The 111,701-nt window shown below is 69.6% G+C and carries 107 protein-coding genes and 1 pseudogene; 58 read left to right on the forward strand and 50 right to left on the reverse strand.

What is annotated here, in order from left to right; all coding sequences use genetic code 11:
* Positions 1-289: 289 nt before the first annotated feature.
* The 4 genes from ACIBL3_RS21400 to ACIBL3_RS21415 all read right to left on the reverse strand — a co-directional run bounded on the left by ACIBL3_RS21400 (position 290) and on the right by ACIBL3_RS21415 (position 5,621).
* Entirely contained in the window at positions 290-727 is a 438-nt protein-coding gene (locus tag ACIBL3_RS21400; RefSeq protein WP_396355251.1) for a ribonuclease H, read from the reverse strand.
* Positions 728-778: 51 nt separating this feature from the next.
* The gene (locus ACIBL3_RS21405; RefSeq protein WP_396355252.1) at positions 779-2,233 is read right to left on the reverse strand and encodes an MGH1-like glycoside hydrolase domain-containing protein; all 1,455 of its coding nucleotides are present in this window, start codon (positions 2,231-2,233) and stop codon (positions 779-781) included.
* Between the two features lie 92 nt (positions 2,234-2,325).
* Positions 2,326-4,866, reverse strand: a complete 2,541-nt coding sequence (gene hrpB, locus ACIBL3_RS21410) for an ATP-dependent helicase HrpB (protein ID WP_396355253.1) — start codon at positions 4,864-4,866, stop codon at positions 2,326-2,328.
* A 29-nt stretch (positions 4,867-4,895) separates the two neighbouring features.
* On the reverse strand, positions 4,896-5,621 hold the full coding sequence (locus ACIBL3_RS21415; protein ID WP_396355254.1) for an NUDIX hydrolase: 726 nt from the start codon (positions 5,619-5,621) through the stop codon (positions 4,896-4,898).
* Between the two features lie 103 nt (positions 5,622-5,724).
* On the opposite strand from ACIBL3_RS21415, the gene nadA reads away from it, so the two are divergent.
* Positions 5,725-6,699, forward strand: coding sequence for a quinolinate synthase NadA (nadA, locus tag ACIBL3_RS21420; protein ID WP_396355255.1), 975 nt, complete (start codon positions 5,725-5,727; stop codon positions 6,697-6,699).
* The gene (gene nadB / locus ACIBL3_RS21425) at positions 6,696-8,207 is read left to right on the forward strand and encodes an L-aspartate oxidase (RefSeq protein ID WP_396355256.1); all 1,512 of its coding nucleotides are present in this window, start codon (positions 6,696-6,698) and stop codon (positions 8,205-8,207) included. Before nadA ends, nadB begins: the two co-directional genes overlap by 4 nt.
* A gap of 463 nt (positions 8,208-8,670) precedes the next feature.
* On the opposite strand, the gene ACIBL3_RS21430 is transcribed toward nadB, so the two are convergent.
* On the reverse strand, positions 8,671-8,991 hold the full coding sequence (locus tag ACIBL3_RS21430; protein ID WP_396355257.1) for a hypothetical protein: 321 nt from the start codon (positions 8,989-8,991) through the stop codon (positions 8,671-8,673).
* 280 nt (positions 8,992-9,271) lie between these two features.
* Between ACIBL3_RS21430 and ACIBL3_RS21435 the strand changes: the two genes are divergently transcribed.
* From ACIBL3_RS21435 to ACIBL3_RS21445, 3 genes are all read left to right on the forward strand, one after another.
* Positions 9,272-10,264 (forward strand): zinc-binding dehydrogenase, encoded by a 993-nt coding sequence (locus ACIBL3_RS21435; RefSeq protein ID WP_396355258.1) that lies wholly within the window; start codon positions 9,272-9,274, stop codon positions 10,262-10,264.
* A 52-nt stretch (positions 10,265-10,316) separates the two neighbouring features.
* On the forward strand, positions 10,317-11,312 hold the full coding sequence (locus ACIBL3_RS21440; protein ID WP_396355259.1) for an RNA polymerase subunit sigma-70: 996 nt from the start codon (positions 10,317-10,319) through the stop codon (positions 11,310-11,312).
* Positions 11,313-11,404: 92 nt separating this feature from the next.
* Complete coding sequence (locus ACIBL3_RS21445; protein ID WP_396355260.1) at positions 11,405-12,499, forward strand: hypothetical protein; 1,095 nt, start codon at positions 11,405-11,407, stop codon at positions 12,497-12,499.
* 159 nt (positions 12,500-12,658) lie between these two features.
* Here ACIBL3_RS21445 and ACIBL3_RS21450 read toward each other — a convergent pair whose 3' ends face one another.
* On the reverse strand, positions 12,659-13,609 hold the full coding sequence (locus ACIBL3_RS21450; protein WP_396355261.1) for a CopD family protein: 951 nt from the start codon (positions 13,607-13,609) through the stop codon (positions 12,659-12,661).
* Between the two features lie 628 nt (positions 13,610-14,237).
* Here ACIBL3_RS21450 and ACIBL3_RS21455 point away from each other — a divergent pair.
* From ACIBL3_RS21455 to ACIBL3_RS21470, 4 genes are all read left to right on the forward strand, one after another.
* On the forward strand, positions 14,238-14,936 hold the full coding sequence (locus ACIBL3_RS21455; RefSeq protein WP_396355262.1) for a hypothetical protein: 699 nt from the start codon (positions 14,238-14,240) through the stop codon (positions 14,934-14,936).
* Positions 14,937-15,146: 210 nt separating this feature from the next.
* A complete protein-coding gene (locus ACIBL3_RS21460) occupies positions 15,147-16,307 on the forward strand; it encodes a sensor histidine kinase (RefSeq protein WP_396355263.1) in 1,161 nt (386 codons plus the stop codon).
* The gene (locus ACIBL3_RS21465; RefSeq protein ID WP_396355264.1) at positions 16,304-16,966 is read left to right on the forward strand and encodes a response regulator; all 663 of its coding nucleotides are present in this window, start codon (positions 16,304-16,306) and stop codon (positions 16,964-16,966) included. Before ACIBL3_RS21460 ends, ACIBL3_RS21465 begins: the two co-directional genes overlap by 4 nt.
* An 83-nt stretch (positions 16,967-17,049) precedes the next feature.
* The gene (locus tag ACIBL3_RS21470) at positions 17,050-19,245 is read left to right on the forward strand and encodes an MMPL family transporter (RefSeq protein ID WP_396355265.1); all 2,196 of its coding nucleotides are present in this window, start codon (positions 17,050-17,052) and stop codon (positions 19,243-19,245) included.
* 102 nt (positions 19,246-19,347) lie between these two features.
* Here the strand turns inward: ACIBL3_RS21470 and fusA are convergent, their stop codons facing one another.
* The gene (gene fusA, locus ACIBL3_RS21475) at positions 19,348-21,444 is read right to left on the reverse strand and encodes an elongation factor G (protein WP_396355266.1); all 2,097 of its coding nucleotides are present in this window, start codon (positions 21,442-21,444) and stop codon (positions 19,348-19,350) included.
* 617 nt (positions 21,445-22,061) lie between these two features.
* Here fusA and ACIBL3_RS21480 point away from each other — a divergent pair.
* The 5 genes from ACIBL3_RS21480 (at position 22,062) to ACIBL3_RS21500 (ending at position 25,424) form a co-directional block, all read left to right on the forward strand.
* The gene (locus ACIBL3_RS21480; protein WP_396355267.1) at positions 22,062-22,664 is read left to right on the forward strand and encodes a pyridoxamine 5'-phosphate oxidase family protein; all 603 of its coding nucleotides are present in this window, start codon (positions 22,062-22,064) and stop codon (positions 22,662-22,664) included.
* Between the two features lie 5 nt (positions 22,665-22,669).
* Positions 22,670-23,230 carry a CGNR zinc finger domain-containing protein gene (locus tag ACIBL3_RS21485; protein ID WP_396355268.1) on the forward strand — a complete coding sequence of 187 codons (561 nt, stop codon included), beginning with the start codon at positions 22,670-22,672 and terminating at the stop codon, positions 23,228-23,230.
* 183 nt (positions 23,231-23,413) lie between these two features.
* The gene (locus ACIBL3_RS21490; protein ID WP_396355269.1) at positions 23,414-24,280 is read left to right on the forward strand and encodes an alpha/beta fold hydrolase; all 867 of its coding nucleotides are present in this window, start codon (positions 23,414-23,416) and stop codon (positions 24,278-24,280) included.
* Positions 24,277-24,540: a DUF1348 family protein gene (locus ACIBL3_RS21495; RefSeq protein ID WP_396355270.1), complete on the forward strand. Its 264-nt coding sequence runs from the start codon at positions 24,277-24,279 to the stop codon at positions 24,538-24,540. The genes ACIBL3_RS21490 and ACIBL3_RS21495 overlap by 4 nt, the downstream gene beginning before the upstream one ends.
* Positions 24,541-24,563: 23 nt before the next feature.
* The gene (locus ACIBL3_RS21500) at positions 24,564-25,424 is read left to right on the forward strand and encodes an SDR family NAD(P)-dependent oxidoreductase (protein WP_396355271.1); all 861 of its coding nucleotides are present in this window, start codon (positions 24,564-24,566) and stop codon (positions 25,422-25,424) included.
* 205 nt (positions 25,425-25,629) lie between these two features.
* Here the strand turns inward: ACIBL3_RS21500 and ACIBL3_RS21505 are convergent, their stop codons facing one another.
* The gene (locus ACIBL3_RS21505; RefSeq protein WP_396355272.1) at positions 25,630-25,887 is read right to left on the reverse strand and encodes a metal-sensitive transcriptional regulator; all 258 of its coding nucleotides are present in this window, start codon (positions 25,885-25,887) and stop codon (positions 25,630-25,632) included.
* A gap of 125 nt (positions 25,888-26,012) precedes the next feature.
* Here ACIBL3_RS21505 and ACIBL3_RS21510 point away from each other — a divergent pair, with 125 nt between their 5' ends.
* Complete coding sequence (locus ACIBL3_RS21510; protein WP_396355273.1) at positions 26,013-27,446, forward strand: rhodanese-like domain-containing protein; 1,434 nt, start codon at positions 26,013-26,015, stop codon at positions 27,444-27,446.
* Between the two features lie 237 nt (positions 27,447-27,683).
* Here ACIBL3_RS21510 and ACIBL3_RS21515 read toward each other — a convergent pair whose 3' ends face one another.
* Together ACIBL3_RS21515 and ACIBL3_RS21520 are read right to left on the reverse strand one after the other, a co-directional pair.
* Positions 27,684-28,757 carry a DUF2157 domain-containing protein gene (locus tag ACIBL3_RS21515; RefSeq protein ID WP_396355274.1) on the reverse strand — a complete coding sequence of 358 codons (1,074 nt, stop codon included), beginning with the start codon at positions 28,755-28,757 and terminating at the stop codon, positions 27,684-27,686.
* A gap of 103 nt (positions 28,758-28,860) precedes the next feature.
* A complete protein-coding gene (locus ACIBL3_RS21520) occupies positions 28,861-29,472 on the reverse strand; it encodes a hypothetical protein (protein WP_396355275.1) in 612 nt (203 codons plus the stop codon).
* Between the two features lie 213 nt (positions 29,473-29,685).
* On the opposite strand from ACIBL3_RS21520, the gene ACIBL3_RS21525 reads away from it, so the two are divergent.
* The 5 genes from ACIBL3_RS21525 (at position 29,686) to ACIBL3_RS21545 (ending at position 39,792) form a co-directional block, all read left to right on the forward strand.
* Positions 29,686-30,657, forward strand: a complete 972-nt coding sequence (locus ACIBL3_RS21525) for a universal stress protein (protein ID WP_396355276.1) — start codon at positions 29,686-29,688, stop codon at positions 30,655-30,657.
* Positions 30,654-33,167: a cation-translocating P-type ATPase gene (locus ACIBL3_RS21530; protein WP_396355277.1), complete on the forward strand. Its 2,514-nt coding sequence runs from the start codon at positions 30,654-30,656 to the stop codon at positions 33,165-33,167. The genes ACIBL3_RS21525 and ACIBL3_RS21530 overlap by 4 nt, the downstream gene beginning before the upstream one ends.
* Positions 33,168-33,290: 123 nt before the next feature.
* On the forward strand, positions 33,291-34,976 hold the full coding sequence (locus ACIBL3_RS21535; protein WP_396355278.1) for an NAD(P)H-dependent oxidoreductase subunit E: 1,686 nt from the start codon (positions 33,291-33,293) through the stop codon (positions 34,974-34,976).
* A gap of 26 nt (positions 34,977-35,002) precedes the next feature.
* Complete coding sequence (gene fdhF, locus ACIBL3_RS21540) at positions 35,003-37,654, forward strand: formate dehydrogenase subunit alpha (RefSeq protein WP_396355279.1); 2,652 nt, start codon at positions 35,003-35,005, stop codon at positions 37,652-37,654.
* 191 nt (positions 37,655-37,845) lie between these two features.
* Positions 37,846-39,792 (forward strand): multicopper oxidase family protein, encoded by a 1,947-nt coding sequence (locus ACIBL3_RS21545; protein ID WP_396355280.1) that lies wholly within the window; start codon positions 37,846-37,848, stop codon positions 39,790-39,792.
* Here the strand turns inward: ACIBL3_RS21545 and ACIBL3_RS21550 are convergent.
* The 11 genes from ACIBL3_RS21550 to ACIBL3_RS21600 form a co-directional block, all read right to left on the reverse strand.
* Positions 39,756-40,211 (reverse strand): universal stress protein, encoded by a 456-nt coding sequence (locus ACIBL3_RS21550; protein ID WP_396355281.1) that lies wholly within the window; start codon positions 40,209-40,211, stop codon positions 39,756-39,758. The two genes, ACIBL3_RS21545 and ACIBL3_RS21550, sit on opposite strands and share 37 nt — an antisense overlap.
* Positions 40,208-40,819 carry a V-type ATP synthase subunit D gene (locus ACIBL3_RS21555; RefSeq protein ID WP_396355282.1) on the reverse strand — a complete coding sequence of 204 codons (612 nt, stop codon included), beginning with the start codon at positions 40,817-40,819 and terminating at the stop codon, positions 40,208-40,210. The genes ACIBL3_RS21550 and ACIBL3_RS21555 overlap by 4 nt, the downstream gene beginning before the upstream one ends.
* On the reverse strand, positions 40,816-42,195 hold the full coding sequence (locus tag ACIBL3_RS21560) for a V-type ATP synthase subunit B (RefSeq protein WP_396355283.1): 1,380 nt from the start codon (positions 42,193-42,195) through the stop codon (positions 40,816-40,818). Before ACIBL3_RS21560 ends, ACIBL3_RS21555 begins: the two co-directional genes overlap by 4 nt.
* Before the next feature lie 5 nt (positions 42,196-42,200).
* Positions 42,201-43,922 carry a V-type ATP synthase subunit A gene (locus tag ACIBL3_RS21565; RefSeq protein WP_396355284.1) on the reverse strand — a complete coding sequence of 574 codons (1,722 nt, stop codon included), beginning with the start codon at positions 43,920-43,922 and terminating at the stop codon, positions 42,201-42,203.
* The gene (locus ACIBL3_RS21570; protein ID WP_396355285.1) at positions 43,919-44,446 is read right to left on the reverse strand and encodes a hypothetical protein; all 528 of its coding nucleotides are present in this window, start codon (positions 44,444-44,446) and stop codon (positions 43,919-43,921) included. The genes ACIBL3_RS21565 and ACIBL3_RS21570 overlap by 4 nt, the downstream gene beginning before the upstream one ends.
* The gene (locus ACIBL3_RS21575; protein WP_396355286.1) at positions 44,443-44,664 is read right to left on the reverse strand and encodes a hypothetical protein; all 222 of its coding nucleotides are present in this window, start codon (positions 44,662-44,664) and stop codon (positions 44,443-44,445) included. Before ACIBL3_RS21575 ends, ACIBL3_RS21570 begins: the two co-directional genes overlap by 4 nt.
* Entirely contained in the window at positions 44,661-45,047 is a 387-nt protein-coding gene (locus tag ACIBL3_RS21580) for an ATP synthase subunit C (protein ID WP_396355287.1), read from the reverse strand. Before ACIBL3_RS21580 ends, ACIBL3_RS21575 begins: the two co-directional genes overlap by 4 nt.
* Positions 45,044-46,363, reverse strand: coding sequence for a V-type ATPase 116kDa subunit family protein (locus ACIBL3_RS21585; RefSeq protein ID WP_396355288.1), 1,320 nt, complete (start codon positions 46,361-46,363; stop codon positions 45,044-45,046). Before ACIBL3_RS21585 ends, ACIBL3_RS21580 begins: the two co-directional genes overlap by 4 nt.
* A complete protein-coding gene (locus ACIBL3_RS21590) occupies positions 46,350-47,276 on the reverse strand; it encodes a hypothetical protein (RefSeq protein ID WP_396355289.1) in 927 nt (308 codons plus the stop codon). Before ACIBL3_RS21590 ends, ACIBL3_RS21585 begins: the two co-directional genes overlap by 14 nt.
* Positions 47,276-47,767, reverse strand: coding sequence for a hypothetical protein (locus tag ACIBL3_RS21595; protein ID WP_396355290.1), 492 nt, complete (start codon positions 47,765-47,767; stop codon positions 47,276-47,278). Before ACIBL3_RS21595 ends, ACIBL3_RS21590 begins: the two co-directional genes overlap by 1 nt.
* A 78-nt stretch (positions 47,768-47,845) precedes the next feature.
* The gene (locus ACIBL3_RS21600; RefSeq protein WP_396355291.1) at positions 47,846-48,409 is read right to left on the reverse strand and encodes a hypothetical protein; all 564 of its coding nucleotides are present in this window, start codon (positions 48,407-48,409) and stop codon (positions 47,846-47,848) included.
* 142 nt (positions 48,410-48,551) lie between these two features.
* Between ACIBL3_RS21600 and ACIBL3_RS21605 the strand changes: the two genes are divergently transcribed.
* The gene (locus ACIBL3_RS21605) at positions 48,552-48,971 is read left to right on the forward strand and encodes a hypothetical protein (RefSeq protein WP_396355292.1); all 420 of its coding nucleotides are present in this window, start codon (positions 48,552-48,554) and stop codon (positions 48,969-48,971) included.
* Here the strand turns inward: ACIBL3_RS21605 and ACIBL3_RS21610 are convergent.
* The 7 genes and pseudogenes from ACIBL3_RS21610 to ACIBL3_RS21640 all read right to left on the reverse strand — a co-directional run bounded on the left by ACIBL3_RS21610 (position 48,956) and on the right by ACIBL3_RS21640 (position 56,178).
* The gene (locus ACIBL3_RS21610; RefSeq protein WP_396355293.1) at positions 48,956-50,911 is read right to left on the reverse strand and encodes a heparinase II/III family protein; all 1,956 of its coding nucleotides are present in this window, start codon (positions 50,909-50,911) and stop codon (positions 48,956-48,958) included. The two genes, ACIBL3_RS21605 and ACIBL3_RS21610, sit on opposite strands and share 16 nt — an antisense overlap.
* A 144-nt stretch (positions 50,912-51,055) precedes the next feature.
* Complete coding sequence (locus tag ACIBL3_RS21615; protein ID WP_396355294.1) at positions 51,056-52,228, reverse strand: acyltransferase; 1,173 nt, start codon at positions 52,226-52,228, stop codon at positions 51,056-51,058.
* A gap of 76 nt (positions 52,229-52,304) precedes the next feature.
* Complete coding sequence (locus ACIBL3_RS21620; RefSeq protein ID WP_396355295.1) at positions 52,305-52,676, reverse strand: hypothetical protein; 372 nt, start codon at positions 52,674-52,676, stop codon at positions 52,305-52,307.
* A 96-nt stretch (positions 52,677-52,772) separates the two neighbouring features.
* On the reverse strand, positions 52,773-53,273 hold the full coding sequence (locus tag ACIBL3_RS21625; protein WP_396355545.1) for a hypothetical protein: 501 nt from the start codon (positions 53,271-53,273) through the stop codon (positions 52,773-52,775).
* 466 nt (positions 53,274-53,739) lie between these two features.
* Positions 53,740-54,171 (reverse strand): annotated as a pseudogene (locus tag ACIBL3_RS21630) (ATP-binding cassette domain-containing protein); the annotation flags it as partial.
* Positions 54,172-54,329: 158 nt separating this feature from the next.
* Complete coding sequence (locus ACIBL3_RS21635) at positions 54,330-55,190, reverse strand: universal stress protein (protein WP_396355296.1); 861 nt, start codon at positions 55,188-55,190, stop codon at positions 54,330-54,332.
* Between the two features lie 22 nt (positions 55,191-55,212).
* Positions 55,213-56,178, reverse strand: a complete 966-nt coding sequence (locus tag ACIBL3_RS21640) for an Acg family FMN-binding oxidoreductase (protein ID WP_396355297.1) — start codon at positions 56,176-56,178, stop codon at positions 55,213-55,215.
* A 240-nt stretch (positions 56,179-56,418) separates the two neighbouring features.
* On the opposite strand from ACIBL3_RS21640, the gene ACIBL3_RS21645 reads away from it, so the two are divergent.
* Genes ACIBL3_RS21645 through ACIBL3_RS21660 form a run of 4 tightly spaced genes read left to right on the forward strand, consistent with a single transcriptional unit; the run spans position 56,419 to position 59,248 of the window.
* Positions 56,419-57,003, forward strand: coding sequence for a CBS domain-containing protein (locus ACIBL3_RS21645; protein WP_396355298.1), 585 nt, complete (start codon positions 56,419-56,421; stop codon positions 57,001-57,003).
* A 28-nt stretch (positions 57,004-57,031) separates the two neighbouring features.
* Positions 57,032-57,913 (forward strand): hypothetical protein, encoded by an 882-nt coding sequence (locus tag ACIBL3_RS21650; protein WP_396355299.1) that lies wholly within the window; start codon positions 57,032-57,034, stop codon positions 57,911-57,913.
* 34 nt (positions 57,914-57,947) lie between these two features.
* The gene (locus ACIBL3_RS21655; protein WP_396355300.1) at positions 57,948-58,424 is read left to right on the forward strand and encodes a GyrI-like domain-containing protein; all 477 of its coding nucleotides are present in this window, start codon (positions 57,948-57,950) and stop codon (positions 58,422-58,424) included.
* A gap of 8 nt (positions 58,425-58,432) precedes the next feature.
* A complete protein-coding gene (locus ACIBL3_RS21660; protein ID WP_396355301.1) occupies positions 58,433-59,248 on the forward strand; it encodes a universal stress protein in 816 nt (271 codons plus the stop codon).
* Positions 59,249-59,299: 51 nt separating this feature from the next.
* On the opposite strand, the gene ACIBL3_RS21665 is transcribed toward ACIBL3_RS21660, so the two are convergent.
* Complete coding sequence (locus ACIBL3_RS21665; protein ID WP_396355302.1) at positions 59,300-60,184, reverse strand: universal stress protein; 885 nt, start codon at positions 60,182-60,184, stop codon at positions 59,300-59,302.
* 162 nt (positions 60,185-60,346) lie between these two features.
* Here ACIBL3_RS21665 and ACIBL3_RS21670 point away from each other — a divergent pair, with 162 nt between their 5' ends.
* The 6 genes from ACIBL3_RS21670 (at position 60,347) to ACIBL3_RS21695 (ending at position 68,583) form a co-directional block, all read left to right on the forward strand.
* Positions 60,347-62,773, forward strand: a complete 2,427-nt coding sequence (locus tag ACIBL3_RS21670; protein WP_396355303.1) for a glycoside hydrolase family 65 protein — start codon at positions 60,347-60,349, stop codon at positions 62,771-62,773.
* A gap of 122 nt (positions 62,774-62,895) precedes the next feature.
* Entirely contained in the window at positions 62,896-63,912 is a 1,017-nt protein-coding gene (locus ACIBL3_RS21675) for a magnesium transporter (protein ID WP_396355304.1), read from the forward strand.
* Positions 63,913-64,028: 116 nt separating this feature from the next.
* Positions 64,029-64,520: a flavodoxin domain-containing protein gene (locus ACIBL3_RS21680; RefSeq protein WP_396355305.1), complete on the forward strand. Its 492-nt coding sequence runs from the start codon at positions 64,029-64,031 to the stop codon at positions 64,518-64,520.
* Positions 64,517-66,082 (forward strand): FAD-dependent monooxygenase, encoded by a 1,566-nt coding sequence (locus ACIBL3_RS21685; RefSeq protein ID WP_396355306.1) that lies wholly within the window; start codon positions 64,517-64,519, stop codon positions 66,080-66,082. The genes ACIBL3_RS21680 and ACIBL3_RS21685 overlap by 4 nt, the downstream gene beginning before the upstream one ends.
* 24 nt (positions 66,083-66,106) lie before the next feature.
* Positions 66,107-67,000: an ATP-binding cassette domain-containing protein gene (locus ACIBL3_RS21690; RefSeq protein WP_396355307.1), complete on the forward strand. Its 894-nt coding sequence runs from the start codon at positions 66,107-66,109 to the stop codon at positions 66,998-67,000.
* Positions 66,997-68,583: an ABC transporter permease gene (locus ACIBL3_RS21695; protein WP_396355308.1), complete on the forward strand. Its 1,587-nt coding sequence runs from the start codon at positions 66,997-66,999 to the stop codon at positions 68,581-68,583. The genes ACIBL3_RS21690 and ACIBL3_RS21695 overlap by 4 nt, the downstream gene beginning before the upstream one ends.
* On the opposite strand, the gene ACIBL3_RS21700 is transcribed toward ACIBL3_RS21695, so the two are convergent.
* Positions 68,584-69,708 carry an acyltransferase family protein gene (locus tag ACIBL3_RS21700; protein ID WP_396355309.1) on the reverse strand — a complete coding sequence of 375 codons (1,125 nt, stop codon included), beginning with the start codon at positions 69,706-69,708 and terminating at the stop codon, positions 68,584-68,586.
* Positions 69,709-69,844: 136 nt separating this feature from the next.
* Positions 69,845-70,267: an Hsp20/alpha crystallin family protein gene (locus ACIBL3_RS21705; RefSeq protein WP_396355310.1), complete on the reverse strand. Its 423-nt coding sequence runs from the start codon at positions 70,265-70,267 to the stop codon at positions 69,845-69,847.
* A 134-nt stretch (positions 70,268-70,401) separates the two neighbouring features.
* Here ACIBL3_RS21705 and ACIBL3_RS21710 point away from each other — a divergent pair, with 134 nt between their 5' ends.
* Genes ACIBL3_RS21710 through ACIBL3_RS21745 form a run of 8 tightly spaced genes read left to right on the forward strand, consistent with a single transcriptional unit; the run spans position 70,402 to position 77,627 of the window.
* Positions 70,402-70,785 carry a hypothetical protein gene (locus ACIBL3_RS21710; RefSeq protein WP_396355311.1) on the forward strand — a complete coding sequence of 128 codons (384 nt, stop codon included), beginning with the start codon at positions 70,402-70,404 and terminating at the stop codon, positions 70,783-70,785.
* A gap of 11 nt (positions 70,786-70,796) precedes the next feature.
* Complete coding sequence (gene acsA / locus ACIBL3_RS21715; RefSeq protein WP_396355312.1) at positions 70,797-72,548, forward strand: acetate--CoA ligase; 1,752 nt, start codon at positions 70,797-70,799, stop codon at positions 72,546-72,548.
* Positions 72,545-73,537: a pyruvate dehydrogenase (acetyl-transferring) E1 component subunit alpha gene (gene pdhA / locus ACIBL3_RS21720; protein ID WP_396355313.1), complete on the forward strand. Its 993-nt coding sequence runs from the start codon at positions 72,545-72,547 to the stop codon at positions 73,535-73,537. Before acsA ends, pdhA begins: the two co-directional genes overlap by 4 nt.
* On the forward strand, positions 73,534-74,535 hold the full coding sequence (locus tag ACIBL3_RS21725; protein ID WP_396355314.1) for an alpha-ketoacid dehydrogenase subunit beta: 1,002 nt from the start codon (positions 73,534-73,536) through the stop codon (positions 74,533-74,535). Before pdhA ends, ACIBL3_RS21725 begins: the two co-directional genes overlap by 4 nt.
* Positions 74,528-75,784 carry a dihydrolipoamide acetyltransferase family protein gene (locus ACIBL3_RS21730; protein WP_396355315.1) on the forward strand — a complete coding sequence of 419 codons (1,257 nt, stop codon included), beginning with the start codon at positions 74,528-74,530 and terminating at the stop codon, positions 75,782-75,784. The genes ACIBL3_RS21725 and ACIBL3_RS21730 overlap by 8 nt, the downstream gene beginning before the upstream one ends.
* On the forward strand, positions 75,781-76,023 hold the full coding sequence (locus tag ACIBL3_RS21735; RefSeq protein WP_396355316.1) for a hypothetical protein: 243 nt from the start codon (positions 75,781-75,783) through the stop codon (positions 76,021-76,023). Before ACIBL3_RS21730 ends, ACIBL3_RS21735 begins: the two co-directional genes overlap by 4 nt.
* 35 nt (positions 76,024-76,058) lie before the next feature.
* Positions 76,059-76,460, forward strand: a complete 402-nt coding sequence (locus ACIBL3_RS21740; protein WP_396355317.1) for an HPF/RaiA family ribosome-associated protein — start codon at positions 76,059-76,061, stop codon at positions 76,458-76,460.
* 21 nt (positions 76,461-76,481) lie between these two features.
* Entirely contained in the window at positions 76,482-77,627 is a 1,146-nt protein-coding gene (locus ACIBL3_RS21745; protein ID WP_396355318.1) for a site-2 protease family protein, read from the forward strand.
* Positions 77,628-77,632: 5 nt separating this feature from the next.
* Here ACIBL3_RS21745 and ACIBL3_RS21750 read toward each other — a convergent pair whose 3' ends face one another.
* A complete protein-coding gene (locus ACIBL3_RS21750) occupies positions 77,633-80,233 on the reverse strand; it encodes a cation-translocating P-type ATPase (protein WP_396355319.1) in 2,601 nt (866 codons plus the stop codon).
* A 113-nt stretch (positions 80,234-80,346) separates the two neighbouring features.
* On the opposite strand from ACIBL3_RS21750, the gene ACIBL3_RS21755 reads away from it, so the two are divergent.
* Positions 80,347-80,559: a DUF1918 domain-containing protein gene (locus ACIBL3_RS21755; protein WP_396355320.1), complete on the forward strand. Its 213-nt coding sequence runs from the start codon at positions 80,347-80,349 to the stop codon at positions 80,557-80,559.
* 11 nt (positions 80,560-80,570) lie between these two features.
* A complete protein-coding gene (locus ACIBL3_RS21760; protein WP_396355321.1) occupies positions 80,571-81,590 on the forward strand; it encodes a YbhN family protein in 1,020 nt (339 codons plus the stop codon).
* A gap of 19 nt (positions 81,591-81,609) precedes the next feature.
* Here ACIBL3_RS21760 and ACIBL3_RS21765 read toward each other — a convergent pair whose 3' ends face one another.
* The 3 genes from ACIBL3_RS21765 to ACIBL3_RS21775 form a co-directional block, all read right to left on the reverse strand.
* Positions 81,610-82,278, reverse strand: a complete 669-nt coding sequence (locus ACIBL3_RS21765; protein ID WP_396355322.1) for a CBS domain-containing protein — start codon at positions 82,276-82,278, stop codon at positions 81,610-81,612.
* Complete coding sequence (locus ACIBL3_RS21770) at positions 82,253-82,657, reverse strand: VOC family protein (protein ID WP_396355323.1); 405 nt, start codon at positions 82,655-82,657, stop codon at positions 82,253-82,255. The genes ACIBL3_RS21765 and ACIBL3_RS21770 overlap by 26 nt, the downstream gene beginning before the upstream one ends.
* A 104-nt stretch (positions 82,658-82,761) precedes the next feature.
* The gene (locus ACIBL3_RS21775; protein ID WP_396355324.1) at positions 82,762-84,459 is read right to left on the reverse strand and encodes a SulP family inorganic anion transporter; all 1,698 of its coding nucleotides are present in this window, start codon (positions 84,457-84,459) and stop codon (positions 82,762-82,764) included.
* Positions 84,460-84,584: 125 nt separating this feature from the next.
* Here ACIBL3_RS21775 and ACIBL3_RS21780 point away from each other — a divergent pair, with 125 nt between their 5' ends.
* The 7 genes from ACIBL3_RS21780 to ACIBL3_RS21810 all read left to right on the forward strand — a co-directional run bounded on the left by ACIBL3_RS21780 (position 84,585) and on the right by ACIBL3_RS21810 (position 91,134).
* Positions 84,585-85,028, forward strand: a complete 444-nt coding sequence (locus ACIBL3_RS21780; protein ID WP_396355325.1) for a pyridoxamine 5'-phosphate oxidase family protein — start codon at positions 84,585-84,587, stop codon at positions 85,026-85,028.
* 85 nt (positions 85,029-85,113) lie between these two features.
* Positions 85,114-86,868, forward strand: coding sequence for a GAF domain-containing protein (locus ACIBL3_RS21785; RefSeq protein WP_396355326.1), 1,755 nt, complete (start codon positions 85,114-85,116; stop codon positions 86,866-86,868).
* A gap of 95 nt (positions 86,869-86,963) precedes the next feature.
* Entirely contained in the window at positions 86,964-87,938 is a 975-nt protein-coding gene (locus ACIBL3_RS21790; protein WP_396355327.1) for an Acg family FMN-binding oxidoreductase, read from the forward strand.
* 85 nt (positions 87,939-88,023) lie between these two features.
* On the forward strand, positions 88,024-89,391 hold the full coding sequence (locus tag ACIBL3_RS21795) for an MBL fold metallo-hydrolase RNA specificity domain-containing protein (RefSeq protein ID WP_396355328.1): 1,368 nt from the start codon (positions 88,024-88,026) through the stop codon (positions 89,389-89,391).
* A 124-nt stretch (positions 89,392-89,515) separates the two neighbouring features.
* A complete protein-coding gene (locus ACIBL3_RS21800; RefSeq protein WP_396355329.1) occupies positions 89,516-90,091 on the forward strand; it encodes a hypothetical protein in 576 nt (191 codons plus the stop codon).
* 55 nt (positions 90,092-90,146) lie between these two features.
* Positions 90,147-90,455 carry a hypothetical protein gene (locus ACIBL3_RS21805; RefSeq protein ID WP_396355330.1) on the forward strand — a complete coding sequence of 103 codons (309 nt, stop codon included), beginning with the start codon at positions 90,147-90,149 and terminating at the stop codon, positions 90,453-90,455.
* 145 nt (positions 90,456-90,600) lie between these two features.
* Positions 90,601-91,134 carry a DUF6448 family protein gene (locus tag ACIBL3_RS21810; RefSeq protein ID WP_396355331.1) on the forward strand — a complete coding sequence of 178 codons (534 nt, stop codon included), beginning with the start codon at positions 90,601-90,603 and terminating at the stop codon, positions 91,132-91,134.
* 59 nt (positions 91,135-91,193) lie between these two features.
* On the opposite strand, the gene ACIBL3_RS21815 is transcribed toward ACIBL3_RS21810, so the two are convergent.
* Complete coding sequence (locus ACIBL3_RS21815) at positions 91,194-91,847, reverse strand: response regulator (RefSeq protein WP_396355543.1); 654 nt, start codon at positions 91,845-91,847, stop codon at positions 91,194-91,196.
* 241 nt (positions 91,848-92,088) lie between these two features.
* Between ACIBL3_RS21815 and ACIBL3_RS21820 the strand changes: the two genes are divergently transcribed.
* The gene (locus ACIBL3_RS21820) at positions 92,089-92,736 is read left to right on the forward strand and encodes a helix-turn-helix domain-containing protein (RefSeq protein WP_396355332.1); all 648 of its coding nucleotides are present in this window, start codon (positions 92,089-92,091) and stop codon (positions 92,734-92,736) included.
* 48 nt (positions 92,737-92,784) lie between these two features.
* Here the strand turns inward: ACIBL3_RS21820 and ACIBL3_RS21825 are convergent, their stop codons facing one another.
* From ACIBL3_RS21825 to ACIBL3_RS21840, 4 genes are all read right to left on the reverse strand, one after another.
* Positions 92,785-93,024, reverse strand: coding sequence for an SHOCT domain-containing protein (locus ACIBL3_RS21825; RefSeq protein ID WP_396355333.1), 240 nt, complete (start codon positions 93,022-93,024; stop codon positions 92,785-92,787).
* A gap of 63 nt (positions 93,025-93,087) precedes the next feature.
* Complete coding sequence (locus ACIBL3_RS21830; protein ID WP_396355334.1) at positions 93,088-94,020, reverse strand: universal stress protein; 933 nt, start codon at positions 94,018-94,020, stop codon at positions 93,088-93,090.
* A 29-nt stretch (positions 94,021-94,049) separates the two neighbouring features.
* A complete protein-coding gene (locus ACIBL3_RS21835) occupies positions 94,050-94,796 on the reverse strand; it encodes a universal stress protein (RefSeq protein WP_396355335.1) in 747 nt (248 codons plus the stop codon).
* A gap of 5 nt (positions 94,797-94,801) precedes the next feature.
* A complete protein-coding gene (locus ACIBL3_RS21840; RefSeq protein WP_396355336.1) occupies positions 94,802-95,362 on the reverse strand; it encodes a hypothetical protein in 561 nt (186 codons plus the stop codon).
* 189 nt (positions 95,363-95,551) lie between these two features.
* Between ACIBL3_RS21840 and ACIBL3_RS21845 the strand changes: the two genes are divergently transcribed.
* The 5 genes from ACIBL3_RS21845 (at position 95,552) to ACIBL3_RS21865 (ending at position 99,438) form a co-directional block, all read left to right on the forward strand.
* Positions 95,552-96,160, forward strand: a complete 609-nt coding sequence (locus tag ACIBL3_RS21845) for a hypothetical protein (RefSeq protein WP_396355337.1) — start codon at positions 95,552-95,554, stop codon at positions 96,158-96,160.
* Entirely contained in the window at positions 96,157-97,125 is a 969-nt protein-coding gene (locus ACIBL3_RS21850; RefSeq protein ID WP_396355338.1) for an Acg family FMN-binding oxidoreductase, read from the forward strand. Before ACIBL3_RS21845 ends, ACIBL3_RS21850 begins: the two co-directional genes overlap by 4 nt.
* Before the next feature lie 20 nt (positions 97,126-97,145).
* Positions 97,146-98,021, forward strand: a complete 876-nt coding sequence (locus ACIBL3_RS21855; protein ID WP_396355339.1) for a universal stress protein — start codon at positions 97,146-97,148, stop codon at positions 98,019-98,021.
* A gap of 4 nt (positions 98,022-98,025) precedes the next feature.
* Complete coding sequence (locus ACIBL3_RS21860; protein ID WP_396355340.1) at positions 98,026-98,496, forward strand: hypothetical protein; 471 nt, start codon at positions 98,026-98,028, stop codon at positions 98,494-98,496.
* 102 nt (positions 98,497-98,598) lie between these two features.
* Positions 98,599-99,438 carry a universal stress protein gene (locus ACIBL3_RS21865; protein WP_396355341.1) on the forward strand — a complete coding sequence of 280 codons (840 nt, stop codon included), beginning with the start codon at positions 98,599-98,601 and terminating at the stop codon, positions 99,436-99,438.
* Positions 99,439-99,571: 133 nt separating this feature from the next.
* On the opposite strand, the gene ACIBL3_RS21870 is transcribed toward ACIBL3_RS21865, so the two are convergent.
* Genes ACIBL3_RS21870 through ACIBL3_RS21890 form a run of 5 tightly spaced genes read right to left on the reverse strand, consistent with a single transcriptional unit; the run spans position 99,572 to position 104,610 of the window.
* Complete coding sequence (locus ACIBL3_RS21870; RefSeq protein ID WP_396355342.1) at positions 99,572-100,246, reverse strand: CBS domain-containing protein; 675 nt, start codon at positions 100,244-100,246, stop codon at positions 99,572-99,574.
* An 11-nt stretch (positions 100,247-100,257) separates the two neighbouring features.
* Complete coding sequence (locus ACIBL3_RS21875) at positions 100,258-101,151, reverse strand: class I fructose-bisphosphate aldolase (protein ID WP_396355343.1); 894 nt, start codon at positions 101,149-101,151, stop codon at positions 100,258-100,260.
* 5 nt (positions 101,152-101,156) lie between these two features.
* Positions 101,157-102,134 (reverse strand): PEP/pyruvate-binding domain-containing protein, encoded by a 978-nt coding sequence (locus tag ACIBL3_RS21880; protein WP_396355344.1) that lies wholly within the window; start codon positions 102,132-102,134, stop codon positions 101,157-101,159.
* 13 nt (positions 102,135-102,147) lie between these two features.
* Positions 102,148-103,155, reverse strand: a complete 1,008-nt coding sequence (gap, locus tag ACIBL3_RS21885) for a type I glyceraldehyde-3-phosphate dehydrogenase (protein ID WP_396355345.1) — start codon at positions 103,153-103,155, stop codon at positions 102,148-102,150.
* A 15-nt stretch (positions 103,156-103,170) separates the two neighbouring features.
* On the reverse strand, positions 103,171-104,610 hold the full coding sequence (locus tag ACIBL3_RS21890; RefSeq protein ID WP_396355346.1) for a DUF4389 domain-containing protein: 1,440 nt from the start codon (positions 104,608-104,610) through the stop codon (positions 103,171-103,173).
* 154 nt (positions 104,611-104,764) lie between these two features.
* Between ACIBL3_RS21890 and ACIBL3_RS21895 the strand changes: the two genes are divergently transcribed.
* Complete coding sequence (locus ACIBL3_RS21895; RefSeq protein WP_396355347.1) at positions 104,765-105,055, forward strand: 2TM domain-containing protein; 291 nt, start codon at positions 104,765-104,767, stop codon at positions 105,053-105,055.
* Between the two features lie 388 nt (positions 105,056-105,443).
* On the forward strand, positions 105,444-105,893 hold the full coding sequence (locus tag ACIBL3_RS21900; RefSeq protein WP_396355348.1) for a hypothetical protein: 450 nt from the start codon (positions 105,444-105,446) through the stop codon (positions 105,891-105,893).
* On the opposite strand, the gene ACIBL3_RS21905 is transcribed toward ACIBL3_RS21900, so the two are convergent.
* Positions 105,841-106,854 (reverse strand): zinc-dependent alcohol dehydrogenase, encoded by a 1,014-nt coding sequence (locus ACIBL3_RS21905; RefSeq protein WP_396355349.1) that lies wholly within the window; start codon positions 106,852-106,854, stop codon positions 105,841-105,843. The genes ACIBL3_RS21900 and ACIBL3_RS21905 overlap by 53 nt on opposite strands.
* A 158-nt stretch (positions 106,855-107,012) precedes the next feature.
* Here ACIBL3_RS21905 and ACIBL3_RS21910 point away from each other — a divergent pair, with 158 nt between their 5' ends.
* Both ACIBL3_RS21910 and ACIBL3_RS21915 read left to right on the forward strand, forming a co-directional pair.
* A complete protein-coding gene (locus ACIBL3_RS21910; protein WP_396355350.1) occupies positions 107,013-107,825 on the forward strand; it encodes a 2-oxo acid dehydrogenase subunit E2 in 813 nt (270 codons plus the stop codon).
* A 33-nt stretch (positions 107,826-107,858) separates the two neighbouring features.
* Positions 107,859-108,611: an SDR family NAD(P)-dependent oxidoreductase gene (locus ACIBL3_RS21915; RefSeq protein ID WP_396355351.1), complete on the forward strand. Its 753-nt coding sequence runs from the start codon at positions 107,859-107,861 to the stop codon at positions 108,609-108,611.
* A gap of 10 nt (positions 108,612-108,621) precedes the next feature.
* Here the strand turns inward: ACIBL3_RS21915 and ACIBL3_RS21920 are convergent, their stop codons facing one another.
* The 4 genes from ACIBL3_RS21920 to ACIBL3_RS21935 form a co-directional block, all read right to left on the reverse strand.
* On the reverse strand, positions 108,622-109,137 hold the full coding sequence (locus ACIBL3_RS21920; RefSeq protein ID WP_396355352.1) for a DsrE/DsrF/DrsH-like family protein: 516 nt from the start codon (positions 109,135-109,137) through the stop codon (positions 108,622-108,624).
* A 13-nt stretch (positions 109,138-109,150) separates the two neighbouring features.
* A complete protein-coding gene (locus tag ACIBL3_RS21925; protein ID WP_396355353.1) occupies positions 109,151-109,465 on the reverse strand; it encodes a TusE/DsrC/DsvC family sulfur relay protein in 315 nt (104 codons plus the stop codon).
* A complete protein-coding gene (locus tag ACIBL3_RS21930; RefSeq protein WP_396355354.1) occupies positions 109,462-110,712 on the reverse strand; it encodes an NAD(P)/FAD-dependent oxidoreductase in 1,251 nt (416 codons plus the stop codon). The genes ACIBL3_RS21925 and ACIBL3_RS21930 overlap by 4 nt, the downstream gene beginning before the upstream one ends.
* A gap of 146 nt (positions 110,713-110,858) precedes the next feature.
* Positions 110,859-111,626, reverse strand: a complete 768-nt coding sequence (locus ACIBL3_RS21935) for a phosphatase PAP2 family protein (protein WP_396355355.1) — start codon at positions 111,624-111,626, stop codon at positions 110,859-110,861.
* Positions 111,627-111,701 lie beyond the last annotated feature (75 nt).

A 111,701-nucleotide genomic window follows, 5' to 3' on the forward strand; every position in this document is an offset into this window, starting at 1 on the left:
GCCGCGCCGGGTGGTCCCACGACTGGCAACCCAGGTGGTCCCATGAAGCTGGCAGAAAACCGCTCAGAGCGGTCCCATGCTCATGGCAGGCGACACGCGGATCATGATGTCGTGACGAACAAGGTGCAGATCTGGACCTGCACAGGTCTGGAAAACCAGACCTGGACCCTGAACGCCGGCGGAACCTTCTCCTCGGACGGAAGCTGCCTGCAACCCGCGTCGGGCGAACGGGGCCGGGGTGACGACAGCGCCGTGTACGGCCGACAACCCGGGCGCGTCCTGACTCGGCTCAGCGCGAAGGGAAGCAGGCGGCGACGGCCAGCCGATCGACGAAGTCGTTCATCTCATGACCGGAATGACCCTTGACCCACCGAAAGGCAATGTCGCCACGCTCGGCCACCAACTCGACCAGCGGCTCCCACAGGTCCCTGTTGGCGACCGGCTTCTTCGCCGAAGTGAGCCACCCTCGCTCGAGCCACCCGGCGTGCCACCGGTCGCGGAAGCAGTTGACGACGTACGTCGAGTCCGACACCACCAGCAACGGACCGTCGTTGGACCGCACAGCCTCGAGAGCCGCACGGATCTCCATCCGCTGATTCGTCGAAGCGGCCTCGCGACCGGACGCGAACTCGGTGGTCGACAACGCCCAGGCCCACCCGCCGGGGCCCGGGTTGCCCGAGCACGCGCCGTCGGTGTACACCGTGCGCGCGCCGACGGGGACTGTCATATCAGCCGGACGCGGCCGGCGAGCGCGAACTGAAGCCATCGGAACCTGATGTTACCCCGCCAGCGTGATCTCGAGCGTGTGGTGCCCGTGCAGGGATGCCGGTACGCCGAACTCGCTGCGCGGGGCCCCATCGAGCTCGAACGCGCGGATCACGGTGCCCGTGCCGCGAAGCGTCACAGTCAGGTCGGCGTCGCGGTACCGCAGGCCGCTCAAGGTGACGTCGCCCCAGCCGAGCGGGAGGGACGGCGCGAAGGTGAGGCCGCGCTCGTCGAACCGTACCCCGAACAGCCCGGTATGCATCATGTCGAGGAACGCCGTCGCCGACCAGGTCTGGTCGGGCTCCGAGGCCCAGCGGCGTTTCAAGACGCCGGTCGCGCCCTGGTAGCCGCCCTCGACGGCACCGGTGTTGCCGTCGTAGATCTCCCAGAAACCGCCGCTGTTCCTGACCAGCTGCGCGAGCAGCTCAGTCTCCGTCGCGAACCCCTCGACATCACCGTGCATGGCCAAGGCCTTCGCCCAGAGTCCTTGCACGAGCGGCCAGACGATCGCGTTGTGCCGTCCGGGCTCCGCACTGGAGTACCTGTCCCAGTGCGGATACGTGTCGGGCATCCCCCACGTCATCCGCTGCGCGGTCGAGATCAGGGCGCCGGCTTGGGCGTCGTCGGCGATCCCGAAGAGCAGCGCGAACGCCAGTCCCGTGCCTTCCTGATAGACGCCCGCCGTGCCATCGGCCGTCAGCTCGTAGTTGTAGCTTCCGGTCGGCGGATTCCAGAAGTGCTGGTTGATGGCCTGCTTGATCGCCGCAGCCTTGACGCGATGACTGTCGGCCGCCAGGCCGAGCGCGTCCGCCATCTCGGCCGCTCGGGCGTAGGCCGCGTAATAGAGCACGTTGGTGCTGAGGTACATCGCCGCGACGACCTCCGGGTACGACGTGCTCTCGCTCCCCCGCGACTCGCCCTCGTCCGCCGTCGGCGCCGGGAAGCCGGACACGCCGTCGTTGAAGAACGACGGACCGGTGAACAGGCCGTAGCGCGCATCAGGACCGAAGACCGTCGCTCGCTCGCGGATCGCGAGGCTGTTCGTGACGACGTCGTACGCGTTCTGCAGGAAGTCCCGGTCACCGGTCACCAGGTAGTGGTGCCAGGCGCCGACGGTCCAGACCACCTGATCCCACTGCTGGCTGTCCTGCTGCACCCTTCGCTTGCCCTCAGCATCTTTTTCCACCACCGCCCACAGAGTGTTCGCGGCCAACGCCGGCGCCAGCAGGCTGGTGGCGTTCCAGCTGTTGATCGTCGCGTCCCGGGTCCACGGTTGCTCGTACCCGCCACCGGCACGGACCATGCCGACCGCTGGATTCATCAGCCCGCTCCGGGCGTGGATCTCGCCGAACGGAACGGTGTTGGTCCTCAGCAGGTTCTCGAGCGCCGCCTCGTACGTCGCCCCGTACAGCGCCTGGCTCTCCGGATCCTCGAACCGCAGCACCGGCCGCGAGTCTGTCGTGGTCATCCGCTCATTCCATCAGATCCAGGCGAGGCTTCGTACCAACTGATGGAGCAGCACAGCAGCCCGTCCCCCGGGCCATCGGCGGGCAGCTCGGTTCACTGGCGTGGTTTTGGGCGGTTGGTCGGGGTGGCGGTGAGTGGGTCTTCCGGCCACGGGTGGCGGGGGTAGCGGGCTCGTAGGTCGGCTCGGACCTGGGGATAGCCCTGCTTCCAGAACGAAGCGAGGTCGGTTGTGATCGCGACCGGGCGCCGTGCGGGCGACAGTAGGTGCAGGACGACTGGGACACGGCCGTCCGCGACGGCTGGAGTGGCAGTCCAGCCGAATACCTCCTGCAGCTTCACCGCGAGGACCGGTGGCTCGACACCGTCGTACGCGAGTCGCACTTCGGAGCCCGACGGGACCCGCAGCCGTTCCGGTGCGAGTTCGCCGAACCGGGTTGCCGCGGGCCATGGCATGAGTCGCCGGAGCGCCGAAGCCACGTCGATGTGGGCAAGATCGCGCGAGCCTCGCACCGAGGCGAGCTCGGTACCCAGCCATTCGTCGAGATCGGCCAGGAGTGTCTCGTCGTCGACCGCGGGCCACGGGGCTCCGAGGTGGGCATGGCAGAACGCGAGCCGCTCCCGCAAGGCGAGTGCGGCCGCCGACCAGCGCAGTACGGACAGGCCGCTGCGCCGGATCCCGTCGCGGACGGCCGCCTGGACGAGCAGCCGGTCGGGCTTTGCCAGCGGGACGTCGTTGAGCACGATCGCGCCGAGGGCCTCGACGCGCCGCGTCACGATCCGGCCGTCGTCCCACCGGATCTGGTCGGTGGTCGAGACGAGGTCGCCTGCGATGTCTCGTGCCGTCTGCTCATCGATCGGCGCCGCGGACCGGATCCTGGCGTCGGCGCGTCCGGGTGCCCGGTCGGCAACCGCGATCGCCAGCCAGGTCGTGCTCCGCAACGGCGATTGGGGATCCAGCGCAGCACCCGTACCACCAGACGTTTGGTACGTCGCCGAGTCGGCCCCTCGTATCCGCGCAATCCGATCCGGATACGCCAGCCCCACAACAACGCCCACCGCAAGATCATCCGCAACTGCGCGTGTCTCCCGACCAACTGCCGGCTGCACTCCGTCTTCACCCGACCGGTCGCCGAGCGTCATACCTCGGCCGATGCGCTTTGTTTCTTCTCGCCAGCGCGCCGTGGCTCCGCGGTCCTCGCCGCGGCGGAGGGCTCGCCAGCGGGCCGGTAGATCATCGCCGAAGTCGCGGCCGGAGTCGTCCGAGAGCATCGCGACGACCTCGCGGGCCCGGTCGGCACCGACCCGCGGCGTGCCGTCCAGTAGCGCCCGAGCCAACCGAGGATGCGCCCCGATCGCCGCCATCCGCCGTCCCCGCTCGGTGATCCGGCCGTCGTCGTCCAGGGCATCGAGGCGGCGCAGCAATTCGGTGGCCGCGGTCATCGCCACCGCCGGCGGCGCCTCGAGCAGGGTCAGACCGTCACCGGCAGGCGCACCCCACGCCGCGAGGTCGAGTGCGAAGGCTGCCAGATCGGCGATCGCGATCTCTGGCGCCGGATGATCGTCGAGATGCGAGTGGTCGGTGGCAGACCAGCACCGATAGACACGGCCCGGCGCCTCCCGCCCGGCACGACCCGCTCGCTGGTCGGCCGACGATCTCGAAACCCGGCAGGTGACCAACGCACCGAGGCCACGGGAGTGATCGGTCCGCGGCTCCCGGGCCAGACCCGAGTCGACCACGACCCTGACCCCGGGCACAGTCAGCGAACTCTCCGCGACCGACGTCGTGACCACGATCCGGCGAGCGGCGGCCGGCCTCAACGCACGGTCCTGTTCAGCCCTGGACTGGCGACCGAACAACGGCAGGACATTCTCGCCGGCCAACCGGCGGGACACACCGTTGATCTCGGCCTCCCCCGGGACGAACACGAGGATGTCGCCGTCGTTCTCGGTCAGCGCACGCCGGACGACGGCCGCGACGTGATCGAGCAGGCGCGGATCGACCCGCCCACCGGGAAGCAGCGGCACCGGGACCGGCGGTGGGGCCCACTCGATCGCCACATCGAACAGCGCCGCGGACGCGGTGATCACGGGCGCCGGACCGTCCGAGCCCAATGCGCGGCTCAGCCCGATCGTGTCCGCCGTGGCCGAGGTCGCAACGATCGCCAGGTCCTCCCGAAGATTCGACCGGACGTCGATGCAAAGCGCGAGCAGTAGATCGGCATCGAGGTGCCGCTCGTGGCACTCGTCGATCACAATCGCGGTGACACCTGGCAGCTCCGGGTCCTGCTGCAGACGCCGTACGAGGAGCCCTGTCGTCACGACCTCGACACGGAGTCCTTGCCCGCCGCTGCGTTCACCGCGCATCGCGTAGCCGATCCGCTGCCCGAGCGGTTCGCCGACCAGCGTCGCCAGCCGGGTCGCAGCCGCGCGGGTTGCCATCCTTCGCGGCTCGGCGACGATGATCGTGCCCCCGAGCGCGTCGCCGAGCGCAAGCGGCAACAGTGAGGTCTTACCCGATCCGGGCGGCGCAACCAGGACCGCAGTACCGCGGGAACGCACTGCATCGACCGTGGCGGGAAGAACCGCCCGGACAGGCAGATCCGCACCCGGTACCGACGATTCAGGCAGCAACACGCCTCGACGCTAGCCGACGCCTCCTCAGCTCAGCGTGGTGGGCGGAGTACGGCGAACGGGTCCGTCACGGTCAGCTCGCGGGCCACGAACGTGTAGACGGTCGCGGGACGGCCGCCGCTCTGGCCGGGGCTTGTTCGCCGCTCGGTCGGGTCGATCACGTGCCGCCGGGTCAGGACCCGCGTGAGATTGGTGGCGCCGAGCTCGTAGCCCAGTGCGGCGCCGAACAGGTCACGCAGCTCGGCAATGGTGAACTCGACGGGAGCCAGCGCGAACCCGATGTTCGTGTACGACAGCTTCGCGCGCAGCCGCCCGACGGCGGCCTCGATGAAGTAGTGATGGTCGAACGCGGTCCGCGGCAGGTCGTCAACCGGGTGCCAGAGCGTGTCGGACGGAAGCTCCGGCCGTACGTCAGACGGCACCAGGCCGAGATAGCCCGTCGCCAGTACGCGGGCCCGCGGATCACGATCGATCGCACTGTGGGTGGCCAACTGTTCCAGGTGCGCGACGTCGCGGACGTCGACCTTCGCCGCCAGGTGCCCGGTGATCGCTTCCCGCAGCCGCTCGGCGGGCTCGACCCCGCCGCCGGGAAGAGCCCAGCGGCCGCGGTGCGGACTCCGTGCGCGTTTCCAGAGCAGGACACACAACCTGCCGTCGCGGACGGACAGGACCACGGCGAGCACTTCGTGCGGATAACTGGGGAAGTTAACCGGATCACCTTTCTTGGCTGCGGGCACGACGACGATGGTAGCGTGCATCTAGTTATCGACTGTGAGGCGAAAACATCCGGAGGGCTGTGATCCACGTCGTCACCCGCAGTTATCGCCTCTTAAGCGAAATCTCCTGAGAGAAGGACCCGCTGTGACCGTTGGAACAGCCATCAGCTGGCAGGAAGAGGTACGCCGCCTCGCCCAGGAGCGGGATGCGGTCGTGCTCGCCCACAACTACCAGGAACCGGCGATCCAGGACGTCGCCGACCACGTCGGCGACTCCCTCGCGCTGTCGCGCATCGCGGCCAGTACCGACGCGTCCACGATCGTTTTCTGCGGTGTGCACTTCATGGCTGAGACCGCCAAGCTCCTCAGCCCGGACAAGACCGTGCTGATCCCCACCGCCCAGGCCGGCTGTTCGCTGGCGGACACGATCGACGCCGACCAGCTACGGGCTTGGAAGGCCGAGCACCCCGACGCCGCTGTTGTTGCCTATGTCAACACCAGCGCGGCGGTGAAGGCCGAGGCCGACGTCTGCTGCACCTCGTCCAACGCGGTGGAGGTGGTGAACTCGATTCCGGCGGACCAGCCGATCCTGTTCCTGCCCGACCAGTTCCTCGGAGCGCATGTCCGGCGGCAGACCGGCCGGGACAACATCGAGGTGTGGATGGGCGAGTGTCACGTGCATGCCGGCATCAGCGCGGCCGACCTGCGCGCCCAGGTGGCGGCCGATCCCACGGCCGAAGTCCTCGTCCATCCCGAGTGCGGCTGCGCATCGTCCGCGGTCTGGCTCGCAGGCGTGGGTGATCTGCCGGCAGATCGGACCCACATCCTCTCCACCGCCGGCATGCTGGACACCGCTCGCGACCTGACCGCGAAGACCGCTCTGGTCGCGACGGAGATCGGCATGCTCCATCAGCTGCGCAAAGTCAACCAGCAGACGAATTTCCTGCCGGTGAACCCCAAGGCCTCGTGCCGATTCATGAAGATGATCACCCCGGACCTACTGGTGCGCTGCCTGCGGGAGGGACGCGACGAGATCCAGCTACCGCCCGAGATCATCGACCGAGCCCGGCGTTCGGTCGAGCGGATGGTTGCCATCGGCAAGCCTGCAGGTGCTCGATGACGCAAACCGTCGACGTGGTCGTCATCGGGGCCGGCGTGGCGGGCCTGTCGACCGCGCTCGGTCTCGCCGCGACCCGCGACGTACTCCTGCTCAGCTCCGGCGACGGCAGCACACCCTGGGCACAGGGCGGCGTCTCGGCCGCGTACGGCGAGGACGATCCGCTCGACCACTGGCGCGACACCGATGTCGCCGGCGCGGGGTTCTGCGATCCCCGCAACGTTCGGGCGCTGGTCGAGGAAGGACCGCAGCGACTCGCCGAACTGATCGCCCAAGGGGCTCGCTTCGACCGAAACGACGACGGATCGCTGTCGAGAACCCTGGAGGGCGGCCACAGTCGTCCCCGGATCGTGCACGCCGGCGGTGACGCCACCGGCGCGGAAGTTCATCGGGCGCTCCGTAGCGCCCTGGAGCGAACCAGCGTTCGGACGATGACCGGACGGACCGTCGGCCTGCTCCAGTCGGACTCCGGAAGCATCGTGGGCGTGCTCGTCGAGACAGGGACTCAGCTCAGGCAGATCGACGCGCGTGCCGTGGTACTGGCCACCGGCGGTATCGGCAACGCCTACCTGGCGAGCACCAATCCGTCGACAGTGCGCGGTGACGGCATCGCCCTGGCGCTGCGGGCCGGCGCGTCGCTGGTGGACATGGAGTTCGTCCAGTTCCACCCGACCGCGCTCTACACCGGTGAGACGAACGGTCAGTTGCCCCTGGTCACCGAGGCCGTCCGCGGAGAGGGCGCCGTACTGCGCGACGTCCATGGCCGCAGCATCATGGCCGGACGGCACCCGCGAGCCGATCTGGCCCCGCGGGACGTCGTCGCACGAGCGATCGAGGCGACGATGCGCCGCGACGGGTCCGACCATGTCTGGCTGGACGCGACAGGCGTCGCGCCCGACGTACTCCGACAGCGATTCCCGACTGTGCTGGCCTCCTGCGCACGCATCGGCGTCGACCTGCTGTCCGAGCAGATCCCGGTCGCACCGGCCGAACACTTCCTGTGCGGCGGCGTTCGAACCGACCGCAACGGCGCAACCGACGTACCGGGTCTGTACGCCGTCGGCGAGGTCGCCGCAACCGGCGTACACGGGGCCAACAGGCTCGCCTCCAACAGCCTGCTGGAGGGACTGGTCTTCGGGCGGCGGGTGGCAACGGCACTGACCCTCGATCTCCCCGCAGCCGACCACGGTCGCCTCCACGAGCTCGCGCTGGGCGAGGATCGTGAACCGGAGCGGATTCGCGCGATCCTGACCAGGTACGCCGGGATCCGTCGCGACGGCGCCGGCCTGAACGCCGCCGCGGACGAGCTCGAGACCCTCGGCACCGGACCGCTCGCGACGGTGGCGCGATCTGTCATCGTGGCAGCGACATCACGACAGGACAGCCGCGGCTGCCACTGGCGCTCCGACCATCCCCACTCCGACGAGCGCTGGGACGAGCACATCGTCGTACACCTCGACAGAGACGACCGCCCGACCACCCGGCAACTCCTCCCCGCAGCCACGCAGTGACAAGGCCGCTGCCGCGGCTTGCGGGAGGGTCTAGCGTCTGTGGCTGAACGCTGCCAAGAGCAGGGCGAGCGCGATCCCGCCGCCCGCGACAGATGCGGGCCGGGGAGGGGCCTTCAGTACCTCGTGATCGCCCTCGCTACTCAACAACGACCAGCGCGACCGAGCCGAGAGCGCTGAACCGAAGGACAGCACCGAACCCGCGGACAAAGCAGACAAAGTCGATCCCACCGACGCAATCGACAGCGCAGAACCCACCGATCCGATGCTGAGCACCGAACCAACCGATCCGATCGACAGAATCGATCCACGACTTGCGATCGAAAGGAACGAATCTTCCGATCTCAATGACAATCCACCCATGACCGGCATTCTGACACGAGCCCAAGCCCCGGCCTACCTGGTGTGCAGTCCAGATCGACCAGCTACGGACGCGCCCGAGGGCGGCTCGGGCCTCTGCCCGCGGCTACTTCGGTGCGACGAAGGCCAGGGCCTCATCGGCCAACTGCCGCCAAGACAACCGCGCGTCAGGATCGACGCTGAGCCACTCTTTCATCGGCACACCCTTGTTCGCGTCGAAACGGATCCCGTCCCCCGCGGTCACCAATTCGTCGACGCGCGCCGCCGGCAACTTCACCACCAGGCGATCATCCGCCAGCATGGCGAAAATCCTGCCTCCGGCCCGAAGCGCCGACGAACCAAAACCCCGCCCCGCACCCGGCGGCGTCACGCCAGGCAGCTCGAGAAGCTCATCAACCAAATCAGCGAACCGCTCCTCCGGCGTCATTCCTGCCTCCGCTCTACCAACCCCAAGGCCGACATACCACTCTAGTCCGCAACCAACCAACCCACGCGAGCCTCACGGCGTCCGATCCACTACGCCTCCAATCCACTGCTTGCTTGTGGCAACAATCTCGTCGTACCCGAATGGGTTCGGAAGCTGACCCGGTGCGGTTTGGGGAGCGGCCGATTCCTTTGGGTGGTGGCGGCGGTCTACATGAGAGAGGCCGGCCCGCGTGCCGGGCCGGCCTCTCTCATGTACGCCGAGACAGAAAGGCTGATCGCCAATGAACGTTCCCGCGACTATGCGCGCGCTGCAGCAGACGTCCCTCAACGGCCCGCAGGACATGCACCTGATCACCGACGCGCCGGTGCCGAGCCCCGGTCAGCACGAGGTCCTGATCCGAGTCACCGCCGCCGGCGTCAACTTCGCCGACATCTCGAAGGCCCACGGCACGTTCGGCGACGGCCCGCGGCCACCGTACCTGGCCGGTTTCGAGGCCGCAGGCGAGATCGTCGCGGTGGGCGATGCGGTGACCGGCCTCCAACCGGGGGCCCGTGTCGTCGGCGTCGGAAACGGCGCGTTCGCCGAGTACATGGTGCTGCCCGCGGCCGCGGCGATGCCCGTGCCGCCAGGCTGGACGGAGAAGCAGGCGCTGGGCCTGGTCGTGAACTGGCCCACCGCGCTGGCCGCACTCAAACCTCTGGGCGGCGTCACTGCAGGGCAGACCGTCCTGGTCCACGCCGCAGCGGGCGCGACCGGCCAGGCCGCGGTCACGATGGCCAAGCATTACGGTGCGACAGTCATCGCCACCGCGACACCGAGCAAGCACGAGACAGTGCTGGCATTGGGCACCGACCACGTCCTGGACTCCCTCGGCGGCGACCTCGCCACCGAGGTGTTGCGGCTGACCGGCGGCGCCGGCGCCGATCTGGTGCTGGAGTCGGCCGGCGGCGCCACTTTCGAGGCCAGCCTGGCCGCCGCCAAGCGGGTCACGGGCCGGGTCGTCGTCTATGGCGCGGCGGGTGGCAAAGCCGCGATGACCAACTGGGAACTGGTGTACAAGCACCAGGTCCACGTCATCGGCCTCAACATCGGCGTGCTGATCCAGGCGGCACCGCAGATCTTCGGCGAGGTCATGGGTGAGCTGTTCGCGCTCATCGCCGCAGGTGTGCTCACCCCTGGCCGGCCCACCGCCTACGACCTGGCCGACGGCCCGAAGGTGCTCGCGGAACTGGAAGCCAGGGCCACCATCGGCAAGCTGGCCCTGCTGCCCTGAGGCATCGCCACGTGAACCATGCCCAGACGTGTTGCAGTACTAGGGTCGTGACGTGACATCGCATCTGCGGGCGGCACCGAATCAAGATCGGTTCACCGCCGAGACCGAGCGGTTCCGCCGGGAACTGTTGGCGCACTGCTACCGCATGGCCGGTTCAGCACACGACGCTGAAGACCTGGTGCAGGAGACCTACCTGCGGGCGTGGCGGTCCTACGCCGGCTTCGAGGGCCGCGCGTCGATTCGGTCCTGGCTCTACAAGATCGCCACCAATGTCTGCCTGACGGCCCTGGAACCGCGCCCGATCAGGGTCCTGCCCTCGGGTCTGACGGGCTCGTACGACGGACCCGACCGCCCGCCGAGTCCCGCTGCGGCAGGTGAGGTTTCATGGCTGGAACCGCTGCCGGATGCATGGATCGTCGCGCCCGCCGATGATCCGGCCGCGGTGGTGGTCGAACGCGAGTCACTGCGGCTGGCGCTCATCGCCAGCCTGCAGCACCTGCCCTCTCGTCAGCGTGCGATCCTCCTCCTGCGCGACGTGCTGGCGTTCTCCGCGGCCGAGACCGCGGAGATTCTCGACACCACCACGGCGGCGGTCAAGAGCGGACTGCAGCGCGCCCGCGCCCGGCTCGACGAATTGCAGCTGGAGCCCGCGGAACTGCTCGAACCGATCGATCCGCGGGCACGCGCGCTGCTCGACGGCTACATCGCGGCCTTCGAGCGCTCCGACGCCGGCCTGCTGGAACACGTGCTGCGCGCCGACGCCACGTTGGAGGCGACGCCATTCCGCGACTGGCAGGCAGGCCGGGTGATGTGCATCCAGGTGCTCGACGCGTACGTGCTGGGCACACCAGGCGACTGGCGGATGATCGCCACCACCGCCAACGGCCAACCCGCCGCCGTCGTGTACCACCGGGACGCGGGCGGCACACTCCGGGCGGACGGCCTGGTGGTGCTGGCCCCTACCGCCACCGGCGTATCCCGCGTGATCAAGTTCCACGATCCCGCGCTCGTCCCGACCTTCGGCTTCCCCGCCGTACTCGCGCAATGACCCGCAAGTACACGCCCGCAGGTCGAGCTGGTCGGCGGGTTTCGCAGCGAATGCGATCCGTGGTTCATCGGGTACTGAGAGCATGATTTGTCGTGCCCGCCAGGGACAGGGGATCATCGGTCGGCTCCACCACCGACGAAAGCGAGAAACGAATGCGCCGGACGCCGGCCACCGCCCTGGTCGTTGCTCTCATCCTTGCGACGGCGGCCTGCGGCGGCGATCAGGAGGAGGGCGCCGAAGACCGCGCTGCCACCGTCTCCGCGAAGCCGTCCCCGTCGCCCCAGCCCAAGCCGACACCAGCGATCAGCACGCGCGGAGCGCAGGATGCGCTGAAGCGATACCTTTCGTCGATCAGCCAGGCGAACGCAAAGCTGGACCCGGCACGGGCTGCGAAGATCGAGACGGGATCGGCCCTGCAGATTCACAGCGCGCAGTACCGCGTGTACCGGAAGAACGACTTACGCTACTTGCCGGTCAAGTACGTCGGAGCGGTGGGTGCGGCACCTCTGAGCGCGGGCTATCCCAAGTGGTTCTTCACGGCCGCGACCGACCGAGGTTCGGAGCCCGCAACGCGGGACTTCCTGCTTTTCGTCCAAGCGCGCAGCGGTGCGCCGTGGCACGTGACATACGCGCCATTCTCGAACCGGGCGACCGGCGCGCTCGCGCCCGGAGTGGACGTGGCGGATTTCCCGGCCGTCGTGGCCCCAGGCGACACCCGTCTGCAAACCCCACCGGGCAAAGTCGCCGCCGTCCTGGCCGACGCCGTGACCCGCGGCGGCAAGAGCCCGTCCGCGAGACTGTTCGCTCAGGACGACAACTTCAAGACAGTGCGCGGCAAAATCGTCGACAACCGGAGCGCCTACACGGACAACGACTGGGCCGGGACCAGCCGGGCCGTGGCCGCTCCGACTCCGGTGTATGCGGTGCGGACGAAATCCGGCGGTGCACTCGTCTGGTTCGGGCTCGACCTGCTGCACTCCTATCGCAACGACGGTGACACCAACATGGTGTGGGACACCGAATCCGCAGGCGACATGCAGCGCGGGTTCGGGTTGCCGTCAGAGGTCACCTCGTCGATCACACGGCAGGAGCGCTACGAACTGGTCGCCTACATCCCCCCGAAGGGCAAGGGCTCGATCCGCCTCGTCGCGAGTCGCTGGTTTCCGCTGTCGGTCCGCGGACGCTGAAGCGTCGCGTCAGACTCCTCGCCTTCCACCAGCCGGCAGGCGTAGCACGGCGAACCCGTTCCATCACTTTGCCGGACGGCTTTCCAGAAGAAGGCCCGGAGTCCCTGCGGTCAAGTCGGATCGTGATTGTGCCGGCGGCCGGACGAGCGAGGTGCGTGGTCAGACTGGGGCCGAGGCGAGCGCAGCGGTCAACACGATCGCGGCCGCGCCGAGGGCCAGCTCGGCGCCGATGAACAAGCCGATGACCTGCACCGGAGCGGCCTGGGAACCGAGCCGGCGAACGTAGGTGTGGCTGCCGGTCGCGGCAGTCAGCATGCCGCCGACGGCGAGCAGTTTGGCGAGCAGCGCCGCGCCGTACTCGGATTCGATCAAGGGTTGCAGCCCCCCGGCGCGCAGGAGTGCGTGCAGGATACCGGTGATCGCGAGGGTCGCGACGCAGGACATGGACAGCCAGGAGAATCCACCGAGCGTTGCATGCAGAACGCTCGGGTCACGCCGCGGCACGACAGCGACGGCGAGCGCCGCCAGTCCCCCTACCCAGCAAGCGGCAGCCAGCACGTGCAGTTCGGTCAGCGCGATGGTCGGCAACGGAAGCGCACCGGGTCGTGCGGTCACCACGGTGAGGGCCAGCGCGAGCACCAGCAGTACGCCGGAGCTGTGAGTGGCGGCGCGGTCGGTCACATACCGCGCCAGCCACGGAACCGCCGCGGCAACAAGCAGGAGTCGGGCCAGCAGAGAGGCGGCCGGCCGGTCCAGCAACGCATCGACGTCCACGACAAGTGTCGAGACGAGGCCGGCGCCTGCCGACAGCGTGGTGAGGATCAGGCCCAGCCACGCGAGGAGGATCAGCCCACGCTCCCGGTGCCCCGACGGCCAGATCAGCAGCCAGAAGACAACTGTGCCGATGAACAGCGTGACGCCGGCGTATCCAACCGTCCTGCTCAGATCAATCAGCACGGCTGCCGGTTGGCCGCCATGACTACCGGGCCGAGTCGCGGCGAGGACCGCGAGGCCCGCGACGACAGTGAGCGCGCCCAGTTCGACCGTTCGGCCGCGCCCAGCCTGGCCGCCGACTCCGAGTACGGCACGTGTCACCACGTGGTTACTCACGACACAGCACCGAACCCTCGATCCTGCCACCGCGGCCCCCGAGGGCAGCGACCGCAGCGTATCCCGGCACGCTTCGCCCCGACCACCGAATCTCGGTGACCGATACCGGGCGGAGGTCCCTGGATGCGGCACGCGCAAGAGCTCGATCGAACCGGCGGTAGCCGGTCACCGACGAGTTCAGCGCTCCCCCGGCTCAGCCGCGAGGTCAGGGAATCGACCGCTTGCATTGTCCGATGCGAACGTTCGGCGCCTCGCCGGCGAGGTCGCCGACTGTCAGTTCGTGCTCCTCAACCGCCTGCTATCGCGGTGACTACAACGACTGGACTTGCTACGCAAAGCTCTCAAGAGCCTCGAGCGGCGACTGTTCGTCGCCATCCCGCCACACCGCGTGGGATTTGTGTCCAGAATCGAGACAAAGCAATTGTTGGAATGACATTGTGACATTCCTCCTCCTACGCTGACTTGCGCCGGGCAGCAGCGTCGCCCCCGGCCGCGGGACTCACTGCAAGAGAGCTCTGAGGCTCGTGCTCAGGATGTCCAGAAGGTCGCGACGCGGCCACGCCTGAAGGGACGGCCATTGGCGCGCGCACGAAGAGCGGCCGAGACGCCGCCACGAAGAGGTGCGAAGGTGGCGCTGGTCGGTGTGCTGACAGCCGGAGTCGTCGGCGTCGGCAGCTGGATCGCGCTTGCGGACCGCGGGAGTCCGGTCAGTGGCACGAGCGGAGATTCCCACACCACGCACACGACTCCTCACCACACCAACGCGACGGCGAATGCCGGGAGTGCCGCAGCTGCGACCTCACCCACGCCGCCCGCAACCGATGGCGTCGCGGCGTGTGTCGCCGAACTGGGCAAGGGCGACTCCGTCATCAGTGCCGCGCAGACCGGGATCGGGCATTGGGCTGAGCATGTCCAGTCCCGAACCGACCTCTTGGCCGGTCGGCAGACGAAGGACGTGACGTCGGCCATCTGGAAGCGGACCCGGCTGGCCGGGCCAGGCGACCTCGAGCGCTACGACCGCGCAGTGGCCGAGTACAAGGCCACGACCCGCGTGTGCGCCGGGACAAAATCGGCCGGGGGTGAACAAGGCCGACTCACGACGTGCCAGGAACGCGCGCAGGTCATGAAGCGAGCACTCGACGCAGCCGCTGCAGGTATGACGGACTGGCGGTCGCATCAGCAGGCGATGGCGGCCCACAAGGCCGGCGAGTTCGACGCCGCACACGCCCAGGATCTGTGGGTCGCGGCCTGGACAGCGGCCCCTGAGAACATCCAGGCGTTCCGGGCAGTCTCGGCTCAGCTGGCCGCGGCTCCGGCGTGCCGCTAACGACCGGCCGACGGTCCTCGTGATCGCCAGCTGGATCAGCCGGGTCCGCTCGGAGTGCTGAGATGCCATGCTGGCGCTCGGCTCCACGTCAGTTGCCGCTGGCACCTAACAAGCCCAGGGAGCGAACTCAGTACGTTGGGTGACCGCCCGATCGGTCGGGTCCGCCTCTGCGCGATGTCCAGGTCGGCGGTCCCGCAGTACAGTCGGCTTGTGGCTGGAGGGACCGCCCGGGGTTGGTTCGAAGGTGACGACCTTCGCCGGGTCCTCCCGCTCTTCTCGCTGGCGTTCGGCCTGGTCGCGGCGATCACGCAGCCGTCCTCCGCAGCCGACATCGTCCTGGCGGCCGTGCCGGTCGCCGCTTTCGGCTTGTGGGCCTTCGACTCCAAGGTGCCGCTCGCCTCCGTTTCTGTCGGCATCGTCGTCCCGGTGGTCGTGGCACAGCGCTCCGGACAGCTCGAGCCGGTGATGTTCAACGTCACTCTCCTCGCCTTCGCGGCCGCGCGCTGGTCGCGATCGCTGGTGTCGGCGGCATGGCTCGGTGTGCTTGCGGCGGCCACGCCGGTGCTGGTGGCCCTGATCCAGGATCCGATGGAGGTCGCCGTCGGTATCTGGCTCGTGGCCATCGTGTTCGTCTGGGTCATCGGTCGCGCGGTCGAGCGCCAGGAACGTCTTGTGGCCGAGCTCGAGGCCACCCGGAGTCAGCTGGCCCAGCAGGCACTGCTGGCCGAGCGCCGTCGGATCGCTCGTGACGTCCACGACTTCGTGGGACACGGGTTGGCCGCGATGATGCTCCAGGTCACCAGCGCCCGGCACGTACTGCGCCGCGACCCGGCGTCCGCCGAGGAGGCGCTGCTCACGGCTGAGCAGGTCGGCCGCCGCAGCATGGAGGAGCTTCGGCGTACCGTCACGCTGCTCCGCCGCGACGACGAGCCCGAGTTGGCGCCGGTCTCGCGGGCGCACGAGATTCCCGTGCTCGTCGACCAGGCGCGGGCCGGAGGACTCGCCGTCGAGCTGCGCATCCGAGGCGACTTCGCCCGGGTGCCACCAGGGACGAGCGTTGCGCTCTACCGGATCGCCCAGGAAGCGTTGGCGAACGCCGCACATCACGCGCCGCACGCACGAACCCTTCTCGGGCTCGAGCTCGTGGGTGGCGACATACGTCTCGTGGCCGAGACCTGCGGACCGGTCGCCACCGACCGTGCGGGCGATCCCGAACGACCTCGGTACGGCTTGATCGGAATGGCGGAACGGGCGGCGGCACTCGGTGGCGAATGTGCGGCGGGACCGACGCCGGACGGATGGCGGCTCAGTTGCCGGCTGCCACTGGAGGCCCGCCACCAGGTGCCCCAGAAAGATCCGCGCCGGACATGATCCGCGTCGCCCTCGTCGACGACCAGGCCATCGTGCGCGCCGGCTTGGCGCGGATCCTCGCACCCGCGGACGGGTTCGAGGTGGTCGCCCAGTGCGCCGACGGCCGGCAGGCGGTGGCGGAGCTGCCCGGCTTGCGTCCGGACGTCGTCCTGATGGACATCCGCATGCCGGCCCTGGACGGCGTCGCGGCGACCCGGCGATTGCGCGCCGGCGACGACCCCCTCGTCGTACTCGTGCTGACGACCTTCGGCGAAGACGAGGTGCTCTGGGGAGCGATCGAAGCGGGTGCCTCCGGGTTCGTGCTCAAGTCCTCGTCGGCCGAGGACCTGATCTCGGCGGCTCGAGCGGTGGCCGGCGGCGGAGCCTGGTTCGACCCCGCGGTCGCACCGCGGCTGCTCGATCGGTACCGACGGGTCGTCGCCCCGGCGGCACGTGACGCGGCGCGCCTCGACCTGCTCACCGATCGCGAGCACGACGTCCTGCGCTTGATGGCGCGTGGCGCCACCAACGCCGAGATCGCCGCGGCTCTGCACGTGGCCGAAGCGACGGTGAAGACACGGGTCGGAAGTATCTTCACCAAGCTCCGGGTGCGCGATCGGCCCGCCGCGATCGTGTTCGCGTACGACCACGGCGTCGTCACGCCAGGCAGGATGCCGTAGGCGGCCCTCCACCCCTGGTCGGAAAGTACTTCGAGACCACGGGGCGATGTGCGACCGCCCCGGGCGTGGTTACCGTCCGCGACATGACCGAGAAAATGGCGCGACTCTGCGCCCGCCGGCCGTGGCTCGTCGTCGGGGTGTGGCTCGTCGTCGTGGTCACCGCCGTCGTGGTGGTGGTGTCGTTCCTCGCGTTCGAGGGCGAGACCGAGATCACGAGGAGCACCGAGTCGAAGGACGCCGACCGGGTCCTCACCGAGGGGTTCCCGCGCGATGTCGCGAACGGGCAGGCGACCAGCGAGGTCGTCGTCGTGCGGGCCGATGCCGGTGAGGTCGAGGCGGCCGGGACGCGTGCGCGCGTCGCCGCGCTGGCCGACGAGCTGCGTGCGGTCGGCGCCAGCCGCGTCGTCACCTACAGCGAGGACCGGAGCCTCGTTTCGCAGGACGGGGACTCGACTGCGATTTTGCTCGCGTTCGGTCCGGACGGAGAGGACGAGGTGGAGGATGTGGTCGCCGCCGTCCAGCGTCTCGACGACGAAGCCGGCTACCAGGCGGCGGTCACCGGCGGCTGGATCGCGGACGCCGATGAGGACACCGCGTCATTGGAGGATCTGAAGAAAGGCGAGCTCTTCTTCGGTGCTCCACTCGCGCTCGTCGTCCTGCTGCTCGTCTTCGGTACGGTCGTCGCGGGCCTTGTTCCGCTCATGGTCGCGGTCGCCTCGATTGTGGTCGCCCTTGCGCTCGTCGCCCTGCTGGCGCAGGCGTACGACCTCTCCGTCTTCACCCAGAACATGCTGATCGGCATGGGCCTCGCCCTCGGAATCGACTACTCGCTGTTCACTCTCTCCCGTTATCGGGAGGAGCGGCGGCGGGAACGGACCGAGCGCGAAGCCATCGCCACTGCGGGCGCCACCGCCGGACGCGCGGTCCTCTTCAGTGGGATCGCCTTCGTGCTCGCGATGCTGGGGCTGCTGCTCGTTCCGAGCACGATCTTCCGCAGCCTGGCCGCAGGCGCGATCATCGTCGGCATCGTTTCCGTGATCGCCGCACTGACGCTGCTGCCTGCGGTGCTCGCCTTGCTCGGCGACCGCGTGAACGCGCTTCGCATCCCCTTCTTCGGCCGCGCAGCCGCGCAGGCCGGCCGTGAGGGCCGCTTCTGGGGCGCGATCGTCCACCGAGTCATGCGGCGCCCTGCGGCCAGCCTCCTGCTGGCCGCCGGACTGTTGCTCACGCTCGCGGCCCCGGTGCTCGCGCTCGACACAGGCACCTCGGGAGCGGCAACGCTGCCCGACCGCTTCGAGTCGAAGCAGGGCTATCTCCTCTTCCGCGAGGAGTTCCCGAAGGAATCCACCGAGCCGGTCGACATCGCGGTCGTCGGCGACGTCCGCGGATCCGCGGCGCAAGCCGGCCTGGGGCGGCTCGAGCAAGAGCTCGCGCGCCGCCCGCTCTTCGGAGAACCGGTTGTCGTCGCAAACGGGGCCGGTACGGTCGCCCACGTCACGGTTCCCATCGCGGACAATCCGGACGGCGAGCGCGCGATCGAGGCCGTCCGCGATCTGCGCACCGAGGTCGTCCCCCGCGCGTTCGCCGGCGTCGACGCCAGGGTGTACGTCGGCGGCGACACCGCCGAGGAACTCGACTACCAGGACACCGTCAACCTCTGGCTTCCGCTCGTGCTCCTCTTCGTGCTCGGCCTCAGCTTCCTCCTGCTCACCCTCGCCTTCCGCTCGATCGTCGTTCCTGCGACCGCGATCGCCATGAACCTGCTGTCGGTCGGAGCGGCCTACGGCCTGCTCGTGCTCGTCTTCCAGGAAGGCGTCGGCAACGAGCTCCTCGGGCTGGGCGCTGCCGAAACGATCGACGCCTGGGTGCCGCTCTTCCTGTTCGCCGTCGTGTTCGGGCTTTCGATGGACTATCAGGTCTTCCTGCTCAGCCGCATCCGGGAGCGCTACACGGCGACCGGCGACACGGACGCGGCCATCGCCTTCGGGATCGGCTCGACCGCCCGCCTGATCACCGGCGCCGCGCTGATCATCGTCGCCGTGTTCTGGGGCTTCGCGATGGGCGACACCATCGCCTTCCAGCAAATGGGCTTCGGCATCGCCGTCGCGCTCCTGATCGACGCGACGATCGTTCGCTCCGTCCTCGTCCCGGCAACGATGAAGCTGCTCGGCGAACGCAACTGGTATCTGCCCCGCTGGCTGACCTGGCTCCCCGACGTCCGCGTCGAGAGTCCCGAGCCGGCACCGCCACCCACGCCGGCCCCCAGCGAACACCTGTGACCCGGCACCTCACCGGCGGGTAAGCCGCGTCCGGGGCGTCTTCCTTGCCCCAGGCCCCCACAGGCCCGCCCCGCGGGTGGGACCTGTGGGGGCACTGCTTGGCTACCGGGACGGAGTTTCCTCGGACCTCGCGCCCGGTGCCGGGACGTAACCGGTGGTTCGGGTGCTGAAGATTCCCCGGCCCTGGGTACGGCTGCGCAACTGGGTTGCATAACCGAACAACTCGGCCAGCGGGACAGTCGCGACGATCACCATCGTGCCCGGCCGCGCGGTCGACGTACCCGAAATCCGGCCATGCCGTGTCGCCAGGTCGCCGAGCACGCCGCCGATCGCATCCTCAGGCACGGTCGCCGTGACCTCGGCGACCGGTTCCAGGAGCACCATCGCACTGGCACGCAGCGCTTCCCGGAGCCCCAGCCGGCCTGCCGTACGGAACGCCATCTCCGAGGAGTCCTTCGGATGGGTGGCTCCATCCGTCAGCGTGACGCGCACCCCGGTCACCGGGTGCCCGCCGAGGGGACCCTGGGCCAGAGCATCCCGGCAGCCTGCTTCGACCGCGCGGACATACTCCTGCGGCACCCGTCCACCGACGACGACCGACCGAAACGCGAAGTCCTCCGCGCTGTCGTCATCAGCTACCTCCAGCGGTTCCACGTCGAGGGTGATCTGGGCGAACTGACCGGCCCCGCCGTCCTGCTTGACGTGCCGGTACACCAGCCCGGACACCCCGCGCGCGACTGTCTCGCGGTAGGTCACCTGCGGTCGGCCGACCCCGACCTCCAGCCCGTGAGCACGACGTATCTTCTCCACCGCGACCTCGAGGTGCAGCTCACCCATGCCTGACAACAGCGTCTGACCGGTCTCGGAATCGGTCCGGACCGTCAGTGAGGGGTCCTCATCGACCAGTCGCATCAGTGCCGACGCGAGCCGGTCGGTGTCGGTGCTCCGGCGGGCCTCGACTGCCACGGAAACGACCGGGTCGGCCACGACTGGCGGCTCGAGAACCAACGGTGCTGCCGGCGCACACAGGGTGGCGCCGCTTCGTGCGGACTTCGGCCCGACGACCGCGACGATGTCGCCGGCGAACGCCTGCTGGACCTCCGCGTGCCGGTCGGCCTGCACCCGCAGGATCCGGCTGATCCGCTCAGTGCGTCCCGCGCCCGCGTCCACCACGGCTTCTCCCTTCCGAATCGTTCCCGAATACACCCGCAGGTACGTCAGCCGCCCGGTCGTGGTCGAGCTGACCTTGAACACGAGCGCCGCGAACGGCGCCATCGGGTCGGCGACCCGCTCCTGTACGGCGCCGTCCGACATGCCGCGCACCGCCGGCACCTCCTGCGGCGAAGGCAGATAGGCGGCGACGGCGTCCAGCAGCGGCTCGATCCCACGGTTGCGGTACGCCGATCCGCACAGCACGACCACGCCGGCACCAGACCGGGTCAGGTCCCGCAGTGCGGCAGCCAGCGTCTCCGGCGAGACCGTTGACCGCTCATAGAACTCGTCCAGCGCGACCGGGTGGAGCTCGGCGACGGTCTCCTCGAGCAGCCGGCGCCGTCGCCTCGCCTGTTCCAGAAGGGCATCGGGCACCAGGCCCTCCGCAAAGGTGCCGCTGCCGTCGCTCCAGACGTACGCCCGCATCGTGATCAGATCGATCACTCCGCTGAACTCGGCCTCCTTCCCCATCGGCAACTGGACCACCAGTGGGGTCACGTGCAACCGCTCGCGGATCGAGGCCACCGCTGCGTCGAGGTCGGCGCCGGGGCGGTCCATCTTGTTGACGAACGCGATCCGCGGCACCCCGTGCCGGTCGGCCTGGCGCCAGACCGACTCGCTCTGGGGTTCGACTCCCGCGACGGCGTCGAACAGTGCAACGGCACCGTCGAGCACCCGCAGCGAGCGCTCCACCTCGTCAGAGAAGTCGACGTGGCCCGGGGTGTCGATCAGGTTGATCGAGTGCCCGTCCCAAGCGCAGCTCACGGCCGCGGCGAAGATCGTGATCCCGCGATCGCGTTCCTGAGAGTCGAAGTCGGTGACGGTCGTGCCGTCGTGGACCTCACCGCGCTTGTGCGTGGTGCCGGTGAGATACAGGATCCGTTCGGTGACGGTGGTCTTGCCGGCATCGACATGGGCGAGAATGCCGACATTGCGCAGGCCGGACAGCGGGTGATTCTGTTGACGGTGGTCAAGGTTTGTACGCATGGGCCGATGGCCTTTCGGATGATCCGGATCGAGACAGCGCGATTCGCGGACGAAGCGGCCTGTGGTCAGGCCATGCGCCACCCCCCGCCGGCGGCCCAGAATGCAGCCGCCTGCAGGACAGGCTGGGTCAGTTCGTCACGGACAGAAGCCGACCGCGCAGCCGGCACCTGACACGCGAAGACACCAGGATCACGTCGTACCGTGACCGGGGAGCACACACAGCGATGCTGTAACGCACAGCCGGGCTCCCCTCACTCGTCAAAACGCCTGCCGCGATCTCGCGGCGGCGCCCAGTTCGATCCAAGCGTAAGGGGACCGGCGATGCCGGACCACCGGATTTCACCGCTGGACCGGACCGACCGAAAGCTCCCGCCTGCCGCGGGCCTTCCCGCTCTGCCCGCCCAATTCCGCTCGGCCATCGCCGCCGCGGCAGGACGGGCGAGCCACCCTGTCGCTAGTTTCTAATGATTTGGCTAGACTGGTATCGTTAGAACTTGAGACGCTGATCTGCGCAGACCGTTACGGCATGGGACTCTGTGCAGATTGATCTGACGATGATCAGCCAGAGTCTTCATTAGAGATGAGAGGGGTGTGCCGTGGGGCGCAGGTTTGCCGAGTTGGCCTTCACCGACGCGGTGCGGGCGCAACAGCGGTTGCACGGCAGCGATCGTGCGTACCGCCGGATGGCCGAGGGCTCGGCTAGCGGTGACGTTCTCGGTTCCGACGAGATCGCGTTCATCGCCGAGCGGGACAGTTTCTACATCGCCAGCGTCGGAGAGACGGGCTGGCCTTACATCCAGCATCGCGGCGGGCCGCGGGGCTTTCTGCGCGTCCTGGACGAACACACCCTGGGTTTCGCGGATCTTCGGGGAAACCGCCAGTACATCACGCGCGGCAACCTCGACCACAGCGATCGCGTCGCCCTGTTCCTGATGGACTACGCCTTGCAGGCACGCCTCAAGCTCCTGGGCCACGCCCGGGTGACCGAGGATCCGGATATCCTGCGAAGGCTGGTCATCCCGGGCTACCCGGGAAAGGTGGAAGGGGCCGTTCTCATCGAGATCGAGGGATGGGACTGGAACTGCCCGCAACACATCCCACAGCTGTTCGGCCGTGACCTGGTTGAGCAGGCCGTCGGCTCGCTGCGGGACCGGATCACCGAACTCGAGCAGGAGAACGCTCGGTTGCGGTCTGACCTGCGTGACGGCGGGAGCCGGTGAAGGCCATGTCCGTCCCCCTGCTCGGTGAGCCGTTGCCCATCGAACTCGTCAACACCGCGTACGCCGTACGGGGTGAACCGCACGACGGCCTGGCAAGCGTTGAGCTGCTCACGGCATGGCTTGCCGCCAACGAGCACCGGCTGCCGTGGAAGCTGTCATCCGATGAACGTGCCGCCATCGGTGACTTCGAACTGAACGCCGCCCGCGAACTCCGTGACGCCATCCGCGATGTGGCGCAGGCGATCACGGCGGGCACGGCCCCATCGGCCGGCGCGATCGAAACCCTCAACCATCACGCCCGCTGGGCGCCGCATTGGCAGGAGTTGCAGTGGCAGGCCGAGCCAACCGCCCACGTACGCAGCGCCGCACCGCCGCTCACCGCGACCCTGTCCTTCATCGCTCAGGCCGCAATCGACCTGTTCGTCAATCACCACACAGACCTGCGTGCCTGCCAGGGACCCGGCTGCGTGCTGTTCTTCCTCCAGGATCGTCCGCAGCGAAGGTGGTGCTCGGCAGCCTGCGGCAACCGTGCCCGCGCTGCACGCCACTATGCACGCCATCGGTGACCCGCTGACCCGCTAGTCCCCTCCTTCCCCTCTCTCAGCCGAGACGTCGTCGACGTCTGGGCACTCGAACGACGCTTCCCGACATCCACGGCAGCTATCGCGCCTTCTTCGCCCTCGGCCTGGGCTCCGTCATCCTGCTCCGTCCCGACAACGCAGTACCTCTCAAGAATCAGGAGACCACCTATGAACTCAGTGCGCTACGCCACCGTTGACATCGACGGTCAGGCGATCTTCTACCGGGAGGCCGGCGACCCGGCGAACCCGACGCTAGTCCTGCTGCACGGCTTTCCCACCAGCTCTTCCATGTTCCGCAACTTGCTGCGCGACCTGGCGGACTCCTACCACCTCATCGCACCCGACCACCTCGGCTTCGGCCAGTCCGGCATGCCGACAGTGGACGAGTTCGCCTACTCCTTCGACGCCCTCACCGAGCTCACCCTGGGCCTGCTGGACAAGCTGGACGTGCAGCAGTTCGCCCTCTACATCCAGGACTACGGCGCACCGATTGGACTGCGCATCGCCAGCCGCCACCCCGAACGCATCACCGCCCTGATCACACAAAGCGGCAACGCATACCTGGAAGGGTTCACACCCTTCTGGGAGCCGCTGTTCAACCACGCCAAGGACCGGGCCACCTACGAGCCCGACGTACGCGAGCTGCTGACAGCGCAAGCGACGCACTGGCAGTACACCCACGGCGTACCGGCGCAGTTCCTGGACCGGATCAGCCCCGACACCTGGACCCTGGACCAGTCGTACCTCGATCGGCCCGGCAACCAGGAGATCCAGCTGCAGCTGTTCTACGACTACCAGTACAACCTCGACGGATATCCCGCGTTCCAGGAGTACTTCCGCCGCCACCAGCCGCCGACGCTGGTTGCCTGGGGCAAGCACGACGAGATCTTCGGCGCCGACGGGGCCACGGCCTTCGCTCGCGACCTGCCCGACGCCGAGATCCACCTCCTGGACGCCGGGCACTTCGCCCTGGAAACCCACGGCGACGAGATCGCCGCGCTGATCCGCGACTTCCTCCAGCGGGTGCTGCCATGAGCGCGACCCGACCCCCGCTTCCGCCGTTCACCGCCGAGACTGCTGCCCAGAAGGTGCAACTGGCCCAAGATGCCTGGAACACCCGCGACCCCGAACGCGTCTCGCTCGCATCCCGCGCGTCCAGCGGAAAATCTGGCGTCGCGGTGATGATTCGTGCCCGGAGGAGGCTGGGCCCCGTGTTCGGCAGCACAGCGTGGCCCACGTCACTGGCCGCGGCTGTCACAGTGATCGGTTCGCCGGCATCTCGTGGTCGACAGTGACGGAACGAGAGAACGGAAGACACATGAGCAAGGTCTGGTTCGTCACCGGCTCGTCGCGGGGCCTCGGCCGCAACTTTGTCGAGGCCGCCCTGTCCCGCGGGGACAGCGTGGCCGCGACCGCCCGGAGCACCGCAAGCCTTGATGACCTGGTCACGACGTACGGCGAAGCAGTGCTTCCGCTCGAGATGGACGTGTCCAACAAGGCCGCCGTCTTCGAGAGCGTGAGGCGGGCCAAGGAGCACTTCGGCCGTCTCGATGTCGTCGTGAACAACGCTGGATACGCCCAGATCGGCGCGATCGAGGAGTTGACCGAGCAGGAACTGCGCGACCAGTTCGAGACCAATGTCTTCGGTGCGGCGTGGGTCATCCAGGCCTCGCTTCCGCACCTGCGCGCGCAGCGCTCCGGACACTTCGTCCAACTGTCGTCGGTGGCGGGGCTGATCGCCATGCCGCTGGGCGGTGCGTACCAAGCCTCCAAGTGGGCTCTCGAAGCGTTGAACGAGACGCTCGCCGGCGAGGTCGCCGACTTCGGCATCAAGGTGACTATCGTCGAGCCCGCCGGCTTCGCCACCAGGTCAGGCAAGAACCCGGATCCACTCGCCAACGGTCACATGGCCGAGGCCAACCCGGCCTACGACAGCCTCCGTCAGCGCCTCGCCGGAGTCATGGGCAAGCAACCCGCAGGCGACCCTGCCGCCGCTGCCCAAACGCTCCTGAAGATCGTCGACAGCGACAACCCACCTCTCCGGGTGCTCTTCGGCCAGGGTTTCCACCAGATGCTCGATGAGGTTTACGCCGCCCGCCTCAAGACCTGGGCCGACGGGCAGAACCTTGCGCTGGAGGCACACGGCAACCTTGCTCAGAACGCGGAAACCGCAGTCTGACCGCTTCACGGCCAGTGGGTAGTCCGCGGCGCTTCGCGACCACCGGCATCGCAAGCGCCATCGTCGCGAACCGAGCCGCCGCACCCCGCGAGGTGCGCGTTCCTCCTCGGACACACACCATCCACACGCGGGGCAGGCGGGATCGATATTGATCGGCGAGTTGCCTTCGCTGGGCACCTTCAGGGTCGATGTCCGGGACCACCGGTCATGCCAGGGCGAGGAAGAGTTTCTCCAGTTTGGCCAGGTCGACGTCGCTGTCCTCGTCGGTCAGGCAGCGTTGGAGTCCGGTGGCCACGATGGCGTAGCCGGCGCGGGAGAGGGCCTTGTCGACAGCGGCGAGCTGGGTCAGGACCGTCTCGCAGTCCGCACCCTCCTCCATCATCCGGATCACGCTGCCGAGGTGTCCGTGAGCGCGCTTCATCCGGGTGATGACCGGTTTGATGTCAGCTGGTTCGAGGTCCATCGGAGTCCTTCTGTTCGTTGACCTGGAGGTTCATCATATCCCCCCAGGGGGATGTGATACGTTCACCGGGTAACCCCCTCGGGGGATACGGATTACGGCACTCGTGACAAGGACGGGACTCCCTGATGCCAGAGCTCGGCAGCGGCCGGCTCGCCGCCGTGGCGAGCGCAACCGGCCTGACCATCCGGACCATCGACACCCCGTCGCTCGGTGACCGCAGCTACCTCGTCCACGACGGCGTGGTGGCGTTCGTCGTCGATCCGCAGCGCGACATCGACCGCGTCCTGGACCTTCTCCGGGCCGACGACGTCGTCCTCACCCACGTCGTCGAAACGCACATCCACAACGACTACATCACCGGCGGCCTCGCGCTGGCACAGGCCACCGGGGCGGCGTACCTGATCAACGCCGACGACACGGTGGCGTTCGACCGCACGCCCGTCCACGACGGCGAAATCGTCCGGATCGGCGACCGGATGCGACTGCGCACCATCCACACGCCCGGTCACACCTTCACGCACCTCTCCTACGCCCTGACCGACGCCCGCAGCGACGACAGCCGGCCGATCGCGGTCTTCACCGGCGGATCCCTGCTGTACGGCGCAACCGGGCGGCCTGATCTCCTCGGCCCCGACCACACGAGCGCACTGGCCCGCCATCAGCATGCCTCGGCGCACAAACTCGCCCAGGCACTGCCCGACGAGACGCAGATCTTCCCCACGCACGGGTTCGGCTCGTTCTGCGCCGCGACCCAGTCTGATGCGACCGAGTCGACGATCGGGCAGGAAAGGCGCGCGAATCCGGTTCTGACCCAGGACGAAGAGGTCTACGTTCGCGAGTTGCTGGCGGGCCTGGGGGCATGGCCGGCGTACTACGTGCACATGGCGCCGGCCAATGCCGCCGGTCCGGGTGCGCCTGACCTGTCCCTGCCCGAGCCGGCGGTCGCCACCGAACTGCGCCGCCGTATCGAGGCCGGCGAATGGGTCGTCGATCTCCGCCACCGCATCGCCTTCGCGGCCGGTCACGCGCCCGGCACACTGAACTTCGGCCTCGACGGCGCGTTCTCGACCTACCTCGGCTGGCTGATCACCTGGGGAACACCGGTGACCTTGCTCGGTGAGACAGCCGACGAGGTCAGCCGGGCCCAGCGCGAGCTCGCCCGGATCGGGATCGACCGGCCCGCGGCCCACGCCACCGGCGAACCGCGGGACTGGAGCCTCGACGCACCCGTGTCGTTTCCCACCGCCACCTTCGCCGACCTCGAGGAAGTCCGTCACCATCGCGACGTTGTCGTCCTGGACGTTCGCCGTACCGAGGAACACCACGCGGCCCGGATCGACGGCGCGGTCAACATCCCCATCCACGAACTGCCGCACCGGATCGCCGACGTGCCTGCTGGCGAGGTGTGGGTGCATTGCGCCGCCGGCTACCGGGCCTCGATCGCCGCATCGTTCCTCCATGCGGCGGGCCTCGACCTCGTAGCGGTCGACGACACCTTCGAGAACGCGCCGACGAGCGGTCTCCCGGTGATTCGTCACAGCGAACCGACCGGCTCGTGACAGCCGTTCGACCGGGGCTTCACTATCTGCCAAAGGAGAATCGCCGTGTGCCGTCCCGTTGTGTGCAAGACCTGCGGTAAGACCACGTGGGCCGGGTGCGGCCGCCATGTCGCGCAGGTCAAGTCAATGGTCCCGGCCGACCAGTGGTGCGCAGGTCACCCGAAGGCCGAGCGCCAGGGCGGCAGTTGGGTCGACCGGTTGCTGGGACGCTGACGCGGGCTCGGTGGTGGTCGCAGGTCAGGTGGTGCCCAGCGCGATCACGACCGCAGTGACCGCCACGGCGACGCCGCCACTTGCGGTCCACGCGACCCACGCCGGGAGTACGCCGTACTCCTGACGCGGAGCGACGTCGGCCGGTGGTCGTCCGTCGCGACGGCGGGCGATCCAGATCGCGATCGCGACCAGCACGCCTCCAGCAGCAAGCAGCCCGAGCGCGGCCGTCAGTTCGCCGGGGAACCACTCGTTGACCGCGATCGGCAGGAATTGCACGGCCCCCCAACCGCCGAGAGCGAGCACCAGGAGATCCCGCGCCAGCACTGCGAGCGCGATCAGCGCAGCCGAGGTGGTGAGAGCCAGCACGAGTCCGCCGTCCGCCGGCATCGTCATACCGGCGCCGATCGTCAGCCCGATCCCGCCGTACAGCAGTGCGCTCCAGCGCGGCCGTACGACGCCTCCCCAGCCAAGCAGGAACCAGATCGCGCCGACGCCCCACACCGCCACCCCAGGCAACTCGCCCTCGGAGGCTTGGAACTGTGCGGCCGCGGACCCCGCCGTACCTGCCAGTGCAGCGAACAGGGCCGCCTGCTGCAGGCTTGTAGGCAGCCGCCACCACAGCAGCGCAGCGACAGCCGCCGCGCCCGCGAAGACCAGCAACGCAAGATCATCGTCCTGCCACCCCAGCACCTCATCGCCGAACAGCCCGAGGAAGCCGGCGGTCGACACAGTGGCACCGAGCCACAGGACGGCATGCATCCGCAGACCAGCCGGCCCCAGACGCTCGGGTACGGCGAACCCGGCCAGCAACAGCGCGCCGGCTGCCACGCCAACGACGGTCAGGTGCCCGGCGGTCGACAGGTCGTTCCAGTACTGCGAGGCCAGAAGCAGCGACGCCACCACGATCAGCACGCTACCGACGTACCCGAGCGCTTCGACCGCGAGTGAGGTCTGACGGTGTTCCCCGGACGCGGGCGGAGAATGCGGGATGTCGGCCCGCATTCGCTCAGCCTGTGCAGGCGTGATCACCCCCGCCGTTACCCAACGATCGAGCAACGCGGGCAGCTCAGCCGGACCACTGACCGCAGACTTCCTCATACCACCACCATCGCTCCGTCCGGCGCTGTCGCCCAGAGTCCAAGGTCACCTCGATACTGGGCGTCACGACGGCGACCCGCCGCCGGACCGGTCGATCGAGCTGTCAACCGTGCGGGTGCCGCCACCGGGGCGCGACCTGCGCCCACTCGCGCTCCCACTCCCGGGACCGGCGTCGGTTCAGCGGCACGAGCAACAGCCGGGCCAGGCCGAAGACCAGCAGCCAGCCGACCAGCACGGCTGACACACCTGCCCCGACTCCGATCGCGCTGCTGTCGTCCGGGGATCGCGGCGGAGTCACAATCGTGCCTGCCGCGTCCATCCAGATCGTCAGCTCGGTCCCCTTCCGTGTCCCGGCGGGCGCGTACGCCGTGCCCTCACGCGGCCAGCCGTTCGGGTCCGTCCAGCCGACCCGGACCGGGACACGGAGGACCGCAGGTAGCCCAGGGTCCGCGAGGACGGTGTCGTCGAGCGCCCGAGCCTGGACCTCAGTCAAACCGACCCGGCGTTGCGCCGCCGATGCCTCGCCGGCGTTCCGGACGGCAGTCCCCAGTGCGGCGGCGCCCGGAACGACCAACAGACTCGCCAGTACGGCGCCCAGCACGATGACGGACTCGATCCGGTCGACTCGCCGGCGTAGCGGATTCCGGCCGAATCCGAATCGGCGGGCCTGCATCAACAGCCAGTGGTCCGCGCGGCGTCGCCGTACCGCAGCCATCGTGCCTCCCTGCCGGATCGCACCACCCTGCGACTCCAGGTTGTCCCCGCGACCCGCCCACTGTCAGGGCCGAAGGTCCCACACTGCTCGGGACGGAGAAGAGTCGGTGGCCTGTGGTGGCTGGAAGGCCTGTGAAGACGGGACCAACAGCCCTGACCGTGCGATGCCCCGGCGGGCGACAGTCGAGGTACGAAGTCATTCCGAGGAGGAACGGTGTCGTCACAGGCAGCCTCGGTTGCCGCCGGGTACGACGGTCTGCCCGCCGGCCGGGCCGCGATGCGCCGGGCCGCCGCCGATGCCTTCGTCGAGGACGCCCCGCACGCCCGCGCGCTCGTTGTCGGCATCGACGGCTCGCGCGACGGGCTCACCGCCCTCGCCTGGGCGGTCCGTCACGCCGCACGGCGTGGCCTCGCGCTGTGTGCCGTCCACGTCGTCGACGACGACCGCCCGTCGTCGGACACCCCGCCGGTTGGCTACGACGACGGCTCCGGCGAGATCGAAGAGGCCGCCGCCGAGCTGGACCGGCTCGGTTTCACCGACGCCACCGCCGAAGTGCGGCACGGTCATCCGGCGAGCGTCCTGCTCGACCTCGCCTCCGCGGGCGGCAGCACACTGGTGATCGGCAGGCGTGGCCTGGGTGGGTTCGCGGAACTGGTCGTCGGCTCGACCTCGCAGGTCTGTGCGTCGCTGTCGACCGGCACGCTGGTCGTCGTACCCGACGAGTGGAATCCCGACGCGGCACCGCACGGGAGGGTCGTCGTCGGGGTCGACGACTCCGCCGACTGTCAAGCCGCGCTGGGCTTCGCGTTCGAGACCGCGGATCTCGAGGGCGCCGAGCTCAAGGCCGTGCACGCGGCCAACCTGCCGGAGAGCTATCCGGCGACGGACCTGTGGATCGACCCCGCCGAGCAGCCTTGGCTCGCGCGCTCAGAGGTCCTCGTCACCGAGGCCCTCGCCGGCTGGCGGGAGAAGTACCCCGAGGTGACCGTCCGCACGAGCTGCACCGACGGGCATCCTGTCCAGCTGCTGGCACTCGAGTCCGGCGAGGCGGACCTCGTAGTCGTCGGCGGCCGAGGCCGCACCCGGTACACGCCGCTGCTCCTTGGCTCGGTAGCCCGCGGCCTGCTCCATCACACCAAGTCCCCCGTCGCCGTGATCCACCACGAGAGCCGCCCGGCCGCATGACAACTGACCTGTCGATGCCCCAGGGACTCACCGATATCGAGGCCGCGCGGGCGCTGGCCGGGCACGGGCCGAACACCATCGCCGCGCCCAAACCTGTCCCGGTGCGCAGCCGTGTCGTGATGCAGCTGCGCGATCCAATGATCCTGTTGCTGATCGCCGCCGCGGGACTCACCGCGAGTCTGCACGACCTGACGGACCTCACCGTGATCCTCGCAGTCATCGTGCTCAACACGACGGTCGGCGTAGTCCAGGAACTCCGCGCAGAACGCGCACTCGCCGCCCTGCACCTGCTCGCCGCTCCCCACGCGTCGGTGGTCCGCTCAGGCCGCACCGTTGTGATCCCGGCCGCAGAGGTCGTTCCCGGCGATCTGGTCGTCCTCGACGCCGGCGACATCGTCTCTGCCGACCTGACCCTGTCCACCACGGTCCGGCTGCAGGCCGACGAGTCCGCGTTGACCGGGGAGTCCGTCCCGGTCGAGAAGAACCGTGACGACGAGGCGTTCGCCGGCACCGTGATCACCAGAGGCCGCGGCTCAGGCACGGTGTCCAGGACCGGTCCGGACAGCGCACTGGGCAGGATCGCCGGGCTGCTCGCGAAGCAGCAGCCGCGGCCGACTCCGCTGCAGAACCGGCTCACCGCGCTCAGCCGGATCCTCAGTCTGATCGCGTTGTTCCTGTCCGGCCTCGTCGCCACCGCCGGACTGCTCAGAGGGCTGCCGCCGGCCGACATGGTGGTGACGGCGGTCAGCCTCACGGTCGCCGCCGTCCCGGAGTCGCTGCCCGCCGTGGTCACCCTGGCGCTGGCCATCGGCGCACACCGGATGGCCCGCCGCTCCGCTCTCGTCCGGCGGCTCCCCGCCGTCGAGACGCTCGGGTCGGTCACCATGGTCGCCGCCGACAAGACCGGCACACTGACCGAAGGCGTCATGCTGGCCGAGCGATTGTGGACCGAGGAGGGCGACTTCGTCGCCAGTGGCAACGGCTACGCACCGGAAGGCACCCTGTCGCCCCTGGGTGAGCTGCGGTCCCCGGCCCGGCTCCTTCGTGCCATCTCCCTGTGCAACGACGCCGACCTCCGCGCACCGGCAGCCGACCAAGCCGACTGGCTGCCGCTCGGCGATCCGACCGAGGCGGCACTGCTCACCCTTGCCCATCGAGGTGGCATCGACCCGACCGCAGTGCGCAAGGTGTACCCGCGCGTCGCGGAGATCCCGTTCGACAGCACCCGCAAACGGATGACGACCTTCCACCGACTGCCCGACGGCGCCGGCGAGCTCGCGGTCGGCAAGGGCGCACCCGAGGTCATCCTCGACCCCGCGGTCACGACGTACGGCGCTCTCGCGGCTGCCCGCGCCGTCGCAGCGGATCTCACGGCCGACGGCTACCGCGTCCTGGCCGTCGCGGACCGGATCCTGCCACCGGGGTCCGAACGATCCGAGAACGGCCTGCACCTCGCGGGCCTGGTCGCGATCACCGATCCGGTCCGCCACAACGCGGCTGAGGTCACCGACTCCTTCGGCCGCGCTGGAGTCGGTCTGCTGCTGATCACCGGCGACGCCGCCGGGACAGCCCAGGCGGTGGCCGGTCGCATCGGTCTGCACACCGACCAGGTGGTCACCGGGGCCGACATCGATGCCGGGGCGGATCCGGCCGGCGGCCGGGTGTACGCCCGGATCCGCCCGGAGCAGAAACTCGACATCGTCCGCGCCTGGCAGGACGCCGGCCATGTCGTCGCGATGACTGGCGACGGCGTCAACGACGCACCTGCACTGCGGCGCGCCGACATCGGGGTTGCCATGGGCAAAGAAGGCACAGATGTAGCCCGGCAGGCGGCCGACCTGATACTCACCGACGACGACCTCGGCACCGTCTCGGCCGCGATCGAGGAGGGCCGGCGGATCTACGCCAATGTGCGGACTTTCTTGCGGTACGCGCTGAGTGGCGGACTTGCCGAGGTACTGGTCATGCTGATCGGACCGCTGCTCGGGCTGACCACGCCACTGGTGCCGGCTCAGATCCTGTGGATCAACATGCTCACCCACGGTTTGCCGGGCGTCGCGATCGGCGCAGAGCCGGCCGATCCCCGGGCCATGCGCCGCGGACCTCGTTCACCGGACGAACAGGTTCTGGGTGCCGGCCTGTGGCAGCGCGTCGCTTGGACCGGGACGCTGATCGCCGCTGTCACCCTCGCCGGAGCCCTGTGGGCCCGATCGGTCGGCGCTCCCTGGCAGGCCATGACGTACCTCGTCCTCGGACTGGCCCAGCTCGGAGTCGCGATCGCCCTGCGCCGGCCACGGCCGAGTGGCGAGCCCCGGCTCCGCTTCCTCGACATTGCCGTCGCTGGTGCGCTCGTCGCTCAGGTCGTCCCACTGTTGCTCCCGCCCCTGCGCGACCTGCTGAGTCTGCAGGTCCTGACCCTGCCCCAGTTCGTGGTGGCTGTCGCCTTCGCAGTACTTCCTGGCCTGGTGGTCGGCCTGCTCCGGCTCCGCCACCGGCGACGGCCCACCTGAATGTCATCCCTGGGGTCTGGGCACCAGGGCCGTCCAGTCCCTCCGGACAGGGCATTTCTGCCCTGGCTCAGCTGCTGCGGGCGTGGTCTGCTGAAAGATGGCGCACAGCGAAGGAGCACGGCGATGAGCGACTGGACCGGAGACGCGCTACGCCGCTACGCCCAACGATTCGGCCGCGACCTCGAGAAGGTCCGGTCGGGCCTGCTGACCGGCGACACCGATCCGGCGGCGACGTCGAGCAGCCTGTCGCCGGGCGATGCCGGGCACCTGGCGCGAGCCTGCGGCCTGCCAGCAGCCGCCGGCACCGGGCCCGCCACGTTCTTTGCCGACTTCACCGCGCCGCGCGGCCGACGGCACGTCCGTGTTTGCGGTGCGGCCGCGTGTACGTCGGCCAGCGGCGGCCGTCATCTCCGACAGGTCGAGGATGCACTCGGTGTGCCGGTCGACACCTGCAGCGCTGACAGCGCGGTGTCACTCCAGGAGGTGCGCTGCCTCGGATACTGCTATGCCGGTCCCGCCGCACTGGACGGCTCTACCGCCTGCGCGGGTCCGGATCTCGCGGCGCAACTCACCGGCCGGTGCCCGCCGCGAGATCCACCGATTCCCGTCCACGCGGTTGGCCAGAAGGCCGTCGTGACGGCCGGTCTCGTCGCAGGCGAAGCCAGCTGGTCGGTGTGGCCCGAGGTGGTCGAGCACGGCGATCCCGAGGAGGTCCTGGCTGCGGTGGACACCGCACGGCTGCGTGGGCGCGGCGGCGCGGGATTCCCGACCGCACGCAAATGGGCTGCGGCACGGACCCACCCGGGACCCCGCGTCGTGGTCGCCAACGGCGACGAAGGCGACCCGGGCTCGTACGTCGACCGGCTGCTGATGGAACGGGATCCGGACCGGCTTCTCGAAGGGCTCGCGCTGGCGTGTTTCGCGGTGCAGGCCGACCAGGCGGTGATCTTCGTGCGCTCCGAGTACCCGCGCGTCCGGGAACGGCTCCGGACCGCGATCCAGCGCGCCTACGCGGACGGCCACTTCGGGCACCGGGTGCACGGCAGCAAGCAGTCCATCGACGTACGGGTCGAGCCCGGCGCCGGATCGTACGTCTCCGGCGAGGAGACGGCCCTGCTCAACGCGATCGAAGGTCTGCGCGGGGTCGTCCGGCCGCGACCGCCGTACCCGGTCGAGCACGGTCTCGGCGGCCGGCCGACGGTGGTGAACAACATCGAGACCCTGGCCGCCGTGCCCTGGATCATCAGGTACGGCGGCGCGAGCTACGCCGCCCTCGGCACCGCCGGGGAGAACGGGACCGTGGTGGCGAGCCTGTCCGAGCGATTCGCCCGGCCGGGAGCCTATGAGGTGGAGATCGGCACGTCGGTACGCCGGCTTGTCGAGGAGCTCGGCGGTGGCCTCCGCGACGACGCCGTACTGCGGTCGATCCAGATCGGTGGCCCGCTGGGCGGATTCCTTGCTGCGGACGACTTCGACCTGCCGCTCAGCGAGGCCGCACTGTCCACGCGTGGTGCGGCTCTCGGCCACGCAGGCATCGTCGCCTTCGACGACCGGCTGACCGGTGACGACATCTTGCGGCACGTCTGGCAGTTCGCAGCGGCCGAGAGTTGCGGCGTCTGCTCGCCTTGCCGGGTCGGCACCCGGCGCGGCCTCGGCCTGGCCCGGCTCACGCCGTCTGCCGAGGTGGTGAGCGCGCGCGACCAAGTCCTCCGAACTATGACGATCGGCAGCCTGTGTGCATTCGGGCGGCGGGTGCCAGTCGCGGTCCGCAGCCTCGCTCGCGTCTACGGTTTGGAGGGCTGGTCATGATCCGCGTCTCCGTAGACGGCCAACCTGTGGAGGTTCGCTCGGACGCCACTGTGCTCGAGGCGGTCCGGGCCGCCGGCCGGTCCGTCCCAGCGCTCTGTCACGACGATCGCCTGTCCCCGGCCGCCTCGTGCCGGACGTGCCTGGTCGATGCAGATGGCAACGGTCCGGTCGCGGCCTGCACGACACCGGTGCGCGACGGACTCCGGATCGGTCTGGAGGTCGGTGAACAGTGGCGCAAGGACGCGCTTGCGACCATCGTCGCAGGCCTTCCGGAGCACGCCCTCGACGTACCCGCCGACCGCAGCGAACTCGTTCGCCGCTGTCAGGAGCTCGGCGTCCCGGCGCAGCCCGTGTCATTGCCTGGTGAGTCCCGCGGAGTCGACCACTCGCATCCGTACGTCAAGCTCGATCGCGATCTCTGCATCGCCTGCGGCCGTTGTGTCCGTGCGTGTGCCGAGATCCAAGGTTCCTTCGCCATCACACTCACCGGACGCGGCCCGGACACTGTCGTCGCGCCCGGCACCGGCGGGCTGTGGTCAGGCTCGGACTGTGTCAGCTGCGGTGCGTGCGTCGACACCTGCCCCACCGGCGCACTGTCCGAGCCGGGCCTGCTCGACCCCCGTCCGATCGAGAGGTGGACTCGAACCACCTGCGGATACTGCGGCGTCGGCTGCACGCTGGACGTCGCCACCCGCGATCACGAGATCGTCACCGTCCGGCCGGTCGTGGACGGCACGGTGAACCGCGGCCACGCCTGCGTGAAGGGCCGGTTCGCGCACGGCTTCGTCAGTTCACCGGACCGGCTGCAGACACCGCTGGTACGACGTGGCGGCCAACTCGTCCCCGTGTCTTGGGACGAGGCGTTCGAGTTCGTCGCCGGACATCTGCGACGGATCGCGGCACCGGACCGGTTCGCGGTCATCTCCTCCGCCCGCGCCACGAACGAGGAGAACTACGTCATCCAGAAGTTCGCCCGGGTGGCGATCGGCACGAACAACGTCGACAACTGCGCCCGGCTGTGTCACGCCCCGTCGGCGGCCGGTCTGGCGACCACGTTCGGACTCGGCGGCGGGACCAACGCCTTCGACGACCTCGATCGCTGCGACGCGATCCTGCTCGCCGGCGCCAACCCGACCGACGCCCACCCGGTCGTCGGCGCCCGCATCCTGCAGCGGGTCATCGACGGTGCCCGGCTGGTCGTGATCGACCCCCGCCGTACCGAGCTCGCCAAGCACGCCGACGTGCATCTGCGGGCCCGGCCGGGTACGAACGTTGCCGTCTTCAACGGCCTCGCCCACGTACTGATCCGCGACAACCTCATCGACAAGGCGTTCCTCTGCAACCGCGCGACCGGGTACGACGAGTTGCAGGACCTGGTCCGCGACTACCCACCCGACCGGGTGAGCGACCTCAGTGGTGTCACCGTGGACGACCTGGTCGCGGCTGCCCACCTGTACGGCGAGGCCGCCGCACCGGCGATCTTCTACGGACTCGGCGTCACCGAGCACCTGCACGGCACGGACGGCGTCCGGACACTCGCGAACCTGGCGATCCTGCGCGGCGCGGTGGGAACCGCACTCGGTGGTGGCGTGAATCCCCTGCGCGGACAGAACAACGTGCAAGGAGCGTGCGATATGGGCGCGCTGCCGGACCTGCTGCCCGGGTATCAGAAGGTCGCCGACGAGCAGGCCCGGATCCGGTTCGAGTCCGCGTGGCGGACACCGCTGCCGACGACCCGCGGGCTGCGCATCCCGCAGATGTTCGAGGCAGCACGCGCCGGACGGCTGGACGTCCTGTGGGTCGTCGGCGAGGACGTGCTGTCCACCGATCCGGACACCGCTGCCGTCCGGGCGGCGCTGGATGCATGCCCATTGGTGGTCTGCAACGACTTGTTCCTGTCGGCGACCGCACGGGCCGCGGACGTGGTGTTCCCGGTCGCGTCCTGGTTGGAGAAGGACGGTACGTTCGTCAACTTCGACCGCCGGTTCCAGCGCGTCCGGCGAGTGATCGACGCACCTCCCGGAGTGCGCACGGACCTGGACGTCTTCCGGGAAGTCGCTAGCAGACTCGGCGCGGACCTCGGCTGCGCCACGCCGACGGCAGCGCTCGACGAGTGCAGTTCGCTCGCACCACTGTTCGGCGGTGTCTCCCACCATCGGCTCGACGCGGGCGCCATACTGCATTGGCCTTGTGCGTCCGGCGACGATCCCGGCAGCCCGACGCTATACCTCGACGAGTTCGCGACCCCTGACCGGCGCGCACGGCTGGCCGCGAAGCCCTATCTGCCGCCGGGCGCCGAACCGGATACCGAGTTCCCCTATCTCCTGGTCACCGGACGGCGCGCGGAGCACTACAACTCCGGCGAGATGACACGGCGGACTCCCAACCTTCTGCTCCTGGAGGGCGAACCTCTCGACATCGAACCGCTGGACGCGGCCGCCCTCGGTCTGCACGACGGCGTGCCTGTCGAGATCACCAGCCGGTACGGCAGCACCGTGCTCCCGGTCCGCCTGACCGACGATGTCGCCGCCGGGCAGGTCTTCTCCGCGTTCCACTTCCCGGCCGCCGGCGTCAACGACCTCACGTCACCCCTCGGCGACGAGATCACCGGCTGTCCCGAGTACAAACTGACCGCAGTCCGCCTCCGCCGCGCGGACGGCCGTCAGCAGGTCGGGTGACCGTCACCGTCCTAGCTCGCAGGTCCGCCCCCCAATTGCTCCGGAGCCGAGATGCGCCACACAATGAACTGGAGGTCGCGAGTCATCCGCCCGGCCGATGGCCGGGCAGTCGTCCTGGGGGGACGGGGACGGAGGTGCCGGCAGTCTGGTCCGGCGCCACATTGAGGTGCAGGGGGGTTGTGATGCAAGGTTTGACTCGTCGGCGCGTGCTGCAGGTGTGCGGCGCCGCTGGAATGACCATGCTGGTCCCGATCCAGCTGACCGGTTCGGCGGGGGCGGCGGTTCGTCGTACCCGGGCCGGTCTGCTGGAGCCAAGGACCATCCCGAAGTACGTGACCCCGCTCGTCGTACCGCCGGTGATGCCGCCGACGACGGTCGGGGCCGTGGACTACTACGAGATCGCGGTGCGGCAGTTCCGCCAGCAGATCCTGCCGGCCGGCTTGCCGGCCACCACGGTGTGGAGCTACGGCTCGGTCAACCATCCGGGCACGTTCAACTATCCGGCCTTCACGATCGAGGCGTCCTACCGCAGACCGGTCCGGGTTCGCTGGATCAACGGCTTGGTGGACGACCAAGGCAACTACCTGCCACATCTGCTGCCGGTCGATCCGACGCTGCACTGGGCGAACCCGCCCGGCGGTACGGCGGGACGCGACTCGCGACCGGACTTCGACGTGACGCCCGGCCCGTACGACGGACCGGTGCCGATCGTGACGCATCTGCACGGCGGGCACACCGCCGACCACGCCGACGGTTACGCGGAGGCGTGGTACCTGCCCGATGCCGCGAACATCCCGGCCGGCTTCGCGAGGCAGGGCACCTTCTACGACTACTTCGCCGCGAAATCACCGATCGGCTCGAGCTGGAGCCCGGGTGACGCCGTGTTCGAGTACGCAAACGATCAACGAGCCGGGACACTGTGGTACCACGACCACACCCTCGGCATGACCCGGACCAACGTGTACGCCGGACCGGCCGGCTTCTACCTGTTGCGACGCGGCCCCGGCGACCTGCCGACCGGCGTACTGCCTGGGCCGGCTCCCCGGCCGGGTGATCCGGCCGGCACGCGGTACTACGAGATTCCGCTGGCCATTCAGGACCGTTCGTTCAACGACGACGGCTCGCTGTCCTACCCGGACACCCGGGAGTTCTTCGACCAGTTCCCGGGGCCGTACGTGCCGGAGACCGACGTACCGCCGATCTGGAACCCGGAGTTCTTCGCCACCACGATCGTGGTCAACGGCAACACCTGGCCACGGCTCGAGGTCGAACCGCGGCGCTATCGGTTCCGGCTGCTCAACGGCTGCAACTCGCGGTTCCTGATCCTCGCGCTGACGTCGGACCCGCTGACCCGGCCGGTCACCGCGGCGCTGCCGTTCTGGCAGCTCGGCGCCGACGGCGGATTCCTGCCGGCACCCGTGCGCCGATCGCAGCTGCTGATGGCGCCGGCCGAGCGCGTGGATGCGATCGTCGACTTCACCGGGCTGCCTCCGTCGACCGAGCTGTACCTGGTGAACCTGGGCCCCGACGAGCCGTTCGGGGAGCTCACTGACCCGCCCGAGCCGTTCGCCGATCCGGAGACGACCGGGCAGGTGATGAAGCTGGTCGTCGTACCGCCGGCGTCGCGGGACACCAGTCTGCCGCCCGACCGGTTGCGGCTGCCCGCGTTCAAGGCACTCGGCGCTGCGAGCACCACCAGGGCGGTGTCCCTCACCGAGGAGGCGAGCACAGTGCCCGGTTTCGACGGCCCGATCGCCGCGAAACTCGGCACCATGGACGACAACGGCGTACCAGTCGCCCTGGGCTGGGACGACGCGATGACCGAGAACCCCGCCACCGATGCGATCGAGATCTGGGAGCTGCACAACTTCACTGAGGACGCACACCCGATCCACATCCACGAGGTCCAGTTCCAGGTCGTCGATCGCCGGCCCTTCGGCGGTACGGCGCGCGGTCCGGACGCAGGCGAGGCAGGCTTCAAGGACACGGTGATCGCCTACCCGGGCGAAGTGACCAGAGTGAGGGCTCTGTTCGACCTCCCCGGCCTGTTCGTCTGGCACTGCCACATCGTGGAACATGAGGACAACGAGATGATGCGTCCCTACCACGTCGGCCCGATTCCCAACGACCTGCCGTAGACCTGCGCCGCACCCGGCGGTACGAGGAGCACGGGGATATCGGTGAACTCCAGCAGGTGCAGGGGGTTCACCGGCCCGCGCGGTTCTCGGGCCACCACGATGAGTTCGGCGGCATAGCGAGCGGCCACCGCAAGCACCTGCTCGGTGCCGCGGCCGGACAGCACCTCGGTCTCCGTCCGGAGTCCGAGGCCCGCCGCCCGCTCGGCCACCCGCGACAGCATCGCGACCGCGCCACGAGCTCGCCGCACGGCCGCCTCAGGAATCGCCGCGGCCCGCAGTTTCGCGTCGAGCACATGATCTTCGACGACCGCGACGAGCATCAGGTCGGCACCGACGGCTGCTGCCAGGTCGATCGCCAGCTGCGCCGCTCGCAGAGCCGCTGCCGAGTCGTCCACCACGACCAGCATGCGCTTGATCATCGATCCTCCGCCGCCGCAGTCCGGCTCGCCGCCCAGCGCAGCCGCACGTTCTCCTCGCGGTCGGTCTCGTCAAGGCGCTGCGCCAACTCGGCCAGCCGCTGCTCCAGCTTCGGGATCCATCGCAGCTCGAGCGCCCGCTGCTGCTGGCGGGTCAGCGCCAGCTCGGCGGCGACCAGACTGACCGAACGCTGCGCCGCCGCGAGCCGGACCGCAGCCACCACGGCATCACGGTGCGCCTGCAGCGTGTAGGCCAACGCCGAACTGCCGGGCGGCTCCGCCCGTGGCCCGAACCGGACATCGGTCCGGGTCGGGTGCCGAACGCCCATCGTGACGTCGTACCCGATGCCGGCCTCAGTGGTTGCTTTGGGCATCGAGGCGTAGATGGCCCGGAGCCCGTCCAGCGCAGTACCTCGCCGCAGCCAGCCGGACGCTACCCGCGCCTGCTCCTCGAAGGCCTCGGCAGCCCGTACGGCGGCCAGCTCCAGCCGCTCGCACTCGGCCGCGAGCGCTCGCTGTTTGCGGTCCAGCAGGGCGACCGCCCGCTGCGCCGTGGTCAGCCGGGCCGTCAACGCCAGCCGCGCGGCACGTCCGGTGGCCGGCCCGGTCATCGGGCACCTCCCCGGAGATGTTCGGCAGCCAGGGCCTCCGAGACCATCGTGAGCTCGCGCCGCGGCAACACCGACACCGCCTGCCACAGCCGATCCAAGGTCTCGTCGAAACCGCGCGCTTCGTCGGCGCGCTGCCGCAGCAGGGAGTCCTCGAGCGCGGTGGCGAAGGACAGGTAGGAACGGTCGGTGTCGCTGAGCGCACCCGCACCGATCAGGTCGGCCAGTTCGGCCGCCTGCCGGGCCCGCGCCAGCGCCGCGATGGCCTGCGCGGCAACGTGCAGATGGTCGTTCCGAGTTCGGCCGGGACCAGCTCCGCTGCGCATCAGACGCGACAGCGAGCCGAGAACGTCCAGCGGTGGATAAAGACCGCGTGCGTGCAGGTCGTCGGCCAGCACGATCTGTCCCTCGGTGATGTACCCGGTCAGGTCCGGCACCGGGTGTGTGAGGTCCCCGGCGGGCATCGTGAGCACAGGCATGATCGTCACCGACCCCGGGCGCCCGCGGATCCGGCCGCAGCGCTCGTACAGTGACGCGAGATCGCTGTAGAGATAGCCCGGATACGCTCGCCGGGCCGGAATCTCCCGCCGTGCTGCCGCCACCTCTCTGACCGCGTCGCAGTAGCTGGTCATGTCGGACATCACCACGAGCACATGTGTGCCCTCGACGAACGCGAGATGCTCGGCGACGGTCAGCGCGATTCGTGGTGTCAGCAGCCGCTCGATCACTGGATCGTCGGCAGTGTTGAGCAGCATCACCAGCTCCCCCTCGGCGGCCCGCGTCTCCAGCGCTGCCCGAACGAAATCGATGTCGGCGTGCGGCAGACCCATCGCCGCGAAGACCACCAGGAACGGGTCACCGGAGGCGGTGGCCTGGGCGGCGATCTGGGTGGCGAGCTGCAGGTGCGGCAAACCAGGCACCGAGAAGATGGGCAGCTTCTGGCCGCGGACCACGGTGGTCAGCGCGTCGATTCCGGACACCCCGGTCAGCACCGGTTCCCGCGGTGGTTCCCGGTGGACCGGGTTGAGGGGCCACCCGTTCACCGCAGCCGATGCCGGGCCGAGAACCGGCGGGCCACCGTCCAGCGGCTCCCCGCGACCGTCGCAGACCCGGCCGAGCCAGCCACGACCCAGTGGAATCCGGAACGGACTGCCGGTGAACTCGACCCGCACCCCGCCAGGACGCAGGCCACCGGTCCCTTCCAGCACCTGCAGTACGGCGAGATCGCCTGCGACCTCGAGGACAACACCGTGGCGCTCGGTCCCGTCGTCGAGGCGGACCACCGCGGACTCGTCCCAGCCGACACCGCCGACCTCACGCACGACCAGCAGGGACCCTCGCAGCGACTCCACCGCGCCGTACTCCACCCCCTTGCTCATCGGGGTCATGGCAACTCCTCCAGCGCCTGCATGATCGCCGCACGACGATCGGTCAGGTCCTCCGGACCAGGGGCTTCCTCCCGTGCCCTGACCAGCGGACCGAAGTCGAACTCCTCAAGCTCGGTCGCGGTCACGCCGCGATCGACGAGCGTCATGCAGCGCTCGACGACGTCCAGGACCAGTTGCAGCAACCGGCCGCCGCGCTCGGCGGAGCAACTGGCGTCGACCGCGCTCAGTGCGCTCTGCGCAAGCACCGCGTCACGGAGCAGCCGGCCACCCAGGATCGTCATGCGTTCCCGGCCCGGCAACGTCCTAGTGCCGACGATCTCGGCGAGTTCGGTCAGCCGCGCGGCCTCCGCGAGCAGTGTCATCGCCCGGGCACGTCGCGAGGCCCACCCGGGGTTGCCGTTCCCGGCGTGCCAAGCGCCGGCCGCGCCGACGTCGTGGGAGTACGACGCGGACCAGCTGACCGCCGGGTAGTGCCGGGCGTAGGCGAGGTCACGATCCAGACTCCAGACCCCTCGAACGAAGCGTGCGGTCGCGGTGGTGACCGGCTCGGTCAAGTCGCCACCCGGTGGAGACACCGCGCCGACCACCGTGACCGACGCCGTCCGACCGCCCTCGGTGCGAACCCGGCCCGACCGCTCGTAGAACGCGGCGAGCGCCGAGGACAGGTCGGCCGGATAGCCCTCCTCCGCGGGCAGTGCGCCGGTCCGGCTCGCGAACTCGCGCAACGCCTCCGCCCACCGCGACGTCGAGTCGGCCACGACCACCGCGTGGTACCCCATGTCCCGGAAGTACTCGGCGACCGTGATCGCGGTGAACACACTCGCTTCCCGCGCCATCATCGGCATGTTCGAGGTGTTGGCGAGGATGACCGTCCGATCGATCATCCGTCCGCCGGTGCGGGGATCGGCGAGTTCGGCCAGTTCGCCGAGCACATCGGCCATCTCGTTGCCGCGCTCCCCGCACCCTACGTACACGATCACATCGGCGTCACACCACTTCGCCAGCTGCTGCAGCAGGACTGTCTTGCCAGTCCCGAACCCACCCGGTACGGCGGTGCTCGAGCCGGCGCCGATCGGGAACAGCAGGTCCAGTACCCGCTGTCCAGTGTGCAACGGCACGAAGGTCTCGTCCCGGTACCTGCACGGCCGCGGACGGCGAATCGGCCAGCGTTCGAACAGCCCGACCTCAACGTCGCCCACCCGGGCCACAGCCTCCGCCGCCGATGCCTTGCCCGCGCCGGCCAGGAAGCTCAGCTGCCCGCGCACACCCGGCGGAACCAGGACCCGATGCTCGACGGCGCCGGCGCCGGTGACGACACCGAGCAGGGTCCCCGGTTCGACGTGCTCGCCGCAGACCGCATCGGGCTCGAAGTGCCACCGGTCCGCGGCCGTTTCGTCTGGAGTCAGCAGCTGCGGCGACAGCCACGTCGGTGCCGCCGACAGCGGCCGCAACAAGCCGTCGAAGACCTGTCCGAGGAGGCCAGGCCCGAGGCGCGCGGACAGCGGACTGCCGGTCCGACGCACAGGGTCGCCGACCGTCAGCCCACCCGTGTACTCGAACGCCTGCAGCGTGACCGCCGCGCCGTCGATCGCGACGACCTCAGCCGGGATCCGGCGCTCACCCAGCTCGACCACCTCGTACATCGACGCGCCCGCTACGTCGATCGCTTCGACGAGCGGACCGTTGATCCGGCGGATCCGGCCCGTCGCGGGTGTCATCGTGTCCACAGCTCCGCCACCTCCGTGCCCGATCGATCGACGACGCGATCGACCAGGGCGGGCAGGCTCAGATCCAGCCTCCTGGTCCCCGCCGATGCCAGGACGCCACCGTCCGGGCTGTCGGTCACCGCGGCTCCCGGACCGAGCAAGTCCTCGGCCTGGGCCACCAATCGCTTCCGGAGCTGTTCGTAGTCTGGGCGCCGCACCAGCGCCACCGCGGCCAGCCGGCAACGTCGCCGGAGCTCGTCGTACAACGCCCGCTGCGCCGCCAGCACAGTACGGCGTGCGTCCCGCCGGCTGTCCGCCATCCGCGCTGTGAGGAGCACGGTGGCCTCGGCTTCGCCCTTCACCCGTGCGTCGGCGACGAGTTCGTCCGCAGTACGGCGGGCGTCCGCGAGCAATGTGTCTCGACGGCTCTCGGCATCGCGCAGTTCGGCGGCTGCATCCGCGCGAGCGGCGGCCAGCAACGCATCGCGGACCGGATCGAGCGCGGCGTCGGCGGGAGACGGCAGAGGTCGGCTCATGGCGGCAGCACCACAGTCAGTACCGCTGCCGACGTCAGCGATGGCGGGCCGAGCGCCTCGGCGGCTGCCGGGGTGAGCAGCACGACGCCCACCTCCGGCGGCAGCTCGTGCCACTGCCGACGCACCTCCTCGGGTGTAGTTGCCGTGAGCAATCGCAGGCCGACCAGTCCGTAGCCCGAGGTGCGAATCGGCTCTCCGAGGACTGCGATCTGCGTCATCGCGCCTCGCCCACCAGAATGATGGCGACGATCAGGCCGTAGATCGCGATTCCCTCGGCGAGTCCGACCACCACCATCGCGCGGCCGAACAGCTCCGGGCGTTCACTCATCGCGGCCAGCGCGGCGGCGCCGGTGTAGGCGACCGCGACTCCGGCGCCGATCGCCGACCCGGCCACGGCGATCGCCGCGCCGAGCAGCGCGGACCCGCTGGCCGGCGCGGCCGCGGCCGGATCCGCGCCGGGCACCTCCGGAGCACCGGCGGCGAACCCCCAGTCCGCGGTCACGATCGCAACCAGCAAGACCACCGCGACGGTGAGCAGCACCATGTTGGCCACGGTCAGCAGGACCGCCGACCACGGATGGCGGCGAAGGAAGTCCCTCACGATGTCACCTCCAGATCCTCCGCGGGCAGCCGCCACGGACGGAACGGCCGCCCGTCCGTCTCGAAGACCCGGGAGAACAGTTCGTAGTACTCGAGACGAAGTGCCTGGATGCCGGCCACCAGCGCCTCCAGCGTGAACGCAACGGTGGTGCCCACGACCAGAACCAGACCCGCACCCAGCCGGCCGGACAGGGACCCGCTGTCCCACAAGGCGACCGTGCCCAGCCAGACGATCCCGGCGAGTGCCGCATGGGTGAGGCCGAAGGCGGCCAGCCGGGCGAAGGAGACGAGGTTGGAGCCGAGCCGGACGACCACGTCGAACAGTTCGACAGATGCCTGCAGGACTCCGCCCGCGCCGCCACCTGATCCGGCAAGCAGTCCGGTGAAGGTGAGCACGAGACCGGCGATCGCCAGCAGGACTGCGGCGATCAGCAGTCCGCCGATGCCGAAGTAGGCTCCGCCGACGATCCCGGCCAACGCCAGGAACAGCATGCTGCCGGCGACTCCGGTGCGCGCGTACAGCGCGTAGCCCGAGCCGCCTTCGCGGAACCGGTTCACGATGCCCAGTCCGTAGGCGGCGCCGAGCAACCCGGCCCCGACTCCGAGCGCGGTCAACAGCAGGGTCGTCACGTCTTCCACCGGCGACAACCAGAGCACGGGCACCAGGCCGGTCGGTCCGAACATCTCGCCGTACAAGAAGCCGAAGACCAAACTGGCGGCAGCGGCACCGGCGAGGAAGGGCCAAACCGGCCGGAGCTTCGCCAGCCGCGCGACGCGGCCGCTGCGAACGAGCAGCGCCCCGAGCAGCAAGAGCAGACCATGGCCGACGTCGCCGAACATCATGCCGAACATCGCCACGTAGGCGATCCCGGCGACCAGCGACGGGTCGACATCGGCGTACGGAACCGTGGTGTAGGTCTGCACGATCAGCTCGAACGACCGGCCTCTGCCCTGCTGCCGCAACAGCGTCGGCGGCTGAACGCCGGGCGGGGACGGCAGCGGTACGACGGAACCGCCGACGGGATTCACGGCATCGGTCAGTTCGGACAGCGCACCTGCCGGGGTCCAGCCCAGCAAGGCCGTCACAGGTCCGTGTTCGACCGCCTGCGCGGTTCGCCGTTGCAGCTCCGCCTCGCGGGCCGACCACTCCGGCTGCCGATCTGCGACGACCGCGAGTTCGACGTCGGACCGGACCGGGTCCAACTCGACGAGTCCGGCCGAGCTGAGCTGGTCCAGCAACTCGCGGATGCGGTCGACCGGGACGACCAGCGCGACGCGCTGCATCCGGACCGGCCGTACGGCATCACGCCAGGACACCGAGCACCTCCCCCGGACCGCCGCCGTACGCCGCGTCGCCGAGAGCGACCCGTGTCCGCCAGCCGTCGACCGCGAGGACGGCCACAGCCCCGAGGAACGGGTCCACGCCGGGCGTTCCGCGCCGCAACAGGCGGAAACCGTCGGACTCGATCCGAACCGCCAAGCCGGCCTCCGCCCGCCACAGGTTCTCCGCGGAGTCGACTCCGTCCAGAGCCCAGCGGCCGGCTAGCGGCAACGCGGTACGCAGCGCAGCCACCGAGCGCGCTGTCGCCCAGTCCGGCCCGAGCAGCGGTGCCGCGGATCGAACCAGCCACTCGACCGGGCCGGTTGTTCGAACGAGCAGTTGCTTGGCGACCACCAGGGCCGCCGCTCCGGTCACCCAATCCACCGCGGCCGGCGCCTCGGCCGCGACCATCCGTAACCACCGCAGGGCGAGCACGTCGTGCAGCACCTGCAGCGAGCCGTCACCAGGGTCACCCCACGGCGAGGCCCCGAGCGCTACAGCGAGGTCATGTGTCGAGGCCGTCGCCGCGACTCTTGGCCACGACAAGGCCAGGCTGCCGAGCTCGTAGTACCGCTGCCGCCGGCCAGGCTCGGCAAGCGCTCGTGCATGGGCTTCGATGTTGGCGCACTCGTACCTAGCCCCCAGCGCCCGGGCCAGGCCGACCGCCGACCTGGGCAACCACCCCGACAGGACCCGCAGTTGCCACAACTCCGCCGCCGTGATCAGCCACTCGGCCTCGGGTAACGACGTGCCGGGTGCGGACGCCCGGCGATACGCCGTGCCTTCGAGCAAGCCGATCGCGTCGGCGAAGCTGGGCGCGAGCGCGATCCGCCGGGCGGCGCCGGCTCCGATGCGCCGGCGTGCCATCGCCTTCGCCCGGACGGTGGCGGCGACCCAGCCCGCGCTCATCAGCCGGCTCCATCAGCGAGAGCCTCGGCCACGATCCGGTCGACGACCAGCGCTACCACGCCGTCCATGCGCTGCAGCCCTTGTTTTGTGAGGAGATCGGCTTCCGCCGACGCCGCGGCGAGCGTCCGATCCACCGCGGCATCCCCACGGGCGCGGACCGCCGCGGCCGCTTCGGCTCGCTCACCCGCTGCCCTGGTACGCGCGTCAGCGATCGTCGCAGTCGCGTCACGCTCCGCACCGGCGACGATCGCGGCGGCCTCCTGCGCAGCGCGGGTGCGGATCGTCTGGCACTCGGCGATCACCTCGTCGAGAGCGGCGAAGACGGCGACGAGCTCGGCCGGCACGCCGGAACGGTCGTCCGCGGGGACGCCGACAGGCCCGGCCCCGCCCGGTGTGCCGACGGGGCGAAAGCGACGCAAGCGGTCCAGCATGACACTCATCGCCATCCCCCATCCGGTCGCTTCGAGTGGCAGGCCTAGCACGATCGTCACCGGGTTCGGTCACCGCTTCCAGGGCACAAGGTCCCGTCTGTCGCGGCAACCGGCACTCGGATCCGGCGGCATCCGTGGTCACGTGATGCCGGCCGGCCGCCACCAGGCGTCCTGACCGGGCGGCTCGGCCGCGGCCAGGGCGTCGGGGTCGGCGAGCAGTTCGTCCCGCCGCAGACCGGGGACGACGTGGTAATGGATCGAGCCCTTGACGGAGACCAGCTCGAGTACGCGCCACAGCGCGCGGGCGTACGCCACCGCCCGCTCCGGCCCGTCCCATTCGTAAAGACCGCGGTACGCCCCGGACTCGTCGTGTGCCAGCCACAGTTTGGAGACGAAGCCGTCGAAGCCGACGAACAGCGGGGTGTTCAGCCAGGACTCCCACCGGAACGCGGTGTGCCCCCAGCCGTGCACACCGCGCAGCCGGAACGTGACCACGAGGATGCAGGGATCGGCGGCCGATCGCTCGACCACCGTCTCGCGGTAGACGCGGCCATGCGAGCCGTCGGCGAAGGTCAGCCGCCGGCCGACGTTCTCGTGCGGCAGGTGGACCTGCCGGCGCGCCAACAGCACCACCGTGGCCGCAACACATCGCCCGACCCGGGCGAAGGCGGTGGCCCGGGGCAACGGATCTTGTTCTGCCATCTGTACCCCTGGTGACTCGTGCGTACCCAGCATGACCGCGCGTAGGCCGGGCGAGCAGGGCCCAATGTCCCGGACTTCGGGACATTGGGACCTGCAGGCCGACCCGCGATCGGCGGACGGTGAAAGTGGGAGGCTGATCGTGATGACAACATCTCCACAGACCGAAGAGACCAACGCCACGCTGGCCTGGCGGGCGATCTACTGGGGATTCCTCGCTTTGTTCGGCGTGGGCGCGTTCGTCCACCTCGGTCTCGCGCTGTTCAGCCCCGACTCCTACCAGCCGTTCGCCGACGAGGCACTGTTCGGCTGGGTGTACGACGGTTGGCAGAACGTCTTCCTGGCGGCGCCGACGCTCTGGGCGACAGCCCTGGGTGTGGGTGAGCTCCTGGTCGCCGTCCTCCTGGTCCGCTCGCGCCGGATCGGCTACGTCGCGGTGGTCGCCTTCCACCTCGCGCTGATGCTGTTCGGCTGGGGCTTCTGGCTGTGGTCCGTGCCGGCGCTCTGCTTCGCCGTGCCCGCGATGATTCACGAGTTCCGGGCCGCTCGTCAGCCGATCCGGTAGACCGAGCCGCCCCCGGAGATGCCGATCGATGCCTGCTGACCACCGACGTTCAGGTTGATGACGAACGTCGTACCCGACCAGCGCGTCGAGTACGTGACCCCGCCGGACGCGCGGACCGGGACCACGAACGACAGAATCGACGCCGACGTGCCGGATCGTGCGAGCATCAGCGTCGGCGCGGACTGCCGGACGTAGCTGCTCGGGTAGTGCCAGCCCTGGATCGGGTTCGTCTGCCCCTGCTTGACCAGGGTCGCCCCCGGTGGCAGCGCCTGCTTGAACGGGATTTGGAACACGACGGTCCGGGTCGAGTCACCCGGCCGCATCGCCACCGCCGTAGTCCGGGAGTAGACGCTCGCCCGCTGATCCGGCGGAAGATGCCACAACGTCTGGAAGGCCTGTGCGGTCCGCGCCGACGCGCGGTCCCAGGTGACGAGCAGGTCAGGGTTCTTCAGCACCAGGACCGACCGAACTCTGCTGATGCCGGTCCCCGGCGCATCGGCGAACTGGTAGGCCTCTGCGTTCGCCTTCACCGACGATCCGGTCAGCCTTGTCACCGGGTTCAGAGCCGCCGCCAAGGGTGTCGTCAGCACGCTGTGCCCGGCCGGACTCACCACCCAGGTGCGCCATACGCCGGCCGAGTACGCCGCGTATCCGCCGTCGATGACGATGTCCCGGCCCCGGGCCGTGTAGGTGATGCTGGTGTGGTCGAAGTGCCCGTGGAACGCCCGCGCCGGGCCGAACCTGATGCTGTACGTCGACTCACCCGCGAACCCCCTGGTCGCCTCGGTGCCCCAGCCCGTGCGGCCGAAGACGTAGCCGGCCGAGTAGATCCCGACCCGCCACGGCGGCACCGTGCCCTTCGTCCCCAGCGAGCCCGCGTACTCCATCGGCGTACCGGTCCACGGGTACGTCGCCTGGACCTGAGTGTCACCGATCTGGTGCAGCTTGCCCAGCGAGTTCGTCGCCAGCGCCAGCCACTTGGCCAGCAAGGCCCGTCGGGTCGCGATCGTCGTACCGGGATCGACGCCGCAGTTCAGCAGCGCGGTCGACGCCCGGCCCCACAACGAGTAGTTGAACGCCGCGTACCCGGTCGACTGTTCGTTGGTCGAGCCCTGCGCGTCGATCGACGTCGTGATGCCCTGTGCGAGGCGCTGCTGAGCGAGGTCCTTGTAGTCGGTCCGGTTCAGCGTGCAGCCGACTCCGAACAACGCGATGCTCTCGTCGGTGCCGTGGTTCCACGCTCCGCTCCAGTAGTTGGTGAGGAACCGCGCGTGGCTCAGCAGCGCGGTGTCGACCCAGGCGTAGCGAGTCGGCACAGCCGTGACCTGCAGACCGGACAGGATCGCCTGGCGCAGGCAGATGAGCACGTTGGTCCGATGCATGGTGGATTCCCACGCGCCGACGTTGCTCTTCCACGAGTACGGATTGTCCCGGTGCCAGTCGTACGCGATCGTGTTCACCCGGGTCAGTGCGGTCAGATCACCCTTGCCCGCCGCGACGATGCCCTGGCCGAGCCACCGCAGCGAGTGGAACCACATGTACCAGCTCGCGTTCTTGTACGGGTTCAGCGCCCAGTTGATGTTCCCGCCGCCATTACCGACCTTGTACGGCGCGTAGGGGCCCCAGGTGAACACGTCCTTGTACAGGTTGGCCAACGGGTTCGTGGTCTGCAAACCGCTGAACCCCGGGCACGCGTAGAAGGGCGCCGCGAGGGTCTGCACGGCAGCCGTCCCGACGTCCTGGGCCGGCGGCGCGGTCGGCGGAACGTACGGGCTGCGGCCCGGCACGAACTGCGCCTCCCCCGGCTCCGGCAGCTCCGGCAGAACCGTGATCCCCGGCGGATCCTCCACCGGTGCCGACGACGCCGTCGTCAGCGGCCCGGCAACCAATGCCAGAGCTGCACAACCCGCTGCCACCCCGGCCGATCCAATGAATCTCATCAGTCTTCCCCTCCCCCCTGAGTCGCCGCCGACGGGCGACGACTCCTTCGAGAGTCCGACTGGTATAGGACGGTTAGCAGAGACCAAGGTCCTGACCTGACGGGGACCTCGCGATCGCCTTTCGAGCCAAAAGGCCCGCCGACCTCACAGCACCCTGGCCACCCCTGGAATCCGGCTGATCAGCAGCCAGGCCACCTCGTACGAGCAACTGACGCCGCCGAGGGCGACGAGCAGGGCCTTGACCTCGGCGGGCACGCCGAGCGGGCGCAGCGCGAGCGCCAGTCCCAGCAGGAACAACGTCTGCAGCACGAAGGCGCCGTACGCGCTGCGACTCAGCCGCGGTCCACAGCGGTAGCTGCGGTGCAGCCGGCGCTGCGCCACGCTGAGAATCCACACCGACCCGAAGACCGTCAGTACGGCGTCGACAACAGCGAACGCGGCAGCCGGCCAGTGCCAGCCACCCGCCGCCTCCTCGACGGGGCGAGCGAAGAAGAGTGCTGCCAGCAGAGCGACCATGGCCCCGATGCCTACCAGCGTGAGCGCCCGGCACCGGCCTGCGAGGTTTTCTGGAACCGCAGTGGTCCAACCCTGGCGCGAGGCGGCGACACCGATGGCGAACGCGGCGATGCAAACCGGCCACTCCCAGAAGTTGAGGTCCGTGACGCCGCTCTCCGAGCCGTAGGGATAGACCAGCCTGATCGCGAACGAGGCCGGGGCCACGACGGCGGTTACCAGCAGCAACGTGCGTAGGGTGATTCGGCGGTTGCCGCCACGACGGTGCCAGGAGGCCCAGCCGGCGTACCCGAGGGAGAAGATCAGGAGTACGCCGACAAACCACAGTGGCCCGGTGTCGAGCCGGCCGGTGGCGAGGTACTCCGCCCAGAACGCCCCCGGCGCACTGCCCACCTGGTGGCGCAGACCATACGTCAGTGCCGGCTGCACCAGCAGGACGTACAGCGCGAACGGAACGCCGAGGCGCAGCAACCGGTCGCGGACGAAACGCGCGGTGCCCTTGCGCTCGAGCGACGGCGGTGTGAGCAGCCCGGCGACGAGGAACAGCAGAGCGATCAGGAAGAAGGCGAACGGGCTCAACAGCACCAACAGCACGACCTCGGTCGCGGGCGCCAGCGTGACCTCACGCAACTCCGTGTACGTCCACACCTCCAGGGTCGAGTAACCGAGGACGGCGTGGATGACGATGACGGCGGTGATCAGGACGACCTTGAGATTGTCCAGGTACGGTCGGCGCGACGACGCCCACTCCTCGAGCGAGACCCGGTCCCGCGAGGAGTTTCGCCCTGCCAGGTGCGCAGTCATGCCTTCATCGGTTCCCACGGCGTTCGGCCGGTGCGGCGGCGCTGCGTCGCACCGGCCGTTGCGGGGCACAGCTGGATCAGACCGGGTGGCCGGCACGGTCCAACCAGCCGGCGTGGTCAATCAGCTCCATGGCCAAGACGACCAGGATCGACCCCATGAAGAGTGCCAGCAGAAGCTCCGCCGCGGCAGTCTCCGCGAAGGCCAGCGCGACGACGCCCAGTGCGACGGACACCACCGCGATCCCGATCTCGATCTTGCCTAGCCGATCCCGCTTGGTGCCGTTCAGCAGCACCCCGAACGCCAGAACGCCCAGCAGCAGCCCGACCGCGGCCATGCCACGGGCATCCTCCACGAACGGCATGTCGCCGTCGATCAGGTAACCGACGTACGGGATGCCGATAGCGACGACCAGCAGCGTCGCCACAAGATCTCTTGCCGTCAGCTTCATCAACCTCACCTCCCTCCCGCACCTTCACCGTGCGCCCGCAGGCAGCCGGCAATCAGGGCCGAAGGTCCGCGATCGTCCCGCGAACGGCCCGCGCGGTCAGGCAGGCGCCACGACCTCGGAGTCGGCGCCACGGCCGCTGACGGCCGCCTTCCGGCGGGCAGCCGCACCCGGCTCGTTCGCCACCGTCACGCCGCCGAAGACAGCGACCGCATGGAGGTTCAGCCGCGCGGCATCGGCCGGGAGGCGGTCCGCCGATCCACTCAGGTCCTCGACACCGCCGAAGACCGACGTGCCCGACAGAGCCAGCCGCCATCGGGCCGGCAGCAGGACTTCCACCCCGCCGAAGAGCGCAACAGCATCGATATCTGCCTCGGCGTCGATCTCGGCATCGCGCAGGTCGAGAGTGGACGCGCCGAACACGGCCGTGGCGTCGGCCCTGCTCAGCCGGCCGGACAGCACCTTGGTCGTCGCCTCGCCGAACATCGCCCAGGCGGCTGCGTCGCGCGCCGGAGCGCGGAACTTCCGGAACAGTCCGTAACCCACCGCCGTCCCGACGACAACGGCCGAGGCAACCAGCACCACCCGGATTCGCCTCATGGCCCACTCCTTGACCGGGGTGGAGTGTACCACCCGACCCTACCGGCACTGCCGGAGGCGGGCGCCCGGTCTGCGGTACTCGGCGACCGGGCTGCGGCCGCACGCGACCGCTGTACCGAGCATCAGCCACTCGGCGCATGCTCAGCGGAGCCAGTCCACCACTCTCCGAAACAACCAGGCTGCAACGTGCCGGCGTCGCCGGTCGTGGGGCAGACTCTGGCCGCCGTGCGGAGCCCGTGGCCGACTCCGCCGTGGGGATCGACCGGCGGTCGAAGGTCTCGGTTCGGTCGGCGTACTGCGCGGCCTCGGCCGCGGTCGTGACAGTGATCAGCACCGCCGTCCCACCGGCCGCAGCCTCGCGCAAGAGGTTCGCCAACGCCAGCCGTCCGGACGCGTCGAGTTCGGCGGCCGGGTCGTCCAGCACAACCACTTCCGGACGGTGCATCAGAGCTTGTACGACGCCCAGCCTGCGCAACTGTCCGCGGGACAACTGGCCCATCGGCCGGTCCAGGTCCAGCCCGATCCGTTCGGCCAGCGTCACGGCGTAAGACGCCGAGCAGCCACGCACGGCGGCGCAGATGTCCAGCACGTCGCGCGAGCTCAGGGAGCCCATCGTCTCCAGGTCCTGGATCAGGAACCCGATCCGGCACTTCAGCTCAGCGTGGTCATCCACCGGGTCCAGGCCCAGCACTCGTGCCGACCCGGCGGCGGCCGCCGTCGCACCGACCAGCACCCGGCTCACTGTGCTCTTGCCGGCGCCGTTGGCGCCCACCAGGGCGACGATCTCGCCACGGCGAACGCGCAGCTCATCGAGCTCGACGCCATGGACCGACAGCTGACGAACCACGATGGCCGGGTCCCGCACGCTGCCGGTTGCGCCCTGCTCGATGCTGTTCATCGCCCTCTCCCGTCGGTCGACCCTGACGCCGAGTCTTCCGCCGTGGGGGTGACCTAGGACACAGTCCACGGCCCTCAATCGGCCGGGCCACAGGACCCCTGAACAGGTCCCTGCCGAAGGGCCATAGGTCCCGCCCAATCCGCGCGTTCTCCAGCGGCTCAGGAGTCGTGAACCACGGCGATCGGGCAGGTCGCGTGGTGGAGGACGCCGCGGGCGACCGAGCCCAGCAGCAGTGGCGACATCCGGTGCCGGCGATGGCCGCCCACCACCAGCAGCGGTGCGCGGCACTGGTCGGCGGCCGCCACGACGCGGTCGACCGGATGCCCGCGGTAAGCCACGGTCTCGATCGCGAGTCCGGTATACAGCTGCCGCCAGTGGTCGGCGGCAGCCTCCACCAATCGCCGGGCACCGTCGGCCCATTCGTCTTCGATTCGGGCAACCACTGCGGCATCCGAGCTGTACACGTTCGGCAGGTCCCAGGCATGCACCATCCGCAGCCGAGTATTCCGTTCGACAGCAGCCGTCGCCGCGAACTCGATCGCAGCGTCCTCCTCCGCCTTGTCGATGGCGACCACCACCGGGCCGGTACCTTCCTGGGGCTTCCAGCCGGTCGGCACGACCACCACCGGAACCGTCGCCTGATGGACCAGGGCCTCGGAGGTCGAACCGACCAGGAGACGCTGGAAGGTGCCCATCCCCCGCCGGCCGACGACAATCATCGAGCCGTCAGCCGCGATCTCGGCCAGCCGCTTGGCCGGCGATCCGACCGTCAGGTCCGCCTCGACGTCCAGGCCACCACCTCTGGACTTCAGCTCACGCCGGACGTCCTGGATCAGCTCCTTCGTCCGCTCGTCGATCACCGCCGGCTCCCAGTACGACGTCGACCGCAACCGGTCGTCGAACACATGCACCGCGCGAAGGGGCCCGTGCCGGAGGTTCGCCTCCTGCAGAGCCCACTCGAACGCCCCGGCGTCGCGCCACGAGTTGTCCACCCCGACGAAGATCGTGGATCTGCTCATGTCGATTCCTTTCGATCGGGACTCAGTCGAGGAGGACGTCGCTGATCGGCCGGCGTGGGGTCGGCGGTGCCGGCGGTCCGTAGCCGAACCGGATCACTGCCTGCGGCCGCCGCCAAGCACCCAGCGGGTCGTTGATGAGCCAGCGGAGCGCCTCGTGCTCGATCACCTGGTTCAGCAACGAGGTCGCGAGGCCCTGAACGGTCGCCTCGAGCAGCACCCGCTGCATCGCCTGCCCCGCTCGCAGCCACTCGACGGGGCCGTCGTATCGGGTGGACAGCACCGCGAGCTGCGGGTCACGCTCGAACTCCGCTACCATCCTGGACGCATCGGCCCGGGTCGCGGCGAGGTCCCGCGCCGGCGACCAGCCACCTGCGGCGCGCGGACCGAGCGCACTCGACGGGACACCATCGGCGGCCCGGTCACCACCGACCCACCTGCGCCGCTCCGCGGTCCGGTACGGATCCTCGTCGTCCGCCGCCGCTGCCTCGTTTGTAGCCAGCTGCAACCATTTCAGCCGGGCCGGCTGGGTCAGCCAGTCCAGTTCCGCCCGCTCGAGCCGCGCGGTCAGATCCAGCAGCGTGCGGACGTCGTCCGGAACCCGCCGGTCGGCGTACGGCTCGCGATTGGTCCGGCGCCGGAAGACGTACGGCGCGAGCAGCCGCAACTGCTCTGCTTCCGGGCCGCTCGCCGACAGGTCCAGCTCGGCGACCAGGTCCGGCCGGCGCCGGTCGATCACGCTACGGGCCACGGCCGTCATCCCCAGCCGGGCGGCGCCGACCCGCAGGTTAAGGATCGCCGCGCCCAGCGAAAGGAACAGCATCCGGCGCTCTGGGTCCTCGGCCGGAAGCTCACGTTCCCGGTCCCGGTGTACTTCCACGATCCAGCCCCGGAAGCGAAACCTCCACGGCTGGGAGTTGTGCATGGACGGCGCCGCGACCGCTGCCCGAAGCAGCTCGTCGCGGTCCCGCTCGCCCAGTCCCACCGTCATCGGCCGCCTCCGCTCAGGCTGGTGCCGTCACCCACGACGATGGCCCATCGGCAACGGGCCTGGGCAGGGCCCAAACACACCCGGGAACCAGGACCTTGGTCATGCTTCTGCGGTCGGTTGCGCCGGTAGCCATCGGGTCAACTGCCGTTCGGCGGCCGGTCCCACCGTGGTGAGGACCTTCGGCTCTGACCGTCCCGACCTGGCAGATCTGCAATGGAGGCAAGGAAGAGGGTGAGAGCAATGCTGATCAGGGACCTGATGTCCGCACCCGCCATCACGGTACTGGGCGAAACGCCGGTCAGCGAAGCCTTGCGGCTGCTGGACCAGCGCAAGATCACCGCGATGCCGGTGGTCGACCGCGACGGCCGTCTGGTCGGTGTGGTGAGCGAAGCCGATCTGATGCAGGACGCGTTGGAGCTGTCCGATCGCCTACCGTCCGCACCGATCTCGGTGTCGACCAGCGGGCGTTCACGCCGGGTCGCCGAGGTGATGGCACACCTGGTGGTGAGCGTGCACACCGACGACCAGCTGGACGACGCGATCGACGTGATGCGATCGACGATGGTGAAGAGTCTGCCCGTCGTCGAGGCGGACCGGGTGGTCGGCGTGATCAGCCGAAGCGACGTCATCCACCTACTGGCGGAGCGCGACGACCGGATCCGCGCCGAGGTCAACCATGCCCTACGGCAACGGAACCCCATCTGGCACGCCGAAGTCGACAGCGGAATCGTGAAGGTCACCGGCCCCGGCAACGAAGCCGACCGCCGTCAGGCGGAGGCCGTGGCCGATGCGGTCCGCGGCGTCGTCGCCGTACACATCACCTGATCGAGCGCCACCACCGCGGGGAGAAATGATGACCACACCGAACACCGGGTCAGGTGGACGACCTCCTGGCTCCGAGGACCGAAGGCTGCGGCGGCTGCGGGCGACTGCGGCTGTTGCGATCAGTACGGCGGCTGTGCTGCTGGCCGCCTTGGCGATCGTTCTGCTGCGTGGTGACGAGACCGTCCAGCCGGCGGGGCCGCCAACGGGCACCCCCACTCCGACGCCGACTGTGACGACCAGCAAGACACCCAGCGAGACGCCGACCGCCACACCAAGCACCCCGGCGCCGACGACCTCCACGCCGGTCACGTTCAAGTATCAGCCCCTGTGGCCGTTCGCCTCGGTGGCCGAGGCGCAGGCCTGGCAGGAGGCATATCGCTCCGGCGGTCATCAGCCTTGGCACCTGGACGCCGGCCGGACCGCGCTCGCCTTCACCACCGGGTACCTCGACTTCCCCGAGATCGACCGGGTGGTGTCCCGTTCGGTGCGAGGCTCCGAGGCCTGGGTGGCGGTCGGCTACCGCGATCCGAACGGCGAGCCCAGAGTGGCGGCAGTCCTGCACCTGGCTCGGATCGGGACCGGTGCCGACGCCCCCTGGGAGGTTGTCGGCAGCCGCGACACCACACTGTCCGTCGAGCGACCGGCGTACGGCGCGAAGGTGACTTCACCGATCACCGTCAGCGGCCGCATCACCGGGGTCGACGAGTCGATCGTGGTCGAGGTCCGGCAGCCGTCGAGCGCCCAGCCGATCGGCCGGGCCCCGGGCGTCCCCGCCGGCGGCGAGAACCAGCCGTGGTCCACGCGTGTCGGCTTCCGCGGTGCGACCGATCCGGCGCTGACGATCGTCGCGTTCACCGGCGGCCACCTGCAGCGCGTCGAACGCTTCGCTCTGACCGCGGCCCAGGACTGACGAGCGTCGCCACACCCTGAAGGTGGAGGAAACCATGCGTATCGAAGCGCGGTCAGTTCCCGCACAGCACACCGCAGTCATGAAGGCGACCCTGGATCGCGAGCAGCTGGGTTCCTGGATCCCGGCCGCGTTCGACCGTGTCGTCGCCTACCTGCGGGCGAAGGGCGTCGCCCCGCTGGGCATGCCGGTCGCCCGGTACCACCTGCTTCCGGACCACAGGTTCGACGTCGAGGTCGGGTTCCCCGTCGACGCCCGCATCACGGGCGACGAACACGTGGAGCCCTCCAGCCTTCCGGGCGGTGGCGTCGTCGTCGCCTGGCACATCGGCCCGTACGAGCGACTGGGCGAGACCTACGAAGCCGTGGACGAGTGGCTGAAAGCCCAGGGCGGGGTCCGCGCCGGCGATGCCTGGGAGGTCTACCACGACCCGCCGACCGGTGACCCCCAGTTCTGGCGGACCGAGGTCGTCCAGCCGTTCACCCGCGCCGCGGCCGCGGCGGAGCACCGCTGAGAGGAGCCATGAAGACCATCGTGGTCGGCGTGGCTGACAGCCCCGAGGCCGAGGCCGCGATCGAGTGGGGCGCGGCTGAGGCGGTTGTGACCGGCGCGCGGCTCAGGCTCGTGCACGCGTTCGTCTGGCCGATGTTCCCGGTCCCACTGGGCGGGAACGAGCTGGCGCCGGGACTGCGAGCCATGGCCGACAAGATCGTCGCCGGATCCAGGGAGTTCGCCCGCAAACTCGAGCCGGAGCTCGATGTCACCGCCGTACGCGTCGACGGATTCCCCGCTCCTGTCCTGCTGCGGGAGTCGCGCGACGCTGACCTGCTCGCGATCGGCAGCCGGGAGCTGGGCGCGACGATCGGTCTGCTGGCCGGCTCGACCGGGCTGGACCTCGCCGCACACGCACGGTGCCCGGTGGTCGTCGTACGCGCGGACTGGACTGAGTACGCCGGCGACCACGTCGTCGTGGGGTACGACGGGTCAGCTGCGGCCGAGGCCGCCCTCGCCTTCGGATCGGCGTTCGCCAGGTCGCACCGGGTCGCGTTGCGCATCGTCGCGGTGGAGCCACCGCACCACGATCGGCAACTGAGCCATCACGACCTGGCCACGGCAGTGCAGCGGCACGGCGATCCGGTCCCGGATCTCATCCATGTGACCGGGCACCCGGCGCAGCAGGTCCTGCAGTGGTCGTCCGACGCCGCGCTGATCGTGGTCGGCTCGCGCGGCCGGGGCGGATTCCGGGGGCTGGTTCTGGGATCGGTCAGCCAGGCCGTTCTGCACCATGCCCACTGCCCGGTTGCGGTCATCCCTCACCACCCAGCGCCCGGCACCTGATCTGCACCTGGGCGGGTGCGGCGTACTTGCCGTACCCGCCCAGCATCGCTGTCAGCGGCCGGCAGGTTCATGGACCACGGCGACTGGGCGGGTGGCGTGCTGCACGACGCCGCGCGCGACCGAGCCGAGCAGCATCGCGGGCAGCCGGTGTCGCCGGTGACTGCCGACGACGAGCAGTTGCGCGTCGTGCTGTTCCGCCGCCCGGACGATGCCGTCAACCGGGTGGCCGCGCCACACGTCGACGTCGATCGCGAGATCCGGGTACTTGGCTCGCCACTGCTCCGCGATCTGGTGGAACGTCCGGCGGACATCCGCGTCCCATTCCTCGACCAAGCCCGACGCGTTCACGACCTCCCAGCTGTACAGGTTCGGCAGGTCCCAGACGTGCACCAACCGCAGCGGCACGCGCCGCTCGGTCGCCTCGGTGACGGCGAACTCCATTGCCGCCTGATCGTCACCCGACTCGTCCAGCCCGATGACGACCGGCCCGTTGTGGTCAGCCGGTTTCCACTGGTCCGGAATCACGACGACGGGCACCGTCGCCCCGGCCGTCACGGCCTCGGACGTCGAACCGATCAGCAGCCGCCGGAACGCGCCGATCCCGCGCCTGCCGACGACCAGCATGCTTCCGCCGGTGGCCCGCCGGACCAGGGTTTCCGCCGGTGGCCCGACGACCAGATCCATCTCGTGGTCGAGCCTGCTCGGGCTGCTGTCGAGGTAGGCCTGAACCTCGCCGACCAACTGCATCGCGGCGTCGTCGATGAGGTTCGGTTCCCAGTACGGCGTACGCCGTACCCGCTCGTCGATCACGTGCAGCGCGTCCAGCGGCTCGTGCCGCAGTTCGGCCTCCTGCAGTGCCCATTCCAGTGCGCCGCTGGTGCGCCATGAAGCGTCGAGTCCGACGTGGATGACCGGTCTGACAGTTGCATTGTCCATGGCAGTTGCCCTTTCTTCTTCGCCTCACTTTGATCCTCCGGTCGGGCGTACGGCCTCGGCAGGGGCGCTTGTCACCGCTGTGGCAAGCCGAAAGCCCCGGGCCCGCCTGAACGGGACCTTCGGCTCTGTTCGGCACCCCCCGACGGCGCGCAGAGTCGAGCCATGACAGCTGTGACCGCGGCGCCGGTCCTCGGCGCTGTGCCGGACTGGGTTCTTCGTTTCGACGGATACGACCAGGCGGACGAGCGCCGGCGCGAGGCGCTGTGCGCGGTCGGCAACGGGTACTTCGCCAGCCGTGGAGCCTGGGCCGGGTCGGTGGCCGGAGACGGTCACTACCCCGGAACCTACCTGGCCGGCTACTACAACCGGCTGACCGATCAGATCGACCAGGTCGGTGTCGAGAACGAGAGCCTGGTCAACCTGCCCGACTGGCTCCCACTGACTGTCGCCGTCGACGACGATGAGTGGCTGACCCCGGACAACTGCGACGTCCTCGAGCACGACCAGGAACTCGACCTCCAGCGGGGCGTCCAGACCCGGCGATTCCGGCTGCGCGACCGGCTCGGCCGGGAGGTGCGCGGGGTCGAACGCCGCATCGCCAGCATGGCCGACCCCCATCTCGGTGGGCAGACCCTCGCCGTGACGGCCGTCAACTGGTCGGGCCGGATCCGGATCGGCTCCGCGGTGCACGGCGGCGTCACCAACTCCGGCGTCGAGCGCTACCGCAAACTCGCCGGCCGGCATCTCACCGACCTCACCCCCTTGGTTGCCGATGGCTACTTGATGGTGACCGCGACCACCTGCCAGTCCCGCCACCGGATCGCGGTCGGCACCAAGACGGTTGCCCTCCACAACGGGGTGCCAGTCGACTGGACCACGCGGACCGACAGCACGTCGGCGTACGCCGAGCTGACCGTCGAAGTGGCGGCGGGCGATGTGGTCAGTGCGGAGAAGCTCGCCGCGATCCACGGATCACGCGACGTGGGGATCTCGGAACCTGCGCTCGCCACCCGGATCGCGCTCGACAACGCGCCCGGATTCGAACAGCTCGCAGAAGCGCACACCTTGGCCTGGTCGCAGCTGTGGCAGCGCTTCTCCGTCGAGCTCGAGGAGCCGTTCGACGGTACGCTGGCCGCGCTCCGGCTGAACCTCTTTCACCTCCTGCAAACCTTGTCGCCGCACAGCATTGACGCCGATGCCGGCGTACCGGCGCGCGGCCTGCACGGAGAGGCGTACCGCGGGCACGTGTTCTGGGACGAGCTGTTCGTCTTCCCGGTCCTCACCCTGCGGATCCCCGAACTCACCCGTGCACTGCTGCGCTACCGGTGCCGCCGGCTACCTGCCGCCCGGCTGGCGGCACGGCAGAGCGGCTACCCCGGCGCGATGTTCCCGTGGCAGTCCGGCAGCGACGGCCGCGAGGAGAGCCAGCGACTTCATCTCAACCCGCTGTCCGGACGCTGGACCGAGGACGCGACCTTCCGGCAGCGGCACGTCGGACTCGCGGTCGCCTACACCATCTGGCAGTACGTCGAGGCCACCGGCGACGTCGAGTTCCTCAGCGACCACGGCGCCGAGGTCATCGTGGAGGTCGCCCGATTCTTCGCCGCGCTGGCCGAGTACGACGCCGGCCGCGACCGCTACGTGATCAGGGGCGTCGTCGGCCCGGACGAGTTCCACACCAGCTATCCCGGCCGGCCGGATCCAGGGATCGACAACAACGCCTACACCAACGTGATGGCGGTCTGGCTGTTCGACGCGGCGGCCCGTGCGCTCGACCGGCTGCCACCCTGGCGGCGAACCGAGCTCATCGACCTGCTCGCGCTCGGCCAAGCCGAACGCAACCGGTGGGACGAGCTCACTCGCCGGATGTACGTGCCGTTCCACGACGGCGTGATCAGCCAGTTCGAGGGCTACGAACGACTCGAGGAGCTGGACTGGCCGCAGTACCGGCACAAGTACGGCGACATCCGGCGGCTGGACCGGATCCTCGAGGCAGAGGGTCGCGACGTGACGTCGTACCAGGTGTCCAAGCAGGCCGACGTCCTGATGCTGCTCTACCTGCTGCCGCGCCGGGACCTGTACAGGCTGATGGAACGACTCGGGTATCCGTTGTCCGCAGACATCCTTCGCTCGACCGTCGAGTACTACCTCGCCCGGACCTGTCACGGTTCGTCCCTGAGCGCCGTCGTCCACGCCTGGGGCCTGGCGACCATCGATCCGGACCGCGCGCTGGCCTTCCTGGAGCAGGCGCTGCACAGCGACGCCGGCGACGCGACCCAGACCGGGACCACTGCCGAAGGCATCCACCTCGCGGCGATGGCCGGCAGCGCCGACCTCGTCCAGCGCTGCTTCACCGGCCTGACCACCACCAACGACGTACTGCGGTTCGGCCCCCGGTGGCCGGCCAAGCTCGGAGCACTCCGGATGGTCCTGCGCTACCGCGGTCATCGGTTGGTCGCCGAGATCTCGACCAAGAGCGTCAGCCTGACCGTCGACGCCGAACCCGGCCCAGCCATCGCCGTCCGCTGCTACGGCCGAACCCGCCTGCTACGCCCTGGCGACGCACACACCTGGACGCGCCCGGACTGAGTCACTGCGCCACCATCGTCACGTCTCCCGGTGCAGACTGCGACCCCGGCAGGGCCTTCGGCCCGGTTCCCGCCGTACCTTCGCCCCTACAGCCAGGCTGGTCCCGGGCGCAGGCTTGAGCAGTGAGAACGCGATCAGCCGGGCGTCGTGCCGTGGAGGCGAGTGCGAGCCCGCGCGTGCCGGATCCGCTGCTGGAGACCGCGGCGGAGCACGCGTCTGTGTCCGTGCCGGTCGCCGCGCCCGAAGACACTGTCGGTGCGGTTCTGCACGGGATGCTCGGCCGTCGGTTCGACAGTGCCGCAGTCGTCGCAGTCTGCGCCGGCGATCGACTCGTCGGGGTCGTCACGATCGAACGGCTGCTGGCGGCCGACCCTGATCTCCCGCTGCGGGCGGTGATGGATCCCGCCCCGCCCACAGTTGCCCCCGGCACCGATCAGGAGCAGGCCGCCTGGCAGGCCGTGAAACACGGCGAACCCGGGCTCGCCGTTGTCGACCGGACCGGTCGCTTCCGCGGACTGATCGCACCACAGCGACTGCTGGCAGTCCTGCTGACCGAGCACGACGAGGACATGGCCCGGCTGGGCGGGTACCTCCGTACCACCGCCGAGGCACGCACGGCCAGCACCGAGCCGGTCTCCCATCGGTTGTGGCACCGGCTCCCCTGGCTGCTGGTCGGACTCGCCGGCGCACTCGCTGCCGCCGGGATCGTCGGCGCGTTCGAGCAGGCGCTGGAACGCGCCGTACTGGTCGCGTTCTTCGTCCCCGGTGTGGTGTACATCGCCGACGCGGTCGGCACCCAGACCGAAGCGCTGGTGATTCGCGGACTGTCGGTCGGGGTGGGGATCCGCCGGATCGTCGTCCGCGAGACCCTCACCGGCCTGCTCGTCGGCGCGCTGCTCGGCGTCCTGGCGGCGCCGGCGATCTGGCTGCTGTGGAACGACCTCGAACTCGCCGTGGCCGTCGGCCTGGCCGTCTTCGCCGCATCGTCCATCGCAACCCTGATCGCGATGGCGTTGCCCTGGCTGTTCGCCCGCCTCGGTGCGGATCCCGCCTTCGGGTCCGGACCGCTGGCGACGGTGATCCAGGACCTGCTCTCGATCGCGATCTACTTCGCAGCGATCACACTGGTGACGATGTGATCCACCCGGGCCGAGAGGCCCTGCGTTTCAAGGCCATCCGGCCGCAGCGGACGGCGGGACGACCTGCGCAGGATGAACTGGAGGCACTCTGGGCTGCCTAGGGAGGAGAAGGGCCGATGTCCGAGAAAGTGTTGGTGGCCTACGCCACCCGGATGGGCGCGACCGCCACCATCGCGGCGGCGATCGGCGCAGAGCTGCGCAGGGCCGGCCACGAGGTGGAAGTCCACGAGGTCACCGACGTCAAGGCCGTCAGCGAGTACGGCGCCGTCGTGGTCGGCAGCGCCATCTACTTCGGCCGCTGGCGCCCTGAGGCCGTGCGGTTCCTCCGCGATCACGCGCGCGAGCTGCGCAGCCGGCCGGTCTGGCTGTTCCACAGCGGCCCGATCGGGCCTGGCCGGGATGTGCCGCAGACGGTCCCGTCCGACGTCGATCGGCTGGCGGCGAAGATCGGTGCGCGACCGGTGAGGACATTCTCCGGGAACCTCCAGCCGGACACTGCGGCCGGAGGCCGCGCGCGCCGGGCCCGGGTCGACACCATGGTCGGCGACGCCCGCGACTGGCCGCAGATCCGCACCTGGGCCGACGAGATCGCAGCCGCCCTGTCATGACCGACCTGCTGGTGGTCGGTGCTGGGCCGACCGGGCTCACCACGGCTCTGCAGGCGGCCGCACACGGAGCCACCGTTCGCGTCGTGGAGCGACGGCCGGACGCGTTCCGGCCGTCGCGGGCCCTGATCGTGCACCCGCGAACACTCGAGTGTCTCCGGCCGCTCGGCGTGACCGGAGAACTGCTCGACCGAGGCGACATCTCACCGCGCGCAGAGCTCCACCTGGGCCACCGGCGGGTGTCGATCGAACTGTCCGGCCTCGACCTTCCCGACACCGCCTTCCCGCATCTCACGTTGGTACGGCAGTCCGATGTCGAGGCAGTCCTGGCGCAGGCCTTGACCCGGCGTGGCGTGGAGATCGAGCGCGGAGCCGAGCTGACCGACGTCGCATTCGCCGGCCACGGCGACGACCTGGTACGAGCCACACTCCGGTCGGCGACTGGCACCGAGGAGACGACGTGCCGGTTCGTGGCCGGCTGCGACGGCCCGGACAGCACGGTCCGAGGCCTGGCCGGGATCGGCTGGCGAGGTGCGTCGTACCGCGAGGAGGTCGTTCTCGCCGACGTCGAACTGACCGGCGACCTCTCCCCCGGCGTCGTCCATGTCGCCGCCGGACGCAATGGGCTGCTGTTCGTCTTCTCGCTCGGCGAAGGCGCGACGTGGCGGGTACTCGCGACCCGCCCGATCCACGGAGCACCTGATGCCGCGTTCGGGCAACCAGGTGGCGACGTCCCGGCGCCGGAACTGCAGCACTTGATCGACGACTCCGGACTGACTGCCGCCATCGAAGAGCTCAGGTGGTCGGCCAGGGTCCGGTTGCAGCACCGCCTGGCCGCGGCGTACCGGTACCGGCGGCTCTTCCTGGCGGGTGATGCCGCGCACACGCATTCGCCCGCCGGTGGGCAGGGTATGAACATCGGAATCCAGGACGCGGTCAACCTCGGCTGGAAGCTCGCGTACGCCGCCGGCCGCGAACGATGCTCCGAGTTGCTGGACTCCTACGACCGCGAGCGCAGGCCGGTCGCCCGCAAGGTGCTGGCGATGACGCATCTCATCTTCTTCGCCGAGGCGTCGACGCACCCACTGCCGGCCTTCCTCCGAGGGACGTTGGCTCCCTTGGCTGCGCCGGCGGTGCCTGTGCTGATGCGGCGGCAGCTGCTGGCCGAAGGGATCCGCACCCTGTCTCAGCTCCGGGTCAACTACCACGGCAGCCCACTCTCGCAGGTCGGCACAGCTCCGGCGGACCGGCAGCTCCAGCCGGGTGATCGGTTGCCGGACGCAACGGTGACCTGTGACGGCCGCACGGTCCGGTTGCACGAACTGACGGCCAGTCCCGGAATCCACCTCCTGCTCTCCCGCGACGCCGATCAGCCGGACCCCGTCGGCCCGCGGGTCCACGTTCATCGCCTGACCAGCCGACCGGGTCACGACGTCGTCGCCGTCCGCCCCGACGGCTACGTCGGCCTCCACACCGGGCCGGCCGATCCCGCCGTACTCCGCTCCTGGCTCGACCTCGTCGGAGCCCCTTGCGAGAGCCGGGACCTCGGCGCATCGTCGTACTGATCGACAACTCGTGGGGAGGCTTGGATGACCTCGGCGATCTCGGTGAACGGGCTGGTGAAGACGTTCGGGCCGACGCGGGCGCTGGACGGGCTGGACCTGGACGTGGCGACCGGCGAGGTGCACGGATTTCTCGGACCGAACGGCTCGGGCAAGACGACCACGATCCGGATCCTGCTCGGGCTGCTGCGCGCGGACGCCGGCACGGTCCGGCTGCTCGGCGGCGATCCCTGGACGGACGGCGTCGCGCTGCGGGCCCGGCTGGCGTACGTGCCGGGTGATGTCACCTTGTGGCCGGGGATCACCGGCGGCGAGGTGATCGACCTGATGGGCAAGCTGCGCGGGCGGCTGGACCGGCGCCGTCGCGACGAGCTGCTCGAGCGGTTCGACCTCGATCCGCGCAAGAAGGCCGGCACCTACTCGAAGGGCAACCGGCAGAAGGTCGGGCTGATCGCAGCGCTCACCTCGGACGCGGAACTGCTGCTGCTCGACGAGCCGACCTCCGGCCTGGACCCGCTGATGGCGTCGGAGTTCCAAGGCTGCATCGAGGAGGTGAAGGCCGAGGGCCGCACCGTTCTGCTGTCCAGCCACATCCTGGCCGAGGTCGAGGCACTGTGCGACCGAGTCAGCTTGATCAGGCTCGGCCGGACCGTGGAGAGCGGCACGCTGACCGAGCTTCGGCACCTGACCCGAACCTCGATCTCGGTCGAGACGGTGGGTCCGCTCGACGGGATCACGACCCTGCCCGGCGTGCATGATCTGGCCGTCGACGGCCACCGCGCGGCGTTCGACGTGGACGCCGCGCACCTCGACGAGACCATCCGGCACTTGTCCGCTCTCGGTGTCCGCAGCCTGACCAGTTCGCCGCCGACGCTGGAGGAGTTGTTCCTCCGCCACTACGACAGCGATTCCACGTCGTGAGCACGGCGGCGGGAACCGGCACTCTGCTGCGCTTCATGCTGTGGCAGGAACGCCGCAGTCTCCCGTGGTGGCTGCTCGGCGCGGGCCTGCTGCTGGGCTTTCAGTCGGTCGGCAGCCAGGACCTGTACGACACACCCGAGAAGCTTGCCGCCCTCAGGCAGACGATGACCGGCAACACGGCGGTGCTCGCGATGAGCGGTCCCGAACGGCTGCTCGGCACGATCGGCGGAGAGGTCGTCTTCGAGGTGTTCGCGTTCCTCGCGATCGTGATCGGGTTGATGAACATGTTCCTGGTCGGGCGGCACACCCGGACCGACGAGGAGACCGGCCGCGGCGAGCTGATCAGATCGACGCGGGTCGGCCGGCGCGCCCCGCTGGTGTCCGCACTGTGGCTCGCCGTACTCGCGGACCTGGCCGTCGCGCTCGTGCTCTTCGCCGTGGCCGCCGGCACCGGTCTGCCACTCGGCGGTTCCGTGGTGCTCGCCGCAGCGGGTGCTGGGGTCGGCATCGCCTTCGCCGGTCTGACGGCGGTGGCAGTGCAAGTGTTCGAGAACCCCCGGTCGGTGTACGGCGCGGTCGGCGTCGCAATCGGCGTCGCCTTCGTGCTGCGAGCCGCCGGCGACGTCGGCAATCCCTTCTGGTCATGGCTTTCCCCAATCGGCTGGGGTCAGCGCACCTATCCCTACACCGGCGACCGGTGGTGGCCGCTGGCCTTGCCGGTGGTCCTCGGTGCCGTCCTGGTGTGGGCAGCGCTGGCATTGCTGGAACGGCGCGACTTCGGAGACGGCTTGCTGCCGTATCGGCAAGGCCGGGCGACAGCCTCCTGGGCGCTGGGCTCACCGCTCGGGCTGGCCTGGCGCCTCCAGCGCGGTTCGATCATCGGCTGGACGGCGGGCCTGCTCGTGCTCGGCGTCGCGTACGGCTCGTTCACCGACTCCATCCGGGACTACGTCGCCGACAACCCCGAGATCGCCGACTTCCTGCCCGGTGGCGCCGCCGACGTGGTGAACTCGTACCTCGCTCTGGTCATCCTGTTCTGCGCACTGCTCGCCTCGGCGTCGGCCGTGGCCGGCGCGATGCGGGCTCGGCACGAGGAGACGTCCGGCCGGGCCGAGCCGGTGCTGGCCACCAAGGTCAGTCGCTGGTCCTGGCTCGGCGGTCACGTCATCGTCGCCCTGATCGGCGGCACACTCGCTCTGGCCGCTGCCGGTCTCGGTCACGGCCTGGCGTACGGCATCGCCATCTCCGACCCCGGACAGCTTGCCCGCTTGACCGGAGTCGCTCTCGTCCATCTGCCCGCCGTCTGGCTCGTGGTCGCGATCGCCGTACTGGCCATCGGCTGGATACCGCGAGCCGCGGGAGTGGTGGCCTGGACAGTCGTCGGCTACTGCGGTGTGATCGCGGTCTTCGCGGAGTCCTTCCATCTGCCTGACTGGTCACGCCAGGCCTCGCCGTTCGTCCACGTCCCGAACGCCCCGCTGGACGCCGTCACAGCCGCCCCGCTCGTCGTAGTGAGCGGCTTGGCAGCGGCCGTCCTCATGGCCGGCTTCCTGGGCCTCACCCGCCGCGACTTCGGCTACTGATCAGACCACCCGACCGACACCGGGCACCCAGTTGATCAGCAACCGAGCGAGTGCGAAGGAGGCCCAGATTCCACCGCCGGCCAGCAGCACAGCCTTCACTTCGGCCGCCGCCGGAACCGGCCGCAGCAGGACCGCCAGCCCGATCAGAACCACAGCCTGGACGATGAACGCGCCGTACGCGCTGCGAGTGACCACCGGGCCCACCCACGGCAACCTGCGGTCGAGATGCCGCTGCGCGAGTCCGAGCAACCACACCGGCCCGAAGACCGTCAGCGGACTCGTGAGAGTGGCAAACACCAGGGCGACCCAGTTGGCGCCGCCGCGCCAGACCTCGTCGTCGACGAGCCCGGCAGCGACTCCGGCAGCCATGACCGCGACCAACACGCCGGCCGCGGTCAGTGTCACGGTCCGGCAGCGCCGTACCAGCTGCTGCGGGACAGCCTGCAGCCAACCCTGTTCGGATGCGGCGATTCCCAGGCCGAACATCGCCGCGCAGACCGGCCACTCCCAGAAGTTCAGGCCCGACACCAAGCCTTCGTCACCGATCCTGAACAGCAGCCGAAGCCCGTACGTCGCCGGCGCCACCACTGCCGCGAGCACGAGCAAGTGGATGAGCGTGACCTCTCGCGCCCTGGGCCGAGGCCGTCGAACGGCGGCCCAGGCCGCGTAGCCGAGTGAGAAGAGCAGCAGCACGCCGACGAACCATAGCGGGCCCATGTCGAGCTGAGCCGGCTCGCCGAGAAACTCCTTCAGGTACGAGCGCTTCGCCACGCCGAATCGGTGTTCGAGGGCGTACACCACCGGCGGCTGCAGCAGCGCGACGTACACGGCGAAGGGCAGACCGAGCCGTAGTAGGCGGCTGCCGGCATAGGCCTTCGCGCCCTTGCGCTCGAGCGAAGGAACCGCGACCAGACCGGCGACCAGGAACAGGAGTGGGATCATCAGCAGCCCGAACGGGCCGACGACCAGGAACAAGACGATCTCGGTGACCGGCGCGAGGGACACCTCGCGCACCTCGGTGTACCACCAGACGTCGAAGCCGCCGGCATAGCTCAGCACGGCGTGCAAAGCGATGATCACCGCGATGACGACGACCTTCAGATTGTCCAGGTAACGGCACCTCACAAGGTCAGGCTCTGATCCTTGCCACCCGATGGCCAGGGCAGGAGGTCCCGTCGGCCGGGGGTTCTTCGGCACCGGCACTCCGGCTGAACAGCACCGGCCCGGCCGGGGCGCCCCGGCCGGGCGGGTTCGGGTGGAGTCACTCGGTCCGGTCGATGGCGATCGTGCGCGTTTCGGCGGACTTCGCCGTGATCGGCACCGTCACCTCGAGGATCCCGGCCGCGTACTTGGCCGCGACCGCGCCCTCGTCGGCTCCGTCCGGCAGCATGACCCGGCGGGTCAGCGAGCCGTAGTGGAACTCCGAGCGGCTTCCGTCGTGCTCCTCCTGTTGACGAGTGGCCACGATCGCCAGCATGCCGTTCGCGACCTCGACCTTGATGTCCTTGTCCGGGTCCATCCCGGGCAGCTCGGCGCGGACGACGTACTTGCCGCCCTCGGTGAACTCCTCGATCCGGACGCCACGCATCGTGGCCGGCCAGGCGAACATGCTCGGCAGGCTCTCGGCCCAGTCGAACAGGTCCGCGAACTGGCGCCGGGGGTCCCGGTGCTGGAGTGTCGTCATAGTCTCTCCTTTCCGCTGTACCGCTTCTCACTTCCACCACAGCTCGCCGGACCGCCCTGCCACAGGGGCCTACGAACCGTGCGAAACGGACCTTCGGCCCTGACCGGGCGATCCCCCGATTCCTACTGTCGGAAGTGACGAAGGGGGTGGAGATGCGGGTCAGGCTGCGGGATCTGCTGGCCACGGGACTGGTCGTCGCCCTCGTCCTGCCCTATCTCGCGTTCCTGGCAATCGGGGACCTGCCGCTGATCGACGACACCCGGGACATGACCGCCGTCGCGCTGATCCCTGGCGGAGCCCTCATCTACGTGGTGGTGAGCGCCGAACAGTACGACGCGCTGGGCTGGTTCGTCGTGGCCCTGGCCGGCGCCGCCGCGCTGGCCGGTTTCCTGGCACTCGGCCTCGGCGCGTCGTCGGTCGCCGGCGTCCTGCTCGCCGTCTTCGTCGCCCTCGTCATCGTTATCTGGGCGGTCGAACTCGGCGAGCACACCACTTTGACGGCCAGGCCCAGGCATTGAGGAGGACGATGATGACCCTCGAGACATTTCCTCGAGTAGCGAATCTGGCCGATTACACACAGGCGCGGCAGGACTTCTCCTGGGCCGCCGCCCAGCAGCTGCTCAGCGGCCTGCCGGGCGGCCGCGGTCTCAACATCGCCTACGAGGCCGTGGATCGGCACGTGGCCACGGGCCGCGGCGGCCACGTGGCGATCCGGGCGATCGGCCGAACCGGGACCCGCGAGCTGACGTACCGCGAGCTCAGCCTGCTCAGCAATCGGTTCGCCCACCTCTTGCACTCGCTCGACGTCGGCCCGCGGGCACGCGTCTTCACCCTGCTGGGCCGGCAGCCCGAGTTGTACGTGACCGCGCTCGGCTGCTGGAAGAACACCAGCGTGCTCTCGCCGCTGTTCGCCGCCTTCGGCCCCGAGCCCATCCGCAACCGGCTGGTGCTCGGCGACGGCGAGGTCCTGATCACCACGACCTCGCTGTACCGGCGCAAGATCGCACCGCAGCGCGACCGGCTGCCCGGTCTGCGCCACATCCTGCTGATCGACGGCGCGGCGGATCCGCCGGACGGCACCATCGACCTGCACGCCGCGCTCGCAGACCAGCGAGACGATTGGACGATCCCGCCGACCAGCCCCGAGGCGATGGCGCTGCTGCATTTCACCAGCGGTACGACCGGCACGCCGAAGGGCGCCATCCATGTCCACGAGGCCGTGGTCGCCCACCACATCACCTCCGCCTTCGCCCTCGACCTGCGGCCCGACGACATCTTCTGGTGTACGGCGGACCCCGGCTGGGTGACCGGAACGTCGTACGGGATCATCGCGCCGCTCACCCACGGCGTCACCCTGCTGGCCGACGACGGGGACTTCGACGCGGCCCGCTGGTACCAAGTGCTCGCGGACAACCGGGTGACTGTCTGGTACACCGCGCCGACCGCGCTGCGGATGCTGATGCGCGCCGGCGCCGAGGTGGCCGCGCGCTACGACCTGTCCGCGCTGCGCCACATTGCGAGCGTCGGCGAGCCGCTCAATCCCGAGGTGGTCGAGTGGGCGCGGAAGGCGTACGGGATGCCGGTGTACGACAACTGGTGGCAGACCGAGACCGGCGCGATCATGATCAGCAACTACCCGTCGATGCCGCTCCGGCCCGGCTCGATGGGCCGGCCGATGCCGGGGATCGAGGCCGCGGTCCTGCGCTGTGGCGACGACGGACGCGCCGCGACCGGCGACGGCGAGGTCGAGGTGCTCGGCACCGACCAGGTCGGCGAGCTTGCGCTACGGCCCGGCTGGCCGTCGATGTTCCGGGGCTACCTGCACGACGAGTTCCGCTACCGCTCCGCCTTCGCGGGCGGCTGGTACCTGACCGGTGACCTGGCCCGGATCGATGCCGACGGCTACTTCTGGTTCGTCGGCCGGGCCGACGACGTGATCAAGTCGTCGGGCCACCTGGTCGGGCCGTTCGAGGTCGAGAGTGCCCTGCTGGAGCATCCGGCGGTGACCGAGGCCGGCGTGATCGGAGTCCCGGACCCGGTCGCCGGCGAGATCGTGAAGGCCTTCGTCACGCTGCGGCCGGGCTACGAGCCGGACGAGACGTTGCGGGCCGAGCTCATCGCCTTCGGCCGGCGCAGGCTCGGCGCGGTCGCGCCACGGGCCCTCGCCTTCGACCAGAACCTGCCGCACACCAGTAGCGGCAAGGTGATGCGGCGCCTGCTCAAGACCCGCGAACTCGGGCTACCAGAAGGCGACCTGTCCACCCTGGAGCGACCACGATGAAGACCTCCGAGCGCAGTACCGAAACCCCCACGGCCAAGCACCACACCGACCTGCTCCGCCAGATGCTGCGGATCCGCAGGTTCGAGGAGCTCTGCGCCGAGCTGTACACCACCACCAAGATCCGCGGGTTCCTGCACCTGTACGTCGGGGAGGAAGCGGTCGCGGTCGGCGCGATGAGCTGCCTGGACCCAAGTGATGCCGTCGTCACGACGTACCGGGAACACGGCCACGCGCTGGCCCGTGGGCTCTCGATGGAGTCCGTGATGGCGGAGATGTTCGGTCGTACCACTGGCTGCAGCCGCGGCCGGGGCGGCTCGATGCACCTGTTCGACACGAAGCGCCGGTTCTACGGCGGCAACGCGATCGTCGGCGGCGGCCTGCCGCTCGCGGTCGGGGTGGCTCTGGCTGACCGGCTGCACGACGACCCGCACGTGACCGCGTGCTTCTTCGGCGACGGCGCCGTCGCCGAAGGCGAGTTCCACGAATGCATGAACCTCGCCGCGCTGTGGAAGCTCCCGGTGCTCTTCTGCTGCGAGAACAACCAGTACGCGATGGGCACGGCGCTCGCCCGGGCCCAGGCTCAGACCGACCTGGCCCTGCGCGCGTCGTCGTACGGGATGCCCGCCTGGGCCGTGGACGGGATGGATGTGCTTGCGGTGGAGGCGGCGGCCCAGCGCGCGGTCGACACGATCCGCGGTGGTGCCGGGCCGTGCTTCCTGGAGCTGCGAACCTACCGGTTCCGGGCGCATTCGATGTACGACTCCGACCGTTACCGGGACAAGGCCGAGATCGCCCGGTGGAAGGAACGCGATCCGATCGAGATCCTGTCCCAGCGGATGCAGGCCGACGGCGAGCTGTCCGACGACGCGCTCAAGTCCCTGCGCCGCGAGGTCGGCGACGAGATCCAGCGCGCGGTGGCCGCCGCGGACGCCGGCCCGCTGGAGCCAGTCGAGGACCTGACCCGATTCGTCTACGCGGAGCAGTCATGACCAGCACCGGAACAGCGACGAAGACGACCTACCGGGAAGCCTTGCGAGAGGGGATCCGGGACGCACTGCGGCGCGACCAGCGAGTCTTCCTGATGGGCGAGGACGTGGGCGCGTACGGCGGGTGCTTCGGCGTCAGCCTGGGCCTGCTGGAGGAGTTCGGGCCGGACCGGATCCGGGACACCCCGCTGTCGGAGTCGGCCTTCGTCGGGGCCGGGATCGGGGCCGCGATGGCCGGGATGCGGCCGATCGTCGAGATCATGACGGTCAACTTCAGCCTGCTCGCACTCGATCAGATCCTCAACAACGCCGCCACCCTGCGGCACATGTCGGGCGGTCAGGTCGGCGTACCGCTGGTGATCCGGATGACCACCGGCGCCGGCCGGCAGCTGGCCGCGCAGCACTCGCACAGTCTCGAGGGCTGGTTCGCACACATCCCGGGGCTCCGCGTGGTCGCGCCCGCCACCCTCGAGGACGCCCGCGGCATGCTGTGGACCGCGCTGCTCGATCCGGACCCGGTGCTGCTGTTCGAGCACGGTGCGCTCTACAACATGTCCGGCTCGCTCCCGGCCGACGCCGGACCGGTCGACATCGATCGCGCGGTGATCCGCAGACCCGGCACCGATGTGACCCTGGTGACGTACGGCGGCAGCCTCGGCAAGAGCCTGGAGGCCGCGGACCTGCTCGCCGCCGAAGGCGTCTCGGCCGAAGTGATCGACCTGCGCACGCTGCGGCCGCTCGACGACGCGACGTTCGTCGAGTCGGTACGGCGCACGCACCGAGCCGTCGTCGTCGACGAGGGATGGCGCAGCGGCAGCATCTCGGCCGAGATCAGCGCGCGGATCACCGAGCAGGCGTTCGAGGACCTCGACGCCGCCGTCGAGCGGATCTGCAGCGCGGAGGTCCCGATGCCCTACGCGAAACACCTCGAGGACGCCGCCCTGCCGCAGCCGGAAGGCATCGCCGCGACGGTACGAAAGGTGGTGGGCGGAGGTGACTGAGTTCCGGATGCCGTCGCTCGGCGCCGACATGGACGAGGGCACGGTGATCGAGTGGCTGGTGAATCCCGGTGACACCGTCCACAAGGGCGACCCGGTGGCCGTCGTCGACACCGACAAGGCGGCCATCGAGGTCGAGACCTTCACCGGCGGAACCGTCGAGCGGATCCTCGTGCCGGTCGGCGAACGCGTCACGGTCGGCACGCCCCTGGCCACCATCAACGGCACCGACCCCGCGGTCAGCGAGCCGGCGACGCCCGAGCCCGCTGCTCAACCCGAACCTGTGCCCGAACCGCGCCTCGCCGAGTCCCCACCGCACCTGGCAGTGACCGAACCGTCCGAGGCCGGCCCGCGTCCGCCGGTGCACGCCGGCGCGGCCGACGGCCGGGTCAAAGCCTCGCCGTACGCACGCAAGCTGGCCCGGACGCTGGGCGTTGAGCTCACCGACGTCCCGGCCACCGGGCACCGCGGCCTGATCACCTCCGAGGACGTCCGCCGGTTCGCGGACGCGAGGACCACTCCCAGCACGCCGAGCCGTCCGACCGCGCTCCCCGTGGCCGAACCTGGTGCGCCACGACACGTCGTACCGCACAAGCCGCAGCGAGACGCGATCGCGCGATTGATGACCCGGTCGAAGCAGGAGATCCCGCACTACTACCTGTCCACCACCGTCGACCTCGGCACCGCGATCGACTGGCTCACCCGCACGAACCGCGAGTTACCCGTCGCACAGCGGCTGGTCCCGGCCGCTCTGTTGCTGAAGGCAACAGCGCTGGCAGCCCGGCGGCACCCGGAGCTCAACGGCTTCTGGACCGACGGCGCGTTCCAGCGGGCCGAACATGTCCACCTCGGCCTCGCCATCTCCGTCCGTGGCGGCGGTCTCGTCGCGCCGGCGATCCACGATGCCGACGCGCTCACGATCCAGGAACTGATGGCCGCGCTTCGCGACGTCGTCGACCGGGCCCGGGCCGGCCGGCTCCGCCGGACCGAGCTGACCGACGCCACCATCACGCTCACGAACCTCGGTGACCAGGGCGTCGAGAGTGTGCACGGCGTGATCTATCCCCCGCAGGTCGCGCTGGTGGGAGCCGGCCGGATCGTCGACCGACCGTGGGCCGTCGACGGGCTCCTCGGCGTACGGCCGTGCCTGACGCTGACCCTGGCCGCCGATCACCGGGCCACCGACGGATTCACCGGCGGCCGCTTCCTGGCCACCGTCGACCACCTGCTGCAGACACCGGAGGAGTTATGACACTGACCATGCAGGACGCGCGCGAACTGGTCGGCAACTCGTTGCTGCGCATCGTCCCTGACGCGGACCTGATGGCGCTGCCCGACGATGCGCCGTTCCGGGACGAGCTCGAACTCGACTCGCTGGACTTCCTCAGCCTCGTGGAGCTGCTCAGCACCGGATCGGGCCGCCGGATCGACGAGGACGACTACCCGAAACTGCGGACGATGGAAGGCTGTGTGACCTTCCTGAGCGGCTGAGCAGACCGGAACACGAACCCGGCGAGGAGGAGCTGATGACCACTAGGGAGCCCACCATGAAAGCCGAAGCGAACCCGGCACCGGAACAAGGCCGGGTGCAGGTCACCGTGCGCGGTCCGGTGCCACGCGATATCGCGACCTACGCCACCACGAAGATCGACCACGTGCTGAGCTGGACGCCGGACCGCGTCCAGCACCTGCATGTGGTCGTCACCCTGGCGAACGAGGAGCACGACGAGGCGGCCGGGATCGAGGTCGAGGCCGTCGTCGACGGGACACCGATCCACGTTCACGCGAAAGCCCCGACGCTGACCGAAGCCACCGACGCGGCCACTGACCGGCTCCGCCGCCAGCTCACGGACCGCCGCGAGCGGATGCGGTCACGGCGTCGGCGCGGCGTGCCCAAGCCTCCCGTCACGACAGACCTCACCGAGTGACGACAGCACAGGGAACCGCCGATGAGGCAGACCGTCCGGTTCGGCCGGATCATGGGGGTCGAGGTCGGGGCCAACTGGTCCCTGCTCGTCCTCGTGCTGCTGGTCGCCGACGGTCTTGCCTCCATTGTTCTGCCTGAGCTGGCGCCGGGAGCATCCCCGAGCGTCTACTGGATCGCTGGGCTGGTGTGCGGGCTGCTGATCGCGGCCTCGGTGCTGGTGCACGAACTCGCGCACTCGGTGGTCGCGCTGCGGGCCGGGCTACCCGTGCAGCGCGTCACGTTGTGGATGCTCGGCGGCGCAAGCCTCCTGGGCGGCGACCCGGCCACACCGCGGACGGCGTTCTGGATCGCGGCGTCGGGACCCCTGGCAAGCGTCGGACTGGGACTCGGCTTCGGCACGCTCGCCTTCGGCCTGAACGCGGCCGGGGTCCCGCTGCTCATCGTCATGTCGGCCTGGTGGCTCGGTGTGATGAACGTCTTCCTGGCCCTGTTCAACCTGCTTCCGGGCAACCCGCTCGACGGAGGCCGGATCCTGCGCGCGATCTTGTGGTGGAGGTCGGGTGACCCGCACCGGGCCGAGATCAGGGCTGCCGCGGCCGGGCGGGTGCTCGGTCTGCTGCTCGCCGGCCTGGGGATCGCGCAATGGCTCGGTGGACAGCTCGCCGGAGTCTGGCTGGTCCTGGTCGGGTTCGTCATCGTCGCCTCGGTCGAGGCGGAGTCGCGGTCCGCGCAACTGCGCGTCGCCCTCGGGAAGACCCCGGTCAAGGCGGTCATGACGGCTGCCAAGGTGACCGCCTACGCCGCGATGCCGGTCGACCGGTTCGTCGCGGACATCGCGCCGCGGACGCGGGAGCCGGCCTTCCCGGTCCTCGATCTCGACGGTCACCCGACCGGCACAATCACCTTGCGGAGGCTGTCCCGCGTTCCGGTCGGCATGCGCGCCGCCACCCGGATCGCGGACGTCCAGCGACCGCTGAAGGACGTCCCGATCGCGCAGCCGGACGACCTACTCGCCGATCTGATCGACCGGATGTCCTCCGACACTGACGAACTCGCACTGGTCGTCGTGGACGACCGGCTGGCCGGCGTCGTCAGCGGGTACGACGTGGCTCGCATCGTGCAGCTCGCGACGCTACGCGCCATCGACCAGGAGCCCAGCACAGCCTGATCAGCTCAGGGGCGCCGCATCATAGAGCGGCGGAGCAGTTTGGCGGTGGTGTCGGTGAGCAGGAGGACGATCGCGGCGCCCCCGGCGAACAGCCAGCCCTGGTACGACGGCCAGTCGCCGCCGAGCAAGCCGGACAGTTGAGGTATGCCGAGGAAGGCGGTCAAGAGGGCCAACTCGGCGAGTACGGCAACGAGCAGGGCACGGTTGCGGGTCGGTGGGATCTCAAACACGGTGCTTCGCTCGCTGCGGCAGGCAAAGGCGTTGGCCAGTTGGGCGAGGCCGATGACGGCGAACGCCGTACCGGAGGCGATCGCGAGTCCGGCACTCGTCGGCTCCGCGCCGAGCTGCCATCCGTGGTCCACCAGCACTAGCAGGAAGGCGGTCATCGCGAGGAGCGCCTCGACCGGGCCGAGAACGCCGAACGCCCGCAAGAGCAACGCCCGGTCGACGATCCGGCGATGTCTCGGCGGGCCGTCCAAGGTGTGCCGGCCCGGCGGTTCGACCCCGAGCCCGAGCGCCGGCAGCATGTCGGTCCCGATGTCCAGAGCCAGGACCTGCAGCACACCGATCGCGAGCGGAACCGACCCACCGGACAGCGCCCACACCGCGAACGGCGTGAGTTCGGCGACGTTATCGGTGAGGTGGTACGTGAGGAAGCGCCGTACGTTGGAGAACGTGGCCCGGCCCAGCCGGATCGCGGTGACGATGCTGGCGAAGTGGTCGTCGAGCAGCACCAGGTCGGCCGCCGCCCGGGCCACATCACTGCCCGAGGCACCCATCGCGACACCGACATCCGCCTCGCGCAGGGCGGGCGCGTCGTTGACCCCGTCGCCGGTCATCGCCACGACATGACCGCGCGCCCGCAACGCCCGCGCGATCCGCAGCTTGTCCGCCGGCGTCACCCGCGCGACGACCACCCCGTCGGCACGGTCGAGCAGTTCGCCGAGCTGCTCGTCGTCGGTCGGCAAGTCGTTGCCTGTGACCACCAGCCCGCCGGAGCCGAGCAGCCCGACCTCTCGTGCGATCACCTCCGCGGTGGCCGCATGGTCACCAGTCACCATCGCGATCCGGACGCCGGCTTGGCGACAGGTGGTCAACGCCTCGTGCACGTCCGTCCGCGGCGGGTCCTCGAGACCGACCACGGCAAGCAACTCCAGCGCGTCCCGGCCGAGGTCCAGGCGGCCGTCTCGAACCAGTACGCCGCTCGCTTCCGCCACCGCGAGCACGCGGCGACCCCGGCCCGCCAACTCCTCCACGGCCGCCGCGGCGTCCGGCCCACCATCGACCCTGCAGTACGGCAGCAGCGCGTCGGGGGCGCCGATCACCGCCGTGTTGCCGTTGACAACTACCGAGCTGTACCTCGTCTCACTGGTGAAGGTGACCCGGTGGCTGATGGTTGCGGGATCGACCGCCGGTACGGCGAGACGCCGAGCCAGCACGTCGAGGGCGACCTCCATCGGATCACCCTCGGCGACCCAGCGGCCCCGGGCCTGCACCGCGCGGCCGCGAATGCAGGCGATCGCGGACGCGGCGGCCCGGGTGGCGGCGCTGATCGCCTGCGGATTGCCAACTGCCTCGCCCGCCGGGTCGTAGCCGTCGCCAGTCATCGCCACGGTTCCGTTCGGCGTCCAGACGTCCAGGACCTCCATCTGGTTCAACGTCAGCGTCCCGGTCTTGTCCGTGCACACGTACGTCGTCGCACCGAGCGTCTCGACCGCGTCCAGCCGCCGGACCAGGGCGTTCCCGTGCGCCATCCGCTGCGCGCCGCGCGCCAGCGACAGCGTCACGGTCGGCAGCAGGCCCTCCGGAACCAGCGCGACCATCACGCCCACGCCGAAGAGCAGTGCCTCGGTGAAGCCCAGGCCGAGGACCAGCGACACAGCGGCGAGTGAGACACCGACCGCCACCGCGATCATCGCGATGATCCGGACCAGCCGATGCAGTTCGAGGGTCAGCGGGCTCGGGGGACGGTCGGCGCTCTCGGTCAACGACTGGATCCCGGCAAGCCGGGTGTTGCCCGCCACCCCGGTCACGATCGCCTCGGCCTCGCCCTGTACGACGTACGTCCCGGCGGACGCGTCGCTTCCGGCCGACGGGCGCACCGGGACCGATTCGCCGGTGAGCATCGACTCGTCCACGGCCAGGCCGTGGACCGCGGTGAGGCGCAGGTCGGCGGACACCCGGTCGCCCGCGGTCAGCAGGACGAGATCGTCGCGGACCAGCGCCGCAGCCCCGATACTCGTGACCTGCCCGTCACGGATCACCTGGACCCTGGTGGGGAGCAGATCGCGCAGCCGTTGCGCGGCCCGGTCCGCGCGGTACTCCTGGGCGAACGCGAAGACACCGTTGAGGACGATGATCACCACGATCGCCGCGGCCAGCGGCGCGAGGCCGGCCGCCAGCGCCAGCGCGGCGGCGACCCAGAGCATCACGGCGAACAGATGTGTCAGCTGCCCGGCAAGCAGCCGCCACGCCGGTGCTCGCCGAGGTGGCGGCAACTCGTTCGGCCCCTCGGCCGCGAGTCGCCGGGCAGCCTGCACCGACGACAGCCCTCGGGCACTCAAGGTTTCCTGCGAGCCGGGCATCAGCACCTCCCCATCGAGCATCCCGGCCCGGGGACTCCTGACAGCAGGGCCCAACGTCCCGATTTCGGAGCCGAACGGATCTGCACCGCCACCACCCGAGCTGCGAGCCTGCAAGTGAGAGGAAGGAGACCGCCATGCGAGCATCGGCCGGCGACTGGCTTGTCGTCGAAGGAACCCATCTGAACGAGCACCAACGGCACGGCCATATCCTTGAGATCCACGGTCCGAACGGGGAGCCGCCGTACCTGGTCCGCTGGGCGGACACCGGCACGGAGTCCCTCTTCGCTCCCGGACCCGGCGCCCACATCCTGACCGCGGAGCAGATGCAGCATCTGCACGACCACTGAGCCAGGCAGCCATGCTGCCCCCGTCGGCCACGCGGACGACATGGCCCGCCCTGCTGCGGTCGGCCGCCTCGTTGCTGATCCTCGTCGTGCTGGTGAAGTACGTCGTTGTGCCGAAGCTGGCCGATGCCGAGGATTCGCTGCACCTGCTCGCCGAGATCCGGCCCGGCTGGGTTGCGCTGGGAATCGGGCTGGAGGCCTTGAGCCTGCTGTGCTATTCGCTGTTCACCCGCGCCCTGCTGCGGACCAGCCCGATCCGATTCTCGTGGATCCTGCGCTCCGACCTGACCGGCTTCGGGGCCAGCCATGTCCTGCCCGGAGGCGGTGCCACCGCGACCGCCATCCGCTTCCGGTTGCTGGTGTCCGGTGGCGCTCGCACCCCCGAGGTGACCGCCACCATCGCTGCGGAAGGGGTTGGAACCTGGCTCGCGCTGGTCCTCGTGACGTGGCTGACGACAGGCGCCGCTCTGCTGCTGGATGCGACCGCGCTCTATCTGGCGGTGTTCCTGATCGGCACCTGCGCCATCGCTTGCGGGCTGCTCGCCGTACGGGAGCGGTCGAGGGTCGAGCGACTCGCGGGCCGCTTGCTGCGCTGGACGCTGCACCGGCTCCCCCAGCGGGTCCGGCCGTGGACGGTGTCCGTTGCGCTGCGGCTGCGGGAGCTGCTGGCCGACCGCGAGGTGCGCAAAGCCTTCCTGAGGTGGGCAACCGCCAACTGGGTGCTCGACGCTGCCGCCTTGTGGGTCTTCCTGGCCGCGTACGGCGAGCGCGTCCAGCCCGTCATCCTGCTGCTCGCCTACTGCGCGGCGAGCATGGCCGCAATCCTCCCGATCACACCGGGCGGCCTCGGCGTCGTCGAAGGCGTGCTGATCTCCACACTGCTCGGCTTCGGGGTGCCAGCCGACGCCGCAGTACTCGGCGTCCTCTCCTGGCGCCTCATCCAGTTCTGGGCGCCTGTTCCCGTGGCCGGCCTCTGCTACCTCTCGCTCCGCGCGGAAACCCACACGCGCCGGATCCGGCGCCGCGCCCCTTGAGCACGGCGCCGGCTGCCCATCAACGGACCTTGTCACGAGCGGTGTCGTCGAAGGCCCAGGACAGGCCGTTGACGACGCCGACCACACCGTCGACCTCGGCGGTCAGTTTCTCGGCGACCTCGGTCGTGCTGCGGCGATCGACCTGTCCGGAGAGCGTGACGACGCCGTCCTGCACGCTGATCTCGAGGCCGACCGGGTCCCACAGCGCGTGCCGGACGACGTCGCGCCGTACCCGCTGCGCGATCCGGTCGTCCGGCGCCAAGAACGCCTTCAGCAGGTCCGACCGGGTGACGATTCCGGTCAGGAAGTCACCGTCGGTCACGATCAGCCGCGTGATCCCCCGGGTCGCCATCATCCGCGCCGCCTCAGGAATCGTCGCGTCCGGCCCGATCGTCACCGCCGGGTGCGACATCACGTCGGCGGCCCGCAGCCCCGCGGCACGCACCCGGGCCTGACGCCGCCGCCAACCCAAAACCCTGGGCGGCCGCGCGGTCCGCTGGAACTCCTCTTTGCGGATCAGATCCGTCTCGGAGACGACGCCCGCGACGCCGCCGTACCGGCCGAGAACCGGCACGGCGCTGATGTGGTGCTCGGCCATCAGAGTCACGACGACCTTGTACGGCGTGTCCTCGGGTACCGCGACGACGTCCGGCGTCATCACGTCAGCGACGGTCAGCAGATGCCTCATCGCCCGCTCCCTTCGGCTCGGCCATGTCCAGCTGGTGCATCAGGCCGACGACGTTTCCGTCCGGGTCGGCGAACATGGCGAACGCGCCGACGCCCGGAATCTCGGTCGGCTCGACGACGGTCTTCGCACCGAGCTCCGCAGCCCGGTCGAGCATCGCCTTCAGGTCGTCCACCGCCACGTAGACGGAGACGTATGCCGTCATCTCGCCGCGGGTCTGCATCAGGCCGCCGCCGATACCGGGACCGCTGTCGTCCGCGGCCACCAACGTGTAGTCCGGGCCTGCCGGCCGGAGCCGCCAGCCGAACAACTGGCCGTAGAACGACGTCATCCGCCCGAGATCACGTCCACCGATCTCGAAGTGGATCACCGGGTTGGTCATTCTCCTCACCTCCACACTTCCTCCCACTTCCACCGAACGCCGCCGCCCGTGACCCGCCCAGGGCCAAAGTCCTTCCAACCGGCTGCGAAGGTCCTGGCGGAGGGTCAGACGTGGGGGTCGGTCTGCTCGCGGAAGGCTTCGACCGCGGTGGGGAGGGTGTAGAAGATGCGTTCCGGGCCGAGGCGGTCGACGAACCCGGCCGCGTCCAGGACGTCGCGGAGGTCCTGTTTGACCCGGGCCATCGCGAGCACGATGCCGCGCCCGGCAAGCTCCTCGCGCAGGGCATCGAGGGCGTCGATGGCGGTGATGTCGATCTCGACGTTCGCCTCGGCGTTCAGCAGCAGCCAGCGGACCGGCGGTTCGGCGTCGTCGACCGCGGCCAGTGCGCGGCGGCGGAAGTCCTCGGCGTTGGCGAAGAACAGCGGTGAGTCGTACCGGTACACGACCAGCCCCGGGACGGGCCGCGCGTCGGGGTAGTCGTCGATGTCGTGCATGCCGGCGATCCCCGGCACGTAGCCCAGGATGCCGTCGTGCGGCCGGGCCACCCGGCGCACGAGGTCCACGACGGACAAAGCGACCGCGACGAGTACGCCGTACAGGACGTCCAGGGCGATCACACCGGCAGTCGTCGCCAGGGCCAGCACCAGCTCGCTGAGCCGGAAGCGAGCGATGCGCCGGAACTCGGCCAGCTCGATCAGTCGCAGCGCAGCGAAGACCACGAGCGCGCCGAGGGCGGCGGACGGGAAGGTCGAGAGCAGCGGCCCGGCGAAGAGCAGGGTGGCCACGATGCAGGCGGCGGCGACCAGGGAGTACACCTGACTCTTGGCGCCGGAGGCCTCCGCGACCGCGGTCCGGCTGCCGCTGCTGCTGAGCGGGAACCCGCGGACCAGCCCCGCGGAGATGTTGGCCAGCCCAAGCACCAGGAACTCGCGGTCCGGGTCGATCCGTTCGTGGCCTCTCGAGGCGAACGCGCGCCCCGTCAGCACGGTGTCGGTGTAACCCACCAGCGCAATGCCCAACGCCGGCAGCGCCAGCAGGCTCACGTCGTGCGCACTGACGTCCGGAAAGGCAGGCACCGGAAGTCCGCTCGGCACCTCACCGACCAACGCCACTCCCTTGTCCGCCAGCCCGGCTGCCCAGGTGACGAATGCGGCGAGCGTCACCATGATCAGCGGCCCCGGGAGCCGAGGTGTCCAGCGCGCCATCGCCAGCAGGAGCAGCAACGCGACCGCCGACAGCACCACTGGCGCCACCTGCCACTCGTCGAACAATCGGACCGCTGACAGCACCTGCGCCGCCGGCGAGTCACCGCTCACCGGAGTGCCGGTGAGCCGTTTGAGCTGACTCGTGATCATGATCACCGCGATGCCCGCCATGTACCCGACCAGCACCGGTTTCGACAGCAGATCCGCCAGGAAGCCCAGCCGGGCAAGCCACCCGATCACGCAGACGGCACCGACCAGCATCGCCAGCAGTGCGGCGAGTGCTGCGTAGCGAGCGGGATCACCTGCCGCCAGCGGGCCGATCGCCGCGGCGGTCATCAGCGCCGTGGTCGACTCCGGACCGAGCGACAGCAGGCGTGACGTGCCGAGCAGGAAGTACATCACGAGGGGCGCCAGCGCGACCCAGAGCCCAGTGACCGGTGGCAGCCCGGCCAGTTGGGCATAGGCCATCACCTGCGGCACGAAGTACGCCGCCACCGTGACACCGGCAATCACGTCCGACCGCAACCACGCCGCCTTGTACTGCCGCAGCAGCGCAACGCCGGGAGCCGACCACGTCCGACCCGCCACCTCGTCCATCCCCTCGCGGTAGCCGTCTCTGCCCACAGTGCCCGAGTCGAGGACCTTTGCCCCTACTGACGCACCCACACCAGAGCGATCGTGGACGAATGGACGCCCCCTGTCCATTCGCCCCGGAGGACACGATGACCACCAAAAGCCTGTTCGACCGCTCCCGCCTGGAGATCCTCAGTACGGCGGAGTGCGTGCGTCTGCTTCGATCCGTCCCACTCGGGCGGCTCGTCTACACGTACGGCGGCCTGCCGGCGATCCGCCTGGTCAACTTCGTCCTCGACGACGACACGATCGTGTTCAACAGCGGTCCCGGAGACAAGCTCCGGGCGGCCGAGCGCGGCGACGTTGTCGCCTTCGAGGCCGACGATGTGGACCCCGAGCGCCACCTCGGCTGGACGGTGACCGCGGTCGGCCACCTCTCCGTCGTCACCCCCGACGAAACCACGGCTCTCCGCTGTACGCTGCCCTTGCACTCATGGCTGCCGATGGACGACCCGCACCTGGTCCGGCTCAGGATCGAGTCGCTGCATGGCCGCCGCATCGTCCCCTGGGGACAGCGCCCACGCACCGGCTGACGCCGAGCCAGGCTGCGCTAGGCACACGCCTGGTTTCTGACCGCGACGGTTCAAATCCGGCCCGTCCTTTCGTAGGGTGAGACCCGTGGCTGAAGACTCGCGGCTGGGGCGGGGTAGCTGGGACGAGGGGGCGCTGGAGTTCACCGGGCTCTCCCGGGTCCGGCTCGACGCCCTGCTCCAGGAACTGCTGGTCCGGGTCGACGAGATCATGGAGTACCAGGAGCGGCTCCGCGCCCTCCTGGACGCCGTCGTCGGCATCGGCGCGGACCTCGACCTGAACAGCACGCTGGACCGGATCGTCACCGCCGCCTGCGAGCTCGCGAATGCCCGGTACGGCGCGCTCGGCGTCGTCGGGCCGGACGGCAAACGGCTGGTCCGGTTCGTCACGCACGGTGTCACCGACGAACAGATCGCCGCGATCGGCCCATACCCCGAGGGTCACGGCATCCTCGGCCTGCTGATCGACCACCCCGAACCGATCCGCCTGGCCGACCTGGCCGAGCACCCCCGGTCGTTCGGGTTCCCGCCGAACCATCCGCCGATGAAGACGTTCCTCGGCGTACCGATCCGCACCAGGGACCATGCCTTCGGCAACCTGTACCTCACCGAGAAGACCGGCGGCGCCGAGTTCACCGAGGACGACGAACGCACGGTCACCGCACTGGCGGCCGCGGCCGGCGTGGTGATCGACAACGCCAGGCTGTACGCCGACACCGAGCAGCGCCGTCGGTGGCACGAGGCGAACGCCGAGATCACGCAGTTGATGCTGGGCCAGTTCGACTCCGACGAGGCACTCCACCTGATCGCGCAGAGATCCCGCGAGGTGTCCGGCGCACAGGTTGCGGCCGTGCTGCTCGCCGAAGGCGAACGGGACCTCGTGGTGCGCGCCGTCGACGGTCCGCCCGAATTTCAGCGCTTCCTGGGCCGCCGCGTCCCCGCCGGTCTTCCGGTGATCAGCCGGGCTGTCTCGGGCACCGGCGAGCAGGTCGTGATCGAGGACCTGGCACAACTGCTCAAGGACGCCGGCGGTCTGCCCGAGTTCCCCGACGGCGCCAATCTCGGCCGTACGACGATCGCGCCACTGCCGCCCGGCACGACCGGCACCGGCGGCCTGCTCGTGGTGGCGGCAGAGCAGGGAGCGACCTTCCAGGTGTCCGACGGCGCCGACCTGGCCCAGATGTTCGCCGGCCAGGCCACCCTCGCGCTCGAGCGCGCCCAGGCGCAGCGAGACCGCGACATGCTCGCCGTCCTCGAAGACCGCGACCGGATCGCCCGGGACCTGCACGACCTCGTCATCCAGCGGCTGTTCGCCACCGGACTGCAACTTCAAGGCATGCAGCGGCTCGCCCGGCCCGAGCACCAGCAACGACTCCATCGAGCGGTCGAGGACATCGACACCACCATCCACGACCTCCGCGCCGCGATCTTCGAGCTTCAGCAGGCCTCCGACACCACTTCGCTGCGCGGTGACATCCACGCCCTGGTCGCGGAGTACACCGAACCGCTCGGCTTCCGGCCGCAGCTGACCTGCACCGGTCCCATCGACACTCTCGTGCCGGCCGCCGTCCGGCCGCAGATCCTGGCCACCGTTCGCGAGTCACTGTCCAACGTGGTCCGGCACGCCCAGGCCTCTCACGTCGTCGTCGAGATCGCGATCGACTCCGACCTGGTCGTCGCCCGGATCGCCGACGATGGTGTCGGCATCGGATCGAGCCGCCGATCCAGTGGCCTGCGCAACCTGACCGAGCGCGCACAGGCCCTGAAGGGGACCGTCCAGGTCACCGACAACGAGCCGCACGGCACCGTCGTCGAGCTCCGCGCGCCGATCAGCGACGACTGACCGCCGAAGGGCCTCCCAAGTCGGGACTCTTGACTGCAGCGAAGCCCTGCTCCCACGGGTCAGGCTGGAGCAGGAGCGAGTGGGAGGAGCCTCCAGTGTCTGACCTGCAACTGCCGGCGAAAGACGTCGACATCCTGCTCGCGGCGGCCGTCGCCGCGCCGAGCATGCACAACACCCAGCCGTGGCGGTTCGCCGTGCAGGGCCACGTGATCGACGTCCTCCTCGACGACTCACGCACCCTGCCCGCCGAGGACCCCACCGGCCGGGCGATGCGGATCGCGGCCGGCGCCGCGACGTTCAACCTGCGCTGCGCGGCCGAGTCGCTGGGCTACGGCACCTGGCTCGGACTGGCGCCGTACCCCGAGGAGCCCGACCTGCTGGCCCGGATCGTCGTCGAACCGACCAGCACCCCCGACGAGGAACTGCGCGACCTCGCCGGGCAGATCCCGAGACGCCACACCGGTCGGGGCCCGTCCGGCGCCGACCCGCTGCCGCAGAGCACGCGGGTGGCGCTCGTCCAGGCGGCGTACGCCGAGGGCGCCGAGCTGACCTGGCTCGACGAGCCGGAGGTCCGCGCCGTCCTCGAGATGGTCGTCGACACCGATCTGCGCGAGATCCGCGACTGGCGCCGCCGGGCCGAACGCGCCCACTGGGTCGGCGGCGAGCGCGTCGAGGACGGTGTGCCCAGTAAGGCGCTCGGCCCACGGTCCAGCAGCTACCCGGCGGCCGTCCGCGATCTGGGGACCCGTCCGCTCGACCGGATGCGCCAGGAGACGAGTTTCGAGGCTCATCCGAACCTCGCCGTACTGTCCACCGCGAGCGACGAGCCCGCTGATCAGGTCGCGGCCGGACTCGCCTTGGAACGCGTGCTGCTCACGGCGACCCGGGACGGCGTCACCGCGTCCTTCCTCAACCAGCCGCTGGAGTTCGACGACCTGCGCCGGAAAGTGCAGCGCCTTACCCGGCAGCCGGGGCACGCCCACATGATCATCCGCTTCGGCCAAGGCCGCACGTCCGAAGGGACCGCGCGCCGGCCGGTCGCCGACTTCCTCGACAAGGAGCAGCCATGACCGCCCCACTGCAGCGCGAGATCGAGCACTGGGGGTCCCTCGGCCACATCGCCTACCGTTTCGACCAAACCCTCGAAGCCGCGCGATGACCAGCCTCACCTTTCTCGGCGCCGCCGGAACGGTGACCGGGAGCAAGTTCCTGGTCGAGCACGATCGGCAGCGCGTTCTGGTCGACTGTGGCCTCTTCCAGGGCGACGCACGCTGGCGGCGGCGCAACTGGGACCCGTTCCCGGTCGATCCGGCCACCATCTCCACCGTCGTCCTCACCCACGCCCATCTGGACCACTGTGGATACCTGCCCGGTCTGGTCAGGCAGGGCTTCAACGGCCCGGTGATCTGCACACCGGGCACCGCTGAGGTGGCGGCGATCGTGCTTCGCGACGCAGCCCACCTCCAGGTGGAAGACGCACAGCACGCGCGGCTCGAGGGCTACTCGCGGCACGATCCGCCGCTGCCGTTGTTCGACACCGGCCACGCCGAACAGGCGATCCGCCTGTTCCGGCCCAGCACCGATCCCGTCGAGCTTCCCCGCGGCATCACGGTCAGCCTGCACCGAGCCGGCCACATCCTCGGCTCCGCGTTCGCCGTACTCGCGCTCGACGACCACCGGCTCCTGGTCAGTGGCGATCTCGGCCGCCAGGAGCATCCGTTGCTCCTGCCACCTGAGACACCTCCGGCGGTGGACACGGTCCTGATCGAGGCGACGTACGGCGACCGCCGCCATCAGCCGCTCGACCACATCCGGCTCGGGCGGTTGATCCGGTCGACGGCCGAGCGCGGCGGAGTCGTGCTGATCCCGGCCTTCGCCATCGACCGTACGGCGGTCCTGCTGCACGAGCTCACCGGACTGGCCCGGGACGGTCTGATGCCGAGGCTGCCGGTCTACGTGAACAGCCCGATGGCACTCGCCGCGTTGAACGTCTACCGTTCGGCGGTCGAAGCGAAGTCCCCCGAGTTCCGGCCCGACGTCGTGGGCGGGCCCGATCCGTTCGATCCCGGCGACCTGCGCCTGATCCACTCGGTGGAGGAGTCCATCCGGATCAGCGATCCAGGTCGCCCGTCAGTGGTGATCTCGGCCTCCGGGATGGCGACCGGCGGCCGCGTGCTGCACCACCTCGCCAGACTGCTGCCCGGGGCCCGGAACACCGTCGTACTCCCGGGCTTCCAGGTCCCGGGGACCCGGGGCCGGGCGCTGCTCGACGGTGCCCGCTCGGTCAAGATCCACGGCCGGTACGTCCCGGTGCGGGCCCGGATCGTCGGGCTGTCCGAGTTCTCCGCGCACGCCGACTCCGACGAGCTGGTGCAGTGGCTCTCCGCGGCGCCGCAGCCGGCCGAGGTGGTGTACGTCGTCCACGGTGAGGACCACGCCCGTGCCGAGCTCGCCACCCGGATCCAGGACGAGCTCGACTGGACCGCCGTGACACCAGGCCACCTCGAGCGCGTCAAGCTCTGATCCGGCCGAGCACACGCCGGCATCACCAGGCCGGGCCGGAGCCGTAGAGTCCCTGCCTGCCGTGGACTTTCGACTCTGGGGGCGGGCAGGAGACCCCGGGCATGCTCGAATCGGGGTGAGGGACATGTCAGTGTCAGGGAAGGTCCTGAGCATCGTCGCCTTCGTCAGCATGGCCTTGTTCGGCTTGTTCGGCGCTCTCTTCGTGGCCGGCGAGACGTTCGATGATCCCGGCGGTGGGGCAGCCGTCGTACTGACAGCCTCATGGCTGATTCCGCTGACCGGGCTGAGCGTCTTCGCCCTGCTGCGTCCCGGACCGGCCGGCGCGGTTTTGACGGCGGTCACCGCAATGACCGCCGGCTTCACCCTGGCCGATTCCGCCGTCGGCCTCATCCCCCGTGACGACCGGGGGCCGGTTGCCGCCATCGCGGTGTTCGCGCTCGGTGTGGCACTGGCGTTCCTCGGGCTGCATCGGGCAACGCTGGCCGGCGTACTGATGATCATTGCCGGGCTGGCGCAACTCGCGGCCACTGTGATGGTGACGGCTACCCGCGCCACCGGCGACGAGGCTCGACCGGGTGTCGTGCTGGGTGGTTCCTCCGGTGTGGTGATCGTGCCGCTCCTGGTGGTTGGCTTCCTGTTCGTGCTGGCTGGATCGTTCGGCCGCGAGCCGTCGGAACACACACCGGTTCACCACAGCTGAGTCACCGCGCCGCCTGCCTTGTCCGGATTCGAGGGTGTGGGCAAGCGTTCGAGGAATGGAGACCCCGGTGCCGAAGGGAACGTGGGAACAGAGGCCCCTGATCGGGCAGATTGCTGCGGTGTCCGGCGCGCTCGCGCTGGCGGCCGTGGTCTGGGCAGGCGTGCTGACATTCTCGTCGCTCGACCCGCCCCAGGCGATCCGGATCGCCGGATTGGCATTCCTGCCGCTCGGTATCGGTGTCGCCGCCGGCGCAGGCGCCGCCGGCCGTCACGGTGCAAGCCGGCCATGGGCGCTTCTCGGGATCGCGCTGGCTGCCACCGCCGTGGTCGCGCTGATCGCAATGCAGTTCGCCGTCGACTACTGAGCCGGGCGTGTGGAATCCGCACGCACAGCTGCGGCGGTCGCCCTACGGGACTTGCGGGTGACTTTCGGCCCTGCCAGGCGATCGACCGACGGTCCTCGATGTAAGTGTGGACGACATCCGTCCACAGGAGGAAGGAGGTCGGATCATGCCCCCGCATTGCGACTCACTGGACGGCCCCGTTGTCACCGCCGCGCGGCACGCGTTGGAGGCCGGCGACGTGGATCTTGTCCTTCCGTTCGTTCCCGAGGACGGCGAACAGGAGGTTCGCAGCGTGTTCGGCCACGTACTCGCGGTTCGTGCGCTCGGCGAGGCGGCCCGCGAGGTCGCCGACCAGCTGTTCTTCGAGACAGTCGTACGAGTCCACCGTGCAGGCGAAGGCGCCCCCTACACGGGTCTGAAGCCGGCCGGCCTGGACGTCGGTCCAGTGATCCCGCTCGCCGAGCGAGCGATCACCACTGGCTCCCCAGCAGCAGTGGCCGACTACCTCACCGGAGTGCTACGAGACCAGCTCGAGCACCGGCTCGACGAGGTGAACACGCTGGCACGCACGAAAGACCAGTCCCTCGCACACGCCCGCTCCTGGGTCGAGGCGATGCTGGGTTTCGAGGTGTACAGCCACCACCTTCTCAACGCCATCAACGCCCCCGCACACAGAGCCGATGGAGCCCACTCCCACTGAATCAGCACCTCCACGCCTGACGCCCGCGCCGCGGCGCGGGCGCCGCACCAGCTTGCCCGCTACCGCGGCCGACTGTTCCGCTCGTGTTCCAGCGCGAAGATGGCGGCCTCGGTGCGGCGTTCGACGTTGAGTTTGCGGAGGAGTGAGGAGACGTAGTTCTTGACCGTCTTCTCGGCCAGGTAGAGGGACTGCGCGATCTGGCGGTTGGTCTTGCCCTCGGCGATCTCGGCCAGGATGCGGCGTTCCTGCTCGGTGAGCGAGGCGTACCGAGGGTCCTCGTCGACCACTGGGTGCCGGAGGCGTTCGAGGACCTTCTTCGTCATCGCCGGGTCCAGCAGCGACTCACCAGAGGCCAGTCGCCGCACCGCTCCGACCAGGTCGCTCGCGTGCACCTGCTTCAGCAGGTAGCCCGACGCACCGGCCATGATCGCCGTGAACAGGGCATCGTCGTCGGAGTACGACGTCAGCATCAGGCAGGCCGGCGGTTCGTCCATCGTCGAGCGGACCTCGCGGCACACCGAGATGCCATCGCCGTCGGGCAGCCGCACGTCGAGCAGCGCGACATCCGGGCGTACGGCGGGGATCCGGGCGATCGCCTCCGCGGCCGTGGAGGCGTCTCCGACCACCTCGATGTCGGGCTCGTCCTCCAGGAGCTGATGCAGGCCTAGCCGGACCACCTCGTGGTCGTCGAGCAGAAAGACCCTGATCGTCATCACCATCTCCTTCGGTGTCACCCGCCGTACCGTCCGGTCCTGGCGGCCCTGCAGGTCAGCATGCCCCACGTGGCGAGCTCCTGGAAGGGTCGTCGGTCCCGACCTGAGCAGGACCTTGGACGCACTTCGGCGTCGACCGGAACTGCACACTCCGGCCCTGTTCGGGCCGTCCTGCCCTGCCCCGGCAGCAGCAGTCCTGGTTGCCTGGAGGTATCTCGAAGCACAGGAAGGTGGAATCCCGATGGACACCAGGTCCCACAGCGTGCAGGTACCGGGTGATCTCGGCACCCGGGTCGGGCGCCGCCGGACTTCGCTCGGCCTGAGTACGGCCGAAGTCGCCCAGCGCACCGGCATCAGCACCCACCGCATCGAGCGGCTCGAGCAGGGTCCGATCGCGCTGACCGCCGGCGAGTTGTCCAGACTCGCCCGTGCTCTCGACACGACGATCAGCGACCTGTGCGCACCGCCGCGGCACCGGACAACGCCCAGATCACGCCTGGCGCCGCTGCTCGAGCCGATGCGGCGGGACGAGTGCGTCACGCTGATCGCGTCGCGAGTCGTCGGCCGGATCGCGTTCAACCGCGCCGACGAGCTGGTCGTGATCCCGGTCAACTATTGCTACGGCAACGACCTGATCGTCTTCCGTACGGCGGCCGACAGCGCTGTCGCGCAGTACGACCTGGCCCCGATCGCGTTCGAGATCGACACCGTCGACGAAGGCCTGCGGGACGGGTGGAGCGTCCTGGTGAACGGCATCGTGCGACCGGCCACCGAACCGGAGATCGAGACCGCACGGGATCGGGTCGAGCCCTGGGCCGGCGGAACTCGCGACACCTACATGGCCATCGAACCGCGCCGCATCACCGGCCGCCGCATCCGCTCCTGGTAAGTCGAAGGGCGAGGGGCTCACCGTCGATCGGTGAGCCCCTCACGATGGTCAGATGTCCAGCTCGTGCTCCCGGAGCCGGGCCCGGGCTTCGTCGAAGTCCTCGCGGGTGATCTGGCCCGCGGCGAACCTGCGCTCGAGAATGTCGAGCGGCGACGGAATACTCGTCCGCCTGGGCAGTGGGCGGTGGAGGAACCAGAAGGTGCCCCACGCCGCGGCGCCGACAGTCAGCGCCCACAGCACCAGCCCGAACACCATCCAGCCCATGCCGGCCCCCATTGAGTGCATCATTGCCCTCTCCTCTCTCAGGACGCGGCCATGGAGCCGCCGGCCTCGACAGCCGGCAGCATCCGTTCAGTACGTCGGTACGACGAGCTCGCGCCGGGGCGCGTCGTACTGCTTGCGCAGCCGCTCCTGCTCCTCGGCCGTCGGGTGGTGCGGCACGATCGCGACCGGGCAGGTCATCGCGGCCACCGACCGGCGCGTCACCGGGTCGATCGGCAGCGGACCGCGGTGCGACCCGACCACGACCAGCCCGACCTCGGCGCTCTCGTGCACCAAGGCAGCCGCCGGCGGCCGGCTGCTCAGGAACCGCGTTACTTTCACATCCTCGTACAGGCGCATCCACGGGTCGAGGGCCTCCGACAGCAGGTGGTCGGCCCGGCTGATCCACGAGTACTCCGGATCCTCGTCGTCGAAGGCGCGGTCGGCCGGCAAGCCGGCGTGCACCACGATCAGGTTGGCTTCCCGCCCGGCGGCCACACCGAAGGCGAACTCCAGTGCCTCCGCCGACAGCGCCGTACCGTCGATGCCGACGGCAACCTTGCGGTCCAGCAGGGACGGCTTCCAGGTGGCAGGTACGACGACCAGCGGGCAGCCGGCCCGGGCGGCCAGGATCAGGTTGGCGTGCGTATTCACCAGGCGCTGCGGGCCGCGGCTGCGCGATCTGCCGACCACCAGCATCCGCGCGCTGCGCGCGGCGTGGGCCAGCACTCGCGAGCGCGAGCCTTCGTCAGTCAGTGCGGCAAGGTCCATCGCGTAGCCGTTGCGATGCCGCACGTGCGCCACCGCCACGCGCAAGGCGTCGTCGGCAAGCTCGGCCGGAGACTTCGGCGAGTACCCCGGCACCATCGGCGAGAAGGAGCCGTGCAGCGTGTACGGCGCAACCAGCACAAGTCCGGCGCCGGAACGGAGTGCCTCGCCGCAGGCGTAGTCGACTACGTGCAGGTTCTCGGCAGTTCCGTCCACTTCGACCACAACCGGCCCGCCCCGGTTCCAGGTGCTCATCTCTGCCTACCTCTTTCCTTCGACTCCGCTCATGCCACCGGGACGATGGCGAGCGGGCAGGGTGTGTGGTGCAGGACGCCACGGGTCACCGGGCCGAGCAGGAACGACGCCAACCGGGTGTGGTGGCGGGTGCCGACGACCAGCAGTTGCGCGTCGGCTTCCTCGGCGGCGGTCACGACGCCATCGACCACATGTCCGCGCCGGACGCTGACCTGAACGGTCGCCTCCGGATGTTTCGCTCGCCACTCGACCGCGACGTTCTCGAAGTGCCGCTCGGCGTTCTCCGTCCACTCGGCACTCACGCCGGCGACGTTCATCGCGTCCCAGCTGTAGATCGCCGGCAGGTCCCAGACGTGCACGAACCGGACCGGCAGCCCCCGTTCTGCTGCCTCGGCGATCGCGAATTCGATCACTGCGGCGTTCTCGTCGGAGTCGTCCAGCGCGACCAGCACCGGACCCGCATGGTCGGACGGCCTCCAGTGCTCCGGCACGATCACCACCGGCACCTGCGCCTCGACCGCGACCGCCGCCGAGGTGGAGCCGGTCAGCAGCCGCCGGAACGCCCCGATCTCGCGCCGCCCGACCACCAGCATCCGGCCGTCGGCGGCAACAGTCGCCAGGGCGCCGGCCGACGCGTGCCTGGCCTTGCCGTCCATGACTTGCATCGACTGGAGGGGCTCCTGCCGGAGCGTGGACTCCTGCAGGGCCCACTCCAGGGCGCCGGTGTCCCGCCGGGAGTCGTCGACCCCCACGTGGATGACCGGCTTCGAGGGCATCGTGCTCACCGCAGCCAGGGGTACCGGCGGACCGGGTTCAGACCGCTCCACCACGTGCCGAGTCCCCACACGTTGCCAGCGGCAACCAGCGCGAGAACGACCAGGGTGATGGCGCCGAGGATGTGGTCGTCCAGCACCGGGTTGTTCTCCGGCGGCAGGGCGGCGGTCCACATCAGCACGTACAGCAGGGCGCCGGTGCCGGCCGCGATCCGCATTCCGATCCCCAGGGTCAGAGCGAGGCCGATGCCGGCCAGGCCGACCATGAACAGCGGGGTGACCCACCAGTCGCCGACCAGGGACTGGTAGAAGTCGGCGAACGGGCCGCTCGTGCCGTTGCCCAGGAATCCGGCGGTCGGGTCGCCACCGTCGATCCAGCCCTTGCCGGACGGAGTGGCGTAGCCGAAGCCGAACAGCTTGTCGAAGAAGGCCCAGAGGAACGTGAGCCCGTACGCGACCCGGAGTACGGCGATCGCCCGCCCCGCCATCGTGGTGATGACCGGGTACTGATCGCCGTCGGGTTCCATCGCGGGTGCCGGCAGGTGCCGCCGGTCCGGCGTAGTGGTCATGGTGTCGTCCTTTCATTCGATCCGACACCTTGATCGTCGATCCGCGGCAGCGATTCGGTCAGGGCCGTTCTCACCTCAGCTCGAAGAGTCGAAGGGCCCGCCTGCTCGGGACCCTTGCCGCTGGGAGCCGCCCGCTGCCGGAGGGAGCCTGTGAAGGGACGAAGTCCGTGCCCGGCCGAGGAGGCCCAGATGCTCGACGAGCAGCTGACGAACCAGGCGCTCGGCGTCCTGTTCGACGCCGCCGCTCCGGCGGGCGCTGCGCGCCCTTGGAGGCTCGAGGTCAACGGCCATCTGATCGACGTCTACCTCGACGGCTCGCACGCGCTGCCGGCCCACGATCCGGTGGCGCGAGAGCTGCGGATCACCACCGGCGCCGCGGTGTTCGACCTGCGCTGCGCGGCAGCGTCGCTGAGCTTCGACAGCTGGGTCAGCTTGTGCCCCTACCGGCACGAACCCGATCTGCTCGCTCGCATGGTGGTCGAACCGACCGGTCTGCCCGACGAGGAACTGCGACAGCTGTACGGCGCGATTCGCTCCCGGCACCTGGCCCGGCGGCCGACAAGACCTGAGGAGGCTGTTCGGCTCGCCCTGACCCGGGCGGCCGAGCTCGAGAGCACGAAGCTGAGTTGGCTTCCGGCCCCGTTCGCGCCGCTGGCGGTGCTGACCACTGATCGCGACGAACCCGTAGACCAAGTCGCGATGGGAATGGCCCTCGAACGCGTCCTCCTGACCGCCGTTGCCTACGACGTCGCGGCGCCGTACCTGCTCCACCACCTTTCGAGGGCGGACCTCCGATGAACATCACCCTGACCGACGACGAGATGGGCATCCTGCTCACCGCAGCGGTACACGCGCCGTCGCTGCACAACACCCAGCCGTGGCGCTTCGAGGTGCACGGCCCGGTCGTCGACGTACTGCTTGACGCCGAACGCACGCTCCCGGCCAGCGACCCGGCCGATCGGGCGGCCCGGATCGGCATCGGGGCGGCGGCGTTCAACATCCGGGTCGCGGCCGCCATGCTCGGCCACGAGTCCCGGGTGACGGCGGAGCCCGATCCGGGACGTCCCGAGATCGTGGCGCGCGTCTTCCTCGGCGCCCGAAGCACCCCGGTGCCGAGACTGGGCAGCCTGTACGGCGACTTGTCCCGGCGCCACACCTATCGCGGACCGCTGCTCGACCAGCCAGTCCCGCCCCGCGTGCAGGACCTACTGGACGATGCCGCCCGCGCCGAGGGGGCAACGCTGCGCTGGCTCGACCAGGGCGCGAAGACGCAGCTGTCCGCGCTGCTTCGGCGTACCGATGCCGAAGAACTCCGGGACGAGGATCGCCTGCACGAGCGGCTGGGCTGGATCGGCGGCGACCGGCGGAGCGAAGGCGTTCAGGAGAGCGCGCTCGGCCCGATGCCGGTCAAACCCGCTTTGGTCCGTGACCTGTCTGCCGGCTTCGACAGCACGCACCGCAGCCAGGCGGTCTTCGAGCGAGACCCTTCGATCGCGGTGCTGTGCACCCGGCACGAGGACACGAAGGCATGGATCAAGGCGGGCATGGCGCTCCAACGCACCCTGCTCGTCGCGACCTCCTACGACCTGGTCGCCTCGTTCCTCAACCAGGTGCTCGAACGCGCCGAGCCACGCACTCAGATCCGCGAGCTGATCGGCGGCCGGTCGTGGCCGCAGACGGTCATCCGCATCGGCTACCCCGCACAGCCCAGCCACGTCACGTCCCGGCGGGACTGGCGAGATTCCTACGACCACTGGTTCTGACCTTCGACAAGGAGACTGACATGTCCACACAGCCAGCCGCGGTCGTCGTCGGGTACGACGGCTCGCCGTCGAGTATCGACGCATTGCGCTGGGCAACCACCGCGGCCGTACGCGACCTGGCGCCGCTGCGCATCGTCGAGGCGTTCGAACTCGTAGTCTACTCACGGCCGTCGCCGGGACAGGTCGTGCCGCTCGAGGCGCTGCGTACCGCTCGCGAGAAGGGGCTCAGCGCACTGGCCGAGGGCATCCGCCTGCAACAGCCCGGACTGACGGTCGACACAGTCCTCGCCGCAGGCCCCGCGGCCGAAGCTCTGCTCGCCGAAGCCGAGCAGGCGCGGCTCGTCGTACTCGGCTCCCGTGGATTCGGCGGCTGGAGCGGACTGCTGGTCGGCTCGGTCGCGGTGCAGGTGACCACGCACACGCAGTGCCCGGTGGTCGTCATTCCGCCCGATCTACGGCCGCATGCGCACGAAGGCCCCGCGGTAGTCGTCGGTGTCGACGGATCCAAGGCCTCGGCACGGGCCATCGAGTTCGCGTTCGACCAGGCCGAGGCGATGCACGCCCACGTGGTTGCCTTGCATGCCTGGACGAGCCCGTTCCTCACCTACGCCGACGGCGCGTCCATGCTCCAGTTCGATGCACACAAGGTCGAGGACGACAGCCGGCTCCTGGTCGCCGAGTCCGTCGCCGGCGCCGCCGCCGACCATCCGGATGTGACGTGGACGATCGAACTCGCCAGCGGCTCGGCCGCCAGGGCCCTCGTCCGCCGCTCCGAGTCCGCGGATCTGGTCGTCGTCGGCTCCCGCGGCCGCGGCGGCTTCACCGGCCTACTCCTGGGCTCGGTCAGCCAAAGCGTCCTCCACCACACCCAATGCCCGATCGCCATCGCCCGCTGACGCCATGTTCACCTGGCAGACGAGGACATTCCCTGACCAGACGACTGCTGTCCGGCGCGCGGTTGTGCTCACGGACCAACTGACCGAGTGGATCCCAGGCGCCTGCGCGGAGATCGGCGGCTATCTGCATCGTCGGGGGATCACGCCGTGCGGCTACCCGTTCGCCCGATGCCACCCGCTGTTCGGTGGATTGGTCGATGTGGAGGCGGGTTTTCCGGTCGCCGCACCCATCACGGCACACGGGTTGATCGAGCCGTCGGCGCTGCCCGGCGGCCCGGTCCTCGTCGTCCGGTACGCCGGACCCTACGAGAAGATCGGCGTGGTCCAGCAGACCATCGACGACTGGCTGCACGATGAGGGCGCGGACCGGGCAGGTGAAGGCTGGGAGGTGTTCCGCGAGTTGCCGGCCTGCGACCAGCTCGGCCGGCGGATCGAGGTCGTCCAGCCGATCACCTTCGCACACGTCCTGGTGTGACGCTGGGACCTTCGGGACCCGGGGGCCGGGACCTTTCGCTCTCCCCGCACCGCCCGCGGGCGGCTTGACTGAAGGGCAGAACCGCGAGCCGGAGGTGTCACGATGTCTGCGCAGAGCCCGGTCCTGGTCGGGATCGACGGATCACCGGACGGCCTGATCGCTCTGACCTGGGCAGCGCGCTTCGCGAGCCTGCAGCACACACCCCTGCACGCGATCTTCGTGCTGGACGACGAGCACGAGCTCGAGCCGGCGCCGCCGCCGCCCGGTCCGGACGACGGCAGCGAGGTGCTGGCCGACGCCGCCCGGGAGCTCGATCGGATCGGCTTCCGGAACGCCTCGCTCGAGGTGTGCCACGGTCACCCGTCCAAGGTTCTGCCGAAGCAATCCGAGCACGCACAGGCCCTTGTCGTGGGTCGCCGCGGCCTGGGCGGCTTCGCCGAGCTCGTGCTCGGATCGACGCCCCGAGTCTGTACGGCGCCGAGCACCGACGTACCGCTGATCGTCGTACCCGGCACCTGGGATGCTGCCGCTCCCCCGCACCGGCGGATCGTCGTCGGTGTCGACGGGTCGCTGGAGGGCCAGCACGCCGTACGGTTCGCCTTCGAGGTCGCAGCCGCGACCGGTGCCGAGGTGCGCGGCGTGCACGCGGCCGACATCCAGGCAGGCAGTCCGTACCCCAGCGGGCAGCCGTGGGACGCCGCCGACGACGAACTGCTGACTCGCAGCCTCGACCGGTGGTTAGCGAAGTACCCGGAGGTCGCTGTCGACCAGCGAGGGGTGGCAGAGCATCCGGTCCGTGCCCTCGCGCAGGAGTCCGAGCACGCCGACCTGGTGGTAGTCGGTGGACTCGGCGAGACGGAGTTCTCCGAACAACTGGGTCCGGTGGCACGCGGCCTGCTGTACCACTCGCGCTGCCCGGTCGCCGTCATCCATCACACCTGAGAACTCGACTCCGACCTGTCAGCATGGTTGGTGACCTGGTTGCCTAGGGCATCGGTAGCCGGTTGTGTGATCGATGACCAGTTACAGCACGCCGGCGGTGACATATCCAGCCAGTGGGTGACACAGATCGGCGTCAGTGATGCAGCCCGGTGGTGCCTGGGGCAGCTGCGGTGTCGTCGAAGGCCCAGGTGAGGTTGTTGCTGACGCTGACCACTCCATCGACGTCGCGGGCGTACCGCTCGGCCAGGGCAACCATGCTGCGGTTCTCGACCTGTCCGGCCAGCGTCACCACGCCCTCGAGCACCGTGACCTCCACTGCGAACGGATCGTCCCAGAGACCGCGGTCGACGACTGCGCGCCGTACCCGGGCGAGCACCTCGTGGTCCGGGGACAGGAACGCGCTGAGCAGATCCGACCGCGTGACGATGCCGACGGGCTCGTCACCGTCTACGACGATCAGCCGGGTGATGTCCCGGTCAGCCATCAGGCGCGCGGCCCGGTCCAGCGTGCAACTGCTGTCCACGGTCACCGCGGGACGAGTCATCAACTGTGCAGCGGTGAGCGCTTCAGCCTTCGACCGGCCGCGGGAACGCAGCCACGGGTACAAGCGCCGCCGCTGGAACTCTTCCTTGTGCATCAGGTCCGTCTCCGACACGATGCCGGCCACTCCGCCGAACGCGCTGCGCACCGGAACCGCACTGATCCGGTGATGCGCCAACGTCGCGACCACCGCCTTGTACGACGTGTCCTCGGCGACCATGACGACCTCGGTCGTCATCACGTCCCCGACCGTCAAGAGATGCTTCATCATCGCTTCCCTCACTTGCTCGGATGCTGGGAGAGGATCTGCTGCAGCGACTCGACGAACCGCAGCGACTCGTCGTACCCGCGCTGCCAGACGTTGCGGCCGAAGATCAGGCCGAGCCCGCCGGCATCCATCGCCTGCTCCGCCTTGCGCAGCATCGCGTCGTCGCCGGCCTTCTCGCCGCCGGACACCAGCACCAGCGTGCGGTTGGCCGACCGGACCACCGCGTCGATGGCCTCCTGCGGAGTGAACACCTCGCGATACGGCGGCTTCACGCCGTCGCGCTTCTCCGGGTGCGGGAAGTTGACCTTCACCACGTCGGCTCCCAGTTCGCTGGCGACCCGGGCCGCGTAGTCGACCGCGTAGAACGAGTCCTTGCCGCCCTTCGCCTCGATCGCGGCGCCGCGCGGGTACGCCCACACGACCAGCGGCATGCCGAGCCGTTCGGCGTCGGCGCGGATCCGCCGATACTGCGCGAAGTCGGTCTCCTGCGCCGGCGATCCGACGTACAGGGTGTAGCCGACCGCGTCCGCGCCCAGCCGGACCGCGTCCTCGACACTCGCGTGCACCGGCGACAGCGCGGCCTCGTCGGACGGGATGTCGGTCTTGCCGTTCAGCTTCAGGATCAGCGGGATCTCGCCGGCGTAGTCCCAGTAGAACTTCTCCGCCAGACCGATCTGGATCGCGATGCCGTTGAACTGCCCGGCGATCGCGAGCCGCACGATGTAGGCCGGGTCGGAGGCCTGCGGGTTCGCGAAGAAGTCCCGCGGGCCGTGTTCCAGGCCCTGGTCGTACGGCAGGAAGAACGCGGTGCCGTTGCGCAGACCGTGATCGAACAAGATCCGCCGCAACCTCGTCTTCTTGCCACTGCTCAGACCGAGCTCACTCAACGCCGGCCGTGCCTGCATGAAACTCACCCCCTCAGTCGACGCGGGATCCGGACAGCCGGCGTGGGTTCGGCGATGGTCACCCGTCGCATCGCCCGGTGCCGGACCTCGATCAGGTAGAGGTTGCCGGACCGGCCTTCCTTGGCCCATTCCAGTTCCATCGGGCGCTTGAAGTGTTTGTCGACCTCGACCGACCAGCGGGCGAGCTCCTGGAGTTCGTCGTCGGTCAGTACCAGCTGCGAGCGTTCCTCCGGGGTCGTCGGAATCGTGTGGGTTCCGTGCGGATCGGCGTACACGGTCTTCGTCCGCTTGGCGCCGCGGTGCCGCACGATCATCGGGCGCGCGCCCGGGTGCACGGAGTACAGGTCCGGATCGCCGGCGGGCGGCTCGCCCAGACCCCAGCCGGCCCGGACGCGGACGAAGGTGTTCTCGCCGCGGGCAGTCCCGGACGCGCCGAGGTCGGAGCGCACCATCCGTTGCACGGCCACCGGCATCACGGCCGCCAGGTGGTCCGGTCCGCGCAGCTCACGGTTGCCCACGGCCACCGAGCTGAACAGCGAGGCGAAGCAGCGACGGCAGGCCGCGAGGATGTCCGCGCCACTGCGGAGATGAAGGAAGACCTCGTCGCGTACGTCGTCCTGCGCGGCGACCGGGCTGCAGCGAACGGCGACCTCGGTGCCGTCGCCGCCCAGCTCCTGGTACGCGCCCAGGATCTCGGCTGCCAGTGCGGGAGGCAATGCGGCCTCGCAGAAGGCGGTGCGGATCGCGGCCGCGACAGCGACCACATCCCGGCCGGCCCGGTACCTGCGGAGTTCACCCGCGATCACCGGCCCCAGCCCCGCCTGCTGGGCGAACTCCCGGTAAGCATCGGCCGTGACCACGAAGCCTGCCGGCACCCGGATGCCTCCGCGCGCCAACTCGGCCAAGGAGGCACTCTTCTCGCCGACCTGCGCCGCGTCGGTTCCGCCCCGGTCCTGGGGCCGCAGGACCCACTTGCCGTTCATCTCGCACTCCTTGTCAGAGTGAGCGGGCGACGAGCTCGGTCAGGTCGACCAGGCGGCTCGTGTAGCCCCACTCGTTGTCGTACCAGCCGAAGACCTTCACCAGGTGATCCTGGACCTGCGTCAGCGGCGCGTCGAAGATGCACGACGCCGGATCGCCGACGATGTCGCGGGACACGATCGGATCGGTCGTGTAGCGCAGGATGCCCTTCAGCGGACCCGCCGCCGCATCGGCGAAGGCCTGGTTGACCTGTTCGACGGTCACCGGTCCGGACAGCTCGACCGACAGATCGGTCAGCGATCCGTCCTCGACCGGGACCCGTACCGCCACGCCGTCGATCTTCCCCGCCAGTTCAGGGATGACCAGGCCGACCGCTCGCGCCGCACCGGTACTGGTCGGGATCAGGTTGGCGGCGCCGGAGCGTCCCCGGCGCAGGTCCTTGTGCGGCGAGTCGAGCAGCACCTGGTCGTTGGTGTAGCTGTGGATCGTCGTCATCAGGCCGCGCTCGATCCCGAAGGCGCGGTGCAGCACGGACACCATCGGCGCCACGCAGTTCGTCGTACACGAGGCGTTCGAGATCACCTGATGAACGGCCGGGTCGTAGTCGTCCTCGTTGACACCGAGGACGACGGTCGCGTCGACGTCCTTGCCCGGTACGGACAGGATCACCTTGCGAGCGCCCGCGGTGAGGTGGGCGCCGGCCGCCTCACGGGTGCGGAACTTGCCCGTCGACTCGATCACGATGTCCACGCCGACGGCAGCCCAGTCCAGCTGAGCGGGGTCACGCCCGGCGGTCGCCCGCAGGGTGCGGCCGCCGACCGTGATCGTGCCGTCGGAGTAACCGACTTCCTCCTTCAGCGGGCCGTACGTCGAGTCGTAACGCAGCAGATGTGCGAGTGTCGCCGGTGCGGCGATGTCGTTGATCGCGACCACCTCGATGCCGCTCGATCCCCGGTCCAGCACACAGCGCAGGTAGTCCCGCCCGATGCGCCCGAATCCGTTGATCCCCACACGTACACTCATGTTCGGCCCCTATGGTCAGTGGATGTCCTCACTTTCATTCGACCGGCCGGCCGACGCCGGCTCCAGAGTCGAAGGTCCCGGCTCGGGCCGCCGGACGACCGCCAGGACGACGGCGAGCATGCCGATCAGGAGGAACCCGCCGGAGCCGGCGAGCACCGCGATCCACACCCCGGTCAGGGCAGCTGCCGTCGCACCGAAGTCAGCCTGTACGGCGACCTGGGCGGTGGCATCCGGCGCCATCACCACGAGCGTCCAGTCACCGCTTTCGATCGGCCACGTGATGGTCTGCTCACCGGGCCCGACCGCCTGCGTCCGCCAGATCGCCAGCTCGGTCGGCGGCGTCGACGGAGCGCCTCCCGCGTGGTCGTCGTACGTCGTGCTGTAAGGGCCGGGCGAAGTCACCGTGGAGTAGGCGACACCGGCCAGGTACGCACGCACATCCGCACCGTTGGCGATCCCGACGAACACCGGGAGGCCGTCGTCGGCGAGCACCCGCACGCGAGCGTCACCGAACAGCCTGCGCAGCAAGGTCGCGCCGTCGTCGTGGATCGTCACCTCCTCACTGGCCAAGGCGTAACCGGAGGTCCGCAAGGTCACCTTGTCCGTGGTGACATAGCCCGCGGAGTCACGCATTCCCAGATCGAGCCACGCCAGCCCGCCGCCGACGGCCAGGCCGACGATCGACGCCAGCGACGCGGTAATGCCGAGCAGCAAGGTGACAATCCGGCCCGCCGACATCCGCGGCGTGGGTTCGCGCGGGGATGCCGAAGGCAAAGACTGCGGAGTTCGCCGCTCGAGCCTGGTTGTCGCAGGGTCGTCACCGCCCAGATCCAGCCGGAACGGCGGGTACTGGTCGACCATCAGCCCCGCGTACGCCGCGACCCGCAGGGCCCACCGGTCCATGCCGAGCACCAGGTCGAAGACCGGTTGCGGGTAGCGCCCGGTGAACAGCAGCACCACGGCAGCGATCAGCACCAGCAGTCCGACCAGGCCGACGCTCCACTCCCAGTTCTGGGTTGCGAACCACGTGCCTCCGCCGAGGAAGAAGGCGAGCACGATGTAGTGCGGGATCGCGAGCAGCCACGACTTCACCAGCACCAGGCCACGCGACAGGTGCCGCGGGTACTCCACTTCCAGGTGCGCGGGGTACGACGGTACGTCGTACAACGTGAACGGCGGATACCGGTCCGTGCCGAGTGCGCCGTACGCGTAGAACTGCACCCGCCACGTCCAGCGCAGCACCCCGACGTTGAAGTCGAAGATCGAGCGCGGGTAGCGCCCGGTGAACAAGATCGCGAAGAACGCCGCGAAGCTTAGCACCGCGAACGCAATCCACAGGAACGCGAGCACGACCAGGTGCGGAATCACCAGCACCCACTTCACCAGCCACAACCAGCGATTCAGCCGGTCGTCGAGGGCCCCGTCCACTCTGACGGGGTACGTCGTCGTAGTCATCACAAGCCTCCTCTGTCACCGCCAGCCTCCGTCCGGGTCTGCCCGGCCAGCAGAGCCGAAGGTCCCGCGCTCGGCACGCGCAGGACGGGACCATCGGCTCTGGGGTGGCGCAGACCGCCGTACGACGGTGGAAGTGACGAAGAAGGAGGCAGTCATGGACGAGCAACCACTGGGTCCGATCCAGACCACGGACTCATTGCGCGAGCAGGCGGTGGAGGAGCTTCGGAAGCGCCGGGAGTTCACCGGGCATGTCCTCGCCTACCTGACGGTGAACACCTTCCTGGTGGTCATCTGGTTCCTGACCGGCGCGGAGTTCTTCTGGCCGGCCTTCCCGATCTTCGGCTGGGGGATCGGCCTGGCCCTGCACGCGTGGGACGTGTTCTCGCCAGAACCGACCGAGACCGACGTACGGGCGACGATGGACCGCATCGCCCACCGCAGGTGAACACGCACACCAAGAGCCGGCCCCGAGCGTCTGGCGTTTCGAGCGGGGAGCGACCAGATTCCCACTCGTTCGACCACGATGCAGCAGAACCGGCTCGCCGGACCGGAACCGTCTTGATGACGGCGGATCTTGTGACCCTGTGGTCACCTGTTCTCTGTCCGATCCCGGCGAGCCGGTTTCTTCCCCTGCAACTCCAGGCTGCTCCGTAACGCCGCCGGACAGTCAGGGTCGAAGGTCCTGCTGCCCGGGCCCACCCGTCCCGTCTCCGGTGACGCGATCGTCCGGTACGACGACGTCGGCGAGCGGACGCCACGGCGTAGCCGGAACCGCCTGGCCGTAGCCGAAGCGAATGACCGCCTGCGGAGCAGACTCGGTACTGGGAGTCGATATGGCTGGAACCTTGGCGCGATGGCGGGACCGGCTGGTGCTGCGGCTGATGAACAGCCCACTCGCACCGGCTCTGCCCACAAGCCTGATCGCGATTCGCTACACAGGCCGTAGCGGTGCGACCGTCGTACTGCCGCTACAGGCGGTCCGGCATGGCCAACGCGTGGCCGTGCTCGTCGGCGACGCCGACGCCAGGCGGTGGTGGCATCACTTCGTCGGCCCCGCGGCGCTCGACGTCCTCGTCGACGGGCGCTGGACCAGCGGCCACGCCGCGGTCAAGGTGGGCCCGATGACTGCACCGGCCCGGCTTTATCGCACTGCCCACCCCGACCACGTCCTCGACCACAACAGCGTGTTGCTCGGCATCGTCCTCGACCAGGCCCGGCCGGACGGAGTGGTCAGAACTGGAAAACCACTCGGGCCGGGATTGCGCCGGACAGGACGTCGTTGATCGACTGGTTGACCTCGTCGAGCTTGCGGTCGACCGCGATGACCCGCGTCCGCCCGGCGGCGTGCAGCGCGAAGACGTCGGCCAGGTCGTTGCGGGTGCCGACGATCGAGCCAATCACGCTCTTGCCGCTCAGGACCGTGTCGAAGATCGGCAGGTTCAACGCACCGTCGTCGGCGGGCAGGGCCACGCAGACGAGCCGGCCACCGCGGCGCAGCGAACGGAAGGCCTGGTCGAACGACTGTGGATTCGCCGCCAACGCGACCGCGACGTCGGCCCCGCCGAGCGCCTGAATCGCCTCGACCGGATCGGTCGTGGCCGCGTTCACGACGTGGTCCGCCCCGAGTTCGGTGGCCAGCTCGAGTTTCGTGTCCTCGATGTCGACGCCGATCGTGATCCCACCCGCGATCCTGGCGTACTGCAAGGCCAGATGACCGAGACCGCCGACGCCGAAGATCGCCACCGTCTCGGCCGGCGCGACACCGGCCACTCTGATCGCCTTGTACGTCGTGACACCGGCACACGTCAGCGGCGCGGCGTCCCGCGACGACACCCCGTCGGGAACGGGCGTCGCGAAGGCGGCCGCCACCACGGCGTACTCGGCGAAGCTCCCATTGACCGAGTAGCCGGAGTTGTGCTGCTCCGGGCACAGCGTCTCCCAGCCTCCGATGCAGTACCGGCACTTGCCGCAGGCGTACCCGAGCCAAGCGATCGCGACCCGGTCTCCGACCGCGCGCTCGGTGACGCCTGGGCCCAGCTTCGCCACCACACCGATGCCTTCGTGGCCGGGAACGAACGGCGGGGTGGGCTTCACGGGCCAGTCACCATGTGCCGCATGGATGTCGGTGTGGCAGAGACCGCTGGTCTCCATCCGCACTAGCACCTCGCCGGCACCGGGCTCGGGGACGGGAAGGTCCTGGATCTCCAGCGGTGCGTCGAAGTCGGTTACAACTGCTGCTTTCATGGCATGCCTCTCTCGGTTCGGGTTGTCTGTCGAGCAAACCCGGCCCACGGCAGCGAGTCGTAGAGCCGAAGGTCCCGGACGGAAGGGACCGATCGGCCGATGCGCCCGGCGCCACTGCGCGCCGATGCTCGAGTCAGAGAGGAAGTGGAGGTGGACCGATGCGGCACCCGGACTCCAAGGTCGTCCGCAGGCCCTGGGTCCGGCATCTCGTCATCGATGCCGGGCGCGCGGCGCGCCGACGGCACGCCGTCCACGGTCTCTTCGAGGTCGATGTCACCTCGGCCCGGTCGGCCTTGCGTTCGCACGAGGCCGCGACCGGTGAGGACCTGTCGTTCACGGCGTTCGTCATCGCCTGCGTCGCCCGCGCGGTCGCCGCTGACCCGAGTGTCCAGGCGTACCGCGATCTGCGCGGCCGCGAAGTGATCTTCGACCAGGTCGACGTCGGCCTGCCGATCGAGGTCGACGTCGACGGCAGCCCGTTTGCCTTCACGCACGTCCTCCGCGACGCCGGCGCCCGCGACGTACGGAGCCTGCAGGACGAGATCCACGCGGTCAAGGCCGACCCACACCTCAGCCCTTCCGTCGGCAAGGCGCCCTGGGTCCACGCCTACCTGCTGCTGCCCGGCTTCATCCGGACCGGCCTGCTCGGATCGCTGCATCGCTTCCCGCGCCGGCAACGAGCGCTCGCCGGGACGGTCGGCGTCACAGCTGTCGGCATGTTCGGCGCCGGCGGCGGCTGGGGCATCGCCTTCCAACTGCACACGCTGAGCGTCGTCATCGGGGGCATCACCCGCCGTCCGGTGCTGTGCCAGGGTCACCTGGTCGACCGTGAGTGGCTGCAGCTCACGGTCAGCGTCGACCACGACATCGTCGACGGCGCCCCCACCGCCCGCTTCGTCAGCCGCCTCCGCACCCTCCTGACCGCCGCCGACGGTCTCCCCGTCCTCACCGCCTCGAAGCGCATTTCCTGACCACCATCCGCCACACCTTCGAAGGAGAACATCATGGGCAGGCTTGACGGCCGGGTCGCGCTGATCACCGGTGCGGCCAGCGGAATCGGCAAGGCGACTGCTTGGCGGCTCGCCGCCGAGGGCGCCGCCGTACTACTGACGGACATCGCGGTGGACGCCGGTGAAGCAGTGGCCGAGGCGCTTCGGGACTCCGGTGCGCGAGCGCGCTTCGCGAGGCACGACGTCGCGAGCGAAGTGGATTGGGAGACGGTGTGCACTCTGGCCGTCGAGGAGTTCGGCGGACTCGACATCCTGGTGAACAACGCCGGCATGGGCGACCTGGCGACCATCGAGGAGACGACGCTCAAGGACTGGCAGCACACGATCGACGTCGACCAGACCGGCGTCTTCCTCGGCCTGCGCACGGCTGCGCCGTACCTGAAAGCCTCCGGGCACGGGTCGGTGATCAACATCAGCTCGATCTTCGGCACCAGCGGCGGCTTCGGCACCTCACCGGCGTACCACGCGGCGAAGGGCGCGGTGCGGACGCTGACCAAGAACGCCGCGTTGCACTGGGCGACCGAAGGTGTCCGGGTGAACTCGATCCACCCCGGCTTCATCGACACCCCGATCCTGGACGCGGCGCGGGACACCCCGTTCTGGGACGTGATGACCCAGCTCACGCCGATGGGCCGGCTCGGGCGCACCGACGAGGTCGCAGCCGGCGTGGCGTACCTCGCCAGCGACGACGCCTCGTTCGTCACCGGCCTCGAGCTGTACATCGACGGCGGCTACATCGCCCGCTGACCCGCCCGGCTCAGATGAACAGCAGCTGGGCTCCTTCGGTCTTCTCGATGAAGTCGGCGGCGCTGATGATGCCTTCGACGTCGTCGTACAGGTCGGCCTCGTCCAGGTGCATCATGTCGGCGGACATCCGGCAGGCCCACAGGTGGCCGCCGGAGGCGACGATCTGCTCCAGGAACTCCGGTACGTCGGGAACCCCGGCCTCGTGGATCTGCTTCTTCATCTGGTGCGTGGCCATCGCGGTCATCCCCGGCAGGCCGCCGAGGCCCTGCGGCAGATGCGTCGCGGTGTTGCCGAGCATCGTGAACTTCAGGTCGTGCATGCGCGATTTGGTGATCATGTCGAACCCCCAGAACGTGAAGAACAGGTGCGTCTCCACGCCCTCGCCGAGGGCGGCGTTCGCCAGGATCAGGCCCGGGTAGGCCATGTCCAGGTTGCCCTTCGAGCAGATGATCGCCAACTTGCGCCCTTCGGCCAGGTCGTCGCCGAAGTCGGGCACGAACAGCGGCGCGGTCTCTGCGGTGGTCATGACGATGCTCCTCTCACACGCAGCCACGAGGTTTCGGCAGGCCGGCGATGTAGGCCATCTTCTTGGCCGGCTTGCCGGGGAACAGGGCGAACAGGCGCTTGATCGGGATGCCGGCCAGGGTCGACACCCGCCGCAGCGTCGCGGTCTCTCCGTGGGACGGGTAGTCATCGCGCAGGAACCGGATCGCCTGCCAGTGCTCGTCGGTGAGCTCGATCCCGATGTTCGCTGCCAGTTGTACGGCGAGCTCCTCGGTCCACTCGCCGTACTCGGTGAGGAAGCCCTCCGAGTCGACGTGGATGCGGGTGTCGCCAACGCTGACGACGGTCATGGTCGGACCTCCTCGTCCGGTCGGTGTTTGCCGCTCATGGACATCCGGGACGGCACCGGCAGCGGGCGACCGCGCACGAGCAGGTGCCAGTAGATCCAGCGGAACGCCACCTTGGCCCAGTGGTTCGCCCGCGTCTCCCGCAGCAGCGCCAACGGGCCGAAGCGGCCGAGTGGGTAGCGGCCGGGCAGCGGCTCGGTGTCGTAGTTGAAGTCGATCAGCAGTCCCCTGCCGTCGCCGGTCTCGACGAAGCAGTTGGCGTGCCCGTCGAAATGGTGGGTCATCGCACGACCCTCGACGTACTGGCAGAAGTTCGCCACGAAGATCTCGCTCGAGAAGTGCGCCACCGAGCCGGCCTTGGAGGTCGGCAGGTCGTTGGCGTCGCCAACGGCGAAGATGTCCGCATGGGCGAGCGACTGCAGGGTGTGCTTGTCGACCGGCACGTAGTTCAGCTCGTCACCCAGCCCGGACGCACCGACGAACTCCGCGCCCATGTTCAGCGGCACGGTGACCAGCAGGTCGTAGCCGATCTCCCGCTCGTCGTAGCTGACCAGCGTCTTGCGCTCGGCGTCGACTCGCTCGACCAGGAAGTCGGTCTCGACGGCGATCTTGCGCTCCGTCAGCAGCCGGCCGAGGTAGCGCGCCGCGATCGGTTTGGTGAACGCGGCGTCGAGCGGCGTGACGTAGACGAGCTCGACCTGGTCGCGCATGGCATTCGCACGGAAGAAGGACTCGGCCAGGAAGGTGAACTCCAGCGGGGCGACCGGGCACTTGATCGGCTGGTCGACGACGTGCACCACGAGCCGTCCGCCCGGGAAGGCGTCCAGCGCCCCACGGAGTGCGAGCGCGCCGTCGTAGGTGTAGAAGTCGTGGATGCTCTTGCGCCATTCGGGCCCGAGCATCCCGGGTGTCTGGTCGGGGCGGGAGCTGGTCCCGGTCGCGATGACGAGGTAGTCGTACGCCACCGCTCCCCCGGCGCCGAGCCGGACGACCTTGCGCTCCGGATCCACCATCGCGATCTCCGCGGTCAGAAACTGGACCCCCTTCGGCAGCAGGCTGCGACGCGATCTCAGGACACCGGCCGCCGTCTCCCGGCCGAACGGCATGAACAACAGGCCGGGCTGGTACAGGTGCTCGTCGTCGCGATCGATCACCGTGATTTGCCACTCGTCGAATGCCAGCCGCCGCCGGAGCTGATTCGCGACCGTCGTACCGGCAGTGCCGGCTCCGAGGATCACCACCCGCCTCATCTCAGTTTTCCTCTCGTCGTTGCGAACCGGCTCGGCCGGGTGCGCGCCCGGCCGGACCGGTCTCCGGGGAGTCGGGCGGCGCCGCGGTGGCGCCGTTCCTTGTCCACCTCCACAACACCGCAACCACACGTCCGCGCAGCAGGGGCCTACGAATCCGAAGGAGCGGACTTTCGACCCTCGGTCGTGGACAAGAAGCCCTTGGTACGGCGGCACGCGATCAGCAGACCCAGCAGTGCGATGACGCCGCCGGCCAGGCCGTCGAGAAGGTAGTGGTTGGCGGTCAGGACGATCGAGGCCAGCATGGCCAGCGGCATCAGCCAGCCGAACAAGCGCATGGCCCAGTGACCGGCCAGGGTGGCGATCGCGATCCCCATCAGCAGGTTCCAGCCGAAGTGCAGGCTCGGCACGGCGGCGTACTGGTTCACGAAGGCCGGCGGCTGCAGCACCCGGTACGCCGACGTCTGCTCGGTGACCGTGTCGACGAAGCCGTACAACGGCAGGAACCGCGGCGGCGCGACCGGGAAGACCGCGAAGATCACCAGCCCGATCGCACCGGAGATCAGGATCGCGTTGCGGACCGTGCGGTACGCGTCCCGATGCCGGATCAGCAGCCACAGCAACGTGGCCAGCACGACCGGCCAATGCCCGTAGATGTAGAAGTAACTGACCGCATCGACCAGCCACCCGTGTCCGGCGACCGCGGCCTGCAGCTCCGGCTCGACGAAGAATCCCCCGAGACGCTCCAGCTCCACGACGTACTCGGCGTTCCGGAAGGCGGCATCGATCCGCGTGTGGATCAACCCACGGACAACGAAGTACAGCACGATCGCTGTCGTGATCAGCGCCACCTCGGCGGCGAACTGCTGTGTCCGGCGGGCGACTCGGACCTGTGACGTTCGGCTGTCGACAGCCATACCCCGCACCCCCTCGTCCTTCCAGCGTGGCCGAGATCGCCGGACCCGCCAACGGGGCCATGTCCCCTGACGACC

Source organism: Kribbella sp. NPDC050124 (assembly GCF_044460355.1).
Taxonomy (GTDB): domain Bacteria; phylum Actinomycetota; class Actinomycetes; order Propionibacteriales; family Kribbellaceae; genus Kribbella.

What these genes read in the sequence shown, in the direction of transcription:
- ACIBL3_RS21400 (WP_396355251.1), bottom strand. Translation starts at nt 727, where the DNA reads ATGACAGTCCCCGTCGGCGCGCGCACGGTGTACACCGACGGCGCGTGC.
- ACIBL3_RS21405 (WP_396355252.1), bottom strand. Translation starts at nt 2,233, where the DNA reads ATGACCACGACAGACTCGCGGCCGGTGCTGCGGTTCGAGGATCCGGAG.
- ACIBL3_RS21415 (WP_396355254.1), bottom strand. Translation starts at nt 5,621, where the DNA reads ATGCACGCTACCATCGTCGTCGTGCCCGCAGCCAAGAAAGGTGATCCG.
- nadB (WP_396355256.1), top strand. Translation starts at nt 6,696, where the DNA reads ATGACGCAAACCGTCGACGTGGTCGTCATCGGGGCCGGCGTGGCGGGC.
- ACIBL3_RS21430 (WP_396355257.1), bottom strand. Translation starts at nt 8,991, where the DNA reads ATGACGCCGGAGGAGCGGTTCGCTGATTTGGTTGATGAGCTTCTCGAG.
- ACIBL3_RS21435 (WP_396355258.1), top strand. Translation starts at nt 9,272, where the DNA reads ATGAACGTTCCCGCGACTATGCGCGCGCTGCAGCAGACGTCCCTCAAC.
- ACIBL3_RS21465 (WP_396355264.1), top strand. Translation starts at nt 16,304, where the DNA reads ATGATCCGCGTCGCCCTCGTCGACGACCAGGCCATCGTGCGCGCCGGC.
- ACIBL3_RS21470 (WP_396355265.1), top strand. Translation starts at nt 17,050, where the DNA reads ATGACCGAGAAAATGGCGCGACTCTGCGCCCGCCGGCCGTGGCTCGTC.
- fusA (WP_396355266.1), bottom strand. Translation starts at nt 21,444, where the DNA reads ATGCGTACAAACCTTGACCACCGTCAACAGAATCACCCGCTGTCCGGC.
- ACIBL3_RS21485 (WP_396355268.1), top strand. Translation starts at nt 22,670, where the DNA reads ATGTCCGTCCCCCTGCTCGGTGAGCCGTTGCCCATCGAACTCGTCAAC.
- ACIBL3_RS21490 (WP_396355269.1), top strand. Translation starts at nt 23,414, where the DNA reads ATGAACTCAGTGCGCTACGCCACCGTTGACATCGACGGTCAGGCGATC.
- ACIBL3_RS21495 (WP_396355270.1), top strand. Translation starts at nt 24,277, where the DNA reads ATGAGCGCGACCCGACCCCCGCTTCCGCCGTTCACCGCCGAGACTGCT.
- ACIBL3_RS21500 (WP_396355271.1), top strand. Translation starts at nt 24,564, where the DNA reads ATGAGCAAGGTCTGGTTCGTCACCGGCTCGTCGCGGGGCCTCGGCCGC.
- ACIBL3_RS21505 (WP_396355272.1), bottom strand. Translation starts at nt 25,887, where the DNA reads ATGGACCTCGAACCAGCTGACATCAAACCGGTCATCACCCGGATGAAG.
- ACIBL3_RS21510 (WP_396355273.1), top strand. Translation starts at nt 26,013, where the DNA reads ATGCCAGAGCTCGGCAGCGGCCGGCTCGCCGCCGTGGCGAGCGCAACC.
- ACIBL3_RS21515 (WP_396355274.1), bottom strand. Translation starts at nt 28,757, where the DNA reads ATGAGGAAGTCTGCGGTCAGTGGTCCGGCTGAGCTGCCCGCGTTGCTC.
- ACIBL3_RS21520 (WP_396355275.1), bottom strand. Translation starts at nt 29,472, where the DNA reads ATGGCTGCGGTACGGCGACGCCGCGCGGACCACTGGCTGTTGATGCAG.
- ACIBL3_RS21530 (WP_396355277.1), top strand. Translation starts at nt 30,654, where the DNA reads ATGACAACTGACCTGTCGATGCCCCAGGGACTCACCGATATCGAGGCC.
- ACIBL3_RS21535 (WP_396355278.1), top strand. Translation starts at nt 33,291, where the DNA reads ATGAGCGACTGGACCGGAGACGCGCTACGCCGCTACGCCCAACGATTC.
- ACIBL3_RS21550 (WP_396355281.1), bottom strand. Translation starts at nt 40,211, where the DNA reads ATGATCAAGCGCATGCTGGTCGTGGTGGACGACTCGGCAGCGGCTCTG.
- ACIBL3_RS21555 (WP_396355282.1), bottom strand. Translation starts at nt 40,819, where the DNA reads ATGACCGGGCCGGCCACCGGACGTGCCGCGCGGCTGGCGTTGACGGCC.
- ACIBL3_RS21560 (WP_396355283.1), bottom strand. Translation starts at nt 42,195, where the DNA reads ATGAGCAAGGGGGTGGAGTACGGCGCGGTGGAGTCGCTGCGAGGGTCC.
- ACIBL3_RS21565 (WP_396355284.1), bottom strand. Translation starts at nt 43,922, where the DNA reads ATGACACCCGCGACGGGCCGGATCCGCCGGATCAACGGTCCGCTCGTC.
- ACIBL3_RS21570 (WP_396355285.1), bottom strand. Translation starts at nt 44,446, where the DNA reads ATGAGCCGACCTCTGCCGTCTCCCGCCGACGCCGCGCTCGATCCGGTC.
- ACIBL3_RS21575 (WP_396355286.1), bottom strand. Translation starts at nt 44,664, where the DNA reads ATGACGCAGATCGCAGTCCTCGGAGAGCCGATTCGCACCTCGGGCTAC.
- ACIBL3_RS21590 (WP_396355289.1), bottom strand. Translation starts at nt 47,276, where the DNA reads ATGAGCGCGGGCTGGGTCGCCGCCACCGTCCGGGCGAAGGCGATGGCA.
- ACIBL3_RS21600 (WP_396355291.1), bottom strand. Translation starts at nt 48,409, where the DNA reads ATGGCAGAACAAGATCCGTTGCCCCGGGCCACCGCCTTCGCCCGGGTC.
- ACIBL3_RS21605 (WP_396355292.1), top strand. Translation starts at nt 48,552, where the DNA reads ATGACAACATCTCCACAGACCGAAGAGACCAACGCCACGCTGGCCTGG.
- ACIBL3_RS21610 (WP_396355293.1), bottom strand. Translation starts at nt 50,911, where the DNA reads ATGAGATTCATTGGATCGGCCGGGGTGGCAGCGGGTTGTGCAGCTCTG.
- ACIBL3_RS21615 (WP_396355294.1), bottom strand. Translation starts at nt 52,228, where the DNA reads ATGACTGCGCACCTGGCAGGGCGAAACTCCTCGCGGGACCGGGTCTCG.
- ACIBL3_RS21620 (WP_396355295.1), bottom strand. Translation starts at nt 52,676, where the DNA reads ATGAAGCTGACGGCAAGAGATCTTGTGGCGACGCTGCTGGTCGTCGCT.
- ACIBL3_RS21625 (WP_396355545.1), bottom strand. Translation starts at nt 53,273, where the DNA reads ATGAGGCGAATCCGGGTGGTGCTGGTTGCCTCGGCCGTTGTCGTCGGG.
- ACIBL3_RS21635 (WP_396355296.1), bottom strand. Translation starts at nt 55,190, where the DNA reads ATGAGCAGATCCACGATCTTCGTCGGGGTGGACAACTCGTGGCGCGAC.
- ACIBL3_RS21640 (WP_396355297.1), bottom strand. Translation starts at nt 56,178, where the DNA reads ATGACGGTGGGACTGGGCGAGCGGGACCGCGACGAGCTGCTTCGGGCA.
- ACIBL3_RS21645 (WP_396355298.1), top strand. Translation starts at nt 56,419, where the DNA reads ATGCTGATCAGGGACCTGATGTCCGCACCCGCCATCACGGTACTGGGC.
- ACIBL3_RS21650 (WP_396355299.1), top strand. Translation starts at nt 57,032, where the DNA reads ATGACCACACCGAACACCGGGTCAGGTGGACGACCTCCTGGCTCCGAG.
- ACIBL3_RS21655 (WP_396355300.1), top strand. Translation starts at nt 57,948, where the DNA reads ATGCGTATCGAAGCGCGGTCAGTTCCCGCACAGCACACCGCAGTCATG.
- ACIBL3_RS21660 (WP_396355301.1), top strand. Translation starts at nt 58,433, where the DNA reads ATGAAGACCATCGTGGTCGGCGTGGCTGACAGCCCCGAGGCCGAGGCC.
- ACIBL3_RS21665 (WP_396355302.1), bottom strand. Translation starts at nt 60,184, where the DNA reads ATGGACAATGCAACTGTCAGACCGGTCATCCACGTCGGACTCGACGCT.
- ACIBL3_RS21670 (WP_396355303.1), top strand. Translation starts at nt 60,347, where the DNA reads ATGACAGCTGTGACCGCGGCGCCGGTCCTCGGCGCTGTGCCGGACTGG.
- ACIBL3_RS21680 (WP_396355305.1), top strand. Translation starts at nt 64,029, where the DNA reads ATGTCCGAGAAAGTGTTGGTGGCCTACGCCACCCGGATGGGCGCGACC.
- ACIBL3_RS21685 (WP_396355306.1), top strand. Translation starts at nt 64,517, where the DNA reads ATGACCGACCTGCTGGTGGTCGGTGCTGGGCCGACCGGGCTCACCACG.
- ACIBL3_RS21690 (WP_396355307.1), top strand. Translation starts at nt 66,107, where the DNA reads ATGACCTCGGCGATCTCGGTGAACGGGCTGGTGAAGACGTTCGGGCCG.
- ACIBL3_RS21705 (WP_396355310.1), bottom strand. Translation starts at nt 70,267, where the DNA reads ATGACGACACTCCAGCACCGGGACCCCCGGCGCCAGTTCGCGGACCTG.
- acsA (WP_396355312.1), top strand. Translation starts at nt 70,797, where the DNA reads ATGACCCTCGAGACATTTCCTCGAGTAGCGAATCTGGCCGATTACACA.
- pdhA (WP_396355313.1), top strand. Translation starts at nt 72,545, where the DNA reads ATGAAGACCTCCGAGCGCAGTACCGAAACCCCCACGGCCAAGCACCAC.
- ACIBL3_RS21725 (WP_396355314.1), top strand. Translation starts at nt 73,534, where the DNA reads ATGACCAGCACCGGAACAGCGACGAAGACGACCTACCGGGAAGCCTTG.
- ACIBL3_RS21735 (WP_396355316.1), top strand. Translation starts at nt 75,781, where the DNA reads ATGACACTGACCATGCAGGACGCGCGCGAACTGGTCGGCAACTCGTTG.
- ACIBL3_RS21740 (WP_396355317.1), top strand. Translation starts at nt 76,059, where the DNA reads ATGACCACTAGGGAGCCCACCATGAAAGCCGAAGCGAACCCGGCACCG.
- ACIBL3_RS21745 (WP_396355318.1), top strand. Translation starts at nt 76,482, where the DNA reads ATGAGGCAGACCGTCCGGTTCGGCCGGATCATGGGGGTCGAGGTCGGG.
- ACIBL3_RS21750 (WP_396355319.1), bottom strand. Translation starts at nt 80,233, where the DNA reads ATGCTCGATGGGGAGGTGCTGATGCCCGGCTCGCAGGAAACCTTGAGT.
- ACIBL3_RS21755 (WP_396355320.1), top strand. Translation starts at nt 80,347, where the DNA reads ATGCGAGCATCGGCCGGCGACTGGCTTGTCGTCGAAGGAACCCATCTG.
- ACIBL3_RS21760 (WP_396355321.1), top strand. Translation starts at nt 80,571, where the DNA reads ATGCTGCCCCCGTCGGCCACGCGGACGACATGGCCCGCCCTGCTGCGG.
- ACIBL3_RS21765 (WP_396355322.1), bottom strand. Translation starts at nt 82,278, where the DNA reads ATGAGGCATCTGCTGACCGTCGCTGACGTGATGACGCCGGACGTCGTC.
- ACIBL3_RS21770 (WP_396355323.1), bottom strand. Translation starts at nt 82,657, where the DNA reads ATGACCAACCCGGTGATCCACTTCGAGATCGGTGGACGTGATCTCGGG.
- ACIBL3_RS21775 (WP_396355324.1), bottom strand. Translation starts at nt 84,459, where the DNA reads ATGGACGAGGTGGCGGGTCGGACGTGGTCGGCTCCCGGCGTTGCGCTG.
- ACIBL3_RS21780 (WP_396355325.1), top strand. Translation starts at nt 84,585, where the DNA reads ATGACCACCAAAAGCCTGTTCGACCGCTCCCGCCTGGAGATCCTCAGT.
- ACIBL3_RS21795 (WP_396355328.1), top strand. Translation starts at nt 88,024, where the DNA reads ATGACCAGCCTCACCTTTCTCGGCGCCGCCGGAACGGTGACCGGGAGC.
- ACIBL3_RS21800 (WP_396355329.1), top strand. Translation starts at nt 89,516, where the DNA reads ATGTCAGTGTCAGGGAAGGTCCTGAGCATCGTCGCCTTCGTCAGCATG.
- ACIBL3_RS21805 (WP_396355330.1), top strand. Translation starts at nt 90,147, where the DNA reads ATGGAGACCCCGGTGCCGAAGGGAACGTGGGAACAGAGGCCCCTGATC.
- ACIBL3_RS21810 (WP_396355331.1), top strand. Translation starts at nt 90,601, where the DNA reads ATGCCCCCGCATTGCGACTCACTGGACGGCCCCGTTGTCACCGCCGCG.
- ACIBL3_RS21815 (WP_396355543.1), bottom strand. Translation starts at nt 91,847, where the DNA reads ATGACGATCAGGGTCTTTCTGCTCGACGACCACGAGGTGGTCCGGCTA.
- ACIBL3_RS21820 (WP_396355332.1), top strand. Translation starts at nt 92,089, where the DNA reads ATGGACACCAGGTCCCACAGCGTGCAGGTACCGGGTGATCTCGGCACC.
- ACIBL3_RS21825 (WP_396355333.1), bottom strand. Translation starts at nt 93,024, where the DNA reads ATGATGCACTCAATGGGGGCCGGCATGGGCTGGATGGTGTTCGGGCTG.
- ACIBL3_RS21830 (WP_396355334.1), bottom strand. Translation starts at nt 94,020, where the DNA reads ATGAGCACCTGGAACCGGGGCGGGCCGGTTGTGGTCGAAGTGGACGGA.
- ACIBL3_RS21835 (WP_396355335.1), bottom strand. Translation starts at nt 94,796, where the DNA reads ATGCCCTCGAAGCCGGTCATCCACGTGGGGGTCGACGACTCCCGGCGG.
- ACIBL3_RS21840 (WP_396355336.1), bottom strand. Translation starts at nt 95,362, where the DNA reads ATGACCACTACGCCGGACCGGCGGCACCTGCCGGCACCCGCGATGGAA.
- ACIBL3_RS21845 (WP_396355337.1), top strand. Translation starts at nt 95,552, where the DNA reads ATGCTCGACGAGCAGCTGACGAACCAGGCGCTCGGCGTCCTGTTCGAC.
- ACIBL3_RS21850 (WP_396355338.1), top strand. Translation starts at nt 96,157, where the DNA reads ATGAACATCACCCTGACCGACGACGAGATGGGCATCCTGCTCACCGCA.
- ACIBL3_RS21855 (WP_396355339.1), top strand. Translation starts at nt 97,146, where the DNA reads ATGTCCACACAGCCAGCCGCGGTCGTCGTCGGGTACGACGGCTCGCCG.
- ACIBL3_RS21860 (WP_396355340.1), top strand. Translation starts at nt 98,026, where the DNA reads ATGTTCACCTGGCAGACGAGGACATTCCCTGACCAGACGACTGCTGTC.
- ACIBL3_RS21865 (WP_396355341.1), top strand. Translation starts at nt 98,599, where the DNA reads ATGTCTGCGCAGAGCCCGGTCCTGGTCGGGATCGACGGATCACCGGAC.
- ACIBL3_RS21870 (WP_396355342.1), bottom strand. Translation starts at nt 100,246, where the DNA reads ATGAAGCATCTCTTGACGGTCGGGGACGTGATGACGACCGAGGTCGTC.
- ACIBL3_RS21875 (WP_396355343.1), bottom strand. Translation starts at nt 101,151, where the DNA reads ATGCAGGCACGGCCGGCGTTGAGTGAGCTCGGTCTGAGCAGTGGCAAG.
- ACIBL3_RS21880 (WP_396355344.1), bottom strand. Translation starts at nt 102,134, where the DNA reads ATGAACGGCAAGTGGGTCCTGCGGCCCCAGGACCGGGGCGGAACCGAC.
- gap (WP_396355345.1), bottom strand. Translation starts at nt 103,155, where the DNA reads ATGAGTGTACGTGTGGGGATCAACGGATTCGGGCGCATCGGGCGGGAC.
- ACIBL3_RS21890 (WP_396355346.1), bottom strand. Translation starts at nt 104,610, where the DNA reads ATGACTACGACGACGTACCCCGTCAGAGTGGACGGGGCCCTCGACGAC.
- ACIBL3_RS21895 (WP_396355347.1), top strand. Translation starts at nt 104,765, where the DNA reads ATGGACGAGCAACCACTGGGTCCGATCCAGACCACGGACTCATTGCGC.
- ACIBL3_RS21900 (WP_396355348.1), top strand. Translation starts at nt 105,444, where the DNA reads ATGGCTGGAACCTTGGCGCGATGGCGGGACCGGCTGGTGCTGCGGCTG.
- ACIBL3_RS21905 (WP_396355349.1), bottom strand. Translation starts at nt 106,854, where the DNA reads ATGAAAGCAGCAGTTGTAACCGACTTCGACGCACCGCTGGAGATCCAG.
- ACIBL3_RS21910 (WP_396355350.1), top strand. Translation starts at nt 107,013, where the DNA reads ATGCGGCACCCGGACTCCAAGGTCGTCCGCAGGCCCTGGGTCCGGCAT.
- ACIBL3_RS21915 (WP_396355351.1), top strand. Translation starts at nt 107,859, where the DNA reads ATGGGCAGGCTTGACGGCCGGGTCGCGCTGATCACCGGTGCGGCCAGC.
- ACIBL3_RS21920 (WP_396355352.1), bottom strand. Translation starts at nt 109,137, where the DNA reads ATGACCACCGCAGAGACCGCGCCGCTGTTCGTGCCCGACTTCGGCGAC.
- ACIBL3_RS21925 (WP_396355353.1), bottom strand. Translation starts at nt 109,465, where the DNA reads ATGACCGTCGTCAGCGTTGGCGACACCCGCATCCACGTCGACTCGGAG.
- ACIBL3_RS21930 (WP_396355354.1), bottom strand. Translation starts at nt 110,712, where the DNA reads ATGAGGCGGGTGGTGATCCTCGGAGCCGGCACTGCCGGTACGACGGTC.
- ACIBL3_RS21935 (WP_396355355.1), bottom strand. Translation starts at nt 111,626, where the DNA reads ATGGCTGTCGACAGCCGAACGTCACAGGTCCGAGTCGCCCGCCGGACA.